General features: G+C 67.3%; 106 protein-coding genes and 1 pseudogene. 47 read left to right on the top strand and 60 right to left on the bottom strand.

Translation table 11 applies throughout. The features are described from left to right. Positions 1 to 199 precede the first annotated feature (199 nt). The gene (locus FOZ70_RS11245) at positions 200 to 937 is read right to left on the bottom strand and encodes a sulfite exporter TauE/SafE family protein (protein WP_021163683.1); all 738 of its coding nucleotides are present in this window, start codon (positions 935 to 937) and stop codon (positions 200 to 202) included. A 338-nt stretch (positions 938 to 1,275) separates the two neighbouring features. Here FOZ70_RS11245 and FOZ70_RS11240 point away from each other — a divergent pair, with 338 nt between their 5' ends. Then, a complete protein-coding gene (locus tag FOZ70_RS11240; RefSeq protein WP_048023301.1) occupies positions 1,276 to 1,713 on the top strand; it encodes a hypothetical protein in 438 nt (145 codons plus the stop codon). A gap of 63 nt (positions 1,714 to 1,776) precedes the next feature. On the opposite strand, the gene FOZ70_RS11235 is transcribed toward FOZ70_RS11240, so the two are convergent. From FOZ70_RS11235 to FOZ70_RS11185, 11 genes are all read right to left on the bottom strand, one after another. Beyond that, positions 1,777 to 2,499: a TetR family transcriptional regulator C-terminal domain-containing protein gene (locus FOZ70_RS11235; RefSeq protein ID WP_225723360.1), complete on the bottom strand. Its 723-nt coding sequence runs from the start codon at positions 2,497 to 2,499 to the stop codon at positions 1,777 to 1,779. Next, positions 2,496 to 3,749: a cytosine deaminase gene (gene codA, locus FOZ70_RS11230; protein WP_219705895.1), complete on the bottom strand. Its 1,254-nt coding sequence runs from the start codon at positions 3,747 to 3,749 to the stop codon at positions 2,496 to 2,498. The genes FOZ70_RS11235 and codA overlap by 4 nt, the downstream gene beginning before the upstream one ends. A 46-nt stretch (positions 3,750 to 3,795) precedes the next feature. Then, positions 3,796 to 5,091, bottom strand: coding sequence for a cytosine permease (codB, locus tag FOZ70_RS11225; RefSeq protein ID WP_219705894.1), 1,296 nt, complete (start codon positions 5,089 to 5,091; stop codon positions 3,796 to 3,798). Positions 5,092 to 6,103: 1,012 nt separating this feature from the next. Further along, complete coding sequence (locus FOZ70_RS11220) at positions 6,104 to 7,228, bottom strand: M14-type cytosolic carboxypeptidase (RefSeq protein WP_059675698.1); 1,125 nt, start codon at positions 7,226 to 7,228, stop codon at positions 6,104 to 6,106. A gap of 36 nt (positions 7,229 to 7,264) precedes the next feature. Further along, positions 7,265 to 8,845 (bottom strand): FAD/NAD(P)-binding protein, encoded by a 1,581-nt coding sequence (locus FOZ70_RS11215; protein ID WP_185597843.1) that lies wholly within the window; start codon positions 8,843 to 8,845, stop codon positions 7,265 to 7,267. A 32-nt stretch (positions 8,846 to 8,877) separates the two neighbouring features. Beyond that, on the bottom strand, positions 8,878 to 10,086 hold the full coding sequence (locus tag FOZ70_RS11210) for a hypothetical protein (protein ID WP_059650148.1): 1,209 nt from the start codon (positions 10,084 to 10,086) through the stop codon (positions 8,878 to 8,880). A 91-nt stretch (positions 10,087 to 10,177) separates the two neighbouring features. After that, complete coding sequence (locus FOZ70_RS11205) at positions 10,178 to 11,383, bottom strand: ATP-grasp domain-containing protein (protein ID WP_185597844.1); 1,206 nt, start codon at positions 11,381 to 11,383, stop codon at positions 10,178 to 10,180. Positions 11,384 to 11,392: 9 nt separating this feature from the next. After that, positions 11,393 to 11,731 carry a hypothetical protein gene (locus tag FOZ70_RS11200; RefSeq protein WP_059650152.1) on the bottom strand — a complete coding sequence of 113 codons (339 nt, stop codon included), beginning with the start codon at positions 11,729 to 11,731 and terminating at the stop codon, positions 11,393 to 11,395. Continuing rightward, positions 11,728 to 12,480, bottom strand: coding sequence for an AzlC family ABC transporter permease (locus FOZ70_RS11195; RefSeq protein ID WP_219705893.1), 753 nt, complete (start codon positions 12,478 to 12,480; stop codon positions 11,728 to 11,730). The genes FOZ70_RS11200 and FOZ70_RS11195 overlap by 4 nt, the downstream gene beginning before the upstream one ends. Then, on the bottom strand, positions 12,477 to 13,727 hold the full coding sequence (locus FOZ70_RS11190; RefSeq protein WP_059650156.1) for a TIM barrel protein: 1,251 nt from the start codon (positions 13,725 to 13,727) through the stop codon (positions 12,477 to 12,479). The genes FOZ70_RS11195 and FOZ70_RS11190 overlap by 4 nt, the downstream gene beginning before the upstream one ends. A gap of 13 nt (positions 13,728 to 13,740) precedes the next feature. Then, positions 13,741 to 15,096: a hypothetical protein gene (locus FOZ70_RS11185; RefSeq protein ID WP_081068622.1), complete on the bottom strand. Its 1,356-nt coding sequence runs from the start codon at positions 15,094 to 15,096 to the stop codon at positions 13,741 to 13,743. Between the two features lie 1,174 nt (positions 15,097 to 16,270). Between FOZ70_RS11185 and FOZ70_RS11180 the strand changes: the two genes are divergently transcribed. The 3 genes from FOZ70_RS11180 to FOZ70_RS11170 all read left to right on the top strand — a co-directional run bounded on the left by FOZ70_RS11180 (position 16,271) and on the right by FOZ70_RS11170 (position 19,633). Then, complete coding sequence (locus tag FOZ70_RS11180; protein WP_124469531.1) at positions 16,271 to 17,560, top strand: FAD-binding oxidoreductase; 1,290 nt, start codon at positions 16,271 to 16,273, stop codon at positions 17,558 to 17,560. A gap of 17 nt (positions 17,561 to 17,577) precedes the next feature. After that, positions 17,578 to 18,135: an XRE family transcriptional regulator gene (locus FOZ70_RS11175; RefSeq protein ID WP_021163465.1), complete on the top strand. Its 558-nt coding sequence runs from the start codon at positions 17,578 to 17,580 to the stop codon at positions 18,133 to 18,135. A 151-nt stretch (positions 18,136 to 18,286) separates the two neighbouring features. Next, positions 18,287 to 19,633 carry a glutamine synthetase family protein gene (locus FOZ70_RS11170; protein WP_021163466.1) on the top strand — a complete coding sequence of 449 codons (1,347 nt, stop codon included), beginning with the start codon at positions 18,287 to 18,289 and terminating at the stop codon, positions 19,631 to 19,633. 29 nt (positions 19,634 to 19,662) lie between these two features. Here FOZ70_RS11170 and FOZ70_RS11165 read toward each other — a convergent pair whose 3' ends face one another. After that, on the bottom strand, positions 19,663 to 20,835 hold the full coding sequence (locus FOZ70_RS11165; RefSeq protein ID WP_219705892.1) for an FAD-dependent oxidoreductase: 1,173 nt from the start codon (positions 20,833 to 20,835) through the stop codon (positions 19,663 to 19,665). A 149-nt stretch (positions 20,836 to 20,984) separates the two neighbouring features. Between FOZ70_RS11165 and FOZ70_RS11160 the strand changes: the two genes are divergently transcribed. Further along, positions 20,985 to 21,920: a LysR family transcriptional regulator gene (locus FOZ70_RS11160; protein WP_059485482.1), complete on the top strand. Its 936-nt coding sequence runs from the start codon at positions 20,985 to 20,987 to the stop codon at positions 21,918 to 21,920. On the opposite strand, the gene FOZ70_RS11155 is transcribed toward FOZ70_RS11160, so the two are convergent. The 6 genes from FOZ70_RS11155 to FOZ70_RS11130 form a co-directional block, all read right to left on the bottom strand. Beyond that, positions 21,900 to 22,445 carry a GNAT family N-acetyltransferase gene (locus tag FOZ70_RS11155; protein WP_219705891.1) on the bottom strand — a complete coding sequence of 182 codons (546 nt, stop codon included), beginning with the start codon at positions 22,443 to 22,445 and terminating at the stop codon, positions 21,900 to 21,902. The two genes, FOZ70_RS11160 and FOZ70_RS11155, sit on opposite strands and share 21 nt — an antisense overlap. Before the next feature lie 50 nt (positions 22,446 to 22,495). Then, positions 22,496 to 23,074, bottom strand: coding sequence for a hypothetical protein (locus FOZ70_RS11150; protein WP_021163470.1), 579 nt, complete (start codon positions 23,072 to 23,074; stop codon positions 22,496 to 22,498). Positions 23,075 to 23,136: 62 nt separating this feature from the next. After that, entirely contained in the window at positions 23,137 to 23,526 is a 390-nt protein-coding gene (locus FOZ70_RS11145) for a lysozyme inhibitor LprI family protein (protein ID WP_021163471.1), read from the bottom strand. A 54-nt stretch (positions 23,527 to 23,580) separates the two neighbouring features. Further along, positions 23,581 to 24,345: an N-acetylmuramoyl-L-alanine amidase gene (locus tag FOZ70_RS11140; protein WP_219705890.1), complete on the bottom strand. Its 765-nt coding sequence runs from the start codon at positions 24,343 to 24,345 to the stop codon at positions 23,581 to 23,583. Between the two features lie 124 nt (positions 24,346 to 24,469). Beyond that, a complete protein-coding gene (locus tag FOZ70_RS11135; protein WP_027789559.1) occupies positions 24,470 to 26,089 on the bottom strand; it encodes an NAD(P)-binding protein in 1,620 nt (539 codons plus the stop codon). Further along, positions 26,089 to 27,603 carry a polyamine aminopropyltransferase gene (locus FOZ70_RS11130; protein WP_059812807.1) on the bottom strand — a complete coding sequence of 505 codons (1,515 nt, stop codon included), beginning with the start codon at positions 27,601 to 27,603 and terminating at the stop codon, positions 26,089 to 26,091. Before FOZ70_RS11130 ends, FOZ70_RS11135 begins: the two co-directional genes overlap by 1 nt. A 121-nt stretch (positions 27,604 to 27,724) precedes the next feature. Between FOZ70_RS11130 and FOZ70_RS11125 the strand changes: the two genes are divergently transcribed. From FOZ70_RS11125 to FOZ70_RS11100, 6 genes are read left to right on the top strand one after another with little or no spacing between them, the layout of a single operon-like run. Further along, entirely contained in the window at positions 27,725 to 28,111 is a 387-nt protein-coding gene (locus FOZ70_RS11125) for a DUF350 domain-containing protein (RefSeq protein ID WP_021163477.1), read from the top strand. A gap of 27 nt (positions 28,112 to 28,138) precedes the next feature. Next, positions 28,139 to 29,179 (top strand): SPFH domain-containing protein, encoded by a 1,041-nt coding sequence (locus FOZ70_RS11120; RefSeq protein WP_048023271.1) that lies wholly within the window; start codon positions 28,139 to 28,141, stop codon positions 29,177 to 29,179. A 9-nt stretch (positions 29,180 to 29,188) separates the two neighbouring features. Continuing rightward, entirely contained in the window at positions 29,189 to 30,706 is a 1,518-nt protein-coding gene (locus FOZ70_RS11115) for a DUF4178 domain-containing protein (RefSeq protein ID WP_059492112.1), read from the top strand. Beyond that, positions 30,703 to 30,852 (top strand): hypothetical protein, encoded by a 150-nt coding sequence (locus tag FOZ70_RS11110; protein WP_153489189.1) that lies wholly within the window; start codon positions 30,703 to 30,705, stop codon positions 30,850 to 30,852. Before FOZ70_RS11115 ends, FOZ70_RS11110 begins: the two co-directional genes overlap by 4 nt. After that, on the top strand, positions 30,849 to 31,244 hold the full coding sequence (speD, locus tag FOZ70_RS11105; protein ID WP_059650176.1) for an adenosylmethionine decarboxylase: 396 nt from the start codon (positions 30,849 to 30,851) through the stop codon (positions 31,242 to 31,244). Before FOZ70_RS11110 ends, speD begins: the two co-directional genes overlap by 4 nt. A gap of 14 nt (positions 31,245 to 31,258) precedes the next feature. Beyond that, on the top strand, positions 31,259 to 31,645 hold the full coding sequence (locus FOZ70_RS11100) for a hypothetical protein (protein WP_059587004.1): 387 nt from the start codon (positions 31,259 to 31,261) through the stop codon (positions 31,643 to 31,645). A 173-nt stretch (positions 31,646 to 31,818) separates the two neighbouring features. Here FOZ70_RS11100 and FOZ70_RS11095 read toward each other — a convergent pair whose 3' ends face one another. From FOZ70_RS11095 to FOZ70_RS11085, 3 genes are all read right to left on the bottom strand, one after another. Further along, positions 31,819 to 32,607, bottom strand: coding sequence for a lysozyme inhibitor LprI family protein (locus FOZ70_RS11095; protein WP_219705889.1), 789 nt, complete (start codon positions 32,605 to 32,607; stop codon positions 31,819 to 31,821). 121 nt (positions 32,608 to 32,728) lie between these two features. Then, positions 32,729 to 33,616 carry a DUF4261 domain-containing protein gene (locus FOZ70_RS11090; protein ID WP_059619322.1) on the bottom strand — a complete coding sequence of 296 codons (888 nt, stop codon included), beginning with the start codon at positions 33,614 to 33,616 and terminating at the stop codon, positions 32,729 to 32,731. A gap of 213 nt (positions 33,617 to 33,829) precedes the next feature. Beyond that, positions 33,830 to 34,282: an SRPBCC family protein gene (locus FOZ70_RS11085; protein ID WP_021162997.1), complete on the bottom strand. Its 453-nt coding sequence runs from the start codon at positions 34,280 to 34,282 to the stop codon at positions 33,830 to 33,832. 181 nt (positions 34,283 to 34,463) lie between these two features. Here FOZ70_RS11085 and FOZ70_RS11080 point away from each other — a divergent pair, with 181 nt between their 5' ends. Beyond that, the gene (locus tag FOZ70_RS11080; protein WP_021162996.1) at positions 34,464 to 35,504 is read left to right on the top strand and encodes a bifunctional nicotinamide-nucleotide adenylyltransferase/Nudix hydroxylase; all 1,041 of its coding nucleotides are present in this window, start codon (positions 34,464 to 34,466) and stop codon (positions 35,502 to 35,504) included. Between the two features lie 75 nt (positions 35,505 to 35,579). Next, positions 35,580 to 37,013, top strand: coding sequence for a nicotinate phosphoribosyltransferase (locus tag FOZ70_RS11075; protein WP_219705888.1), 1,434 nt, complete (start codon positions 35,580 to 35,582; stop codon positions 37,011 to 37,013). Positions 37,014 to 37,178: 165 nt separating this feature from the next. On the opposite strand, the gene FOZ70_RS11070 is transcribed toward FOZ70_RS11075, so the two are convergent. After that, the gene (locus FOZ70_RS11070) at positions 37,179 to 38,636 is read right to left on the bottom strand and encodes a PLP-dependent aminotransferase family protein (RefSeq protein ID WP_219705887.1); all 1,458 of its coding nucleotides are present in this window, start codon (positions 38,634 to 38,636) and stop codon (positions 37,179 to 37,181) included. Positions 38,637 to 38,762: 126 nt separating this feature from the next. Here FOZ70_RS11070 and FOZ70_RS11065 point away from each other — a divergent pair, with 126 nt between their 5' ends. Continuing rightward, on the top strand, positions 38,763 to 39,650 hold the full coding sequence (locus tag FOZ70_RS11065; protein ID WP_021162993.1) for a DMT family transporter: 888 nt from the start codon (positions 38,763 to 38,765) through the stop codon (positions 39,648 to 39,650). A 58-nt stretch (positions 39,651 to 39,708) separates the two neighbouring features. Here FOZ70_RS11065 and FOZ70_RS11060 read toward each other — a convergent pair whose 3' ends face one another. Next, positions 39,709 to 40,077, bottom strand: coding sequence for a VOC family protein (locus tag FOZ70_RS11060; RefSeq protein WP_219705886.1), 369 nt, complete (start codon positions 40,075 to 40,077; stop codon positions 39,709 to 39,711). Positions 40,078 to 40,154: 77 nt separating this feature from the next. Between FOZ70_RS11060 and FOZ70_RS11055 the strand changes: the two genes are divergently transcribed. Next, positions 40,155 to 40,856 carry a YafY family protein gene (locus tag FOZ70_RS11055; RefSeq protein WP_124923180.1) on the top strand — a complete coding sequence of 234 codons (702 nt, stop codon included), beginning with the start codon at positions 40,155 to 40,157 and terminating at the stop codon, positions 40,854 to 40,856. A 47-nt stretch (positions 40,857 to 40,903) separates the two neighbouring features. Here the strand turns inward: FOZ70_RS11055 and lysA are convergent, their stop codons facing one another. Further along, positions 40,904 to 42,142 (bottom strand): diaminopimelate decarboxylase, encoded by a 1,239-nt coding sequence (gene lysA, locus FOZ70_RS11050; RefSeq protein ID WP_042977520.1) that lies wholly within the window; start codon positions 42,140 to 42,142, stop codon positions 40,904 to 40,906. A 109-nt stretch (positions 42,143 to 42,251) separates the two neighbouring features. Between lysA and FOZ70_RS11045 the strand changes: the two genes are divergently transcribed. Continuing rightward, positions 42,252 to 43,166, top strand: a complete 915-nt coding sequence (locus tag FOZ70_RS11045) for a LysR family transcriptional regulator (RefSeq protein ID WP_021162990.1) — start codon at positions 42,252 to 42,254, stop codon at positions 43,164 to 43,166. A 62-nt stretch (positions 43,167 to 43,228) separates the two neighbouring features. Next, positions 43,229 to 43,828, top strand: coding sequence for a GNAT family protein (locus tag FOZ70_RS11040; RefSeq protein ID WP_219705885.1), 600 nt, complete (start codon positions 43,229 to 43,231; stop codon positions 43,826 to 43,828). Positions 43,829 to 43,941: 113 nt separating this feature from the next. On the opposite strand, the gene FOZ70_RS11035 is transcribed toward FOZ70_RS11040, so the two are convergent. Both FOZ70_RS11035 and FOZ70_RS11030 read right to left on the bottom strand, forming a co-directional pair. Continuing rightward, entirely contained in the window at positions 43,942 to 44,514 is a 573-nt protein-coding gene (locus FOZ70_RS11035; protein WP_219705884.1) for a DUF4142 domain-containing protein, read from the bottom strand. Between the two features lie 384 nt (positions 44,515 to 44,898). After that, positions 44,899 to 45,522: an HAD hydrolase-like protein gene (locus tag FOZ70_RS11030; protein WP_219705883.1), complete on the bottom strand. Its 624-nt coding sequence runs from the start codon at positions 45,520 to 45,522 to the stop codon at positions 44,899 to 44,901. 205 nt (positions 45,523 to 45,727) lie between these two features. Between FOZ70_RS11030 and FOZ70_RS38040 the strand changes: the two genes are divergently transcribed. Beyond that, complete coding sequence (locus FOZ70_RS38040; protein ID WP_027789537.1) at positions 45,728 to 46,171, top strand: GNAT family N-acetyltransferase; 444 nt, start codon at positions 45,728 to 45,730, stop codon at positions 46,169 to 46,171. 57 nt (positions 46,172 to 46,228) lie between these two features. Further along, positions 46,229 to 46,447 carry a DUF1653 domain-containing protein gene (locus FOZ70_RS38035; protein ID WP_006480837.1) on the top strand — a complete coding sequence of 73 codons (219 nt, stop codon included), beginning with the start codon at positions 46,229 to 46,231 and terminating at the stop codon, positions 46,445 to 46,447. A 73-nt stretch (positions 46,448 to 46,520) separates the two neighbouring features. Here the strand turns inward: FOZ70_RS38035 and FOZ70_RS11020 are convergent, their stop codons facing one another. Both FOZ70_RS11020 and FOZ70_RS11015 read right to left on the bottom strand, forming a co-directional pair. Then, positions 46,521 to 47,732, bottom strand: coding sequence for a crosslink repair DNA glycosylase YcaQ family protein (locus FOZ70_RS11020; RefSeq protein ID WP_021162984.1), 1,212 nt, complete (start codon positions 47,730 to 47,732; stop codon positions 46,521 to 46,523). A 381-nt stretch (positions 47,733 to 48,113) separates the two neighbouring features. Further along, complete coding sequence (locus tag FOZ70_RS11015; protein WP_059485450.1) at positions 48,114 to 49,502, bottom strand: MFS transporter; 1,389 nt, start codon at positions 49,500 to 49,502, stop codon at positions 48,114 to 48,116. A gap of 364 nt (positions 49,503 to 49,866) precedes the next feature. Here FOZ70_RS11015 and treA point away from each other — a divergent pair, with 364 nt between their 5' ends. Next, positions 49,867 to 51,642, top strand: a complete 1,776-nt coding sequence (treA, locus tag FOZ70_RS11010; protein WP_219705882.1) for an alpha,alpha-trehalase TreA — start codon at positions 49,867 to 49,869, stop codon at positions 51,640 to 51,642. A gap of 76 nt (positions 51,643 to 51,718) precedes the next feature. Here the strand turns inward: treA and FOZ70_RS11005 are convergent, their stop codons facing one another. Beyond that, positions 51,719 to 53,206, bottom strand: a complete 1,488-nt coding sequence (locus FOZ70_RS11005) for a carbohydrate porin (protein WP_219705881.1) — start codon at positions 53,204 to 53,206, stop codon at positions 51,719 to 51,721. 108 nt (positions 53,207 to 53,314) lie between these two features. After that, positions 53,315 to 53,584 carry a hypothetical protein gene (locus FOZ70_RS11000; protein WP_219705880.1) on the bottom strand — a complete coding sequence of 90 codons (270 nt, stop codon included), beginning with the start codon at positions 53,582 to 53,584 and terminating at the stop codon, positions 53,315 to 53,317. Positions 53,585 to 54,653: 1,069 nt separating this feature from the next. On the opposite strand from FOZ70_RS11000, the gene FOZ70_RS10995 reads away from it, so the two are divergent. After that, the gene (locus tag FOZ70_RS10995; RefSeq protein ID WP_021162978.1) at positions 54,654 to 54,791 is read left to right on the top strand and encodes a hypothetical protein; all 138 of its coding nucleotides are present in this window, start codon (positions 54,654 to 54,656) and stop codon (positions 54,789 to 54,791) included. Between the two features lie 116 nt (positions 54,792 to 54,907). After that, on the top strand, positions 54,908 to 56,554 hold the full coding sequence (locus tag FOZ70_RS10990; protein WP_021162977.1) for an Nramp family divalent metal transporter: 1,647 nt from the start codon (positions 54,908 to 54,910) through the stop codon (positions 56,552 to 56,554). Between the two features lie 127 nt (positions 56,555 to 56,681). Here the strand turns inward: FOZ70_RS10990 and FOZ70_RS10985 are convergent, their stop codons facing one another. Further along, a complete protein-coding gene (locus FOZ70_RS10985) occupies positions 56,682 to 57,587 on the bottom strand; it encodes a LuxR family transcriptional regulator (protein ID WP_059619453.1) in 906 nt (301 codons plus the stop codon). 283 nt (positions 57,588 to 57,870) lie between these two features. Here FOZ70_RS10985 and FOZ70_RS10980 point away from each other — a divergent pair, with 283 nt between their 5' ends. Further along, positions 57,871 to 58,704 carry an autoinducer binding domain-containing protein gene (locus FOZ70_RS10980; protein WP_042977513.1) on the top strand — a complete coding sequence of 278 codons (834 nt, stop codon included), beginning with the start codon at positions 57,871 to 57,873 and terminating at the stop codon, positions 58,702 to 58,704. Between the two features lie 276 nt (positions 58,705 to 58,980). Beyond that, positions 58,981 to 60,948 carry an asparagine synthase (glutamine-hydrolyzing) gene (gene asnB, locus FOZ70_RS10975; RefSeq protein WP_042977509.1) on the top strand — a complete coding sequence of 656 codons (1,968 nt, stop codon included), beginning with the start codon at positions 58,981 to 58,983 and terminating at the stop codon, positions 60,946 to 60,948. A 19-nt stretch (positions 60,949 to 60,967) separates the two neighbouring features. On the opposite strand, the pseudogene FOZ70_RS10970 reads toward asnB, so the two are convergent. Both FOZ70_RS10970 and FOZ70_RS10965 read right to left on the bottom strand, forming a co-directional pair. Further along, a pseudogene (locus FOZ70_RS10970) lies at positions 60,968 to 61,162 on the bottom strand (lytic transglycosylase); the annotation flags it as partial. A 504-nt stretch (positions 61,163 to 61,666) separates the two neighbouring features. Continuing rightward, entirely contained in the window at positions 61,667 to 62,065 is a 399-nt protein-coding gene (locus FOZ70_RS10965) for a winged helix-turn-helix domain-containing protein (RefSeq protein ID WP_021162972.1), read from the bottom strand. A 415-nt stretch (positions 62,066 to 62,480) separates the two neighbouring features. On the opposite strand from FOZ70_RS10965, the gene FOZ70_RS10960 reads away from it, so the two are divergent. Further along, positions 62,481 to 62,624, top strand: a complete 144-nt coding sequence (locus FOZ70_RS10960; RefSeq protein ID WP_230948219.1) for a hypothetical protein — start codon at positions 62,481 to 62,483, stop codon at positions 62,622 to 62,624. A gap of 222 nt (positions 62,625 to 62,846) precedes the next feature. Here the strand turns inward: FOZ70_RS10960 and FOZ70_RS10955 are convergent, their stop codons facing one another. Further along, the gene (locus tag FOZ70_RS10955; RefSeq protein WP_059587027.1) at positions 62,847 to 65,057 is read right to left on the bottom strand and encodes a xanthine dehydrogenase family protein molybdopterin-binding subunit; all 2,211 of its coding nucleotides are present in this window, start codon (positions 65,055 to 65,057) and stop codon (positions 62,847 to 62,849) included. Positions 65,058 to 65,059: 2 nt separating this feature from the next. Further along, positions 65,060 to 65,521, bottom strand: coding sequence for a (2Fe-2S)-binding protein (locus FOZ70_RS10950; protein WP_021162969.1), 462 nt, complete (start codon positions 65,519 to 65,521; stop codon positions 65,060 to 65,062). A 181-nt stretch (positions 65,522 to 65,702) separates the two neighbouring features. Between FOZ70_RS10950 and FOZ70_RS10945 the strand changes: the two genes are divergently transcribed. Next, a complete protein-coding gene (locus FOZ70_RS10945) occupies positions 65,703 to 66,626 on the top strand; it encodes an AraC family transcriptional regulator (RefSeq protein ID WP_027789521.1) in 924 nt (307 codons plus the stop codon). A 43-nt stretch (positions 66,627 to 66,669) separates the two neighbouring features. On the opposite strand, the gene FOZ70_RS10940 is transcribed toward FOZ70_RS10945, so the two are convergent. Genes FOZ70_RS10940 through FOZ70_RS10920 form a run of 5 tightly spaced genes read right to left on the bottom strand, consistent with a single transcriptional unit; the run spans position 66,670 to position 73,231 of the window. Further along, positions 66,670 to 69,336 carry a glycosyltransferase family 2 protein gene (locus tag FOZ70_RS10940; RefSeq protein ID WP_219705879.1) on the bottom strand — a complete coding sequence of 889 codons (2,667 nt, stop codon included), beginning with the start codon at positions 69,334 to 69,336 and terminating at the stop codon, positions 66,670 to 66,672. 26 nt (positions 69,337 to 69,362) lie between these two features. Next, a complete protein-coding gene (locus FOZ70_RS10935) occupies positions 69,363 to 70,778 on the bottom strand; it encodes a UDP-glucose/GDP-mannose dehydrogenase family protein (protein ID WP_219705878.1) in 1,416 nt (471 codons plus the stop codon). A 35-nt stretch (positions 70,779 to 70,813) separates the two neighbouring features. After that, entirely contained in the window at positions 70,814 to 71,803 is a 990-nt protein-coding gene (galE, locus tag FOZ70_RS10930) for a UDP-glucose 4-epimerase GalE (protein ID WP_219705877.1), read from the bottom strand. Beyond that, positions 71,800 to 72,807: a UDP-glucuronic acid decarboxylase family protein gene (locus tag FOZ70_RS10925; protein WP_042977503.1), complete on the bottom strand. Its 1,008-nt coding sequence runs from the start codon at positions 72,805 to 72,807 to the stop codon at positions 71,800 to 71,802. Before FOZ70_RS10925 ends, galE begins: the two co-directional genes overlap by 4 nt. Continuing rightward, positions 72,800 to 73,231, bottom strand: coding sequence for a hypothetical protein (locus tag FOZ70_RS10920; RefSeq protein ID WP_244113805.1), 432 nt, complete (start codon positions 73,229 to 73,231; stop codon positions 72,800 to 72,802). The genes FOZ70_RS10925 and FOZ70_RS10920 overlap by 8 nt, the downstream gene beginning before the upstream one ends. 1,664 nt (positions 73,232 to 74,895) lie before the next feature. Here FOZ70_RS10920 and FOZ70_RS10915 point away from each other — a divergent pair. The 7 genes from FOZ70_RS10915 to FOZ70_RS10885 all read left to right on the top strand — a co-directional run bounded on the left by FOZ70_RS10915 (position 74,896) and on the right by FOZ70_RS10885 (position 81,017). Next, positions 74,896 to 75,219, top strand: a complete 324-nt coding sequence (locus tag FOZ70_RS10915; protein ID WP_021162963.1) for a hypothetical protein — start codon at positions 74,896 to 74,898, stop codon at positions 75,217 to 75,219. 111 nt (positions 75,220 to 75,330) lie between these two features. Then, a complete protein-coding gene (locus tag FOZ70_RS10910) occupies positions 75,331 to 75,921 on the top strand; it encodes a hypothetical protein (protein ID WP_060323877.1) in 591 nt (196 codons plus the stop codon). 75 nt (positions 75,922 to 75,996) lie between these two features. Then, entirely contained in the window at positions 75,997 to 76,278 is a 282-nt protein-coding gene (locus FOZ70_RS10905; protein WP_011354481.1) for a hypothetical protein, read from the top strand. Positions 76,279 to 76,322: 44 nt separating this feature from the next. Continuing rightward, a complete protein-coding gene (locus FOZ70_RS10900; protein ID WP_219705876.1) occupies positions 76,323 to 78,107 on the top strand; it encodes a chemotaxis protein CheA in 1,785 nt (594 codons plus the stop codon). A 154-nt stretch (positions 78,108 to 78,261) separates the two neighbouring features. Next, positions 78,262 to 78,846 (top strand): hypothetical protein, encoded by a 585-nt coding sequence (locus tag FOZ70_RS10895; RefSeq protein WP_021156315.1) that lies wholly within the window; start codon positions 78,262 to 78,264, stop codon positions 78,844 to 78,846. Positions 78,847 to 78,980: 134 nt separating this feature from the next. Further along, positions 78,981 to 80,378, top strand: a complete 1,398-nt coding sequence (locus tag FOZ70_RS10890) for a sigma-54 dependent transcriptional regulator (RefSeq protein WP_060225023.1) — start codon at positions 78,981 to 78,983, stop codon at positions 80,376 to 80,378. Positions 80,379 to 80,510: 132 nt separating this feature from the next. Then, entirely contained in the window at positions 80,511 to 81,017 is a 507-nt protein-coding gene (locus FOZ70_RS10885) for a hypothetical protein (RefSeq protein WP_059587033.1), read from the top strand. 25 nt (positions 81,018 to 81,042) lie between these two features. On the opposite strand, the gene FOZ70_RS10880 is transcribed toward FOZ70_RS10885, so the two are convergent. Next, positions 81,043 to 81,537, bottom strand: a complete 495-nt coding sequence (locus FOZ70_RS10880) for a hypothetical protein (RefSeq protein WP_059485433.1) — start codon at positions 81,535 to 81,537, stop codon at positions 81,043 to 81,045. Positions 81,538 to 81,941: 404 nt separating this feature from the next. Between FOZ70_RS10880 and FOZ70_RS10875 the strand changes: the two genes are divergently transcribed. After that, entirely contained in the window at positions 81,942 to 82,619 is a 678-nt protein-coding gene (locus FOZ70_RS10875; RefSeq protein WP_059677585.1) for a response regulator transcription factor, read from the top strand. A 25-nt stretch (positions 82,620 to 82,644) separates the two neighbouring features. On the opposite strand, the gene FOZ70_RS10870 is transcribed toward FOZ70_RS10875, so the two are convergent. Further along, positions 82,645 to 84,198, bottom strand: coding sequence for a methyl-accepting chemotaxis protein (locus FOZ70_RS10870; RefSeq protein WP_059492133.1), 1,554 nt, complete (start codon positions 84,196 to 84,198; stop codon positions 82,645 to 82,647). A 237-nt stretch (positions 84,199 to 84,435) separates the two neighbouring features. Between FOZ70_RS10870 and panE the strand changes: the two genes are divergently transcribed. The 8 genes from panE to FOZ70_RS10830 all read left to right on the top strand — a co-directional run bounded on the left by panE (position 84,436) and on the right by FOZ70_RS10830 (position 93,679). Next, positions 84,436 to 85,383 carry a 2-dehydropantoate 2-reductase gene (gene panE / locus FOZ70_RS10865; protein ID WP_219705875.1) on the top strand — a complete coding sequence of 316 codons (948 nt, stop codon included), beginning with the start codon at positions 84,436 to 84,438 and terminating at the stop codon, positions 85,381 to 85,383. Between the two features lie 231 nt (positions 85,384 to 85,614). Next, positions 85,615 to 86,574 carry an AraC family transcriptional regulator gene (locus tag FOZ70_RS10860; RefSeq protein ID WP_048023218.1) on the top strand — a complete coding sequence of 320 codons (960 nt, stop codon included), beginning with the start codon at positions 85,615 to 85,617 and terminating at the stop codon, positions 86,572 to 86,574. Positions 86,575 to 86,692: 118 nt separating this feature from the next. Continuing rightward, the gene (locus FOZ70_RS10855; RefSeq protein WP_219705874.1) at positions 86,693 to 87,634 is read left to right on the top strand and encodes a substrate-binding domain-containing protein; all 942 of its coding nucleotides are present in this window, start codon (positions 86,693 to 86,695) and stop codon (positions 87,632 to 87,634) included. A gap of 57 nt (positions 87,635 to 87,691) precedes the next feature. Next, on the top strand, positions 87,692 to 89,212 hold the full coding sequence (locus FOZ70_RS10850) for a sugar ABC transporter ATP-binding protein (RefSeq protein ID WP_219705873.1): 1,521 nt from the start codon (positions 87,692 to 87,694) through the stop codon (positions 89,210 to 89,212). Then, positions 89,199 to 90,212 carry an ABC transporter permease gene (locus tag FOZ70_RS10845; RefSeq protein ID WP_059485430.1) on the top strand — a complete coding sequence of 338 codons (1,014 nt, stop codon included), beginning with the start codon at positions 89,199 to 89,201 and terminating at the stop codon, positions 90,210 to 90,212. Before FOZ70_RS10850 ends, FOZ70_RS10845 begins: the two co-directional genes overlap by 14 nt. A 46-nt stretch (positions 90,213 to 90,258) precedes the next feature. Next, on the top strand, positions 90,259 to 91,347 hold the full coding sequence (locus FOZ70_RS10840; RefSeq protein ID WP_219705872.1) for an alcohol dehydrogenase catalytic domain-containing protein: 1,089 nt from the start codon (positions 90,259 to 90,261) through the stop codon (positions 91,345 to 91,347). A gap of 29 nt (positions 91,348 to 91,376) precedes the next feature. Then, positions 91,377 to 92,924, top strand: a complete 1,548-nt coding sequence (locus tag FOZ70_RS10835; protein WP_219705871.1) for an FGGY-family carbohydrate kinase — start codon at positions 91,377 to 91,379, stop codon at positions 92,922 to 92,924. Beyond that, positions 92,921 to 93,679 carry an SDR family oxidoreductase gene (locus tag FOZ70_RS10830; RefSeq protein ID WP_048023212.1) on the top strand — a complete coding sequence of 253 codons (759 nt, stop codon included), beginning with the start codon at positions 92,921 to 92,923 and terminating at the stop codon, positions 93,677 to 93,679. The genes FOZ70_RS10835 and FOZ70_RS10830 overlap by 4 nt, the downstream gene beginning before the upstream one ends. Positions 93,680 to 93,757: 78 nt before the next feature. On the opposite strand, the gene FOZ70_RS10825 is transcribed toward FOZ70_RS10830, so the two are convergent. From FOZ70_RS10825 to FOZ70_RS10790, 8 genes are all read right to left on the bottom strand, one after another. Next, positions 93,758 to 93,898, bottom strand: a complete 141-nt coding sequence (locus tag FOZ70_RS10825) for a hypothetical protein (protein WP_021158153.1) — start codon at positions 93,896 to 93,898, stop codon at positions 93,758 to 93,760. Positions 93,899 to 94,101: 203 nt separating this feature from the next. After that, a complete protein-coding gene (locus tag FOZ70_RS10820; protein ID WP_219705870.1) occupies positions 94,102 to 94,686 on the bottom strand; it encodes a nucleotidyltransferase family protein in 585 nt (194 codons plus the stop codon). Positions 94,687 to 94,789: 103 nt separating this feature from the next. After that, positions 94,790 to 95,704 carry a M15 family metallopeptidase gene (locus FOZ70_RS10815; RefSeq protein ID WP_258025605.1) on the bottom strand — a complete coding sequence of 305 codons (915 nt, stop codon included), beginning with the start codon at positions 95,702 to 95,704 and terminating at the stop codon, positions 94,790 to 94,792. Beyond that, positions 95,619 to 96,014, bottom strand: a complete 396-nt coding sequence (locus FOZ70_RS10810; RefSeq protein ID WP_042973908.1) for a type II toxin-antitoxin system VapC family toxin — start codon at positions 96,012 to 96,014, stop codon at positions 95,619 to 95,621. The genes FOZ70_RS10815 and FOZ70_RS10810 overlap by 86 nt, the downstream gene beginning before the upstream one ends. Next, the gene (locus tag FOZ70_RS10805) at positions 96,011 to 96,250 is read right to left on the bottom strand and encodes a type II toxin-antitoxin system Phd/YefM family antitoxin (RefSeq protein WP_219705869.1); all 240 of its coding nucleotides are present in this window, start codon (positions 96,248 to 96,250) and stop codon (positions 96,011 to 96,013) included. Before FOZ70_RS10805 ends, FOZ70_RS10810 begins: the two co-directional genes overlap by 4 nt. Positions 96,251 to 96,338: 88 nt before the next feature. Continuing rightward, positions 96,339 to 97,022 carry a Fe2+-dependent dioxygenase gene (locus FOZ70_RS10800; RefSeq protein WP_219705868.1) on the bottom strand — a complete coding sequence of 228 codons (684 nt, stop codon included), beginning with the start codon at positions 97,020 to 97,022 and terminating at the stop codon, positions 96,339 to 96,341. Then, on the bottom strand, positions 97,019 to 97,786 hold the full coding sequence (locus FOZ70_RS10795) for a tetratricopeptide repeat protein (protein ID WP_219705867.1): 768 nt from the start codon (positions 97,784 to 97,786) through the stop codon (positions 97,019 to 97,021). The genes FOZ70_RS10800 and FOZ70_RS10795 overlap by 4 nt, the downstream gene beginning before the upstream one ends. Before the next feature lie 3 nt (positions 97,787 to 97,789). Further along, positions 97,790 to 100,036, bottom strand: a complete 2,247-nt coding sequence (locus tag FOZ70_RS10790; protein ID WP_219705866.1) for a TonB-dependent siderophore receptor — start codon at positions 100,034 to 100,036, stop codon at positions 97,790 to 97,792. 310 nt (positions 100,037 to 100,346) lie between these two features. Between FOZ70_RS10790 and FOZ70_RS10785 the strand changes: the two genes are divergently transcribed. Together FOZ70_RS10785 and FOZ70_RS10780 are read left to right on the top strand one after the other, a co-directional pair. Continuing rightward, a complete protein-coding gene (locus tag FOZ70_RS10785) occupies positions 100,347 to 100,586 on the top strand; it encodes an antitoxin VapB (protein WP_021158161.1) in 240 nt (79 codons plus the stop codon). Next, positions 100,583 to 101,002, top strand: a complete 420-nt coding sequence (locus FOZ70_RS10780; protein WP_021158162.1) for a type II toxin-antitoxin system VapC family toxin — start codon at positions 100,583 to 100,585, stop codon at positions 101,000 to 101,002. Before FOZ70_RS10785 ends, FOZ70_RS10780 begins: the two co-directional genes overlap by 4 nt. Before the next feature lie 135 nt (positions 101,003 to 101,137). On the opposite strand, the gene FOZ70_RS10775 is transcribed toward FOZ70_RS10780, so the two are convergent. Then, the gene (locus tag FOZ70_RS10775) at positions 101,138 to 102,433 is read right to left on the bottom strand and encodes an aspartate carbamoyltransferase (protein ID WP_021158163.1); all 1,296 of its coding nucleotides are present in this window, start codon (positions 102,431 to 102,433) and stop codon (positions 101,138 to 101,140) included. A gap of 233 nt (positions 102,434 to 102,666) precedes the next feature. Between FOZ70_RS10775 and FOZ70_RS10770 the strand changes: the two genes are divergently transcribed. After that, the gene (locus FOZ70_RS10770; protein ID WP_021158165.1) at positions 102,667 to 102,801 is read left to right on the top strand and encodes an entericidin A/B family lipoprotein; all 135 of its coding nucleotides are present in this window, start codon (positions 102,667 to 102,669) and stop codon (positions 102,799 to 102,801) included. A gap of 94 nt (positions 102,802 to 102,895) precedes the next feature. On the opposite strand, the gene FOZ70_RS10765 is transcribed toward FOZ70_RS10770, so the two are convergent. The 3 genes from FOZ70_RS10765 to FOZ70_RS10755 form a co-directional block, all read right to left on the bottom strand. Further along, complete coding sequence (locus tag FOZ70_RS10765; protein ID WP_059619276.1) at positions 102,896 to 103,444, bottom strand: hypothetical protein; 549 nt, start codon at positions 103,442 to 103,444, stop codon at positions 102,896 to 102,898. A gap of 185 nt (positions 103,445 to 103,629) precedes the next feature. Continuing rightward, positions 103,630 to 104,583 (bottom strand): DMT family transporter, encoded by a 954-nt coding sequence (locus tag FOZ70_RS10760; RefSeq protein ID WP_059619447.1) that lies wholly within the window; start codon positions 104,581 to 104,583, stop codon positions 103,630 to 103,632. Positions 104,584 to 104,894: 311 nt separating this feature from the next. Beyond that, entirely contained in the window at positions 104,895 to 105,689 is a 795-nt protein-coding gene (locus FOZ70_RS10755; protein WP_059619274.1) for an AraC family transcriptional regulator, read from the bottom strand. Between the two features lie 170 nt (positions 105,690 to 105,859). Here FOZ70_RS10755 and FOZ70_RS10750 point away from each other — a divergent pair, with 170 nt between their 5' ends. Together FOZ70_RS10750 and FOZ70_RS10745 are read left to right on the top strand one after the other, a co-directional pair. Next, positions 105,860 to 106,693 (top strand): molybdenum cofactor biosynthesis F family protein, encoded by an 834-nt coding sequence (locus tag FOZ70_RS10750; RefSeq protein ID WP_219705948.1) that lies wholly within the window; start codon positions 105,860 to 105,862, stop codon positions 106,691 to 106,693. Continuing rightward, on the top strand, positions 106,690 to 107,499 hold the full coding sequence (locus FOZ70_RS10745) for an SDR family oxidoreductase (RefSeq protein ID WP_219705865.1): 810 nt from the start codon (positions 106,690 to 106,692) through the stop codon (positions 107,497 to 107,499). The genes FOZ70_RS10750 and FOZ70_RS10745 overlap by 4 nt, the downstream gene beginning before the upstream one ends. A 103-nt stretch (positions 107,500 to 107,602) precedes the next feature. On the opposite strand, the gene FOZ70_RS10740 is transcribed toward FOZ70_RS10745, so the two are convergent. From FOZ70_RS10740 to FOZ70_RS10720, 5 genes are all read right to left on the bottom strand, one after another. Further along, a complete protein-coding gene (locus tag FOZ70_RS10740; protein ID WP_021158171.1) occupies positions 107,603 to 108,085 on the bottom strand; it encodes a cupin domain-containing protein in 483 nt (160 codons plus the stop codon). A gap of 275 nt (positions 108,086 to 108,360) precedes the next feature. Continuing rightward, positions 108,361 to 109,068 carry a dihydrodipicolinate reductase gene (locus FOZ70_RS10735; protein ID WP_219705864.1) on the bottom strand — a complete coding sequence of 236 codons (708 nt, stop codon included), beginning with the start codon at positions 109,066 to 109,068 and terminating at the stop codon, positions 108,361 to 108,363. Positions 109,069 to 109,293: 225 nt separating this feature from the next. Continuing rightward, positions 109,294 to 110,061 carry a DUF4410 domain-containing protein gene (locus FOZ70_RS10730; protein WP_219705863.1) on the bottom strand — a complete coding sequence of 256 codons (768 nt, stop codon included), beginning with the start codon at positions 110,059 to 110,061 and terminating at the stop codon, positions 109,294 to 109,296. Positions 110,062 to 110,489: 428 nt separating this feature from the next. Beyond that, entirely contained in the window at positions 110,490 to 111,836 is a 1,347-nt protein-coding gene (locus FOZ70_RS10725; protein WP_219705862.1) for an ATP-binding protein, read from the bottom strand. Next, a partial coding sequence (locus tag FOZ70_RS10720; protein WP_219705861.1) for a response regulator occupies positions 111,836 to 112,517 on the bottom strand: 682 nt, incomplete at its 5' end. The genes FOZ70_RS10720 and FOZ70_RS10725, both read right to left, overlap by 1 nt.

Genomic DNA, 112,517 nt, shown 5'->3' with positions numbered 1-112,517 from the left:
GTGTGTGACGCGATGTGCCGGGCCGCCGGCGGTGAGTCGGAATGGCGGCCGCGAAATGCCGGTCGGTGCCCGCGAGAGGGCGATGACGACGGCAACCCGGATTGTGGGCGGACACCGCCGTCACCGCAAACGAGATATGAGAAGGACGTCTTGCGGTTTGCTCATCAATTGCCGTGGCGGCGACAAGCGTGTGCGTGTGTCAGATCGGCTTGACGAACAGCCCGATCGTCAGCAATGCGCCGATGCAGACGATCCCGATCCGCAGCACGCGTTCGTTCACGCGATGCAGCGCCCACGTGCCGAGCAGCCCGCCGACGATCGCGCCGCCGCCGAGCGCGAGCGCCTTGCCCCAGTGCAGGTGCGGCGACGTCAGGAACAGCACGACGGCCGATGCGTTCATCACGCCCGCGAGCGCGTTCTTCGTCGACATCGCGTGACGCGGCGACAGGCCGGCCATCGTCAGCACGGCCATCATCAGGAAGCCGAGCCCGCCGCCGAAGTAGCCGCCGTAGATCGCGATCATGAATTGCGAGAACGCGGCCGGGACGGTGCCGAGGTGGGCCGTGCCTTCGCCCGGCTTGCGGAAGAAGCTGCCCCACGCGAATACGATCGTCGCGAACAGCACGAGCCACGGCACGAGGCGCGAGAAGATCGACGAAGGCGTCTTCAGCAACAGCAGCCCGCCGAGCGCGCCGCCGACCACGCTGATCGCGAACATCGCCCGAAACGACAGCTTGCCGACGCCGCGCACCATGTTGCGGCTCGCCCAGCCGGTCGTGACCTGAGCGGGAAACAGCGCGACCGTCGACGTGATGTTGGCCGAGAGCGGCGACATGCCCGACACGATCAGCGCGGGCAGTGTGACGAACGAGCCGCCGCCGGCGAGAGTGTTCTGCAGGCCGGCCCACAGGCCGGCGAGGATGACGAGAGCGAGCATGAGTGAAGTGCGGGAACGGGGAGGTGGCTGGAGGCCCGCTTGCCGGAAGCGGGCAGGCGCGGCGGACGCTCGATGGTAATGCAGGATCGCGGACGCAGGAAGGCAGTCGGGGCGTGCTGCGCGATGCGGTGCGGGTCGTGGTGTGTCGACGCGATGTTGCGCGGCCCGTCGATGGCGGCCGCGCCGATTGCAATCCCGGCGGCGACACCCGGACGACGCATGTCCGCTCACATGGAGATCACCGTGGAAAGCCGGATTTAACGCTTCATTACGATAGGTTTACCGGAAAGGTGCTAAATTCGCGCATCGATATCTCGAAAAGTGGCGAGGGCAGACAGATGCTGAAGAAATGGGCCGGAATGGCAGCGATGGTCGGCGCGATGGTGGCGGTCTCGGCGCCTGCCGTGGCAGGTGACACGAACAACGCACTGGGCGGCGCGCTCGGCGGTGTCGCGGGCGCGGCGGTCGGCAACGCGGTCGGCGGGAGCACGGGCGCGATCATCGGCGGGGCCGTGGGCGGCGGCGCAGGCGGCGCGGTGACGTCGAACAAGCGCGAACGCACGGGCGCCATCGTCGGCGGCGCACTGGGCGGCGGCGCGGGCACCGCGGCGGGCCACGCGATGGGCGGCACGACCGGCGGGCTCGTCGGCGCGGCCGTCGGCGGCGGTGCGGGGGCGGCGCTGGGCGGCCACGTGTCGCGCAACAACTCGCGCTCCGACGATTACTACCGCGGCAACAAGCACAAGAAAAAGAAGCACCACAAGCACGACGACTGACCGGCGCTTTCCGGCGGCCTCCGATGGCGCCGGGTTAGCGTGCGCGAACGGCAACGGCGGCGCTCAGGCCGCCGTTCCGTTTTCGGTGATCAGCGCCCTGAGCACCAGGTCCGAGATCGTGCGATAGGCCGCGTCGAAATCGTCACTCCCCAGCGCGCGCTTGCCGAGCACCAGCAGCATCTGCGACGCGAAATCCGCATACGACTGCGTCGCTGCCCAGATCAGGAAGAACAGGTGCTCGGCATCGACCTGCCGGACCTTGCCTTCGTCGATCCAGCGTTCGAGCACCCGGATGTCCTCCCGCAGCACCGGGATCAGTTGCTTGCGGATCTCCTTTCCGTAGGTCTTCGCGCCGCCGATGATCTCCAGTGCGAACACCCGCGATCCATGCGGGCGGTTCCGGGAAAATTCGAGCTTGGCGCGGATATAGGCCGACATCGCTTCCGCCGGCTCGCGCTCGGGCGCCGCGAACTCCCGCATCCTGCCGAGCCAGTCCCGCAGGACGTCGTCCAGCACGCGTCTGTAGAGCGCCAGCTTCGTCGGGAAGTAGTACATCAGGTTCTGCTTCGACAGGCCGGCCGCCGCCGCGATTGCCGCAACGGAACTCCCTTCGAATCCATACGTCGAAAACGACTCCTCGGCGGCGGCGAGAATGGCCGCCTCGAGGGTATCGCGCAGCGCTTCCCGCCGGCCGGGTGGCCGGGCGGGCGGCTCTGCGGTCGGCGCGGACGGGTTCATCGCTTGGTCCTCCACCGGCATGTCGGGCCGCAGCCGCCGCGCGCTCAACGCGCGTTCGCTTCGGGATAGGTGATGTGTTCCGGCGCGCGCTGCATGATGACCTTCCCGCCGCGCAGCGACGTACGCACCCTGGCCTGCTTGCGAATCACTTCGTAATCGCTATCGGCGTCGAGGATCAGCAGATTGGCCGGCCGCCCGACGGCGAGGCCGTACCGGTCGCCGAGGGACATCGCGTTCGCGCTGTGCTCGGTGACGAAATCGAGGCACCGCTGCAGGTCTTCGTATCCGAGCATGTGGCACACGTGCAGGCCCACGTCGAGAATGCGCAGGATGTTGCCGTTGCCGACGGGGTACCACGGGTCCTTGATCGAGTCCTGTCCGAAGCACACGTTGATGCCGGCGCGATCGAGCTCCGCCACACGCGTGATGCCGCGCCGTTTCGGGTAGGTGTCGAAGCGCCCCTGCAGGTGGATGCTTTCGGTCGGACACGAAATGAAATGAATCTCCGAGCGCTTCAGCAGCCGGAACAGCTTCGAGCAATAAGCGTTGTCGTAGGAGCCCATCGCGGTCGTGTGGCTCGCGGTGACGCGCTTGCCCATCCCGCGTACCCGCGCTTCCTCGGCGAGCACTTCCAGGAAGCGTGATTGCGAATCGTCGGTTTCGTCGCAATGGACGTCGACGAGGCAGCCCTTGCGCTCCGCGAGCTCCATCAGGAACTTGATGGAGCTCACACCCTGGTCGCGCGTGTTCTCGAAATGCGGAATGCCGCCGACGACGTCGGCGCCCATGTCGATCGCGCGCTCCATCAACGCGCGGCCGTTGTCGAACGATTCGATGCCTTCCTGCGGAAACGCGACGATCTGCAGGTCGATGAGATCGCGTGCCTCTTCCCTGACTTCGACCATCGCCTTCAACGCGGCGAGCGTGGGATCGGTGACGTCCACGTGCGTGCGCACGTGCTGGATGCCGTTGTCGCGCAGCATCCCGATCGTCGTGTGCGCGCGGGCTTTCGTATCGTCGTGCGTGATCGTGGCCTTGCGCTGGCCCCATCGCTCGATGCCTTCGAACAGCGTGCCGCTCATGTTCCATTCGGGTTCGCCGGCGGTCAGCGTCGCATCGAGATGGATATGCGGCTCGACCAGCGGCGGGATGACGAGATTGCTGCCGGCATCGATGACGTCGTTCCCTTGCGGCGTCAGCGGCGACGGCTGGAGGTCGATCGCACGGATCGTGTCCGCATCGAGGTCGATCGTGAAGAGGCCGCTACGGCCGCGCAATCTGGCGTTGATGATCTTCATGTGGGTTCCTGTCGTTCGAGTGGGGCCGGAAGGGCGCGCAGCGGAATCATTCGCCCTGGACGGACGGCTCGCGCGAGAACGCGCGGGCAACCTGCAGCAGCACGATATACGCGGCGGCGGACGCCGCGATGCCGACGATCGGCGCGATCCACGGCGAGGTGTAGGCGAGTATCGCACCGATCGCATAGGCGGCCAGGCCGACCAGGTTGAAGCGCGGCAGGCGGGCGGTCGCAAGCGACGGGTAGGTGCCGCGATGGCGGTACCAGTAGTCCGCCATGATCACGCCGCCGACGGGCGGAATGATCGAGCCGAGCAGCACGAGGAACGGAATCAGCAACTCGTACATCCCGCCGACCGCGAGCACGATGCCGATCGCCGCGCCCACGAGGACGAGCGTGCGGCGCCGTTCGGTGCGCAGCAGGTGGCAGCCGGCGGCCGCCACGTTGTACATCGTCGGCCCCTGGATGGTCCAGAGATTCAGGCACAGCATCACGACCGCCGCGATCGACAGGCCCTGCAGCATCATCACCTCGACGATGTCGGCCTGCTGATAGACGATCGCGCAGTACGCGCCCGCGACGATCATCAGGCCGTTGCCCGCGAAGAACCCGATCATGCTGGCCGACACGGCGCTGCGCGCGCTGCGGGCGAGGCGCGTCCAGTTGGTCGCCTGCGTGGCGCCGCTCGCGAAGGTGCCGATGACCATCGTCACCGCGGCCGAGAACTGCATCGGATGCGTCGGCATAACGTGCTTGAGGCCGGCCCACCCGCCGATATCGCGGGTGGCGATCCACATCGACGTCATCAGCATCACGAACATCAACGGCACGGACACGCGCGACAGCACGTCCATGCCGCGATAGCCGATGATGGCCGTGATCGAGAAGCCGAAGCCGAACAGGATCATCAACGGCGTGGTCACCGACGCGGGCCAGCCGAGCAGCTTGACCAGCACGATGGCGACCGTCGCGGTGCCCCACGCGTACCAGCCGAGTTCCGCGAAGCCGAGCAGGAAATCGGACAGCTTGCTGCCGACTTCGCCGAAGCAGAAGCGCCCCATCAGCACCGCGTTCAGGCCGCTGCGCGCGGCGATCAGCGCAAGCGACGCCGCATAGGCGGCGAGCAGCAGGTTACCGATCACGGCGATCTGGATCATGCTGACGACATCGAAGGCGACGCCGATCTTGCCGCCGGCGAACATCGTCCCGGTGAAGAACGTGAAGCTCAGCAGCACCATCGTGATGGACAGGAAGCCGGTGCGTTTCTCGAGCGGGACTTCGCTCAGCGCGAATTCCCCGTGGTTCGACCCGGCAGTCGGGCGTGCATCCTGGTTCGTGGGCATCTCTTCTTCCGTGAGCGATCGGGTTGTGGGCCGAAGGAGGTTGCGGAAGCCCGTGCACGGGCAGCGGACGGGCTGTTTCTGTTTCTGTTTCTATTTCAGCGCGTCATTCTCTCTGGCCAAAATTTTTACAAGCGTAAAAATTTGATGTGTGCGTGTGGTGGTCGCGAAGCGGCGGCCGGGAAAGGGGGGCGCGGTTGATCGCCCGGGGGCGCTGGGGGCGTTGTGACTGCGGGAACCGGCTTATCCGGGATTGACGTGACCCGCGTATCGATCGGGGCGAGGCCCCGATCCCGGCGAATCGCTGGATTCGACCGGGAAAGAACGTGGCCTCGATTCAGGCCGACGAACTAAAGTTGCCCTATTTTGGAATGCTGGGGAAGGCAGGCGTATCAAGCTTCGCCGGTGCCGCACACTTCCTGAGAGCGCAACTTTAGTTCCAAAATTTCGGAACTAAAGTTTGGACAAAGTTGATGCGTGAACTAAAGTTGCGCGATTTCTGCCATGCAGGCGAATGTGTTTGGCGGGAACTGGATTGTCTTGTGTGATGACATGTATCAGTTGAGGACACCGGTAACTGCGTTCACATTCGGTGAACGGTCCCTTGGTAGTTGGATTGGGAACATCCTATTTGTCTGATTAGTGGGTGCAACGTCTTGCGACGAAACGAGTCAGTCAGGGCCGTCTGACTACTGACATTGGTCTAGTTGACTGTTGCGGCGCGACTCGCGGAATCGACTTGGAGGTGGCGGCGGGCGATATCGATGCCGCTGAGGCTGTGGACTTTGCGGCCCAAAAGATCAATCTCTAAGCTAAGCCCTCCGGAATGCAGGCGGGATATTTCAATTTCCCTTCGTCATAGCAGTGGTCCGGCCACCGTGTTTGCTCCACTAACGACATTTCGCTTTCCTCTAGTGGACGCAGGGCCGCAATCCTGGCCTTCAAACCGTCGTGCAAACGAAGGTTTGGCACCCCGGAGGCGTCCATGCGTGCTCGACGGAAGGCGAGCAGGACCTCAAGGCCGCACGGACGGCGCAAGCGCCAGGGCGGTTTCGAGCACGGCCCGTCCGAATGTGCGGGCGTATGCGGTCGCATCGGCGTCGTCACGCGGTCGGTCGGCGCTCTCCTTGAACGGCAATTCGATGGTCATCGCCAGCGCATCGAATTGCTCCGCGACCCACGGGATGCACTTCCTTGGGCTCGCGTGGTCAGGTCGGTCGACGGAATAGCCGCGCGCTGTCTGGAACACGGGGGAGCGTCGCAGCAGGTCCTCGTCGAACGTGCGGCGCAGGGCCTGCAAGCGTGGCGTCCAGGCGGGGCTGCCGTCGGCGCCCACCGAGAAGACGTGGGGCAGGACCTCGTCGCCATGGAAGTCGACGAGCAGGTCGAGTCCGAGCGCTTGCATGCGACGGCGCACGGCGGCCGTCTCGGGCGCATCAGGATACTCGCGGTCCCAGCAGCGGTTGAGGTTGGCGCCGCGCGCGTTCGTGCGCAGGTTGCCCAGGCGCACGCCGTCCGGATTGGCATTGACGACGACATGCACGGCTGAGCCACCGTTCTCCCAAACAGGACGCAGCTCGTCGCACAGCCCCTGCACGAGGCCCTCGAGGCAATAACCGCCCTGCGATTCGCCCGGATGCTGGCGAGCCATGAACCAGAGGCGAGTGCGTGGCGCATCGCCCTCGAACGAGAGCATGCGGATCGGCTCGCCGAGCGCGGAGGTCCCGAGGGTCTCCAGCGTTGCGCCTGCCTGCGTCGCCTGAGCGACGAGGTTGTCTTCGGCGACGCGGTCGAAGGTCGGAAAATAGGCAAAGCGCAGGCGCCGGGCCGGGCCGGGCGCGTGGAACGCGAGCGCATCGCCATCGAAGTCTGTTGGCAGGCGGCGCCAGGCCGCCGCCTCGCCGCCATCGGCGCGCATGCAGACGCGGTAATCGACCCAGCCTTTAGGGTAGGACGAGCCGGCCAAACCCTCGATACGCACGTCGACGCCGCCGGGCGGTAGATCGACCAGCTCGAACGCGAACCATTGAGCGAATTCGGCGGCGTTGTCGCTGCGCAGACGCAAACGCAGGGGCGAGCCGCTGGTGGGAGAGGCAACGTGATCGATGGCGGCGGCTTCGAAATCGGTGTCGATGTGCATAGGTCTGGTGTTAGGACAGTGTCAGGGCCCGCAGGCTTACAACGCGACATTTTGCGCGCCGTTGATGCAGGCGTTTGTGGCACGGGACGAAGGTGCCGCAGCGGACGCGAGATCCGCCAGCAGCAGATCCACGACGCGGGCAGCGTGAGCTGCGTTCAGCACGAGGTTACTGGTGAGCAAGAACACGCCTTGCGTACTGTTCCCGATCGCGAATAATCGGTGCGCGCTTCCGTGAGCGCCGATCACGCGGTTGGTGTGCGGATCGACGTCGATGCCGCCGAAAGGGTGACGACGCGCGAGCCCCCCGGCGATCAGGCTCGGATAGAGCGGCCCTGCCGACGCGTCCGGGCCGCCCACCAGACCGGTGCAGTTCACGAGCACCGGCACGCGCAGATCCGGGGCCAGCGTCGGTCCCCCCGTTCCGAAGCGCAGCACGAAGGCCTCGCCGTCGTGAGTCACCTCCTTCAGGGGCCAGAGATTGGTGACGCGGCCGGCCCGCAGCAGTCCTGCCACCTTGCGGCCGTTCTCGAGCGGGATGGAGACACGGTAGCCCATGTACGCGCCGTAGGCGCCGCGCATGAGGCGGCGGCGGTCGTCATCGGGCAGGGCGTTCCAAAAATCCGCGACGTAGTCGTTGAAGGGGATCAGGGCGTCTTGCCAGGGCTTGCGTACGTTGGCTTCGCGTTCCTCGACGCAGGCTAGAAAGGCCTGCGTGGGCGAGAGTTCGGGCCGCGTGATGCTGCGCACCGGCAGGCGTCTGCCCTCGGCACGCGCCATCTCGCGCAACATCAGGCGCATGAGGCGCACCAGCGAGACCGATCCGGGACCGGCGTGGCGTGCGTATCGAGCGACCTCCAGCGTCGCCGGCGCCAACACATGATTGCCGTTACCGCCGCCCACCATGGGCAACTGACCGGTGCGCGAGGCCAGGAAGACGGGCCCGCGATGCCCCTGGTCCGTCAGCGCGATGGCCGTGTCCACTGCGCTCAGGCGGCTGCCCAGCAACGCGACCGGCGCGTCGGCACCGATGCGCCGCGAGAGCCCTTCGTTCGGATAAGGCAGGGCGACGTAGCCTTCCTGCCCCTCGAAGCGCCGGAACGCCGATGACGGCCCGTTGCCGGTGGCAAGCACCACGCTGCGCGCGACGAAGCTGGCGCCGTTCGATACGGTGACCTGGTATGATCCGGATTCCTCATCGATATCGATGACCATGCCGCGCTCCTTGCGCACGCGCCAGCCCAGCGCCGCCAGTGCTGCCAACGTACGGCGCACGCGGCTGACCAGGTAATCCCCGAACAGGGGACGCGGGGCATAGCCGTCCGCCTCAAGCGGCACGTTGGCGTGCTGGGGCTCGAGCCGTCCCGCAGCGCGCTCCTCGACGAACCAGCGGAAGAACTCGCCGAGATCGTCGGCGCGCACCGAGATGGCGGCGTTCGCGCGATTGAGAAGGTTGCTGTTCGCGTCGCGGCCGTAGGCGATGCCGCGCCCCGGCTCCTCCGCCGGATCGACGATGACCACGCTACCGACGAAGCCGCCGGCGTCGACTTCCAGTCTCGCGAGGAAGGACGCCCCGACCGCGCCGCAGCCGACGAGCGCAATGTCGCAGGGTTCACGCATACCGTCCTCCGACCTGCTGTCCGTCGTGCGCATCACGAGCGCCAGATCGTGCGTTGCGCGTGCCAGTCGACAAGCTTGTCCCAGCGCGACGTGACTTCACCGACGGTGTCCGCGTGGTAGACGAAGCTCGCAACCTCGGCGTTGGTCATCGCCGGGCCGTTGTACGCGCGCCCGGGTTGACCGTAGGCCGTGTATTTGACGACCCACGGAATATCGCAGTCCTTGGGAATGGCTTCCAGCACGGCGGGCTGCGGCGGCAAGAGGATGCGAGCGGCCAGCCGCTCGCGCAGTGTGGGCCGCCACGCTTCGGCGTATCCGGGCAGGCAGCAGCAGCGCACGTATTCCATCTTCAGGTCGACGCCGGTGGCCGCAATGATCTCGTCATTGATCGCGCCGCCGCCGATGCGCGCGGCAATCTCGCACAGCATCAATCCCTCGTGCCTGTCCTGCAGCAACTGTGCATGGAACATCATGGTCGGCGCCGACGGCAGGGCGCGTCCGACCAGATGCGTGACGAACTCTTCCACCGCGAGCCGTTCGGCATCGTCCGCAGGCAGCGAATACGTGCCGACGGCTTGGCCTTTCATGAAGTCCAGCGTGGTGTTGATGTACTTGGCGACCTGCATGAACGCGGGCTCACCGCGCAGCACGAGACCGTCGATACGGAACATCGGGCCGTCGCAGAAGGTCTCCACGAACAGTTGCGGGCGGAAATCCGTCGCGGCGATCGCACCGGACGCGAGGTAGGCCTCGAGCTCCTCATCGGTGCGCAGGACGCCAACCTGCGCCGAACCACGGCCCGAAATCGGGCGCACGATGACAGGCAGTCCGTTGGCCCGCACGAAGTGCAGCAGGTCGAAGGCGCTTTCCACGCGGGCGAACCGCGGCGTGCCGAGGCCCGCCGCGCGTGCACGTTCCTTCATCAGCAGCTTGTCGCGGAAGATCCACGCATTCGCTTCGGAGTGCCCCGGGATGCCGCAGCGTTCACGAATGCGCGCGGTGCGCAGCACGTCGACCTCCGACAGCGAGACCACGTTGCGCAGCGGCGTGGCCGTGTGGATCTCGTGCGCTCGCTTCTCAGGCAGATCGTTGTGCTCGTAATTGCAGAAGGTGTGGACGCGGGAAAACGCGCCGTCCACGTGGGCCTCGATGCGCTGACGCGCGTCGTCGGTGTCCGCGCCGGTGAAGAGGATGGCATCGGGGCCGACCGATCGCCGCCACTCCGCAGCGGGGGTAGACATCAGTACCTTGGGCGTAACGAAAAGAAGATTTCTCATAGCGGAAGCCGCAGCGGCAAGGCCCGGCGCAAAGGGGGTTGTCGAGGCCGGCAAGTCAGGCTGCGGTGGTGTCGAGGACGACTCGCAGCCGATCGCGACTATTCTCTGCAGCGGTGGCCGCTTCACCAGGCGTCGTGCCAACGGCCAGGCAATAACCGAGTCGCTGACTGGAACTCGCGGCCGGCGCGACGCGGCTGCCCGTCTTGGCGTCGAGATGCACGGCGCGCACGCCCGGCACCGCCGCGGCGTGCTCGATATTGTCGATACCCTTGACCGTGCCGGCGCCGGGGCTCAAGAGGAAGCGGATCGCCGCGGCCGGTGCCTGTTGCGGCAGGGGTTCGATGGCGCGCCCGTACAGGCGCGCCAGGGTTTCGCGATAGACGTTGCGGCCCGTCACGATGTGCACGAGCTCCCAGATCTGGTCGCCGCCTGGACGCGTCTGCGTCTCGATGGCCTTCGGCCCTTGCGGGGTGAGCCGGAACTCGGAATGGCAGGGCCCGTTGCGATGGGCGATTGCGGTCAGCACATCGATCGCCGCAGCACCGAGGGCTTCGAGATCGTGCACGCCGCGCGAGGCCGGGATCACGTGCCCGAGTTCGACGAAGTTCGGCGCGCCCGTGGTCAGCTTCTCCGTCACCGCCAGCACCTCATGCACGCCGTCCGCGCTGATGGTTTCGACGCTGAACTCCGGGCCGTCGACGTATTCCTCGACGATGATGGCGCCGCCCTTCGCGCCGGTGGCGTGCCGCCAGGCGGCCTCGAGCTCGGAAGCGTCGCGCACGAGACCGACACCGCGGCTCCCGCTCGCTCCCACCGGCTTGACGATGATCGGCTCGCCAATTTCCGCGAGGAAGGCCCGTGCGTCGTCCAGGTCAGCGCAGCGGCGGTAGCGCACGCCGTTGCAGCCAGCGGCGGCAAGGGCGTCGCGCGTCGCGGCCTTATCGCACGCGGTGCGGATGGCTGCGGGCGGATTCCAGCACACGCCGAGCGCTTCGCCGACGGCCGCCGCCGCGAGGAGCCAGGGTTCCTGGAAGGTAATGACGCTCGCATAAGGCCTGCGCGCATGCTCGCGGAGGGCGAAGTCGGCGATGCGCGCGACGTCGTCGTGCTCGGCGAGAAAGACTTCGCTTGCAGCAGCGCGCTGGCGCTCGGTCAGGCCTTTCTCGCTTTGTATCAGGTCGGCGCGGCAACCGAGTTCGGTCAGCCACTCGACGCTTGAGTCGCGGCCGCCGAGGATGAGGATCTTGTCGTCTGCAGTCATGAGGAGCATTCAGGGAAAATAGGTTCGGACGGCTACGAAGGCGAGCGCAAGCGCCGGCGCAAGCAGCAGCCCGTCGTAGAAGCGGGAGATCACGAGGTACAGGGCGATGACGCCGACCAGGGCTGCCTCGCGGTGCCAGCCGCCCGAGAGCGGCGAGATGCCGCCCGGGAGCAGCAGGCCGACCACCATCGAGGCAATGCAGCAAGCCAGGAAGGCGCGGTTGAAGCGATCCATGGTCGGCGAGATTTCTCCGGTCATGCGACGCCTCGCAAGCAGCGGGAGCAGGCGCAGCGCCAGCGTGAGGGCGCCGGTAACCGCGATCACGGACCAGATGGCAAGGTGTGTCATGGCTTTTGCGAATGTGCCTGACGCCGAGGGCGGCCCATGACGTCGACGATGCGCGGCGAGACCGCGAACAGCCAGGACAGCACGAACACCATCAGCAGCGTGCCGAAGGCCGGGTTCAGCGTCTTGGACAACGGGGTCAGCACTGCGCAGGCGATTGCCACGGTCACGAAGCCGGGGCCGCCCCCGGCGTTGAAGATGCGGCCCACGAGCAGCATCGCGACCATCACGTCGAGGCCATCGACCCACACCGGCGTCGCCAGGCCGCCGAGTGCGTTGCCCACGGCCGTCGACAGGACCGCAGCGACATACAGCAGCACGCAGGACACTGCGAGCTCAAGCTCCTCGCGCCACGCGTCCTCCTCCGCCTCGCTATCGCGCTGGCGCAGCTTGAAGCGCGTGAACGACAGGCCACTCAGCATCGCGCACCAGATCGCCATGCGCCGCGCCGGCACTGTGCGCAGGCTGCTGACCACGGTGAAGGCCATGAACAGCAGGCGCAGGTTGATGATCACGACGGCCGCGCTCACCGCGCCGATGCCGACGCCCGACTTGAGCATGTCGATCATCACGAGCTGCGCGGGCGCAGCGAATACGAATGCCGTCATGGCAACGGCGTCGGGCAGGTTGAAGCCCGCGCTGCGCGCAGCCGCCCCCACCGTCATGAACGATACGACGATGGAGCCGAGCAGCGGCAGCGTAGGCGCGGCCGCCGCTCGCAAGGTAGCGAGATCGAGGCGCGCGCGCGTCATCGGGCGGGAAGTTCCTGGACGCTGTTGGATGCCGCGGTGTCGGTCCACGATTCGCCGTTCACTTCGTCGCGCGCCGATGTCAGCGAGCGGCCGGCGCACGGGCCCTTGACGCAGTGGCCCGATGCGTCGAAGAGGGCACCGTGGACGCTGCAGACAAGGTAGCCGTTTTCGGTGCAGAGCGGCGACATCGAGTCCAGACGGGCACCCGTGTGCGGGCAGGAGTTGACGAAGGTCGTCGTGCCGGCACGGCCGACGACGACGATGGTGCTGCCACCCGGCGCCGCGCCGATCGCGACGGTCCGAACGTCGCCCTCACGCAGGGAGGTCCCACCGGGCGTGTTGGAAGGGCCGGCGACGTCGCGTGCCCGGTCGTGACCCTCGAAGCGGGCGCGGTAGTCGATGGCCTTGTCCAGAAAGCGCTGGAAGTCGCAGTTGCGCACGAACTCCTCGACGATCGCTCCGCCCTCATAGCCTGCGGCGCCGAGACGGTGCAGGACTTCGTCGAGCGGGAAATCGCCGTCGCCGATCGGTACGTGGGCATGGTTGCGCCCCTTCATATCGGCGATGTGGACGTTGGCGACGTAGGGCGCAATCTGCGTCAACGCGTCGAGGAAGTCGGCCTCGCTGTCGTAGCGTGAGCGCAGGTGGATCACGTCCAGGGTCACGCGAGCGCCCGTGGCCTGACACATGGCGATCTGTTCCTCGACCGAGTGGACGATGTAGGAAGGGCGTTCGTCGCCCATGTTCTCGAGACTGATCTGCACGCCGCGCGACTCGGCGTAGCGCACCGCCTCCACCAACGATTCGTGCAAGTGGCGGTTGAAGATCTCTCGTTCCTGGCCTTCGTGGTAGCCGGGGTGGCAGGTCACGATGCGCGCACCGATGTCGGCGCCGAAGTCAACGGCGCGCGAGAGCAGGGTGATCGAACGCGCGCGCTCGTCGGCGCTCGGCGACGCAAGGTTCGTGGCCTCCCCGAACCAGGGCGCGTGCACGCTCAGGCGCACGCCGGTGCGTTGCGCGGTTTCGCGGAGGGAGGCGACGAGTGCGTCGTAACGCTCGTGGCCGCATTCGAGGACGGCGGGCTGGGCGTCTTCCGATATCTCGATCTCCACGGCGCCGAAACGTTCGGACAGGAAGGCGACCGCGGTGGCAACATCGGCCGGCGCGAGCGCCGTGTTGGTCGGATGATTCAGGACGTTGGTGGAAAAGCCAATCGTCGGCAGGCGGGGCGTGGTTGCGGGTTGCATGGGGGAGTCCCTCTCAACAATCGGATGCAAACTCGATGGGGTGGTCGCCGGATGGGCGCGGCGCAGCGCGGGTCGCGGAGGTAAGGTCCGGCTCGCAGAACGAATAGCCCACGGCCGCGAACTGGCCGAGGTATTCGCGCACGTCGGCACGGATGCGGTCGGGCGATTCGTCCGTCCTGCCCGCGCGTCGGATCAGCTCCGCGAGCGGCTTGATGTCGCGGACCCGCACGTTGCGACGCGTGAGTTCCTGGATGCCGATGCGAATCAATTCGCCGGCGCGATCGGTCCGCGCGTTGACCGACAGGCCGCATGCACGCAAGCGCGCACAGAACTCGTAGGCACGCCCGCCCTCGAAGCCGCCGATCAACAGCATGTGCGACGCCGTGGCCGCGCCGTCGGCGCGCCGACGCACCGCGAAGCCCATTGCGCTGAGGGCATCGGCCAGCGCGAGCGCGTTCGTCACGACCTGGCGCGCATACGCCCTGGCGTGCACTTCCATCTCGAGCAGCGTCACGTACAGCGCGAGCGCGTGATGCGTGTGCTGGCTGGAGATGACGTAGTCGCACATCGTCTCGCCGATTCGCCGGCCCACGGCCTCGCGTGCCGCGAGGATCATGCCTTTCTGCGGGCCGGGGAATGTCTTGTGCGTGTTGCCCTGGAGGACGTCGGCACCTTCGCCGATCGGATCCTGGAACTGACCGCCCGCGATGAGGCCGAGCGTATGCGACGCGTCGTAGCTGATACACACGTCGCTGCGCACGGCCGCGCGCAATGCGGCGACGGGCTGAGGGAAACGAGGTGCGCTGTGGTCGATCAGCACGAGCGAGCCATCGGGCAGGGCCTCGACCTGGCGCGCCGCGGCCTCGGCGTCGATTATGTCGCGCGCTTTGTCCCACGCGAGGTACGCCGAGCGGCGGCCGAGCGCGGTAACGAGGCCGCGCGTTGCGAAATGTCCGTTGTGTGCGGGATCGATCGACAGCACCACGGCGCCCGGCCGCGACAGCGACAGCAGCGTCGCCAGCGTCGCATGCAGCCCGGAGAGGGGGCGCAATTCGACGGCCTCGACTCCGTACATCGCACGCGCTGCCGCGACCGCCCGCTGCTCGAGCGCCGTCACGGCGGGAAGGCCATCAAGCATGAGGCCGCCCTTGACGAAATCGCGGCCCTGCTCGCCGCGCTCGTCGGCCTGGCCGAGGAGATATCGGTGTGAGAGCAGGCTGGCCTGTACCGCACAGGCGAGATCCGACATGCGGTTCTCGTTGGCGGTGAGGGGAATGTAGTCGTCGACGCGACGCTCCTCGTGTGAGAGGTTCTCTAGCAAGCCGCGCAATGCAGGCGGGGCCGCGGGTGCGAGTCTTAGTGTCAGCATGGCGTATTCAAACTCCAGGCGGCCGGATCAATGTCGGCGAGACCGGCATTCGCTCGGGAAGCTGTGGGGATTGGTGGTGAGATCGGCGATGCAACGCCGGATTTCAAAATGTGCACCGTGAGTTGTGTTCGAACGTCACGTATGTCCGATAGATAAATCAACACCACGTGGATATACCAACTCCACGACTCGGAAAGCACCCGCTGGCTTATTAATCGGTATCTCCTTACCCGCCCTGACATCGGCGGAACTCGAAACGACGGATATCGACCCTTCGGAATAGTGCTGAGGGCAATTTGACCGGGTTCGGCAATAACTACCTCGACGGTTATTTGAACGTAACCGACTTATCAATTGCTTTGGTGCTGATTTACGGCAATCGAGTGGCAAAAGCATTTCGTGCCCGTGCCGCCTTCGACACATCTCTTCTTTCAAATCGTTTTCAATTTCCCGGAGAAGTGACGCCGATATCTCCTGACGAAATTGTGAGCAAAGTATATGTAAATTTTTAAGCGATACAACAGGGGATCAAGGGTTTTTTATTAAAACTTTCGACTAGAAAATTTCGTTGACCGGAAAATTTCAGCATGCTAAATCGCGATCGTGATTTTGGATTGGCTTCCCAGTATTTGGAAATCTCTTTTTGCTGTTTATTAACTTCGATAGATGCATCTGGTGAAACAAATGAGTTAATTTATTAACTCATGGTGATTGGATGGTTTCAGGGAATCGAACATTCCGAACTGCCGAGAAATTGAGATGGCTCCTGGGCACGCTTGCCAAGTCATTGGTGTTGATTCCTGGCCGCACAACTTGCTGGGTTGTGTCGAGCGTGTGTGAGGCTTGACCGGGATTCTCAAAAAAATCCGCCGCATCTCGGCCTAAGCTGCTGATTTTAATGAAAAATCAATGCTCGGATCGAGCGGCAGAACAGGCCGCAGGAGATCCAGCAGGTAGTCGCCGAGCCGGGGGTGTAAGCCGGCCCCAAGATTTGTTTGGAGTTCTTTCAATTTGGCAGACCAGCGGCTATTTGCGGGCGGCAACCCCCTGAAAAGAGCGCGACTTTAGTTCGTCGGACTCAAGTTGGACGCATCGCGACAGCCCGCTTGCCCCCATGAAATTGTCATGCTACTTTTTCATGAAATTTCTCGGCAAGAATTTCACGGGAGTCCGCATGTTCGTGCAGTCCGACCGTCACGTCGCAAGCTACTACGCCGGTACGTATCCGGAGCCGATCCCGCATCGTCCGGAACTGGATGAGCGCATCGACGCCGACGTACTCGTCGTCGGCGCGGGGTTCAGCGGGCTGCATACGGCGCTGCGCCTTGCGCTCGCCGGCAAGCGGGTCGTCATGCTCGAAGCGAGCCGCGTCGCGTGGGCCGCGTCGGGCCGCAACGGCGGGCAGGCGCTGCTCGGCTGGTCGTGCGACATGCAGCCGCTCGAGGATTCGCTCGGCCGCGACGGCGCGCGCCTGCTGTGGGACAGCATGCGCTGGGCCGCGATCGAGGTGCGGGAACTGCCCGGGCGGCATGGTTTCGACATCGACTATCGGCCCGGCAGCCTGTGGGCGGCGGTGCGGCCGCGCCGCGTCGCGATGCTCGCGCAGGCCCGCGACGAAGCGGCCGAGCGCTGGGGCTACGACCGGCTGCGCGTGATCGAGCGGGCCGACCTGCCCGAATGGATCGGCGGCACGCGCTATCTCGCGGCGCTCTACGATCCCGAGGCCGGCCACCTGAACCCGCTGAAGCTCGCGCTCGGCCTCGCCCGGACGATCGAGCGCGCGGGCGGCCGCATCTTCGAGCAGAGCCGCGTGCTCGACTGCCGCGAAACGGCCGGGGGCCACGTCGCCCGCACGGCGCGCGGCGAAGTGCGCGCGGACGTCCTCGTGCTGGCCTGCAACGCGTATGTCGACCGGCTCGATCGCGACCTCGCGCGCCGGCTGCTGCCGGTCGGCACGTACCAGGTCGCGACCGCGCCGCTCGCGCCCGACGTCGCGCGTTCGCTGCTGCCGCGGAACAGCTGCGTGATCGACAACCAGTTCGTGCCCGACTATTTCCGGCTGAGCCCCGACAACCGGCTGCTGTTCGGCGGCGGCTGCACGTATCTCGGCGGCATTCCGGCCGATATCGCGGCGGCCACGCGCCCGCACCTCGAACGCGTGTTTCCGCAGCTGGCCGGCGTGCCGCTCGATTACGCGTGGGGCGGCCATATCGACATCAGCATGCGCCGCACGCCGGACATCGGCCGCCTCGGGCAGCGTTTCTGGCTGCAGGGCTTCTCGGGGCACGGCGTGCTGCCGACGCTCGCGGGCGCGCGCGCGGTGGCCGACGCCGTGCTCGGCGACGAACGCCTGCTTGCGCAGTACCAGCGCATCCGCAACCCGCGCTTCCCCGGCGGCGACCGGCTCGCCGCGCCGCTGGAAGCGGTCGGCAAGGCCTGGTACCGTCTGCGCGATACCGTTTGAGTACACCGGAACCCACCATGAACGAACAGGAAGAGATAGAAAGCCTGGCGATCCTGATCCGCGACCTGCGCAAGCATCGCAAGGTCACGCTCAACGATCTCGCGGAACGGATCGGCCGCTCGGTCGGCTTTCTGTCGCAGGTCGAGCGCGGGCTGTCGCGCCCGACGGTCGCGGATCTCACCGCGATCGGCGAGGCGCTCGGCGTGCCGACCACCTATTTCTACAGCCTGAGCAAGCCGCGCAGCGTGCCGTGGGTCACGCGGCCCGACGAGCGGCGCACCGTGTATTACGCGGCCGGCATTACCGACATCCTCGTGTCGCCGAACATGCGCTCGCGCTTCTCGATCCTCGAAAGCCATCTCGCGCCGGGCGCGAGCAGCGGCGAGCGGCCCGTCGACGACAGCGACGAGCAGGGCGGTTTCGTGCTCGAAGGAGAACTGACGATCTGGATCGACGGCGACGACACACCGGTCACGCTCGGCCCGAACGACGCATTCCAGCTTCCCGCGCACAAGCGTTTCCGTTATGCCAACCTGACCGACGCGCCGACGCGCGTGATCTGGGTATTCACCTGAGTGGTCGGCGGGGCGGGCGGCATGACGGGCCGCCCCGCCACGCAGCCTGTTTGCAGTACTGATCGACATGATGCATGCGACGTGGTGCATGCGCGTGAATCCGGTTCGCCGCGCTGCGGCACCGCCATACAAGACATGGAAAGGATGAGACATGGCTGACGTCGTTCCCGCGCTGGTCGGTGAAGTCCGCGCATTCCGGCAGGCGCACCCCGAGATCCGTTATGTCGACCTGATCTGCCTCGACCTGCCCGGGCATTTCTACGGCAAGCGCTACCCGATCGACGCGCTCGAAAAGGTCGCGTCGGGCTCGTTGCTGAAGCTGCCGCAGAATTGCGTGCTGCTCGGCACACAGGGCGGCCTCTACAAGATCGGCGACTACTGCTTCAACGACGGCGACCCGGACGCGCCGCGCCGGCTGATTCCCGGCACGTTGAAGCCCGTGCGCTGGGAGCGGCAGCCGCTCGCGCAGATGCTGATCAGCTCCGACGGCACCGATTCGCCGATCGAGTTCGAGCCGCGCGAGGTGCTCGCGCGCGTGCTGCGGCGTTTCGCGGCGCGCGGCATCCGGCCGGTCGTTGCGTTCGAGCTCGAGTTCTACCTGTTCGCCGCGCAGCTCGCGGAAGGGATGCCACAGTATCCGCGCGACCGCCTGAGCGACGATCGCGACGACCAGCCGAACATGCATATCGAGCGCCTGTCGCGCTTCTCCGACGTGCTGCACGAGATGGTCGAGGCTGCGCGCGAGCAGGGCGTCGACGCGACGGTGATCACGGCCGAGCTCGGTCCCGGCCAGTTCGAGATCAATTTCGGCCACACCGACGATGCGTTGCGCGCGGCCGACTGGTCGGCGCTGTTCTGCCGCAGCACGCGCGGCGTCGCGTTGCAGCACGGCTATCGCGCGAGCTTCATGGGCAAGCCGTACCTGCATGCGCCGGGCAGCGGGATGCACGTGCACGTGAGCCTCTACGACGATGCGGGGCGCAACCTGCTCGCGGCGGACGGGCAGCAGCCGCTGCGGCACGCGGTGGCCGGATGCCTCGCGGTGCTGCCGCACTGCATGCCCGTGTTCGCGCCGAATCACAACGCGTTCCGGCGCTACGGATCGATGGTGAATGCGGCGAGCCGCGCAAGCTGGGGCTTCGAGGATCGCGATGCGTGCATCCGGATTCCCGAGTCGGATGCACGCAACCTGCGGATCGAGCACCGGCTCGCGAGCGCGGACGCGAACCCGTATCTGGTGCTCGCCGCGATTCTCACGGGGATGGAGCATGGGCTCGATGCACGGATCGAGCCGATCGCGCCGCTGAACGAGGATCGCGGCAGCGGGATCGATTTCCCGAAGGAGATGCTGTCGGCCGTCGCGGCGATGCAGGATCATCCGGCCGTGCGCGAAGGGCTCGGCAGCGAGTTCGTGATGGTGTATTGCGAGAACAAGCGGCAGGAGGAGCTGGATTTTCGCAATGAAATCGGTGCGCGGGAGTATCGGTGGTTTCTGTAAGCGAATGCTGACACTCGTGCGTCTTGTCGTCAGCGCGCCTGCGCCATCGGCAGGTGCGCGCCCCACGCGTTTGTCAGGGCCTCGATTTCCGCGACCGGGTCGATCTGTTGTCGCGCGCTATCGTTCACGTTCTCGCCGAACAGCAGGTGTGCAAAATCACGCGCACGCTCGGTGATTGCCGTGGTTTTCGAGCGGCGCCGCAGCGTGAAGGAGGCGAGCGTGGCATCGAGGTTGCTGTCGTTGCGTGCCGCGTGCTCGTCGAGGCAACGGGCAAGGTGCCACGCGTCCTCGAGCGCCTGGCAAGCGCCTTGTCCGGAGGTCGGTAGCGGGGCGTGAGCGGCATCGCCGATCAGCAGCACGTTGCCGCGATGCCACACGTCGACCGGATCGAGATCGTGCACGTGGATCTTCGTGATCGTGTCCGACGGTGTCGCACGTATCACATTCGCGACGGGTGCCGGCCACGCAGCGAAGCGCCGTTCCAGCATCGTCGCCGGATTGCTTTCCGTCACCTTGCCCGGGCCGGTTTCGGGCCATGCCGCCGCCCAGTACATCCGATGCCGGTCGATTGCGACGATGCCGAAGCGCTCGCGCACACCCCAGTAGTCGAATACCGACACCTCGTCGACCAGCGGCACATCACTTTGCGCGATACCGATCCAGTTGACGAATCCCTGGTAGACGGGCGTGTTGTGACCGACCACGTAGTGTCGCGCGACGGAGTTCATGCGGCCGTCGGCGCCGATCACGAGATCGGGGGCGATCGTCGTTCCGTTGTCAAAGTGAACGATGGCGCGGCCGTCCGTTCCGGTTTCGATGGCCGTCGCCCCGTGGCCGAAGCGGACGTCGATGCCGCGCGCTGCGACGTGCCGTGCCAGTACGGCCTGCAGGTCGCGCCGCAGGATCGAACACGTCGGGAAACCCATGCGGCGGTCGAGTGCGCGGATATCGGTAGCCTTGAGCGCGGTGCCGTGCCGGTCGATGCGTCGCATCGCGTGCAGGTGACCGCCAACCTCGACGATGTCCGGCAGCAGGCCGAGTTGCTCGAGCACGAAGCCGGCATTCGGCCACAGCACGACGCCCGCGCCCATCGTCGATTCCGATGGCCGGCGTTCGTACAACCGGATCCGGTGGCCGCGTTCGGCGAGTGCGAGTGCGGTGCTCATGCCGGCAATGCCGGCGCCCAGAATGGCGATTTCCATCGTGCTCCTTCCTTGTGTCGTTCGCGTGCTCGCCGGGTCGCGGGTTCGCGCGTCGGCGTCGCATTGACGGGATGAGCATCGTAAATTATGGTCTCGGGCGGGATAAGCCGTGAAAATCGGCACGCTTTGATATCTGAAATGGGCTAATGATGCGGAGCAAGCTGGATCTGAACGCGGTGCGTGTGTTCGTGGCGGTCGTCGACGAAGGCAGCTTCGCCGGCGCCGCGCGCGTGCTCGAGATGCCGGCTTCCAACGTGAGCCGTCACGTGGCGCAACTGGAATCGAGGCTCGGTGTGCGTCTGCTCGAGCGCAGTACGCGGCACTTGCGCATGACCGAGGCCGGGCGTTTGCTGCACGAGCGCGCGCGACCGATGCTCGATGCGCTGACGCAGGCCGAATCCGAACTGACGTCACAGCAGACGGAACTGCGCGGCGTGCTGAAGCTCTGCGTGCCCGGCGAAATCGGGCCGCGCATGCTCGGGCCGATCGTCGCGGAATTCGCGAGCCGTCACCCGCGCGTCGAAATCGACTGCGATACGAGCCTCGCCGGCGTGTCGACGCTGCGCGACGATATCGACCTGTCGATCATCGTCAATCGCGGGAAGCTGGACGACAGCGCATTCGTCGTCAGGCCGCTCGTGAGTTTGCCGAGCGTCGTCGTGGCCGCGCCGTCGCTCGTCGCGCGAGTTGGCTTGCCGACCCGGACGGAACAGCTCACGCAACTGCCGTGCATCACGACGTTGAGCACGCTGAAAGGGCAGCCGTGGCAATTTGCCGACGGTGAAGGGCGGATTCACAAGATTCCGGTGGCGAGCCGGTATCGCGTCAATAGCGGCGAGATGGCAGGGCTGGCCGCGGTGAACGGGATCGGCTTCGCGATTCTCGTCGAGCGCGCGTGCGCGGTCGAACTGGCCGAGGGGCGGCTGGTGCGCGTGCCGCTGGAGATGGCGCCGGCGCCGCTGGAACTGCTTGCCGCTTATGCGAGCCGTAATTCGGTCAACGCGAAGATTCGCGAGTTGCTGCGGATGATGCAGGCGCGGCTGGCGGTGGAGGCGGCGAAACCGTCAACGCGATCGCTTCGGTAACGCGCGCCAATAGCGCACCTCTTCGATAGGAGTCCCGTCGATCTCGAACGTCTTGATGTCGTCTTCGGCGACGAAGCCTTCGCGTTCGTAGAACGCCCTGGCCCGATGGTTCTTGAGCAGGACCCACAGCGACACCCACGCATGGCCCAGGTCGTGCAACGACCGGCATGCATGGTCGACCAGCGCCGCGCCGATCCCCCGGCCGCAATACGACGGGTGCAGATAGATCGCTTCGATTTCTCCCCACGCACGATCCTTGTCGGTGTCGCGTGTCGGACCGTAGGCGATCCAGCCTGCCGGCGTGTTGTCCGCGACCGAGACCGCGAGTGCGACGTGCGGCCGCCCGGCGTCGAACGCACCGCGCCACGAGGCCGTGCGCTTGTCGACCGACAGGCCGGCGAGGAACGCCGCCGGCATGATGTCCGTGTAGGTCGCCCGCCACGATGCGACGTGGATGTCGGCGACGGCCGGCGCGTCGGCGGAGGTGGCCGTGCGGATGTCGATCGCCGTCGTGTTCGGTGTCATGCGTGCCTCGTCAGATCGTGTGCCGTTTGCCGCGTTGCCGCGCGCGGGATTCATTCCGCCGGATCCAGGCTGCCGTCGATCGCGAAACGGTAGCCGAGGTCCACTTGCGACGCGTCGCCCGGTGTATCGGTCCGCTTCAGCACGAACTCGAACGCGGGCTCGAACCAGCCGTTGCGCGGCACTTCGCCACCGAGGACTTCGACGTCGTACCAGCCGTTGTCGAGGTCGATCACGGGCCGGCCCGGTTCGCGATAACGCGCAAGCAGCGCGTTCACCGATTCGTCGTTGAAGCGTTCGAGAATGCGCCACGTGTAGAGCATCACCGAACGGTGTTCGACGCGCAGCACGTATCCGCCGCGCCGATGCTGCAGGCGGCTTCCGGCCTTCAGCAGTTCGGGCGTGCCGTCGTCCAGCGTGAAGATGACCGTATACGGATGGTTCTCGATACCGGCCAGCGGAATGACGACGCCTTCGAGCACGGCGTTGTCGCCGCTGTCGCCGGTCGTGAACGCGGACGCGACGTTGTCCGGCAGCCGATGTGTTTCCTTGTAGCGCTTCAGCAGCAGAAGATCGCCGACGAGGAAACAGTCGATCAGGTCGTTGAGGACTTCGGAGAATTCATGCCGCATCGTCGTGTCTTTCGAAGGCGGTGTGCCGCGACCTGCACGGCGGCACACCGCGTCCGGCGAGCTTACTCGCCGAGCCTGGACGTCACGCAACCCGTGCTCGAGCACTCGCGCTCACGCTCGCGCAGGAACGACAGCCGCGACTGCGTCATGTCGTTCGCGCACTGGATGTCCACGAGGTAGCTGTTGTTGCGCGTTTCGCTGCACTGCGCATCGCGTTGCTTCAGCCATGCGAGCTGGCCGGCCTTCAGCGCGGCCTGCTGGTCGCCGCTCAGTTGCTTGCGCAGGCGGCCGTATTCGTCGTTCAGATCGCGATCGGACTGAGAGAACTGCGTGCTGGTGCAGTACACCTGGTCGAACGCGCTGCGCGGCTTCCCGCAGCCGGCCGCGTGCGCGGCGAACGGAACGGCAAGCGCGAGCAGTGCGCAGGATGCGAGCAGATTCTTCTTTTTCATGGTGATGCTCCTGACTGGGTGAAAACCGTTGGGCCCGATGGGCGATTGCATCGTTTATTGCGGCGTGGTGCACGCGTCGATCCCGCCCGCGATCGCGGCGGACAGCTTCTGGATCGTCTCGCGACGCGCAAGCCGTGCTTCCTCGTCCGGGTTGACGATCACGCCGGCCTCGACGAGCACGGCCGGAATCGGCGCGGTGCGCAGCACGACAAGATCGTCGAAGCGGTGAATGCCGAGTGGCGGATCGATCAGCGGGCGGTTCTCGCCGCGGATCGGCTGCGCGTGATACAGCGACGGCCGTTCGCCGGCCGCGACCAGCCGCTCGGCGATCGCCTTCGCGCAACGCAGGCTTTCCGCATAGTGCGGATTGCGTTCCGACACGAACACCGAGAAGCCGCGGAATTCGCGTTGCCGGCCGGCGTCGATGAACTGCTGCTGCATCGAGTCGTGGTGGATCGACACGAACAGGTTTGCGTCGGGCGCCTGGGTCGAGCGCTGGTCGAGCGAGATCTCGCGGCCGTCGGCCGACGTGCGCAGCACGCGGTCGCCATGCGCGGCGAGTTTTTCGGCGACCGCCGCGGACAGATCGAGGTTGTACAGGTATTCGACGCGGCCGCTCGCACCGGTGGAGCCCGGGTGAGCGGGCGTATGGCCGGTGTCGACGACGATGTAGCGCCCGGAGGCGGGTGCGGTGCCGGCGGTGGCCGCGGTGTCGGCCGCATGCAGCGCCGGCGGCACGCCGAGCAGCGCAGTGCAGGCGAGCACGCGCGCGGCGGCGCGCACGAACGGGCGAAGGCGTCGGATGGTTCGGTTCATCATTGTTGTTGTCGAGGAGGGCATACGGCGCGTCGGACGGCGCGGCACCGTCGGCCTGCTCAATGCAGTCGGAATGTCGCGCGATTATAGCGGCTGGCGGCGGCGCCGCAATGACGGATGACGGCGGTCAGGCCAGCACGCGCCGGGCGGCGAGCATGCCCCAGTACGACGCTTCCTCGAACAGCGACAGCCCGGACAGGTCCGCATGCGCGAACACGACGGGGCCGTCGGCCTCGCGCAGCGCGAGCAGCCCCGGCCGGCTCAGGAAGCCGACGTCGGGTGTCGCCATCGCATGGCCGCGCACGGTGATCTCAAGCGCCGTCGCGTGCTTCCAGAGTTCGCGTCCGTAGACGGCCTGCAGGTCGATCGCCGCCTGTTCGCGCAACGCATCGGGCCTGGCCTGGGCGAGCCAGCGGCGCGTGTCGTCCGGCGTTTGCGTACTCAACGCCTGATAGGCGGAGAACACCGAACGCGTCGGCGGCGACATCCGGATCAGCTGGTGCGTCGACACGACATAACCGAGCGCCGCGCCGTCGTACACGACGTTGTCCCACGCGAGTGGCACGCCCGCTTCCTCGGCCGGCATGCCGTCGAGCAGGAAGTTGGACACGAGCCACGGCGCGCGCGGCGGCAGGTCGCGCGCGGGGTCGAAGCCGTATGCGCCGAGCTGCGGAAACACGCGCGCCGCGACGAACAGCGGCATCGCGCTCACGACGCGCCGCGCCTTCAGCATGAACGTCGACAGCGCACCGTCGTTGCCGACGCGCGCGCACAGCACGTCGACGCCGCCCGCGCGTTCGGTCGCGCGTACCGCGAAGCCGTCGCGTGACCACGCGCCGGAGCCGGTGCGCGCGGTGATCGAATCGCTCAGCTTCGTCACCATCGTGTGCAGCCCGTCGGGCCAGGTCAGCACCGCGCCGTCGCTCGCATCGCCCGCGTGCCCACCGCGCGACGAGAAGTAGTGCAGGCCGGCCCAAGCGGACACGCGCTCGTACCCGGCGCCATAGTCGTCGCGGCAGCAGTAGTTCAGGTACCAGTGCAGCGCCTTTGCCGTGTAGCCCTCGTCGAGCAGCCACTGGCGGAACGAGCGCCGGTCCAGCGCGCGCCAGCGCGGGTCGCGCGACGATTCGGCAATCGGGATGCAGAACACCTTGCGGCCATCGGCGCCGCGCGCGGTGCGCAGCCCGTCGGTGTAGGCAAAGAACTTCGCCTGTTGCGCGAGTTCGTCTGCGCCGAGGCCGGCGGTCGGCACGATGCCGTCCTGCCACTGGCCGGCGATGAAGAGCCGTTCGTCGGGCGCATGCACGAGCGCGCGTTCGTCGTACACGGGGCGTGCGGAGAACGGCGCGGATTCGATCACGCCGAGATCGGCGAGCATGTCGCGCAGGTGCGCGGATTCGAGCGACGGCAGCGGCAGGTAGTGCGCGCCCTTTGGATAACCGAGATCGCCGAAGCGGCCGCCGGCGGCATTGCCGCCGAATTCGGGGCCCGCGAGCACAGTGAAGCGTGTGTGCCCTGCGCGCGCAAGCTGCCATGCGCACGACAGCCCGGCGGCACCCGCGCCGAGGATCGCGACGTCGGTTTCGATCGTGCCCGAAGGCGGCGGCAGCGTCGCATGATCGCGCAGCGCATGGCCTTCGCGCATGCCGGGGTAGCCGACCTGCGGCGTCGTCTCGATCCAGCCGGTGCGCCCGCAGGCGGCGAGCGATGCGGCGGCCGACGCGACGAGGAACGTGCGGCGGTCCATCAGCGCAGCACGTGCTTCCAGTCGTCGTCGAAGCGGCGCACGAGCGGCTGGTCGTTGAGTTCGTTCGGCGACATCGGCAGCGCCGGCATGTCGGCCGGGAAGTGGAACATCTCGGCGGCCGTCTGCGCGTCGAGCCAGCGGGTGGGCACCGAATAATGCGTCGGGACCGTGAAATCGCGGCGCTTGCCGGCGATCACGAAGCCCCAGTCGCCGAACGACGGCACGTAGCAGTGGTACGGCCACGTGTTGAGCCCCGCTTCGTGCAGCGTCGCGATGATGGTCCAGTACGCGTGCGGCGCGAAATACGGCGACGTCGACTGGATCACCGCATAGCCGTTCTCCGACAGGTGGCGCGCGAGCAGCCGGAACACGGGCACCGAATACAGCCGGCCGAGTCCGAAGTTGGTCGGGTCGGGGAAGTCGACCACGATCGCGTCGTACACGTCGGCGTTCGATTCGAGCCAGCGTATCGCGTCGTCGTTGATCACGTGCACGCGCGGGTCCTTCAGCGAGCCCTGGTTCAGCTTGACGAGCGGGGCGGACGTCGAGAACAGCTTCGTCATCGCGGGGTCGAGATCGACGAGCGTGATCTGTTCGAGGTTGCGGTGCTTCAGCAGTTCACGCACCGCGAGCCCGTCGCCGCCGCCGAGCACGAGCACGCGCTTCGCCCACGGCAGTGCCTCGATCGTCGGGTGGATCAGCGCTTCGTGATAACGATGCTCGTCGCGCGACGAGAACTGCAGGTTGCCGTTCAGGTACAGCCGCATGTCGTCGTGCCACTGGGTGAGCACGATGCGCTGGTACGGTGTCGTTTCCGAATAGATCGTCTCGTCGCCGTACACGCCGTGTTCGGCCCAGTGCGTGATGCGGTCGGACAGCACGAAGCCGGCGACGAGCAGCCCGATCACGAGCGACGCGCGCATCAGCTTGCCGCGCACGTTGCGGATCTCGTCGCGGAACAGGTGCGTCGTCCACAGCGCGACGAAGGCGTTCAGGAGCCCGAACAGGAAGCTGGTGCGCAGCAGGCCCAGGCGCGGCGCGAGCACGAGCGGAAAGATCAGCGACACGGCGAGCGAGCCGAGATAGTCGAACGTCAGCACTTCGCTGACGGTATGGCGGAATGCCTGGCGACGCTGCTGGAACGCGCGCATCACGAGCGGGATCTCCATCCCGATCAGCAGGCCGAGCGCGAGCACCAGTGCGTAAAGCGCCGCGCGGAACGGCGCGGCGAGCCAGGCGAATACCGCGAACAGCAGCGCGGCCGACACGCCGCCGAGCAGGCCGACCAGCAGCTCGATATCGACGAAGCGGTCGAGCACGTCGTCGTCCTCGACGAACTTCGCGAGCCAGGAGCCGATCCCCATCGCGAACAGGTAGCTGCCGATCACCGACGAGAACTGCAGGATCGAATCGCCGAGCAGGTAGCTCGACAGGGCGCTGCTGATCAGTTCGTAGCCGAGCCCGCACGACGCGAGCACGAGAATCGACAGGACGAGCGCACGCTTATGCAGCATGGCGCATCCGTTGTGCAGTGTTCGGCAATGTGGATATACTGGCGCGGAATTTTGTCCGCCGGCCCTGCGGGGGCCGGCCGGCGACGGGGCGGCGAACCGAGCACAAAATCCGAGGGAAAGAATGAATAGTGCCTATCTCTATGCGGTTCATTTACTGTCGGCGTTCGTGCTGCTTCTTGTGTTCGCGGCAGTGTACCTGAAGGTCACCCCGTTCGACGAACTGGCGCTGATCCGCGACGGCAACGCGGCCGCGACGCTGTCGTTCGGCGGTGCGCTGATCGGCTTCTGCCTGACGCTCGCGTCCAGCATCGCGCACAATTCCACACTCGGCGAAGTCGTGATCTGGGCCGTCGGCGCGATGGTCGTGCAACTGATCACCTATGCGGCGCTGACGCGCCTGATGCCCGGCATGAATCATGCGATCGAGGATCGCAACGTCGCAATGGGCGGCCTGATGGGCACCGCGTCGCTCGTCGTCGGCATCATCAATGCCGCCTGCCTGACCTGACGCGCCACGCGTTTCGAGGAGACCGACATGAGTCTGGGATCGTTTATCCGCAAGCAGTTCATCGACGTCCTGCAATGGACGGAAGACACCGACGGCGTGCTGGCCTGGCGTTATCCGATGGAAGACCAAGAAATCCAGTACGGCGGCAAGCTGACCGTGCGCGAAACGCAGGTCGCGATCTTCGTCAACGAAGGCAAGGTGGCCGACGTGTTCCAGCCGGGGCTGTACACGCTGGAAACGAATACGCTGCCGGTGCTCACGTACCTGAAGAACTGGGACAAACTCTTTCAGTCTCCTTTCAAGTCGGACGTCTATTTCTTCAGCACGCGGCTGCAGCTCGGCCGCCGCTGGGGTACCGCGCAGCCGGTGACGATCCGCGACCGCGAATTCGGTTTCGTGCAGGTGCGCGCGTTCGGCATCTATTCGTACCGGATCGTCGACGCGGCCGCGTTCTATCGCGAGGTCAGCGGCACGCGCGCGCAGTACACGGTCGACGAGGTCGAACAGCAACTGCGCAACCTCGTCGTGACCGCGATGAGCACGACGTTCGGCTCGGCCGACGTGCCGTTCGTCGACATGGCCGCGAACCAGTCGCTGTTGTCGCAGCGTGTCGCCGACGCGCTGGCGCCTGTCTTCACGCGCTACGGCCTCGCGCTCGACGCGTTCGCGGTCGAGAGCGTGTCGCTGCCGGCGGAACTGCAGAAGGCGCTCGACCTGCGGATCGGCGCGGGGATGGCCGGCGATCTCGCACGCGCCACGCAATACCAGACCGCGCAGGCGATTCCGCTCGCCGCGCAGAACCCGGGCGGCATCGCGGGCGTCGGCGCGGGGCTCGCCGCGGGCGCGGCGATCGGTCAGGCGATGGCCGGCCAGATCGCGGGCGCCGCGCAACCGGCGCCGGCCGCGCCGCCCGCGCCCGCTGCAGCGCCGGTGGCGGCCGCGCCGGCGGAAGGCACCGACTACGTGCAGCGGCTCGAACAGCTGAAGACGCTGTTCGACAAGGGCCTCGTGACCGAAGACGAATATTCGCGCGCGAAGGCCGAGATCCTCGCGAAGCTCACCCGGTAAGCGTCGCGCATGTTCAGTACCTCGTGCCCCCAGTGCGGCGCGCCGGTCGAGTTTCGCTCGGCGGCGGCGGTGATGGCCGTCTGCGCGTTCTGCCGCAGCACGCTGCTCAAGCGCGGGACCGACGTCGAGCGGATCGGCGAACTGGCCACGGTGCTCGACGATGCGTCGCCGATCCAGATCGGCACGGCCGGGCGCTATGGCAAGCGCACGTTCACGGTGCTCGGGCGCATCCAGATGACCTACGACGCCGGCGTGTGGAGCGAGTGGTATGTCGTGTTCGACGACGGCACGTTCGGCTGGCTGTCGGATGCGTCGGGCCAGTATGCGGTGACGGTGCGCGAGCCCGACGATGCGTCCGGCGGCGCGTGGCCCGCGTTCGGCACACTGGAGCCGGGCATGCGGATCGACCACGGCGGCCGCGCGTTTCTCGTGTCCGACGTGCGCACCGCGCGCTGCACGGGCGGCGACGGCGAGCTGCCGTTCCGCGTCGATGCCGGCTGGGAGGCGCGCGTCGTCGACCTGCGGACCGGCAACGCATTCGCGACGTACGACTATTCCGACGCCGATTCGAACGGCGGGAGTCCGGCCGTTTATACGGGCGAAGCGCTGGAGTTCGATGCGCTCGCGTTCACCGGGCTGCGCGATACCGACAACGATACGCGCGAGAAGCGCGGTGCGGAGATGGTGCCATTCGCGTGCCCGAGCTGCGGCGCGCCGCTGTCGTATGCGCCGAACGTGGCCGACTACGTGGTGTGCGGCAGTTGCCATGCGGGCGTGCAGTGCACGGCCGAGCAGCAGACCGTGTTCGCGGCACAGCGCAAGCTCGACGCGGTGAAGGGGGCGCTGGAACTCGGCGCGATCGGCACGTTCGACGGCGTGAAGTACACGGTGATCGGGATGATGCGCTGCCGCGTGCCGGGCGACGAGGAGACGTGGGACGAATACCTGCTGCTGAACCCGAAGCGCGGTTTCCTGTGGCTCGTGCAGAGCGAAGGGCGCTGGGAGCGTGTGCAGGTGCTCGACCAGTGGCCGACGATCGGCAGCGAGTCCGACGTGACCGACGGCGGCAAGACCTACCGCCTGCGCGAGGAATACGACTCGGAGGTCGTCTACGTGGTCGGCGCGTTCAACTGGCGCGTGCAGGTCGGCGATCGCACGTCGATCATCGACTATGGCTGGCAGAAGGACAAGCTGACGCGCGAGCGCAGCGACGCGGAGATCGTCTGGTCGCGCGCGCGGCCGCTGTCGGGCAGCACGCTCGCCGAACGCTTCGGCACGCCGGCGCTCGCGACGGCCGCGGCTGCTGCGACAACGGGTGCCGCCGCGTCGACCGGCCTGTTCGGCCGGAAAGGTCCGCACAGTTTCGCGCCGCTGCCGCTCGTGTTCAGCGCGCTGCTCGTGATCCTGAACATGGGCGCGCTGTTCTCGTTCAGCGGCCGCTCCGTTTACGTGCTGGTCGGCCTGCTGGTGCTGTGGCTGCCTGAATGGCTGTGGAAGAGTTTTGCGTCGGACGGGGGCAACGCGTGATCCGGTACATTCTCTACGGTGTCTACGGCCTGATCGTCGTCACGCTGTTCAGCTGCGCGTCGATCGGCGGCAGCGGTTCGGGCGGCGGGGGCTGGGGCAGTTCGTCGGCCCGCAGCGGCTACTCGTCGTACGGGTCGCACAAATGACCGCGCGCGACGGGATCGCGCCGCCGCGCGCGACGTTCGGCTCGCACGTGCTGGCCGACCTGGCCGGCATCGACGCGGCGTTGCTGCGCGACGCCGCACGGCTCGAGACGCTGCTCACCGAAGCGGCGCGGCAGGCGGGCGCGCGCGTGATCGGCGCGCATTTCCATCATTTCGGCGGCGAGCACGGCGTGACGGGTGTCGTGCTGCTCGCCGAATCGCACATCACGATCCATACGTGGCCCGAGCATCGCTTCGCGGCCGTCGACGCGTTCATGTGCGGCGCGGCGCGCGCGGCCGAGGCGGTCGATGCGATTGCCGCTGCGCTCGGCACGCAGGCGCAAGTCCGGCAGCAGGTTGCGCGCGGCGGTGCAGCCACGCGTGCGGGCGTTTGACTCTCGTTGCCGATATGCAGAACCACATTCGATTCTCCGCGTTGCTCGGCTGGGCACTGCTTGCCGGCCACGCTGCCGCCGATGTGCAGCCGAAGGCGCCGAGTCCGGTCGTGATGGTGCACTTCGATTACGACGAGAAGGACACGGCGCGCCTTCATGCGCTCGAGCAACGGCTGGATCGCGCGGTGAAGCGGGCCGGGGCCGGCGAACTGGGCGAGACCGAACTGCATCGCGACGGCAACGACGGGTATCTGTACCTGTATGGCGCCAGCGCCGACCGGCTGTATGCGGTGGCGCGCCCGATCCTGAAATCGTCAGGATGGCTGACCGGCATGGAGGTGACGTTGCGCCGCGACGCCGGTGCGCAGACGTTCCCGTTGCGCCGCGACGGCGCCCGTTAGTGCGAAGGTGCGCCGGGCGGCGCGGCGGGTGCCGCGGCCGTCGCGAATCGGGGCGGAAAAGGTGATTTCGTCATGGCCAACGTGGGCGACATGCCGTCGGGGCGTCATCGCGATGACGCATCGCTGCCCGGCGAGTCGTATCCGGGAGGCCGGACACCGTGACGCTCCGGCCGCTAGCGATCGAACCGGAACGTCGACACACTGTGCAGCGTCGCGTCGTCGGTGCCGACGAAGCCCTGCGTCCCCGCGACGGCCGAGCGCTGGCCGTTGCTCAGTACGGCCCAGTAGCATTCGCCGGCTGCCGAGTAAAAGCCGGTTTTCGGATCGCTGATGCGGCACATGATCGTCGCGCTCATGCCGTGCCAACCGGGACCGGAGATGCGCTCGACTTCCTGCGCGATGCCGGGGCCGTACGATGTCACCCATTTGCCGTCATCCTGCTTCACGAATCCCGCTTCCTTTTCCGCGACCGGCTCCAGTGCACCGTCGACGATCTCGAACGAGATGAACCTGCTGCTATAGGTCATGTTGCGGCCGACGATCGCGACGCAATGGTCGCTGCCGCCTTCCGGGCACGGCTTTTTCACCTGCCGGTTCGCGAGGTATTCGAACGAGATGCCGAGCGCAGGGTCGCGATAGGTTTTCCAGCCCGCGTGTTTCACCTGCTTCAGCGCCGCCGTGCGGTCGCGGTATGCGGCGGCGATGCAGGCGGCGTCGGCGCAGGCATCGCGCTGCTTGAGCCATGCGCGTTGCGACCGGATCACGGCCTGCTGGTCGGCGGCGATGCCGACTGCATCGTAGTACGCGTTCGACAATGCGCTGTCGGCCGACATGAGTGCCTCGTCGGCGCAGATCAGGTGCTCGGTGCGCGTCGTCGCACGTGCGCATTGGATGCCGTCGGCATGGGCCGACAACGAGAGGCCGATGGCGGCCAGCGCGAGACCAGGGCGGATGCCGAACACGGACGGCTCCTCAACGGGTTCGAACGGTGGCTGTCACGCCGCCGTCAGGTGACGCAATGGCGCACGCGGTTCGCGAAGCGTTGAACCCGTGCGCCATGCACCGGGATACGACGGGGCGAAATCAGCGATTGATTTCGTCCGCCGAGATCAGCTCGGCCACCAGCACCGGCGCCGGCCCCTGCAGGTAGTACTCGTGCTCGAGCGGTTCACGCAGCTTCATGAACGTTTCCGCGCCGACCTGCATCGTTTCGCCCGCGTGCATGCGCGCGCCGCTTTCGAGCAGGTAATGCATCACGCTGTTGAAGATGCCCGAATAGCGTTCGCCTTCGTGATGACCTTCCGCGAGCGCGGCGAAATCCGGAAGGCCGAACACGTCGGCGCCATAGGTGCGCATCCACACGCCCTGGACGCCTTCGACCTCGTATTTCACGAAGCCGCAGAAGAACAGGTTCAGCGGGATATTTCGCAGCACGTCGAGGCTTTCGTCGCCGAGTTCCTTCGCGTTGAAAACGCCCGCCGGCAGCGACGTGTGCGCGTGCTCGTTCAGCACCGCGAGGCCGTTCTGTTCGGCCAGCGCGCCGGCGACGGCCGCCAGTGCGACGTACTGGTCGAGCGGATTCGCCTCGTGCCCCGCGTAGTAGAGGATCACGTGGCTGCGGCTCGCGCGCACCTGCTGTTTCAGGTCCTGCCCGTAGTGGGCGGGCGCGACGCACGCTTCCAGCGCGTCGGACGGATAGGGCGCATCGAAGCCGACGAGCCGGACGACGTGGTTGCCCCAGCCGGCGAGCCCGAACACCTGCGAGAGCGTCGGCTCGGTTTCGACGCGCGCCTGCTTCATGCTCGGGTGGTACGCGCGCAGTGCGGCCGTCAGCGCGGCGATATCGACCTGCAGCGGCCCGTCGAAGACGACCGTCACGCTCAGCGGATTCTCGACGTCGGGTGCCGCGGCCAGTGCGACGGGGTTTTCGGGTACTTCCTTGCGGCCAAAGAATCGGGATATCAGGCTCATCGGATTATGTTCGTGTCGAAGCCGTTTCAGGGAGGGGGCCCCGTTCTCTCGGTCGGGGCGCGCCGTCAGGGTGACGGCCGCCCGTAGTTTCCTCGGGTTCGGCGAATCTGGCAAATGTGAGGTGAATGCGTGGAGGTGGGGCGGCGGCGCGTTCGAATGCATCCGGCAGGCGGGGGCGCAGACACGCCGGGCCGTGCGGCCGGCGCTCGCCGGTCAGTGCGGCAGCGCTTCCGCTTCGGCCCAGCGCTTGAACGAATCGAGACGCCGGCGCGTCTGCACGAGATAGAACGCGCCGATCAGCGGTTCGAGCAGCCAGCGCAGCCAGGCCGGCTGGGCGCGGAAGTGGTACGTGAATTTCACCTCGGTCGTGCCGGGCGTGCGCTCGGTGAAGTTCCAGCTGCCGCTGAAGCGTTCGAGCACTTTCGGGCCGTCGACCATTTCGACCGCCGCGACCTGCGGCGGCCGGTACGAGATGTAGCGCGACACCATCGTCGCGCCCGACTGGCTGCGGCAGAACGCGTCGACGCCGACGTCGGCCGTCGTGCCGTCGAGCAGATAGGCATCGGTGAGGAAGCTGTCCCACACGAGCCGCCGCGCGTAATCCTGCGACCACGTGAAGAGGCGCCTGCGATCGACGCCGACGGTCCGGCTGACTGAGATCCTCATGATGGCGGGTGCAATGGCGCGGATTGGGATGGATTCGAGTGTAACCCGCCGATTCACGGCATTTCTTCATACTTCGTCAAGTCGAGCAAGGGCTCGATTGACGACCTCCGGGATTTCCCCTACGATTCACACCAACCCTTCGGGAAAGACCCGAAGCGTTTCAATCTCTTGAGGGAGCCTCATGAGTACGCAACAGAACCGGCGCTTCGACGCGCTCGTTTTCATTGGTCGTTTCCAGCCTCCGCATCGTGGTCACCTGAACGTGCTGAAGTCGGCACTGAGCCGGGCCGAGCGCGTGTGCGTGCTGATCGGGTCGACCGACAAGCCCCGCACCATCAAGGATCCATTCTCGTTCGACGAGCGCCGCCAGATGCTGGCTTCGCTGCTCGACGCGTCCGAGCGCGACCGCGTGACGATCGCGCCGTTGCAGGATTCGACCTACAACGACGGCGACTGGGTGCGCTGGGTGCAGGACGCCGTCGCGTCCGCGCTCGGCGACGTCGCGCAGCGCAAGGTCGGGCTGATCGGCCACGAGAAGGACGCCACGTCGTATTACCTGCGGATGTTCCCGCAATGGGAGCTCGTAGACGTCGACGCGACGGAAGACATTTCCGCCACCGAGATCCGCGACCAGTATTTCGCCGAACGCCCCAACAGCTTCGTGCAGTGGGCCGTGCCGGAACCCGTGTTCGGCTGGCTCGAGCGTTTCCGCACGCAGCCGGAATTCGCGCAACTGAAGTCGGAAGCCGAATTCATCGCCGCGTATCGCAAGGCGTGGGCGGCCGCCCCGTATCCGGTCACGTTCGTGACGGTCGACGCGGTGGTCGTGCACTCGGGCCATATCCTGCTGGTGCGCCGCCGCAGCGAACCGGGCCGCGGCCTGTGGGCGCTGCCGGGCGGGTTCGTGAACCAGGACGAGCGGCTCGACGCGGCCTGCATCCGCGAGCTGCGCGAGGAGACCGGCCTGAAGCTGCCGGAGCCCGTGCTGCGCGGCTCGATCAAGGATCGCCAGGTGTTCGATCACCCGACGCGCTCGTTGCGCGGCCGCACGATCACGCACGCGTGCCTGTTCAATTTCCCGACCGGCGAACTGCCGCGCGTGAAGGGCAGCGACGACGCCGACAAGGCGCGCTGGGTGCCGCTGAACGAATTCGCGCAGATGCGCAACGTGATGTTCGAGGATCACTTCGACATCGCGTATCACTTCCTGGGGAAGCTTTGATCCGCTGATTCCCCCGCATTCCGGTCCGCCGCGACAGACGCGGCGGCACTTCAACGGCCTAGAGGAGCTCTAGCCATGCAAAACGTTCCCGGCGGCCTTGCCGCGGTTCTCGCCAATCCGATCCTCAACACGGATTCGTACAAGGCTTCCCACTTCCTGCAATATCCGCCCGACGCGCAGGCGATGTTCTCGTACGTCGAATCGCGTGGCGGCCGTTACGACCGCACGGTGTTCTTCGGACTGCAGATGTTGCTGAAGGAATATCTGTGCAAGCCGATCACGCACGCGATGATCGACGAGGCGCGCGATTTCTTCACGGTGCACGGCGAGCCGTTCAACGAAGCAGGCTGGCGTCATATCGTCGAACGCTACGACGGTTATCTGCCGGTGAAGATCCGTGCGGTGCCGGAGGGTTCGGTCGTGCCGGTGCACAACGTGCTGATGACGGTCGAATGCGACGACCCGCAGGTGTTCTGGCTCGCGTCGTATCTCGAGACGATGCTGCTGCGCGTCTGGTATCCGGTGACGGTCGCGACGCGCAGCTGGCACCTGCGGCAGACGATCCGCCGCTTCCTCGAAAAGACCGACGACGATCTCGCGCAACTGCCGTTCAAGCTGCACGACTTCGGCGCGCGCGGCGTGTCGAGCGCGGAGTCGGCCGCGATCGGCGGCGCGGCGCACCTCGTGAACTTCATGGGCTCGGACACGGTGCTCGGCGTGCTGGCCGCGAACCGCTTCTATCGCGAGCCGATGGCCGCGTACTCGGTGCCGGCGGCGGAGCACAGCACGATCACGTCGTGGGGGCGCGAACGCGAGGCCGACGCGTACCGGAACATGATTGCGCGCTTCGGCTTGCCCGGCGCGATCGTGTCGGTCGTGTCGGACTCCTACGATCTGTTCGCCGCACTCGACCTGTGGGGCGGCGAGCTTCGGCAGGCCGTGCTCGATTCGGGCGCGACGCTGGTCGTGCGTCCCGATTCGGGCGACCCCGTGAAGATCGTGCTGCAGACCGTGCGTGCGCTGGACGCGTCGTTCGGCTCGACCGTGAACGGCAAGGGGCGGCGCGTGCTGAACCGCGTGCGCGTGATCCAGGGCGATGGTGTCGACGAGCTGTCGATCGAAGCGATCCTTTCCGCGCTCGACGAAGCGGGTTACGCGGCCGGCAATGTGGTGTTCGGCATGGGTGGCGCGCTGCTGCAGCAGGTGAACCGCGATACGCAGCGTTTCGCGATGAAGTGCTCGGCGATCCGGCGCGGCGGCGAGTGGCACGACGTTCGCAAGGATCCGGTCACCGATCAGGGCAAGCGCTCGAAGAAAGGGCGGCTCACGCTGCTGCGCAATGTTCGAACCGGCGAGTATCGGACGACGACGCTGCCGGTTGCGTGGGACGACCGGATGCTGGAAGGCGAGTGGGAAGAAGCGCTCGAGACGGTGTTCGATACGGGGCGCCTGCTCGTCGATACGTCGTTTGCCGAGGTGCGGGCGAGGGCGCACGCAGGGGAGGTGTGACGCGGGCGGCGGGGTATCCCGCCGCGTCGTTCGCGTTCAGGCGGCGTGGGCGACGGGCGTGCACGGCACGGCGTCTGCGTCGACTTCTCCCGTCAGTACGTTCGCAGGCGCCGGCACGAAATTGATGTCGCCTTCATCGAAACCATCGAGCGCGCGCGCCTGCCGTCACGATTCGCGGGCGAGCGCGCGCCCCGCCGTGTCCTCCGCCCGCACCGCCTCCATCGCCCGCGCCAGCGCGTCGAACACCGCCGGCCCCTTGCAGCGCGACACGTTGAAGCGCATGAACGAGGTCGCGCCGTGCGACGCGCTGAACACGTTGCCCGGCGCGAGCACCACATCGTGATCGAGCGCATGGCGTGCGACACGCGCGGCGTCGAGCCCGTCGGGCAACTCCGCCCACACGAACAGGCCGCCGCGCGGCTCCGTCCAGATCCCGAGGCCCGCGCGTGCGAGGCGCCGGATCGTCTCGCCCATTGCATCCGCGAGACGCGCGCGCAGGCTGTCGAGATGGCGCCGGTACGTACCGTCGACGAGCAGCCGGTGCACGACGTTCGCGCCGATCTGCGCATGGCCGAACGACGTCGCGAGCTTCAGGTCGACGAGCGCCTCGATCCATTCCGGGCGCGCGGCGACATAGCCGCAGCGGACCGCGGCCGACAGCGTCTTCGAGAAGCTGCCGATCGACACGACACGCGACAGCCCGTCGAAGGCCGCGAGGCGCGGCGCGGGCGTGCTCTCGAAATCCGCGAAGATGTCGTCCTCGACGATCAGCAGGCCGTGCTCGGCCGCGAGCGTCAGCAGGCGGTGTGCGACGGGCGGCGCGAGCGTCGCGCCGGTCGGGTTGTGCAGCGCCGCGTTGGTGATGTACAGGCGCGGCCGGTGCTCGGCCAGCACCTGCTCGAAGCGCGCGAGATCGGGGCCGTTCGGCGTGTACGGGACGCTGACGATCCGCGCGCGATGCGCGCGCAGCAGCGCCTGGAAGTTGAAGTAGCACGGATCGTCGAGCACGACCGTGTCGCCCGGCTCCAGCAGCAGGCGGCACACGAGGTCGAGCGCATGCGTGCCGCCGTCGGTCAGCATGATCTGCGCGGGTTCCGCGTGGACGCCGTGCTGCGCGAGCCGCCAGGCGAGCTGCTGGCGCAGCGCGGGCAGGCCGAGCGGCGTCGCGTAATCGGTCAGCGCGTCGGATTCGTCGCGCGACACGGCGCGCAGCGCGCGGCGCAGGCTCTCGTCCGGCAGCCACGACGGCGGCAGCCATCCGCAGCCGGGCTTCACGGTCGTCGGCGCGGCCTCGAGCGACTGGCGCGACAGCCACAGCGGGTCGAGCTCGCGATCGAGACGCGGGCCGAGATCGGCGAGCGCGAGCGGCGGCGCGTGCCCCGACACGTAGAAGCCCGAGCCGCGCCGCGCGACGAGCACGCCTTCGCTCGAGAGCCGCTCGTATGCATCGACGACGGTCGATTTCGACACGCCCAGCCCGTCGGCCATCATCCGGATCGACGGGACGCGCGCACCGGGCATCAGCGCGCGGCTCGCGATCCGCGCGCGCAAGGTGTCCATCACGGTTTCCACGCGCGTGCGCGACGGCGCGGGCGGAACGGAAAGCGGGGCGGAATGGCTCATGGCGAAGAATGAACTGTACGGACGGTTGTCCAGTACAGTTTGTCGGAATTGTATTGGGCTGTAGCTTACGCGCTTTTCGCGGGCGGCGGATCATCGGTGATCCACTTTCCCCGTTCAGGATTTCCCGTGCAAAAGACGACCGACGGATGGCTCAGCGGCCTGCTGGGCGTGATCATCTTCAGCGGCTCGCTGCCCGCGACGCGTATCGCGGTGCAGGGGCTCGACCCGCTGTTCCTCACGTTCGCGCGCGCGACGATCGCCGGCGCGCTCGGCCTGCTGCTGCTCGTCGTGCTGAAGCAGCGGCGGCCGACCCGCGCCGAGGCCGTGTCGCTGGCCATCGTCGCGCTCGGGGTCGTCGTCGGTTTTCCGTTGCTGACGGCGCTCGCGCTGAAACATGTGACGTCCGCGCACGCGATCGTGTTCGTCGGGCTGCTGCCGCTCGCGACCGCGCTGTTCGGCGTGTGGCGCGGCGGCGAGCGGCCGCGGCTGCCGTTCTGGATCTTTTCGATCGTCGGCAGCGGTGCGGTGGCTGCGTTTGCGTTGCGCAACGGCGGCCAGGCGTCGGTGATCGGCGATGCGCTGATGCTGGCCGCGATCGTCGCATGCGGGCTGGGCTACGCGGAGGGCGCGCGCCTGTCGCGCCAGCTCGGCGGGTGGCAGGTGATCTCGTGGGCGCTCGTGCTTTCGCTGCCGCTGATGTTGCCGCTCACGTGGCTCACCTCGCCCGCGTCGTTCGACGGCGTCGATGCCGCCGCGCTATGGGGGCTCGCGTACGTGTCGCTGTTCAGCATGCTGATCGGCTTCGTGTTCTGGTATCGCGGGCTCGCGCTCGGCGGGATCGCGAGCGTCGGCCAGCTGCAGCTGCTGCAGCCGTTCTTCGGCCTGCTGCTGGCGGCCGGGCTGCTGCACGAGACGGTGCCGCCGTCGATGGTCGTCGTGACGGTCGTCGTGGTCGGCTGCGTGGCGGGCGCGAAATACTTCTCGAAAGTGGCACCCGTGCAGCGCGCGGGCTGACGCGCGCGCCTGGTAGAGGGAACGGGCGCGACCCGCCGCAGGTCGCGCCCGTTCGCGCTCAATCGTCCGGGGTACACACGCGCAAGCGGTGGCCGTCCGGGTCGAGCGCGACGAACGTCAGGCCGAACACGGCCGTCATCGGCGCCTGCTCGAACGTCACGCCGAGCGCCTTCCACGCTTCGTACAGGCGCCGCACCTCGTGGTCGTCGTCGACCATGAATGCCAGCTCCGAGCGGTGGCCGGCGCCGCCCGACACGAAATCGCGCGCGCGGGTCGACCACAGGCCCAGGTGCAACCCGTTGTCGAACGTGAATGCCGCATAGGTGGGAAACGCGGCGACGAGCGGGCGCCCGAACAGGCGCGCGTAGAACTGCGCGCTGCGCGTCGGGTCGTCGACATACAGGAGAACGAGATTCGGAGAGGTCATGCGGGGCCGTCCCGGGATCGATTAAGATGCGTCCCATTCTATGAACGGATGCTGTCAGAAAATGGCAGCATGGAACGATGACGCGTGCCGAACGATTGCTCGCGCTGCTGCAGGTGCTGCGGCGCCACCGCCGCCCGGTGAGCGGCCGCGTGCTGGCCGGGGAACTCGGCGTCAGCCTCCGTACGGTCTATCGCGATATCGCGTCGCTGCAGGCGCAGGGCGCGGACATCGACGGCGAGCCCGGTGTCGGTTATGTGCTGCGTGCCGGGTTCATGCTGCCGCCGCTGATGTTCTCGCAAACGGAGCTGGAAGCGCTGATGCTCGGTTTTCGCTGGGTTGGGAAGTTCGCCGATGCGCAGCTCACGACGGCTGCGTCCGATGCGCTCGCGAAGATCTCCGCGGTGTTGCCCGCCGAGCTGCGCCGCGAGATGGAATGCACGACGCTGCTCGTCGGCCCGCGCACGATCGTCGATCGGGAAACCGTCGACATGGGTGTCGTGCGCACGGCGATCCGTACCGAAAGCAAGCTCGGGATCCGCTACGCGGACGAGGGCCGGAGAACGGGCGGCGAACGGATCGTGTGGCCATTCGCGCTCGGCTATTTCAATGACGTGCGCATCCTGGCGGCGTGGTGCGAAGGCCGGAACGATTTCCGGCATTTCCGGACGGATCGCATCGTCGCGCTCGAACGGCTGGACGTGCGCTATCCGCGGCGGCGCGCGGCGTTGCTGAAGGCGTGGCGTGCGGCGGGCGCCGACGTGCGCGTGACGGTGAGGTGAGGGGGGCGAGGTGCGCAGGCCGCGCACCCCGTTCCGTCATGCCGGCCTTACTCGAACGTTTCGAGCGCGAGCAATTCGTCGATCGTCTGCCGGCGGCGGATCAGCCGCGGCGTGCCGCGATCGACGAGCACTTCCGGCGCGAGCGGCCGGCTGTTGTAGTTCGAGGACATCGACGCGCCGTACGCGCCCGCGTCGTGCAGGAAGAGCAGGTCGCCGATCTGCGGCTGCGGCAGCTTGCGGTGCGTGACCACGCCGCCCGCGTCCTGCGTGAACACGTCGCCCGATTCGCACAGCGGCCCCGCGATCGCGAGCTCGACCAGCGGCCGTCCGGCCGGCAGCGCGCCATCGTGCGCGTGCACCGACACCGCGTGGTAGCTGCCGTACATCGACGGGCGCATCAGGTCGTTGAAACCCGCGTCGATCAGCACGAAATCGTGCTTCGGCCGGCGGTTGACGGCCTGCACTTCGGTGACGAGCGTGCCGGCTTCGGCGACGAGGAAGCGGCCCGGTTCGATCTCGATGCGCACCGGGTGGCCGAGATGCCGTTCGATCCGCTTGCGCGCGGCGTCCCACTGGCTGAAGTAGTGACCGACGTCGACGCGCGGCTCGCCGTCGCGATACGGGATCGACAGGCCGCCGCCGGCCGAGATCGCGTCGATGTCATGGCCGAGCGACGTGACGAGGTCGACCATTGCATCGCATACCTGCGACAGGTGGCCGTAGTCGACGCCCGACCCGATATGCATGTGGATGCCGACCAGCTTTAGCCCGTACTGGCGCACGATCTCGATCGCGCGCGGCACGTCGTCGATCCAGATGCCGTGCTTGCTCTGCGGGCCGCCGGTGTTGGTCTTGTTGCTGTGGCCGTGGCCGAAACCGGGGTTGACGCGCAGCCACACGCGGTGGCCGGGCGCGTGCTCGCCGATGCGTGCGAGCATGTCGAGCGAACCGGCGTTCACGGTCACGCCGTGCTTCAGCACCGCCGCGAGCGTCGGGCGGTCGATCAGGTCGGCCGTGAACACGACGCCTTCCGGCTCGCCGGCCGGGCTGAACCCGGCCGCGAGGCTGCGCTCGATCTCGCCGAGCGACACGGCATCGACGCACGCGCCTTCCTCGCGCATCAGCTTCAGGATATGGACGTTCGAGTTGGCCTTCTGCGCATAGCGGATCACGTCGAACTGACGCAGTTGGGCGATGCGGTCGCGGATGACGTCGGCGTCGTACACCCACAGCGGGGTGCCGTATTGCTGCGCGAGCGTCGCGAGCTGGCGGGAATCGAGGGACATGGCGGATGAATCGGGTCGAATGAACGGATGACGTGAATGATGCGCCTGTTTATCTATGCAGTAAAATGCCTATTTATCGAAATTCGATTCACATTTGATATAGACGATCATGCTCACGCACCGCCATATCGAGGTCTTTCGCGCGCTGATGGTCACCGGCAGCACGACGCGGGCGGCCGAGATGCTCTATACGTCGCAACCGACGATCAGCCGCGAGCTCGCGCGCATGGAGCAGGTCGTCGGTTTCGCGCTGTTCGAGCGCGCGCACGGCCGGTTGCGGCCGACGATGGCCGCGCTCACGCTGTTCGACGACGTGCGGCTCGCGTATGTGGGGCTTGAACGCGTCGCGGCCACGGCCGCGCGCCTGCGCGAGTTTCGCGACGGTCAACTGTCGGTGATCGCGCTGCCGGCGTTCTCGCACGCGATTCTCCCGGGCGCGGCGCGCCGGTTTCGCGACGCCCATGCGGGCGTCAGCCTGTCGGTCGAAACGCAGGAATCGCCGATGCTCGAAGAGTGGCTCACCGCGCAGCGCTACGACCTCGGGCTGACCGAGCACGACGTCGCGCCGGCCGGCACCGTGCTCACGCCGTTGCTCGAAGTCGACGAAGTATGCGTGCTGCCCGACGGCCATCCGCTGCTCGCGCAGGATGCGATCGATCTGCCGGATCTCGCCGATCGTCCATTCGTGAGCCTGTCGCTGAACGATCCGTACCGCATCCTGATCGACGAGGCGTTTGCGCAGCTCGGCGTGGCGCCGCGCTCGGTCGTCGACACACCGTCGGCCGTGTCGGTGTGCGCGTTCGTGCGGCAGGGGCTCGGCGTCGCGATCGTCAATCCGTTGACCGCGCTCGATTTCGTCGGGCGCGACCTGCACGTGCGGCCGCTCACCCGGTCGTTTCCGTACCGCGTCAGCGTAATCGTGCCCGAGCACCGGCCGAAAAGCCTGCTCGTCGATGCGTTCACCGATGCGCTGCGCGGCGAGGCGAAGGCGATCCGCCGCCGGCTGGCCGCGATCCTCGGCTGACGCGGCCGTATGATGGGCGTTTCGCCGCCATCGCCGTTTTTTCGTCTTTTCCGGAACCGCTCATGACCGATGCTTCCGCTTCCGTCGAACAACCGATTCTCACCGGCGAACGCGTCGAACTGAGGCCGCTCGAACGATCCGATCGGCAGGCGCTGCTGGACGCTGCCGCGGACGGCCGGTTATGGCACCTGAAGGTCACGGTCGTGCCGGGCCCGGACACGATCGACGCGTATATCGACACGGCATTGCAGGGGCGTTCGGCCGGCACGGTGATGCCGTTCACGATCGTCGATCGCGCGTCGGGCCGCGCGATCGGCAGCACGCGTTTCTGGAAGATCGATCGCAAGAACCGCAAGCTCGAGATCGGCCATACGTGGTTGAGCGAATCGGCGCAGCGCACGCGTGCGAACACCGAAGCGAAATGGTTGTTGCTGGGTTATGCGTTCGACGTGCTGCAATGCGTGCGCGTGCAGTTCACGACCGACGAGCTGAACGAGAAATCGCGCGCGGCGATCCTGCGGCTCGGTGCGAAGCAGGAAGGCATCGTGCGGCACGAACGGATCATGCCGGATGGCCGCAAGCGCAATTCGGTGCGCTTCAGCATCATCGACGACGAATGGCCGGAGGTGAGGGCGCGGTTGATGGCGAAGCTTGCGACGTAACGTGTCGCGTATGACGTACGGCGTGCGTCGCGTCGCGTCGCCGGAGGAGGGCGGCGACGCGACGGCAGGGGAAGGAGCCGTGCGCCGCGCACGATGCGCGGCGCGGCGGCGCGTTACTGCGCCGATGCGAGGTGGTGGCGCTCCGCGAGCTTCTGCGCGTCGGCGTAATGCTTCTGCAGGATCGGCAGCGACTGGCGTGCGACTTCCTTCAGCTTCGTGTCGCGGCCCGATGCGATTTCGGCCTGGAAGGCCGAGATGGCCTTCTGCTGGCCGGCGAGCGCGACCTGCTCGATGTACGCCTTGTCGAACTCGGCGCCGCGCAGGGTCTTGATGCTGTTCAGCACGGCCGTGTCGGGGTCGTTGGCGGGCACGTCGACGCCGCGCGGGCTGGCTGCGCGCATCGCCTGGATGATCTTTTCATCGTCGGTCGACACGCGTTGCGCGAACGCCTTGACCTGGCTGTCCGACGTGCGCGAATCGGCGATGCGCGCCGCGTCGTGCTGCGTCGACACCGTTTTCGTGCCGTCCGTGATGAATGCCTGGTCGGCTTCGTGGATGCGCGTCGCGGTGGCGGCGGCCGGCGCGGCCGGTGCCGGTTGTGCGGTTTGCGCGGTCGCCGTCACGGCGACGAGAAGCAGGCCAGCGGCAGACAAGGCAAGGCGCGAGACGTGGGGAAAGCGGTTCATGGGACCTCCTTTCAATCGGGGCTCTGGTTGAAAAACGGATCGGATGATCCGTCGCTGTGCGAGAGACCGGGCGCGCCCGGGCCGGATTCGACCGCCGCTCTGCCGCGGCGCCGGTCGAAGTGTTTCCCGGCCCGACTGATTCTAGGAGGGCGATCCGGTAGCAGGTGCTACCGCGCTGTGGTTTGTGTAACGGTTGGTAAGACGAATCGATGAGCACGCGTGCCGGCAGGTATTGCGTACCTGTCGCGTGCGTGGCGGCGGCAATTTTTGCGCGCATGCGGCGTGCGGAATGCACGTGGGTGTCATCCGCCAGTCATCGACTTGCCGCGGTGACGCGCGCGTCGAGCGTCGACGCTGGCCGGCATCGCGATGCGCGCGAACGTGTCACACGCAGTCGAGCAATGCGTCGAGACGCGGCAGCAACGGTGTCGTGCAATGTGCCTGCAACGCGTCGGGCGCGGTGTAGCCCCACGCGACCCCCTGGAATGCGATGCGCGCGCGTCGTGCCGCGTCGGCGTCGCGGATTTCATCGCCCACGTACAGCACTTCGTCGTTGCGCAGGCCGGCTTCATGAACGAGTGCGCGCAGGCGACGTGCCTTGCCGAACAGCGGAATGCCGCACGCGAAATGTTCGACCCGGCTGCTGGCGTGCGGGCCGAGCCGGTCGCGCACGATCTCCTCGGTATTCGACGTGGCGATCGCGATGCGGATGCCGCGCGCGGCGAGCGCGTCGAACGTTTCGCCGACGCCGGGGAACAACGCCACTTGCGCGACGCGCGGCCGCATCAGGCGACGCATGTCGATCGTCACGCGCGGCACTTTCCACATCGGCACGTCGAGCGCGCGAATGATGTCGCGCGCCGACATCCCGCGCAGTGCCGGGCGCAGCTCGGGCGTGGCGTCACGAAAGCCGTGCATGCGCGACGCTTCCGACAGCGCCGCGAGAAAACTGTCGAGCGAATCGGCGAGCGTGCCGTCGAAGTCGAATGCGATGAGGCGGTAGGGCATGAAGCGGCGTGGCAGGTTATCGGGCAGACGACATTGTCACCGAATCGCGGCCCGTCGCCCGTGCGGTCGGTTGCGCCCGCGGCGAAACGAGAGGGTCGAGCAGCGTCTTCGCGTCGTCCGGATGATCGGCACTGTACCTTGTCCCCCGCCGCGCCGCGCGGTATCGTCGACACTTCGCTTTCCACCACCCCGACCGGAGACCGACGTGCCTGCTGCCACCCCCGCCACGCTGAGATTTTCCACCGACAAGCGCGAACTCGACGTCGACGCGATCTTCGACTTCCTGCATCGCGACGCGTACTGGTCGCAGGGTATTCCACGCGACGTGGTGGAGAAGGCGATCGAGGGTTCCCTGTGCTTCGGCGCGTATATCGGCGACCGGCTCGTCGGCTTCGCGCGCCTCGTGACCGATCACGCGACGTTCGCGTACCTGTGCGACGTGTTCGTGCTGCCTGCCGAACGCGGCAACGGCTACGGCCGCGCGCTGATCGACCACGTGTTCGCGCAGGAGATGGTGCAGGGCCTGCGCCGCATCATGCTCGTGACGTCCGATGCGCACGAGCTGTACCGGCCGGTCGGCTTCGGGCCGTGCGCGAACCCCGAGCGCGTGATGGAGATCCGCCGCCCGGACATCTACGCGAAACGCTGACGCGCGGCGCAGCGCATACAATACGCGCTTTCCGTTTTTGCCGAAGAGAAACCGATCATGACCGAACAGGAAGCCGAACAGCTCGCGACGCATCGCCATTACAAAGGCGGGCTGTATCGCTACATCGGCGTTGCCCGCCATTCCGAAACCGAGGAATCGGTGGTCGTGTACGAACACCTGTGGCCGCATGCGCGCGGGCTGTGGGTGCGCCCGGAAGCGATGTTCAACGGGAACCTCGAAGACGGCACGCCGCGTTTCCGCAAGCTGCGCGACTGATCATCGGCCGGCCGCGTAAGCCGGCCTTGCGGGCCGGCTGCGCGAGCCGAATGTCAAGCCGTATGCGCGGGTATCAGTCGGCGGCCAGCGCCTTCACCAGTTCCGGCGGTGCGTGCCGGGTCGTGACTTCCGGCGTGCCGTGCCACGCCGCGAGTTTCTTCACCGCCTTCGCGACATCGGCGGCGAGCCCCGTGCCGAACCGCACGCCCGGCTCGACATGCACGGCCTTCAGTTCGAACGTGCGGAGCGTGCGATGCGCCTTCGCGTCGACGCGCCCGACCAGCCGGCCGCGATGCAGCACCGGCAGGCAGAAATAGCCATAACGCCGCTTGTGCTCGGGCGTATAGCATTCGATCGTGTAGTCGAAACCGAATAGCGTCGATGCACGCCGCCGGTCCCATACGACCGGGTCGAACGGCGACAGCAGCGTCGTGACCGTCGAGCGCAGCGTGTCGGCCTCGGCGGCCGGCAGCAACGCTTCGAGCGAGCGATGCACGTAGGCCGGCTCCTTCCAGTCGTCGATCGCCACCGGGATCAGGTCGCCCGCGTCGGCGAGCTGCTCGAGCTCCGCGCGGTACGAGCGGCGCGGCAGCCGATAGTAGTCGGCCACCCAGTCCGCGCGCACGACGCCGAGTGCACGGCACGTGTAGTCGAGCAGCGCGGGCAGCACGGCTTCGCGCGGCGGCAGGTCGCGCGTGTCGTCCCAGCCGGGCAGCACGCGCTCGCGCACGTCGTACACGCGCTGGAAATTGCGGCGTTCCGACACCATCAGGTCGCCCGTCGTGAACAGCACTTCCAGGTGGCGCTTCTCGGGCTTGCGATCCCACCAGCCGTTGCCCTTCACGCCATCCTCGCGCGCGAAATCGGCCGACCGCACCGGGCCTTCCTCGCGAATCCGCGCAAGCAGCCGTTCGATCTCCGGACGATTCTGCTCGTGCCAGTCGGCCGCATATTTCCAGCCCATCCCCGACGGATCGAGCATCTTGTAGCGCATCAGGCCGAACTGCTCGACCGGCAGGAAGCATGCTTCGTGCGACCAGTATTCGAACAGCCGCGCCTCGGCGAGATGTTCGTCGAGCCATTGCGGCGAGAAATCGCCGAGCCGGCTGAACAGCACGAGATACGGGCTGCGCGCGACGACGTGGATGGTATCGATCTGCAGCTGCGCCATCCGGCGGATCGTGTCGAGCACGTCGGCTTTGGTCGCCTTGCGGCGGGGCGGTGTCAGCAGGCCCTGCGCGGCGAGATGCAGGGCGCGGGCGGCGGCGGGCGAGAGCGTAAGCATCGGAGGGGCGGCCGGGAGTGATGGTCTGGAACCACTTTAGCGCGAAAGCGGCGCGCGCGTGCGACGTGCCGATGCAACGTGTCTGACAATGGTTGACAGATACGTTTCGCAAGTTTCCCTATAGTGCAGTCCATGGCGCGACGAAATGTGCGCGCAACGATTCCGCTTCCGACGCACATATGTCCATGGCACGCAGGAAGCGAATCCGGGATTCTCAACCCCCATCGGGAGACCCGGAGCCCTGAGCGGACATCCATGCGGCTGTGCACCGGCCCCGTGTGGATGTCCGCTGATTTTTTTGTTTTTTCCGGTTTGCTTCGCGGGCGGTTTTCCCTGCTGCCCGTTCTGCCCTGTCGCTATTCCCGATCGTCCGACTGATTGCTACTGCCGCTTGCCGCGCGCGACTTCGTCGCCGGCGCCGGGCGGCAGCCGCCGCGTGATCGGAATCGATGCGAACGAGCACAGCCCGACCACCAGGAACGCGGGCCAGAAATCCGACCACACCATCTTCTGATGACCCTGCAGCCAGTGCGAAACGTGCAGCACGAGGCCGGCCACCGTCACGCCGAGACCGAGCGACATCTGCTGCACGACGCTGCCGAGGCTGGTCGCGCGGCCCGCGTCGCGCGGCGAGATGTCCGCATAGATCATCGAGTTCAGGCTCGTGAACTGCAGCGCGGGGAAGATGCCGCCGACGAGCACGATCAGCCAGATCGCCCAGGTCGCCATGCCGGGATGGAACACGCCGTACGCGGCGATCGCGAGCCCCGCGAATGCCGCGTTGTAGATCAGTACCGTGCGGAAGCCGAAGCGGCGCAGCGTATGCGTGGCGGTCGAGCGGCTGACCGCGCCGCCGAGCGCGGACGCGCACGTAATGAGGCCCGAATGGAACGCGCTCATGCCGAGCCCTTCCTGCAGCGCGAGCGGCAGCAGGAACGGCACCGCGCCGAGGCCGATGCGGAACAGCGACCCGCCGACGACGCTCGCGTGATACGTCGGGATCTTGAGGAAGCTGAGGTCGAGCACCGGGCGTTCCTTGCGGCGCGCGTACGGCACGTAGAGCGCGAGCAGGACGGTGCCGGTCACGCACATGGCGAGGGCGTTCGAGCGCGACGTGAGCGCACCGTCGATCAGCGTGAGGCCCATCAGCAGCAGTGCGGCGCCGCTGGCCGACAGCAGGAATCCGAACCAGTCGAGCGGGCCCGGATCGGGCTCGTGCGTGTTCGCGATGTGCTTGCTCGCGAGGTAGATCCCGTAGATGCCGATCGGCACGTTGATGAAGAAGATCATCCGCCAGTGCAGGTAGGTCGTGATGAAGCCGCCGACGAGCGGCCCGACCGTGGGCCCGAACAGCGCGGGAATCGCGAGGTAGTTCATCGCGCGCACGAGATCCGAGCGCGGCACGGCGCGGAAAATGATGATGCGGCCGACGGGCACCATCATCGCGCCGCCGACGCCCTGGATGAAGCGCGCGAACGTGAGCACGCCAAGGGAATTGGATGCCGCGCACATCAGCGAGCCGACGACGAAGATGCCGATCGCGGTGCGGAACACGGAGCGCGCGCTGAAGCGGTCGGCCAGCCAGCCGCAGATCGGAATGAACACGCCGAGCCCGACCACGTAGGCCGTGATCGCAATGTTCAACGTGACGGGGCTGTGCCCGAAGTCCCTCGCCATCGCGGGCAGGGCGGTGACGATGATGTTCGCGTCGACGCTTTCCATGAACAACGCACAGGCAACGATGAGCGGTGCTAGAAAGACGGGCGACATGGGCTGGGCGCGCGGTAAAGACGCCATTATGCCCACAATGTGACCGTTGAGTCACGTACGACAACAGATGTTCCGCATAGTGCAACAGTCGTTCTTTTCGCGGGCGGCGCGGAAAGAACGACCGCGCAAACGCCGCGCATGTATCGCGTTTGTGCACCGCACGCGTCGGGATCGCGTCCACGCGACGCAGGTCGCCTGCGCGAGCCGCGCGAATCGAAACTTGCTTGATGTGCACGTTTCGTGCGACAGTCAGGCCCACTCGCAACACAAAACGACGCGCATCGATCGAGGGCCATCGAGACGAGCGCGCGCGCGAACGAGACCTCGTGCCGACCCACTCACCATCGAAAGGAGGGGACACGTCATGACGTCACGTCGTGCCGCATCGATTGCATCCCGCGTCTCAACGCGCATCCCGACGCGCTTCTCAACCCGTTTCTCAACCCGCTTTCCGCTCCGTCGCTCACCGCCGCTCGGGCGCGCCGCGCCGCGTCTTCGCTGGGCCGCCGCACTGGCCGTCGCGTATCTCGCCGTTGCCGGCTGCGCCGCGCAAGCCGACAACGCGAACCGGGCCGCCGCGCCGGCGGTCGATCAGTCGGCGGCGCCCGCGACGGCCGCGGTTGCCGGCCCCGCGTCGGGCACGCTGCTGCCGCCGCCGAGCCAGCTCTACGGCGACCTGTTCGTCGCCGTGCAGACCGCGCAGATCTATCCCGACCAGAAGACCTTCGTCGACGCGACGCCCGACAGCGATCCCGCGACGATCGTACAGTTGTATCAGCAACAGAAATCGCAGCCGGGCTTCTCGCTGAAGGCGTTCGTCGGCCAGCATTTCACGCCGCCCCCGGAAGGCGGCGTCACGCCGCCGCCGAACCAGACGCTGCGTCAGCACATCGACTGGCTGTGGCCGCAGCTCACGCGCACGAGCACGACAGTGCCGCCCTACAGTTCGCTGATTCCGCTGCCGAAGCCGTATGTCGTGCCGGGCGGCCGTTTCCGCGAAGGCTACTACTGGGATACCTATTTCACGATGCTCGGGCTGCAGGTGTCGGGCCGCGAGGATCTCGTCGACGACATGCTCGACAACTTCGCCCATCTGATCGACACGATCGGGCACATCCCGAACGGCAACCGTACGTACTATGCGAGCCGCTCGCAGCCGCCGTTCTTCGCCTATATGGTCACGCTTGCCGCACAGGCCGAAGGCGACAAGGTCTACCAGAAATATCTGCCGGAACTGCGCAAGGAGCACGCGTACTGGATGCAGGGCGAAACCACGACGCCACGCGGGCAGGCCACGCGCAATGTGGTCGCGATGCCCGACGGCGCGGTGCTGAACCGCTACTGGGATGCGAGCGATACGCCGCGCGACGAGTCGTATCTCGAGGACGTGACGACCGCGAAGTCGGTGCCGGGGCGCCCGGCGAACGAGGTGTACCGCGACCTGCGCGCGGGTGCCGAAAGCGGCTGGGACTACAGCTCGCGCTGGTTCGGCGACGGCAAGACGCTCGCGACGATCCGCACGACGTCGATCGTGCCGGTCGACCTGAACAGCCTGATGTTCCATCTCGAGACGACGATCGTGAAGGGCTGCGCGCTCACGCGCGACGTGGCCTGCGTGACTGATTTTTCCGGGCGCGCGGCGCGGCGTGCGGCCGCGATCAACCGCTATCTGTGGAACCGTCGCGGTTACTACGGCGACTACGACTGGCAGTTGCGCAAGCCGCGCGACGCCGTGACCGCCGCCGCGCTGTATCCGTTGTTCGCAGGCGTTGCGTGGCCCGAGCGCGCGAAGGCGACCGCGCGCGAGGTGCGCAAGACGCTGCTGCAGCCGGGCGGCCTCGCGACGACCACCGAGAACACGGGGCAGCAGTGGGACGCGCCGAACGGCTGGGCGCCGTTGCAGTGGATCGCGATCGACGGGCTGCGGCGCTATGGCGAACCGGCGCTCGCGAAGGACATCGGCACGCGTTTCCTGTCCGACGTGAAGCACGTGTATGCGACCGAAGGCAAGCTCGTCGAGAAGTACGTGGTCGAAGGCGCCGGCACGGGCGGTGGAGGCGGCGGCGAATATCCGCTGCAGGACGGCTTCGGCTGGACCAACGGCGTCACGCTGAAACTGCTCGGGCTGTACGGCGAGTGACGCGCGGCACGGGCCGCGCGCTTGCACCGCGAGAGCACGCACGGGCCGTCCGGCCCGTGTCTGCATCCGGCGTGCGTCAGAACACGATCGTCGTGCGCACGCCGACCACCGTTTCGTCCCCGATGCGCGCACCGGCCGCGTTCGGGTTCGGGATGCCGCCGCCCGGACGGAAGAAGTGCTGCAGGTCGGCCTGCAACTGCCACCACGGCGTGACCTGGTACTGGTAGGTTGCCTCGACGACCGTTTCCGCGCGGCGTACCGGATAGCCGGGTGTCGCGTATGCGCCGGTGTCGCCGTCGAGGCCGCGCGCATGCGAGCCGATCTTTGTGTAGCCGACCGCGAGACCCGCGACGTCGTTGTCGCGTCCCTTGAACGGCGCCTTCAGCGTCACGCCTGCATTGGCGGCGAAATCGACGGTATTGCGATCGCCCGGCGCGCCCATCACGCGCGCGAACACGCCCACCGAGCGCGGGCTGTCCGGCGACGGCCGCCACACCATCTGGTCCGCGACCGCATAGAAACTGTAGTTGCCGCGATGCGTGGCCGGCATGCCGTTGCTCGCCGGATTCGCGAGCGACAGGCCGTCGGTGCCGTAGCGCGGATCGTTCGCATGCTGCGACTGATACCAGAAGCCGAGCTTGTACGTACCCGGCAGGCCGGCCGGCTGCGGCGCCTTCGGATCGGCGGGCGGCGCGTTCAGCGCGTATTGCACTTCGCCGATCACGAACGCGCCGCTGCGCAGGTTGAAGTTGGTGCCGTGCGCGTTCAGCACCTGCGCATCGCCGTCGGTGCGGCCGGCCGGATTGCCGTCGAACACGCCGACCATCGCGGTCCACGCATCGGCGGGCTTCACGCGCAGCCGCACGCCGAGCGACGACATCGGATACGCGGGGCCGCCGGCCGGCAGGTCGGTCGACGGCAGCACGGGCCAGCCGAACGTGGCGTTCATGAAGGCCGACGCGTTCTGGCTCACCATGAATTCCTGGTCGACGCTCTGCTGGCCGACCTTCACGTCGACCTTGCCGTCGAGCAGCGACTGCTGGTACCAGAGCTCCCACAGGCGCGTGGTCGAATTCGCCTCGATACCGGTCGCGGTCTGCAGCGTCTGCAGATAGCGTTGCGTGAGGTTGGTGCCGTGAATCTGCAGCGCCGACACGTTGAACGTGCCGCCCGGCAGGCCGATCGCCTTGCCGGTGTCGACGTCGAAGCCGAATTGCGTGAGCCCCTGGTAGGCGCCGCCGCGACCCGTGCCGCCCGACGTGTTGTACAGGTACTCGCTGGTCTCCTGCAGGTTCAGCGTGATGCCGTGATCGCCGAGCACGTCGCGCAGGCCGCCCATGTTGCCGAGCAGGTTCGAGCGTTCCCAAAGGCCGACGGGAGCGGGCGCGGCAGCATCGGCGGCCTGTTGTGCGGGAGCGGCGGCGTCACTGGCGCCGGCCGCCGGTTCGGCCGCGGCCGGCGGCGACGATTGCGCGAACGCGGGCGCGGCGGCGAGCGACAGCAGCAGCGCGGCGAGCGCATTGAGGCGGAACGAGCGCGGGACGGGTTCGAGGTAGTTCTTCATGTGGGTTCCGTCGGTGGTTTGATTAGTTACGCTGAAGAAACGAAAACGTGGTGCGGCGAGCTTGACGCGGCGGTACATGGCACATGCCGCCGCCGCGCGGGGCGGGGCTTACGGCAGCCAGCCGCCGATACGCCACACCTGCGCGAAGCCGAGGCGCGGCGCGGTGGAGCACAGCAGCGCGACGAGTGCGACCGCGGCCGCCATCACGGCGAACAGCAGGCAGTCGAGCGGGCGGGGCGCTGCCGGTACGTGGGCGAGCGCCGAGCTGCGCCAGTTGCCGAGTGCATGGGCGAGCGGCGAGAGGCCGGAAACGAACGAGCGGTCGCATGCGACATGCACGATGCGCTTGAGCCTGACCGCGAGCGATTGAAGAAACATGACACTGCCTCCGTCCGGTCCGGCGGAGGCCGGACGACGTGATCGAGCGCGGGCGCGTGACGCGGCCTGCGATCGGAGGGTGGAACGTAACGGAGCGTGCAACGGACGAACCGGCGATGGCCGGCCCGGAAGGAAGCGCGCTAACCCGACGAATGCGAGCTAGCGGCGTAAGACATGCGTCTGGCTGCTATCTCGCGATGGCTTGGCCGGCCTGGACCGGCGTCGAACTGCAACTAGAGCATGTGTCCACGGAGGGACTCCTGTGATGAATTGCGGCGGATTGTATTCGCGTCGTTTGCTGCAGCGCAAGTAAAAAACGCATGAAATGCGCCGTGTGTGGCGGATGCGTCGCCGTTGAGCGCGAGGGTGCGAGGCCGGCACGATGAAGCGACGGCCGGGTGCCGCGCCGTTGTTCGCACACATCGGATCGTGACCGTGACATGACGCGCTGAAAGGTTTCGGCACGCCATTTCAAGGGCAATTCTTTCAGTGCCGCGAAGGCGGAAATTTATTTCGGGAAATGGGGTTTGGCGGGGTTGACTTCACTTTCGGGCCGTCCATAGAATCCGGCATCTTCACTCTTGGGGCCGCCGCCTTGGACGCCTGCAGTAGTCGATCTTCGAACGAAATTTCCGCCTGAGCGACCGACGTCCGCGCCTCATCGAAGCCGCCGTTTGTCCCCCGGGCAAACGGTGCGCGCAGCAGCATTCCGCAGCAAATTCCTACGTGCACCCTGATTCGCGCCGGTTAGCGTGATGCGTTTTCGCATGCGCCGCCCGGTTTCACCGCCGCCTGGCAGGCGGCCGCGTTCGCGCACGCCTTTCCCTGGCGCGCGAATGCCGGCCCGCACGCCTGACGGCGGTCAACCGTGTTCTCCGGAACACCGCACAGGAGCCGCCATGAACGACAGTGACAGTTGTCCCTTATGCCCGTTGCACACACAGACCCTTTTGAACCCGGGTCGCAGGGACAATCCGGCCGACTAGCCTGACACGTCGTTCAGGCGCCGGACTGGCCCCGCGCCCACCACGCGGCCGGCACGCTTGCCGTCGCCGCACGGAGCCAGACCATGAACTTCGGCCTTCTGCTGTCGAATCTCCCGCACGTCACGGAATCGCGCAACGACTTCGACGCGATGCTGATGCTCGACGCCCGTCCGCGGGTGTTCTCCCGCCTGTTGAACCGGCTGAAATCGCTGATCCGCTGAAAGAAGCGCCGAGCGCGCCTCGGCATGCGCACGCGCGGCCGCCATCGGGCGGTCGCCCCGCGCGCATCCCAAGGTCGCACGCTCACCAGATAACCATTAGCCGTACGGAACACATCATGTCCACGCCATCCAACGTTTCTCCACCGATCGCCGTCGAACGCGCCGCCGTGCTCGACGAGGCCCACCTTGGCGACATCCGCGGCGCGCTCGGTACGATCGCGCATCACGACACCGGCACGCGCGGCTCGTGGTGGGCGCGCCTGCGCACGCTGCTCGCGATCATCGGCCCGGGCCTCATCGTGATGGTGGGCGACAACGACGCCGGCGCATTCGGCACCTACACGCAGGCCGGCCAGAACTACGGCACGACGCTGCTGTGGACACTGCTGCTGCTCGTGCCCGTGCTGTACGTGAACCAGGAAATGGTGCTGCGCCTCGGCGCGGTGACGGGCGTCGGGCATGCACGGCTGATCTTCGAGCGCTTCGGCAAATTCTGGGGCGCGTTCAGCGTGATCGACCTGTTCCTGCTCAATGCGCTCACCATCGTCACCGAGTTCATCGGCATCACGTTCGTGCTGGATTTCTTCGGGCTGCCGAAGGTCGCCGGCGTGTGCGTGGCCGCGGCGCTGACCATGGCCGCTGTGAGTACCGGGGATTTCAGGCGCTTCGAGCGGTTCGCGATCGGGCTGTGCGTGCTGAGCCTGCTGCTCGTGCCGGTGCTTGTGTCGATCCATCCGCCCGTCGCGCAGATGACGCGCGATTTCTTCGTGCCGAACTGGCCCGCGCACGCGAAGCTGTCGGACGTGATGCTGCTCGTGATCGGCATCGTCGGCACGACCGTCGCGCCGTGGCAGCTGTTCTTCCAGCAGAGCTACGTGATCGACAAGCGCATCACGCCGCGCTTCATGAAGTATGAAAAGGCCGACCTGTGGATCGGCATCGTGTTCGTGCTGATCGGTGCGGTCGCCATGATCGGTTTCAGCGCCGCGCTGTTCAACGGGCATCCGGAAGCCGGCAACTTCACCGACGCGGGCGGCATCATCGCGGGCCTCGAGAAGTATGCCGGCCGCACGAGCGCAACGCTGTTCGCGGTGGCGCTGCTCGACGCGTGCATCATCGGCGCGGCGGCCGTGTCGCTGTCGACGGCCTATGCGATCGGCGACGTGTTCAAGATCCGCCACTCGCTGCACCGCGGCGTGTCCGACGCGAAGGGTTTCTATCTCGTGTATTTCGGCATCGTCGCGGCCGCGGCCACGCTCGTGCTGATTCCGGGCAGCCCGCTCGGACTGCTGACGGAAGCGGTGCAGACGCTCGCGGGCGTGCTGCTGCCGAGCGCGACGGTGTTCCTGCTGGTGCTGTGCAACGACCGCCAGGTGCTCGGCCCGTGGGTCAACTCGACGAAGCTCAACGTGTTCACCGGTGCGGTGATCTGGGTGCTCGTGCTGCTGTCGATCATCCTCACTGCGTCAGTGATGTATCCGGATATCAGCGGCGAAGCGATCATCGACGTGCTGGTCGGCGGCACCGTGCTCGCGATCACGGGTTATATCGCGACGGTATTGATCCGTCGCAACAAGCGCGTGATCGAACCGGCCATCGATCGCACGTTGCGCGACACGTGGCGCATGCCGCCGCTCGATACGCTCGAGCCGCAGAACATGACGCTGGCGACGCGAATCTGGATGGCTGTGCTGCGCGGCTATCTCGTGATCGCGGTCGGTCTCGTGATCGTCAAGGTGGTGCAGATGACGCTGCTGAAGTAACGCAGGCCGTCTGCCAGGAAGCGGCGCCGGGCCCGGCACCGCGCCGCAACCCGCACATGCCGGCCTCCGTGGCCGGCATGTGCGTTTACGCGCTTGTTTGCGGCACGTCGCACGCGCTGCGCGACGGTCAGATCAATTCGAGCTTCGACGTCAGGTACGTGAGCTGGATCCGGTTCGCGACGCCGAAGCGCTTGCGCAGCTTGCGCAGGTGATAGTCGACGTTGTGCGCGCTGGTGTCGAGGCGCCGGCCGATCTCCTTGTCGGATGCGCCTTCGGCAATGCCGAGCAGCAGTTCCTGCTCGAACGGCGTGAGCCCGTTCACCGCGCGCTCGCGCGAGGTCGAGATCAACTGCGGCGACGCGAACTTGTGTACCGACAGCCCGATCGACAGCGCCTGCTCGATCGTCGCCGGCGTGATCCATTCGCGCGTGCGGCGCGGCGCGGTGAAGCTCATGAACGCATGCAGCCGCGTGCCGGGCACGGCCATCGAATACATGATGCCGCTGCACATCCCGTCGTCCTGCATCGTCTGCAGGAAGCCGTCGAGCGCGGCCGGCGTCGCGCGCGGGCCGGCGTCGCGCTCGCGGTGTTCGCGGCGCAATTGCTGCAGGTCCCACACGATCGGCATGTTGCATACGCGTGCGCCGAGCGTGCGCGGATCGACGTCGTGATGTTGGTGGCGCACGTAGTCGCCGCGATAGGTGGACGGCGTGAATGCTTCGTGCAGGTAGAGACTTTCTACCCGCTCGTGCGCGAATTCGAGCGCGAAGTACGCGAACGTCGAGAAACCCGTCAGGTGCAGCAGGCTTGCGACGATCCGGCTGCGCTCGGCCGTGCTCTGCGCGTGCGCGAGCGTATCGGCCACGCCGAGTTTCGGCGCGTGCGGCTGCGTGACGTCGCCGCGTTTCACGTCGTCGCACCAGACGACCTGCACGGGGCGCTCCCGCAGCACGTCGGGGCACGCGCCCGGCCCGTGCGACGGGTGGGGAAAGGTTGAGGCGACCGCTTCTTCATGCAATGCAATGTCGGACATGTGCCATCCCTCGGAATCGACGCATAACGCCTGGCGGCGGCCGTATCGTGTATGGCCGTCGCGGCGGTGCGATCGAGCATCGGTGTGATATGCGCGGATCGTCATCCATGACGCAGCGCGGGGCATTGTACAAAAACGCTTGTGTACGCGTAATATGCCGTAATACTAATGGCGGCGGAAGATTCCTATTCGCACGCAAATAACGAAGACCAGAAAATCCATCGAGACAAGACCAGATCGTGACGGGGCGCAGGTTCATATATTGGGAAAGGGCGGGCTCCTCATGACATACGCTGACGGCGCACCACGCGTCGAGTGGTTTTCGCAGGCCGATATCGCAACGGCCGCGGCTTATTCGAATGAATATCAGGCAATCGGGCACGACGTTTTTACCGGCGCGCAAATCGAATTCGGTAAAACCGACCCGGCTTTGGCCGATTTCGCGTTATGTCATGCGCGCTTGCGGCAAATCGGTTTCAGCACGCTCGGTTATGGCGCTTTCGAAATGATCGGGCGGCGCATCCTGTGCGCGCACCTGCTTCGCGACCTCGCTCCCGCGACGTTCATGCAGCCATTTTTCGAGGGCATGCTCTACGAGAGCGACCCGCGGTTCGCGCAGGTGCGGCAGAGCGGCTTTCCGGTTGCGTGGCAGCTCGACGAGATCGAGGCGGCCGCGCAGGGCAGCGGCGACCGCAAGATGCTGGCGCTCGCCGGCCATCTGCGTGCGCACGCGATGAACAGCGGCGTGCTGTTCGGCCTGTCGGCGCCGCGCCTCGACCTGCGTGTCGCGGTGAACGTGACGTCGGAGACGCACGGCACCGAATGGATCGACGATCGCGTGATCGGCGGTGCGCTGTCGGTCAGCCTCGCGGTGCATCGTGTCGCGCTGCCGTTCCTCGAGGCACGCATCGCGCGCATGCGCGGCTTCGCGCTCGGCGACGAGCAACTACAGGTGCTCGACCGCCTCGTGCATGGTCTGTCCGACCAGGAGATCGCGAGTGCGCTGCGCACGTCGCTGCACAAGGTCGGCCACCATATCCGCTCGCTCGAAAAACTCTTCAACGTGCAGAACCGCGCGCAGCTCGCATACCTGGCGGCCCGCCGGCTGCCATCCTGACGCCGCGCGTCCGCCGCGTTCGTCCCCGTTTTTTTCCGTGACCGATGAACGTCGGGCCGGCCCATGCGCGGCCGGCCCGACGGGCCGCTGCGGCCGCGCGCGCCGACGCGCTCCGCACACGATGCTTGACAGCGTTTTTTTCGAGTGATTGGCGAGTTCACCTATGAATTATTGCTGATTTATTTCTTCGTAATATGGCCCGGTCGTCACGCCGGACGGCGGGCCGCGAGGTTGCGCCGTGCGTGACGGAACTGGTCAACAGGGGCGGACAAATCAATGTGCGGAATCGACGGCTTTTTGAATAGCGTCGCCTGCGATGAGGAGACAGCGCGCGGCACACTCGCGCGCATGACGGCGAGCCTTGCGCATCGCGGGCCGGACGGGCAGGGGATCTGGGTCGACCCGGAGGCCGGCATCGCGCTCGGCCACCGGCGGCTCGCGATCGTCGACCTGTCGGTACACGGCCGACAGCCGATGGCATCCGCGTGCGGTCGCTACGTCATGGTCTTCAACGGCGAAATCTACAACCATCGCGAACTGCGCGCGGAGCTCGAGCGCGCGGGGCGCGCACCGGCGTGGCGCGGCCACTCCGACAGCGAGGTGTTGATCGCGGCGATCGTCGCGTGGGGTGTCGACGCGACGCTGCGGCGCGCGACCGGCATGTTTGCGTTCGCGCTGTGGAATCGTGCATCGCGGGTGCTGACGCTCGCGCGTGACCGGATCGGCGAAAAACCGCTCTACTACGGCCGGATCGGCGACGCGCTCGTGTTCGCGTCCGAACTGAAGGCGCTGCGCGGTTATCCGGGCTTCGACGGCGCGATCGATCGCGATGCGCTGTGCCTGTACCTGCGCCAGTCGAGCGTGCCCGCGCCGCATACGATCTATCGCGGCATCCACAAGCTGCCGCCCGGCACGTATATCCAGTTCGAGCATGCGCGCGACACGCCGCGCCTGCGTGCGTACTGGACGCTCGAACAGGTGATCGAGGACGGTCGCGCGCAGCCGTTCGAGGGCAGTGCCGACGACGCGGTGGGCCAGCTCGACGCGGTCCTGCGCCAGGCCGTCGCGCGGCAGATGGAAGCCGACGTGCCGCTCGGCGCGTTCCTGTCCGGCGGCATCGATTCGTCGACGATCGTCGCGCTGATGCAGGCGCAATCGTCGACACCGGTCGATACGTTCACGATCGGCTTCCATGAGGCCGGCTACGACGAGGCCGGTTATGCAAAGGCCGTCGCGCGCCATCTCGGCACGCGCCATACCGAGCTCTACGTCACGGCCGACCACGCGCTCGGCGTCGTGCCGAAGCTGCCGTCGATCTACGACGAGCCGTTTTCCGATGCGTCGCAGATCCCGACCTTTCTCGTGTCGGAGCTGACGCGCCGGCACGTGAAGGTGAGCCTGTCCGGCGACGGCGGCGACGAGCTGTTCGGCGGCTATACGCGCTATTTCCTGACGCCGCGCCTGTGGCGCAAGCTGCATCGCGTGCCGGGCGCCGTGCGGGCGCGGATCGCCGCCGCGCTGCATGCGTTGCGGCCCGATCACGCGGATCAGCTTGCGGCCGTCGCGCAGGGGGCGTGGGGCGGCGTGGAGGCACGCGAATCGGCGGCGCGCATCGGCGATCGCCTGCACAAGCTCGGCCACGTGATGACCGCCGAGAGCCGCATCGGGCTGTACCGGCTGCTGATGTCGTCGGTGCATCATCCCGAGCGCCTCGCGCTGTCGGGGCAGGAGCCGGCGACGCCGCTCGATACCGTATCCGCGTGGCCCGCGCACCTGAGCTTCGCCGAGCAGGCGATGGCGATCGACACGCTCACGTACCTGCCGACCGACATCCTCGCGAAAGTCGATCGCGCGGCGATGGCGGTGAGCCTCGAAACGCGCATGCCGTTCCTCGATCATCACGTCGTCGAATTCGCGTGGCGCGTGCCGGCGCACGTGCGCTTGCCGGAAGGGCAATCGAAGGCGCTGCTGCGCCGGCTGCTCGACCGCTACGTGCCGTCCGCGCTGATCGACCGGCCGAAGCAGGGCTTCTGCGCGCCCGTCGATCACTGGCTGCGCGGCGCGCTGCGCGACTGGGCCGAGGCGCTGCTGCGGCCGTCGCGGTTGCGCGAGGAAGGCTATTTCGATGCGGACGCGGTCGAACGTCTGTGGCGGCAGCACGTGACCGGCCGGATGAACTGGCAGCACCAGCTGTGGACGGTGCTGATGTTCCAGGCGTGGCTGGAGGCGCAACGCGCCGCATGAGGCGGCGCGTTGCGCGTCGTTACTGATCGAGGCAGCGCATGCAGCGCCGCTTCGCGTCGTTCGAGTGGAGGCCGCGACACATCGTCATCACGGGCCGCGCATGGCACGAAGGCGGATCGGCGGAGGCCGCCGGCGAAGCTTGCCGGCGCACGCGATCGGGCGGCGTGGTTGCAGCGGCATCCATCCGGCGCTGGCGTGCGGGCGGCGTGTCGCGACCGGCGCTGCCGTCATCCGGATCGCCCGGCGTCATCGACGCGGCGTGAAGCGTGGTGTCGTTCGCCGCGCGCGCAACGGGCGGCGCGGTGCACACGAGTGCGACCAGCGCGGCCAACGCGCAAAGGCAGGCGACGGCGATTCGCGAATCGCGCATCTTCATGATCGTTCCGTTCGTTCCGGGCCGGCGGCGCGGAGGGCGCGCGGCTACCGGGTCGATTGTAGGGACGGCGAGGGTCGTGTGTCACGCCGGATTCCGTAGTCGCGGGCATCGGCGGGGGCACGAGCGGACGCGACGACGCGTGACGAAGCGCGGTGTCGTGCGGCCGCCGGCGCCCAAAAGCGACCGCCGCCCGGAGGCGGCGGTCGGGTCGCGACTGGCTGGCGGGCCGGGCGGCGTGCGGGCCGCGCCCGACGGGCGTGCCGCGAAGCGCTGCGGATCGGCGCAGCGCGGTGGGGGGAGCTTGGCAGGCGAGCCGCATGCATGCGGCTCGCGGGTAAATCGTCAGGCGTAGTCGGCGGCCATCACGGCTTGCGGTGTCGCGCGCAGGATCGGCGCGGCTTCGTGGCGCTCGACGTGCGTCATCGCCGCACCGAACAGCACCAGGCGATAGCCGACCGCATAGATCGGAATGATCCGCAGGTTCTTGTCGTGATCGAGTTGCAGCTTCGAGCGGATACGCGAGATATGGGTGTCGAGCGTGCGCGACGACACGCCGAGTTCACGGCCCCACACGGCTTCCTGGATTGCCTGCCGCGGCACGATCTTGTTCATGTTGTCGAGCAGGAATTCGACGACGTCGAATTCACGCGGCGTGACGTCGACGATCTTGTTGTCGATTTCGATCGTGCGGCGCACAAAGTTGATTTTTATGTTGTCGATGTACAGGTATTTGCAATCCATGGTGGCCCTCGCATGTCCATAAAGGAGTGTTTGCGAGTCCTGTGCTGCAACTTCCGGGCCAGGGAAGGAATCGTCGTGTCACGACAGGGGGCGGCACCCGAGCGGACGGCACTGTGGCCTTGAATTTAAAAGAATTTTCAAGGAGCGGCGTGCCGCGGGTAGGGAAAGGGTCAGAGCAAAGGTGAAGGATTGTTACGTAGCATCGGCGGGCGACGTTACGGGCGTTACGTCTGACGTAACGCGGGGGGAGCCGGGGGCAACATGTGCGCGATCCGGATCGGCGGCAGGGGATGGGAACACGACATCGAACCCTACATCGAACCCTACACGGGTCGATGGAAAATCAATATGAATCAGTGACATAAGTGGCCAAAATTGCCGACATCGAACCCTACATGAAACCCTGCACGGAAGCATGACGACCGTCGCCACCCCCGAGCCGTTGTTTCCCGAAGATCGCGTACTCGATCCGCTGCTCGAGCAGGCCGCCGAACTCGTCGATTCGTCGCAGCGGTTGCTTGCCGTACGCGATACCCCGCTGGCGACTGCGCTCTGCTGACTTCACCTTCGCATCGCGGCGAGCTTTCGTTCGGATTGCCGCTGAGCAGCCTCCGGTTTCTGTTTCCGAGGCTTTGGCCGGAAGTCGAGCAGGAGTAAGGGGGGCGGACGGGCCGCGCGAGGTCGGGCGGCGTCGGCTCGAACAAGCACGACATTCCCGCGATGCATTGAAAACGCCGGCCGCAGGGCGTCTCCGCCCCGCGGCCGGCGTGTCGCCCCGCCGTCAAGCCTTCGCGCTATCCGCCGAATCGAACGGCAGCACGTAATGCCGCTTGCCCGTTGCCGCGAAGATCGCGTTCGCGACCGCGGGCCCGACCGGCGCGACGCCCGGCTCACCGACCCCGGTCGGCGCTTCGGCCGACGGCACGATATGCACCTCGACCTTCGGCATCTCCGCGATGCGCAGCACGTGGTAGCCGTCGAAGTTGCGTTGTTCGACCTGGCCGTCCTTCAGCGTGATCGCGCTGTGCATCACCGCGCCGAGCCCGAAGCCGATGCCGCCCTCCATCTGCGCGGCGACGATGTCGGGATTGATCGCGATCCCGCAATCGACCGCGCACACCACGCGCTCGACCTTCACCTTGCCGTCCGCGTCGACCGACACCTCGGCCACCTGCGCGACATAGCTCTTGAACGCCTCGGCGACGGCGATCCCGCGCCCGCGGCCCTTCGGCAGCGGCTTGGCCGGATCCCAGCCGGCCTTCTGCGCGGCCAGGTCCAGCACCGCGCGCATGCGCGGCTCCTTCGCGAGCAGGTCGCGGCGGAATGCGTACGGATCCTTGCCCGCCGTGTGCGCGGCTTCGTCGATGAACGCCTCGACGGCATACGCGGTGTGCGAGCTGCCGACCACGCGCCACCACAGCACGGGCAGGCCCACCTTGGTGGTGGTGAGTTCGACCGACACGTTCGGCACCGCGTACGGCAGGTTCGCCGCGCCCTCGACCGAGGTGGCGTCGATGCCGTTCTTGACCATGAACGCTTCGAACGGCGTGCCGGCGAGAATCGACTGGCCGACGATCCGGTGGCGCCAGCCGACCAGCTTGCCGTCCTCAGTCAGCCCCGCGTCGAGCTTGTGGAAGTACATCGGCCGGTAGAAGCCGCCCTGGATGTCGTCCTCGCGCGTCCATTGCAGCTTGACGGGCTTGCCGTCGGCGCCGAGCGCCTTCGCGATCGACACGGCCTCGACCACGTAGTCGGACCACGCGTTCGCGCGCCGGCCGAAGCTGCCGCCCGCGTATAGCGTGTGGATCTGCACCTGTTCGGGCTTCAGGCCGGCCGTCCTGGCCGCGTTGGCCTGGTCGACCGTCTGGAACTGGTCGCCGGCCCAGATTTCGCAGCTGTCCGCCGTCAGCTTGACGACCGCGTCGAGCGGCTCCATCGGCGCGTGCGCGAGATACGGGAATTCGTACGTCGCGCCGATCTTGCGCGCGGCGCCCGCGATCGCCGCGTCGGCATCGCCGTCCTTGCGAGCCGACGTGCCCGGCTTGTCGGCGAGTTGCCGGTATTCGCGCATGATCTCGTCGGAGCCGCGCTTTTCGGCGTGCGCTTCGTCCCATTCGACCTTCAGCGCGTCGCGACCCTGTTTCGCGGCCCAGAAGCCGGTTCCGACGACCGCGATGCCGCCCGGCACCTGCACGACCGACACGACACCCGGCACGGCCTTGGCGGCTGTCGCGTCGAACGATTTCACCGTGGCGCCGAAGCGCGGCGGGCGCTGCAGCAGCGCGACCCGCATCCCGGGGAAGGTCGTGTCGAGCGTGAAATGCGCGGTGCCGTTCGATTTCGGCGACGCGTCGACGCGCGGAATCCGATGGCCGATCAGCTTGAAATCGGCCGGCTGCTTCAGCACGACCTTGTCCGGCACCGGCAGCTTCGACGCGTCGGCGACGAGCGTGCCGTACGCGGCCTTCTTGCCGCTCTTCGCGTGCGTGACGACGCCGTTGGCGGTCGTCAGCTCGCCGGCCGGAACCTTCCAGCGGGCCGCCGCGGCCGACACCAGCATCGCGCGGGCCTTGCCGCCCGCTTCGCGCAGTTGCTGCCACGAGTTCGCCATCGCCGAGCTGCCGCCCGTGCCCTGCATCGTGCCGAACGCGAGGTTCGCGTAGCGTTTCGCATCGGCCGGCGCGCTTTCGACGCGCACGGTCGACCAGTCGGCATCGAGCTCCTCGGCGACGATCGTCGCGATGCCCGTATACGCACCCTGGCCCATTTCGACGTGCTTCGCGATGACCGTGACGGCGCCGTCGGGCGTGATGCGCAGGAACGCGTTCGGCGCGAAGTCTGCGGCGGGCGCGGTCGCGGCCAGCGCGCGGCGGCCGAGGCCGGCCCATTCGAAGCCGATGGTCAGGCTGACGGCGGCCGCGGCACCCGCGGCCTTCAGGAACGTGCGGCGCGACGGACGCACCGACCCGGTGTTGTCGAGTTCGATCGTCATGGTCAGGCTCCCAGCGTCGCGGCCGCGTCGTGGATCGCCGCCCGGATGCGGGCGTAGGTCGCACAGCGGCACAGGTTGCCGTTCATCGCGGCGTCGATGTCCGCGTCGGTCGGCTTCGGGTTCTGTTCGAGCAGCGCGGTGGCCGACATGATCTGGCCGGACTGGCAGTAGCCGCACTGCGGCACCTGCAGCTTGACCCAGGCGGCCTGCACGGCCTGCGCGGGCTTGCTCTGCAGTCCTTCGATCGTGGTGATGTGCTTGCCCGCGATGCCGGCGAGCGGCAGCACGCACGAGCGGACGGCCTGGCCTTCGAGATGCACCGTGCACGCGCCGCACTGCGCCATGCCGCAGCCGAACTTCGTGCCGGTGAGTCCCGCGTGTTCGCGAATCGCCCAGAGGACGGGCATCGACGGATCGGCGTCGAGCGTGACGTTCTTGCCGTTCAGGACAAACGAGGTTGGCATTTTGATTGTCTCCGTGGGGAAAACCCGGCATGCGCCCGGTTAGCGGGCAGTGTGCGCGAGGCGCCGGTTTTTGCGTCTACCCAATCCTGCAAATTTATTGAACAATCCTGCAAATCCCCGGCAGGCTCCGGGCGGTTTCGCTATGCTCCCGCGACATGGGGAAATCTATCGAGGAAGTGTCATGGACATGACCGATATCGTGACGTCGCGCGAATCCGGGCGGCGCGAGCTGGCGACGCTGATCGGCCGTTTCGCGCCGGCGGACGGCTCGCATTCGACGGCCGTGCCGGGCCTGATGCTGCACCGGCATTCGCGGCCGGTCGATCTCGGCTGCGGCGTGTCGCGCGCCGCGCTCGTGATCGCCGCGCAGGGCGCGAAGCGCGTGATCGTCGCCGGCCAGGCTTACGAATACGACACGCAGAATTGCCTGATTACATCGATCGACTTGCCGATCCTGTCGCGCGTGACGCACGCGTCGCCGGAAGCGCCTTACCTGTGCCTGTCGCTGACGCTCGATCCGCAGCGCATCGTCGAGCTCGCGGCCGAGATGCGGCTGCCCGAACCCGACGCGGGCCCCGAAGGCGAGGGGATCGCGCTCGCCGAGCTCACGCCGCCGCTGCTCGATGCCGCGCTGCGCCTGACGCGGCTGCTCGATACGCCGGCCGACATTCCGGTCGTCGCGCCGCTGATCGAAAAGGAACTGCTGTACCGGCTGATGACGAGCGGGCAGGGCACGCGGCTGCGGCACATGGCGATCGCGGGCAGCCAGACGCACCGGATCGCGCGCGCGATCGAATGGCTCCGCGATCACTTCGCGGAGCCGATGCGCGTCGAGTCGCTCGCGCAGGCGGTCAACATGAGCGTGTCGTCGCTGCACCACCATTTCAAGCACGTGACGACGCTGAGCCCGCTGCAGTACCAGAAGCAGCTGCGGCTGCACGAGGCGCGGCGGCTGTTGCTGCGGCAGGGCGGCGATGTCGGGTCGGTGGCGGCCGTCGTCGGCTACGAAAGCGCGTCGCAGTTCAGCCGCGAATACAGCCGGCTGTTCGGCGCGCCGCCGATGCGCGACGTCGTGCAGCTGCGGAAGAAGGAACTGCTCGGCTGACGGCCGGCAGCCGGCGCGCGGCCGGTCACCGGTCACGGTCATTTCATCGGGCGACCACCGTCGTCTGCAGGAACGTCGGCGCGATCCGCCAGTCCGGCACGTAATGCACCGGCCACGCGCCCGGCGTATCGACCGCGTTGAAATACACGACCGCCTTCAGCAGCGGATAGCGCCACAGCGACCGCTGGAGTTCGTCGAGTGCCTCGCGCTTGCGCGAACCGGACCCGTCGACGCCGAGCTCCGTGATCATCACCGGCAGCCCGTAATCGGTCACCCGCTCGTATTTGGTCCGCAGGATGCTCGCGGCGGACGCATGGCCGCCGGCCGGCCAGGTCGCGCAGCGCGGACAGTCGAACACGGACAGGCCGACGGCGTCCACATAACCGCGGCCCGGAAAATAGTCGTCGAGGTTCCGGTTGCCGGCCGGCGACCACACGTAGCGGAGCTGGTCGGTCATCGTACGGCACGTGGTCACGACGCGCCGGTACGCATCCACGTAGGCCGGCGCATCGCCGATGGCCCACGGATAGCGCCCGGTGTCGGCCTCCATCTCGTGGCCCCAGCGCACGAACACGGGGCCCTTCAACGCGGCGAGCGCCGAGCAGGTGGCCGCGATCTGCGCGTCGTAGCGCCCGTGCGCGATATCCGCGAGCAGCGCGCCCGGGCGCGTGTTGCCCGCCGCCCAGGGCTCGACGGTCAGCATCAGCGAGCGGTTCCGTGCCTGCGCATTCCGGTAGGCTGCGTCGATTTCCGCGCGGATGTCGGGCGCGTTCCACGACACGAACACATGGTCGAACGCGAGATCCCGGTTGGCCGCGAGCGTGTTGTCGGGATCGTAAGCGCCGAGTTCGGGCTGCTTCACCGGCTCGCCCGGCGCGGGCGCGACCACGGCCGGCAGGCCCGAGCGCCACATCATCGCCTGCCAGCCTTTCGGCGCGCGCAGCCCGATGCCCGCGAGCAGCATCGCGAGCGCGAACACGAACAGCGCGTTGCGCACCGGCAGGCGGCTGAAGAACATCTGCCGGAACGCCGACCATTCGAGCCCTTGCTCCCTGCCGTGATTCACCGCCACGACGGCCGCGATCACGAGATACAGGATGCTCGTCAGTGTCGAGAACAGATAGAAGCCCGCGGCATTGCGCGGGTTCTCGACCGTGACGACGGGCAGGCTGCAGAACAGCGAGATCAGCAGGTACGGCGCGACCACGCGCAGCGGCGCGTCCTGTTCGATCGTGCCGCCCTTCGGCGTGACCTTGAACGGAAATTCCTTGCCGCGCACGAAGTCGAACACCGCCGACGCGCAGCCGAGCACGACCCACGGCCAGCGCGCGAACACGAACGACAGCCCTTCCCACGACAGCAGCTTCGTATTCAGCGGGCGGCACGACTGGGTCGAACGCGTGGCCCAGGTCACGACGCACAGGAGCAGCACGGCCAGCGGCAGCGCATAGGTGAGGTACGTGAGGTAGTCGACGTGCGCCCACACGCGGCCGGTGAGCAGCGCGACGACCGGAATCACGACGCCGCCGGCCATCGCGAGCGCGCACAGCGGGTACCACAGCTGGCAGAACAGGAACTGCGCCTTCAGCTTCAGCGGCAGCCCCATGAAATAGTGGCGCGTGTAGCGCAGCATGATGATCATCACGCTCTTGGACCACTGGAACTCCTGCGTGGCGAGGTCGCCGAACGTGCGCGGTCCTTCGCCGTTCGCGATCGCGTTCAGCGCGTGCATGCCGCGCCAGCCCTTCGAATTGAAGATCATCGTGGTCGAGTGATCCTCGGCGAGCTCGGGCCCGAGCCCGCCGATCTCGCGCAGCGCGCGGCAGCGCACCGCATAGTGCGAGCCGATGCACAGCGGCGCGAGCCCACCCGCATAACCGGCCTGCATCGTGCCGTGCAGCGGCCCCTCGACGTTCACGCGCCCGCGCGCGCTCCAGCTCCCGGCCGCGTTGCTGTCGCAGATGCTCGGTGCCGACACGTAGCCGACTTCCGGATCGACGAACGGCCGCAGCATCTCCTCGAGATAGGTGCGAGTCGGCACGTGGTCGGCGTCGAGCTGCGACACGAAATCGTAGTTGTCGTAGCCGACCATGTCGTAGAAGTACGCGAGATTGCCTTCCTTGCATCTGGTGCGGCGCGGCCAGCTCGCGCGGTGGTACGCGGCGATGCCGCGCCGCGTCGATACGAATACGCCGTGCTCGCGGCACCAGTCGAGCGTCTCGGGCGACGGGTCTTCATCCGCGAGCCACGTATCGTGCGGGTAGGTCTGGTCGAGCATCGCGAGCAGCGTCGTGCGGACGATGTCGAACGGCTCCGACGGCGCCTTGGTGACGACCATCGCGACGCGCCAGTCGCGCGGCACCGCCAGCGCGGGGTTCGGCACGACCGCCGAGCGGATGATGAAGATAAAGTAGCCGGGAATGAAGGTGGTCCAGAACAGCACGAAGCAGTTGACGCCGAAGCGGAATGCGTCGACGTAGTGCTCGTCGCGCAGCCACCAGCGCCAGAAGATGCCCAGCGCGACGAACCAGCACAGCGCGAGGATGTGGAAGACGATCCTGGTCCCGCTGTCCATCAACGGGACGACGAGCGGGACGTCAGCCTGCTGCGAGTCGGTGCGAACGGCCTCGGTGTCGGTTTCGTTGGTATCGGCGGTATCGGCGGTATCCGGCACGGAGCCGCCGGCAAGCGACGCGACCAGCTTCTTCATGGTGTTCTCCCGTCAAGGTCAGATCATCAGTCTTGAAGCAGGCCGCGTTGCGGCCGGGTGTCCTCGCTGGCGTGCTGTTGTTCCGGTTCCGGTTCCGGTTCCGGGGCCGCCGGCGTGCGTTCGCCGCACGAGCGGCCCACGCGTTCGTAGCGGCGAAAGCCGCTGTCGACGGCCAGCCGTTCGCTGAACAGGTTGCGCATGTCGAGCATCACGGGATCGGCCATGTGATCCGCGAGGTCGGCGAGATCGAGGGCCTCGAACGCCTTCCATTCGGTCATCACGACGACGGCGTCCGCGCTGCGCACCGCGTCGATCGCGGAACCCTCCATGAACACCTGCGGCAGCAGCCGCGACGCTTCGTGCGGACGCGCCGGGTCGTACGCGCGGATATGCGCGCCCGCGCCGACGAGCAGCTGGATCACGTCGATGCTCGGGCTTTCGCGCACGTCGTCGGTCTGGCCTTTGAACGTGAGGCCGAGCACCGCGATGCGCTTGTCCTTGATCGAGCCGCCGCAGGCCTTCTCGATGCGGCGCAGGATCTGCTCCTTGCGCAGCGCGTTCGATTCGATCGCCGCGCTGACGATGCGCAGCGGCACCGCGTGTTCGGACGCCGTCGCCTTCAGCGCGCGCGTGTCCTTCGGAAAGCACGAGCCGCCCCAGCCGGGGCCGGCCTTCAGGAACGATGCGCCGATGCGGCGGTCGAGGCCCATCCCGTTCGCGACCAGTTCGACATCGGCGCCGACCGCTTCGCACAGGTCCGAGATCTCGTTGATGTAGCTGATCTTCACCGCGAGGAACGCATTCGCCGCGTATTTCACGAGTTCGGCCGTTTCGATCTCGGTCGCGAGCACGAGGTGGCCCGTCGCTTCGAGCGGCGCATAGATGGCCTTCATGATCTCGATCGCGCGCGGATGCTCGGCGCCGAACACGACGCGGTCCGGATGCATGAAATCGTCGATCGCCGAGCCTTCGCGCAGGAATTCCGGATTCGATGCGATCGCCGCGTCGACGCCTGCCGGCGCGTGGCGTTCGACGATCTGCTTGACGACGCGATTGGTGCCGACCGGCACCGTCGACTTCGTGACGACGACCGCGAAACCGGTCAGGTTCGACGCGATCTCGCGCGCGGCTGCCTCGACGTACTGGAGGTCTGCCTGGTCGGTGCCCGGCAGCGTCGGCGTGCCGACCGCGATGAATACCGCGTCGCGGTCGCACACGCTCGCCGCGAGGTCGCTGCTGAAGCGCAGCGTGCCGCGTTCGACGTTGCGTGCGACGAGTGCGTCGAGGCCCGGTTCGTAGATCGGCATGAGGCCTTCGTTCAGCGCGTCGATCTTGCCGCGATTGTTGTCGATGCAGACGACGTCATGCCCGAGATCCGCAAAGCACGCGCCGCTCACCAGCCCGACGTAACCGGTGCCGACGATGGCGATCCGCACATTCATGGTGATTCCCCTGGGTGGCGTTCAAGGAAACTGGTTCACTTGCCTGATTCGACTTGCAGTGCTTTCTGAAACCAGGCCGCGGCGTGTTCGACCATCGGTTCGATCGCGGTGAAACGCGGCCGCCAGCCGAGCACGAGCGCGGCTTTCGTGGCGTCGGCGTACAGCTCGGGCGGGTCGCCCGGGCGGCGCGCGGCCGTCACCGTCGGCACGCGGCGGCCCGTCACGGCTTCGACGGCGCGCAGCGCGTCGAGCACCGACGTCCCTTTGCCGGTGCCGAGATTCAACGCGACGCTGTGGCCGCCGCCGCACAGATAGGCGGTCGCCTGCAGGTGCGCGTCGGCGAGGTCGCTCACGTGCACGTAGTCGCGAATCGCCGAGCCGTCGGGTGTCGGGTAATCGGTGCCCATTACCTGGAACGCGTCGCCCGTGCCGAGTGCCGCGCGGATCGCGAGCGGCAGTGCGTGCGTTTCCGGTTCGTGGCATTCGCCGATCATGCCGTCAGGGTCTGCGCCTGCCGCGTTGAAGTAGCGCAGCGCGACCCACCTGATTCCGTACGCGCGCTCGAAATCGGCGGCCATCCGTTCCATCGCGTACTTGGTGAAGCCGTACGGATTGATCGGCCGCTGCGGCGTGCGTTCCGAGATCGGCAGCGCATCCGGAATGCCGTAAGTCGCGCACGACGACGACATCACGATCCGCCCGACGCCGGCCGCGCGCATCGCGCTCAGCAGCGTGCAGGTGCCCGTGACGTTGACCGTGTAATAGCGCTCGGGCGCGAGCACCGATTCGCCGACGTAGGCGAGCGCGGCGAAATGGATCACGACGTCGGGCCGATGCACGGCGAATGCCTTCGACAGTGCGTCGCGATCGAGAATGTCGGCCGCGACGAGCGGCCCCCACCGAGCGGCGTCGCGATGGCCGGTCGACAGATTGTCGTAGGCGACCGGCTCGTGTCCCGCCGCCGCGAGCGCCTTGCAGGTATGGCTGCCGATATAGCCCGCTCCGCCTGTCACGAGCACCTTCATGCCGTGGCCCCGGTCATGCGCAGCACCGGCTCGAGCCACAGTTCCCGGCTGAAATAGTCGACGGTCCGGCGCAGCCCTTCGTCGAGATCGACGGCCGGCCGCCAGCCGAGCTCGGCCGCCGCGATCGAGATGTCGGGCCTGCGCTGGTGCGGGTCGTCGATCGGCAGCGGCCGGAACAGGATCTCCGATTTCGAGCCCGTCATCGCGAGCACTTTCTCCGCGAGTTCGAGCATCGTGAATTCGCCGGGGTTGCCGAGGTTGACCGGCGTGCCGATGTTGCGCTCGGCACTCATCAGGCAGAAGAAGCCGTCGACGAGATCGGTCGCGAAGCAGAACGAACGTGTCTGCATGCCGTCGCCGTAGATCTCGAGCGGCGCGCCGTTGAGCGCGCCGACGATGAAGTTCGATACGACGCGGCCGTCGCGCGGCGACATCCGCGGGCCGTAGGTGTTGAAGATGCGCGCGACGCGCACGTCGATGCCGTGCATGCGGTAGTAGTCGTAGCACAGCGCCTCGGCCGCGCGCTTGCCTTCGTCGTAGCACGCGCGCGGGCCGATCGTGTTCACGTTGCCGCGATAGGTTTCCGTCTGCGGATGCACGGCCGGGTCGCCGTAAATCTCGCTGGTCGACGCCTGGAACACGCGCGCGCCCGTCTTGCGCGCGAGCGCGAGGCAGTGGTGCATGCCGAGCACGTTCGTCATCATCGTGTGGACGGGATCGATCTGGTAGGTGGGCGGCGATGCCGCGCACGCGAGATTCCAGATTTCGTCCACCTGCAGTTGCGGCAGGCCGAGCGAGACGTCGCCCTTCACGAACTCGAAGCGGCCGGACGCCTTCAGGTCGGCGACGTTGAGCTTGCGCCCCGTCAGCAGGCTGTCGATGCACGTGACGGATGCGCCTTCCATGACCAGGCGCTCGCAGACATAGCTGCCGAGAAAGCCGGCGCCGCCCGTGACGAGGACACGCTGCCCGGCGCGCGTCTCGAGCGTGACCCTGTCATTCATGGCTTTCACCTTCGTCGTTCAGCTCGGGGAACAACACGTCGATCAGTTCGACGGCGGCGCGCACGCGTTCCATCCCGCTGCACGGGTGTCGCTTCGGCAAGCGCCGGTTCGCATGTACGGATGTCGACGAAGCACCGCGACAGGCACTCCGGTTTCGTTGACTACCCCGTTGATGCTTGAACGACGCAAGCGTCGATCGATCGGTGATGATCTTCATCGCCTTTTCCCCGATACGCTGATTGACGAGCAGGCCGCCGTTCGTGATCTTGTGCCACGGCGTGCCGCTCGGTGAGAGCCGGATATCAGGCAATCGGCATGCCATGAACGATGTCGGCACGATGCGCACGGGCGCGGCGGCGAGATTGCAGCGTGATATGCGCGCTTCTGTTTCATGCGTGAATCGTGGGGCCAGAAAAGCCGGCATGCCGATTGCCGGATCGATGCGATTCGATACGACGAAAAACGCGATAAATCAGGCTTTTGCGGGATTCGCTTCGTCGATCAGATGTCGAGCGGGAATGTTTCATCAATGAGAAATGAGCGGATAAAGGATTGAAAACACTTCTCGAACGTGCGGCCAATCTGGAGATCGGGTGGGTGAAAGGATAAGGAATGAAAGTGAAAAAATGTTGTGTGGCGTACGGATGAGGTCGCGTTTTTTCATTTGTTTTAATTATTACGCCAGTGCGAAAGTTTTAATTTTTACGGTTATTTCGACGCTTGAGCGGCGTGTGATCCTGTCGGTATTTTCACGAATGAATCAAATTCGTTTCGGTCATCCGGAGAAACGCGTGCCGACGTGATGCAGGAGGCTGATGTACCGGGCTCTCCGGGCATTGTGTCGGCCGAATCGATTCTCGTTTGTGATGGCACGCGAGGGGGCCATTTGCGTGTCGCCCCACGGTTCGCAAGCGGAAATGCCGGCGCCGCCGGCCTTGCGCGGCCATGTGCTTCTCAAGTTTGAAACACTCGTTCATCTGACCATCAGACGCACGGCCGCGAGCCGGATTCGTCCGTCAAATCCGGCAGTTGCGTCGTGGCGCTCGACAAGCGCCGAGGGCGTCAAACCGCCATTGCGATACATTCCTGAAACAAAAAATGTCGTTCCCGGCGATGCGGGCTGCCGTGGCGGCCGCTTGCCGTGCGCAATCTCCGGTGGAATAACGTGTGGCACGCTGCTTGCGGTACTGGACGCACCGGCGGGCGGTCGACACGAAGCAACGAACAGGTGGGGCGGCCAACTCGTCAATAAGCAGTCGGGGAAACGGCGATGAAGACCATAAGCTGTAGGTTGATCGGCGCGTACTTTGCGCATCAGTGGGGTAGTCGGAAAGGCCGGGGTGACGCTCGCGACGCTGTGCCAGCATCGCGGGTTGCGCTGTCCCGGTTTCTTGCCCGCCGCGCGCTTCGCGTGATGGCGCGGTTGTCGCGCCGCACGGCAGTCGGGCGACAGCGACACTCACTTTCATTCAGTTCATCGGGATGGATCAGGCTGTTCGTGCCGGACAGCGTGATGCCGATTCGTCTTCGGCCGTGCAGGGCCGCTTCGATCGCGCCTGGCCCATGCCGGCGCCGGCCGGATTAGATCGAACGCCCGTCGGCCGGATTATCCGGAAGACCTTTCGTCGACAGCTCAGGGAGACGACATGCCACCTGGCTGCAATGCAGGCCCGTTGTCGCCTGAATAAAAGGTGTATTTTTCAACGTCGCTGCATTTGCGGTGGTTAATGTATTCGCGAATTTTCGATTCCGGCATGGAGTGCCGTGTACCGGCACGCCGACCGGCGGGGTATCGAATATCGCGGGCCGGAAAGATATCTGCATCTTTCTGGTTTGCCAGGCAATGGTGTTTTTAATAAATCCAATGTTCATAAAAATAATAGAAAACACCTACCAAAAAAATTTGGATAACCAAAAAACACGAGACTAAGCTTCGTCTGGCCAAATTCGCAAAAAACAGAAATTGAAAAGGCAGCATGATTTCTTAATTCGATAGTGATCCTTAATTTCGAGGATTGCTCAAGTCAGGAAGGTTGATGGCGTGCGATCTTCCTGACTCACTCCGTCCACGCCGTTTTGGAGTCGACCATGAAGAAGCTTCTGATTGCAGCAGCAGTTCTGGCGGTTTCGGGTGCAGCGTTCGCAGGCAGCGGCACGGTGTCGAGCAGCAGCTCGTCGAGCGGCGGTTCGACGATGGCAGGCGTTGCCGGCTTCGGCCATTTCACCGCGACCGATTCCGGCTCTGCACTCGGTGCAGCCGGCGCACTTGCAGGTGGCCCTGGCAGCGGTTCGATCTCGTACACGAACCACACGCAATCGTCGTCGGTTAGCGGTTTCGGCTTCGGCGGCGCACAAGCAGGCGGCACCAGCGGCGCGAACGCCGGCTCGATCGGCTGGACGGTTCACCACTAAGCCGCGACGCGTAGCGTTCGTCATTGGCTGGCGGTACGGATGCCGGGTTCCGCTCGATGGGGGTAGACCCGGCTCCGCCACCGCCGAACTTACTCACAGCAAGGAATTGCTATGAAAGCCAAAGTCATTTTCGCGACAGCGCTCACCGTCATATCGTCGGCTGCATTGGCAGCGGGTTCCTCCACGACCAACCAGACACAGTCCGTTGCGGCGGGTGTTTCCGGTTCGGTTCTGGTCGGCTCCGGCAGCTATACCAGCAATTCGACTTCGACGGCGGGCGCGAACGCGGGCAGTACGGTGACACCCGCTGGTTCCGCCGGCACGGCGTCCGCCTTCCACAACACGACCTCGACGGCCAGCGGTTCGGGCACGAACGGGGGCGCGTTCGCGGCAGGCGGCGGTATCGGTGCCGCAGGCTCGTACGGTGGAAACAGTACAACGAACGAGAACGCGAATGCGCTGTCGGGAGGGGTGAGTGCCACGATCGTGCTGGGCGCCAACCACTACACGGCCAGCAGCGCGAACGACCAGGGCAATGCCAACGCGGGTGCCGCTGGGCTGACCGGCAGTGCGGGGTCAGGCGCGATCGCGGGTTCGAATCACTACAACTCGTCGACCGTGTGGAGTACCGGTCCGGCCGGCTCGCCGTCCGCATCGGGCGGAAGCAACGCCAGTTCAAGTGCGACCGGAAGCAGTCATTAGTCAGGTGTGGGGGGGACCAGTTTCCCAGCGACGCTGGTCTCTTTTGCCCACATTGTTGTCACGTAAGGAGTTGGCATGAAGCAGAAACTGATTGCCGCCGCTCTGATGCTCGCGTCTCTGACGGCGTATGGCGCTGACCGTATTGCCAACGACGTGCAATCGAATTTGCAGACGTCAAACAACCCTGACCAGACAACCAAACCGTCAGAACAACAAACGCTTTCTTCGGGCAGTGCCATCGGCGGACCAGACGCCCAGCAGTGGCAGGGCATGTCGGCCGGCTCGTGGTCCCAGCTGGGCAACGGCTGGAAGCAGTTCGGGGAAGCAGGCAAAGCTGAAGGGAATCAGGGGAATTAGTACGGTTGCCTGGGTGGGAGGTAAAACCTCGTCCGGAGAGTGAAATGAACAGCAACAGGATCAAGGTGGCATGCGCTGCGATGTTCGCGATGACCACGATCGGCGCCCAAGCGCAAACCGCCGATTCGACTTCGAGCGCGCAGTCGTCGACGTCGTCGACGGCAGTCAGCCAGGGCGGCGGCTCGAGCATGAACACGAACACCACGAGCTCGCGCGGCGGCAACGCCACCAGCTCCAGCGGGGTTCGCAGCAGCGGCAATTCGAGCGTGAACGTGAACGTGACGATGCCGTCCAGCACGAGCGGCGGCACGAACGTGACGCCGCAGTCGCTGCAGTCGTCCGGCGCGCCCGGCACCAACCCGTACAACACCCAGTCGTCGGAAAACGTCAACTACTCCGGCACGCAGACGATCAAGACGAACCCCGCGATCCAGGCGCCGGGCCTCACGACCACGCTGTCCGATACCTGCATGGGATCGGTGAGCGTCGGCGTGTCGTTCCCGGGGTTCGGCGCGACGGGCGGCACGACGCTGGTCGACCAGGCCTGCGTGCGGCGCCTCGACGCGCGTGAATTCCGTGCGATGGGCCTGACCGACGTGGCGCTCGCGCTGCTCTGCCAGAGCGACGCGAACCGGCGTGCGGTGGAAGCGACCGGGCATCTGTGCCCGGGCACGACGACGCCGCTCGCACGTTCGAACGTGGCGCCGAGCGTGGAAGCGACGGTCGCCGACGACGTGAAGTATCGCGATCCGATCGTACGTGACCGCATGGGCTTGCCGCCGCTGGGCGCTGCCGCGCCGGCACCGGCGCAGGCCCGCCCGGTGGCGACGACCTCGGTGCAGGCGGCGCCCGTGTCGGTGCCGGTACCCGTGCCCGTGCCGTCGATCGCACCGGTTGCCGCCGCGCCGGCCGTTGCCGCACCGGCTGTTGCTGCTGTCGCGCCGGCAGTGGCGGCGCCGGCTGTTGCTGCCGCAGCCGCAGCTCCTGCCGTTGCCAAACCCGCCGTTGCAGCCGCGGCACCGGCCGTCGCTGCAGCGCCTGCGGTGGCTGCCGCACCCGCTGTCGCGGCCGCGCCCGCAGCCTCGGTCGTACCGGCGGCCGCGATCGCCGCCGTGCCGGCTGCCGCCGTGCTTGCCGCGCCGGCCGTTGCGGACAAGGCATCGCCGGTGCCTGCCGCGCCGGTCGCCGACACGAAGGCCGCCGAACCCGTGCAGCCCGTCGCCGACAAGGCACCGGAGCCCGCACCGGCGGTTGCCGACAAGGCACCGGAGCCCGCACCGGCGGTTGCCGACAAGGCACCGGAGCCCGCACCGGCGGTTGCCGACAAGGCACCGGAGCCCGCACCGGCGGTCGCCGACAAGGCGCCCGAACCCGCACCGGCAATCGCCGACAAGGCCCCCGAACCCGTGCAGCCCGTCGCCGACAAGGCACCGGAGCCGATGCCGGCCGCGACCGACAACGCAGCGCAGGCCGCTGCCGCGCCGGCTGCGGACACGACGCCGGCCGCTGCCGTCGTCGCGGCGCCCGCAGCCGAGGCCGCGATGCCCGCACCGGCAGCCGATGCGAAGGCCGCCGAACCGGCGCCGGTCGCCGCGGAAGCGCCCGCACCGGAACCCGTGCAGCCTGCCGCCGCCGCGGCCGCAGCGCCTGCCGACATGCCGGCAGCCGACGCGAAGGTGCCGGACCAGGCCGCCGCGCAGCCCGCCGAGATGCCCGCGTTGTCCGATCCGGCGCAAGGATTGCCGGCGGCTCCGGTCGACCAGCAGGCCGCCCCGGCCGCACCGGTCGTGCCGGCTCCGGCCGTCATCTCGACGAGCACGTCGTCGTAAGCACGCGGGTCCGGCTCCCGTGCGCCGGAATGGCGGCGCACGGGAGCCGTCCGGACCCGAGGCCCGACGGTCGTTTCCTGTTTGACGGGTGTTGATCCCATCCCCGAGGTCAACACCTCTTTTTGCCTGACGAGGATGCAAGGAGGCCTCAATCATGAGGATCTTTTTGGTCGCTCTGTTGTTGTACAGCGCACAAGCCGCAGCACAGGCGGTATTTCAGAACCCGGCGGTCTTCGTGATCCTGGGCGAGCAGACCGCGGCAAACGCCACGAGCGTCGCGCAGGCGCTGACGACGCTCGGTCGCGCCGACAACACGGCGTGCGCGCCGATGATGATGATCGGCGATCCGCAGATGATCTACATGATGCCGGAGGAGGGGCACGCACCGTCGTGGCAATCGCCGGTGTACGGCCGAGGCGCGCCGTTCGAGGCGCAGAGGGGGCCGACGCCGACCGGCAAGACGGTCGGCGCGATGCAGCATGCCGAGGACATGCAGACGCAGCCATGGAGCGACGGCAGCGCGATCACGCAGAAGATCGCGGGCGATGCGAGCGTGACGGCGGCGGACCAGGTGAGCGGCTGGCAGCGCAACGGGCTCAACTCGATCGAGACGGCACGTGCGACGGAAGTGACGGTGAACGGCAAGACCTACCGTGCCTATCGTGACGACCTCAACGGCTCCGCGAAGCCGGCCGTCGAGCCGCAGATCTACACACAGCGCGTCGTTTTCTGCCGATAACGAACGTCAGTCCGAGGACGGCCCGGCGCCGCGTCGCGGGACTACGGTGCCCCGCTCCACGCGATCCGGCAACGGCCGTTTCGACAACCAACCCAAGCCACGAGGCTATCGTGAACTATTGCTGCCAGATCAGGGTGTCGGGCCCGCAGGATCTCGAACGCGATGCGGGGACGGCGCCGTTCATTGCCGTGCGGCGCAACCATGTCGTGCCGTCGCGGCCGCTCGTCTACCTGTCGCAGCAGCACGACGCCGCGCTCGTCGACTGTCTCGCGTCGCGCGGCTGGGACGTGTGGCGCGCGAAAACCGTTGCGGACGCACTGAATCTCGTCAGGGCGAACCGCCTGCATGCGGGCATCGTCGATTTCGGCAGCTTCGCGTCGCCCGACGTCACGTCGTTCGAGGCGCTGCTGCGCGACCCGCGCGTCGGCTGGCTCGCGTTCGCCGACGACGAGCGGCTGCGGGATATTGCCATCGCGCGCCTGATTCGCCACTGCTGTTTCGATTACGTGCGCAACGCGACTGCATACACGACGATCGGCTATCTGGTCGGCCATGCGTACGGGATGCTGAGGCTCGCGGACGGCGGCCCGGACGCCGACGCGGCGCCCCCCGGCGGCACGATGATCGGCTCGTGCGACGCGATGCGCCGGCTGTTCGCGACGATCCGCAAGGTCGCGAATACGGAGGCGACCGTTTTCATCGCCGGTGAGTCCGGCACCGGCAAGGAGCTGACGGCGGCGGCGATTCACCAGCAGTCGTCGCGCGCCGACGCGCCGTTCGTCGCCGTGAACTGCGCGGCCATTCCGTCGACGCTGCTGCAGGCCGAACTGTTCGGCCACGAGCGCGGCGCGTTCACGGGCGCGCACCAGCGCAAGATCGGCCGTATCGAGGCCGCGCACGGCGGTACGCTGTTTCTCGATGAAATCGGCGACATGCCGTTCGAGAGCCAGGCGAGCCTGCTGCGCTTCCTGCAGGAAGGCACGATCGAGCGCCTCGGCGGGCACGCGTCGATTCCGGTGGACGTGCGGATCGTGTCGGCGACCCACGTCGATCTCGAGGCCGCGATGCAGGCGGGGCGGTTCCGTGCGGACCTGTACTACCGCCTGTGCGTGCTGCGCATCGACGAACCGCCGCTGCGCGTGCGCGGCCGCGACATCATGCTGCTCGCCGACCATGTGCTGCGGCGCTATCGCGGCGACAATGCGCAACGGATTCGCGGCTTCATGCCGAGCGCGGTCGAAGCGATCCACAACTATCCGTGGCCGGGCAACGTGCGCGAGCTCATCAACCGGATCCGGCTCGCGGTCGTGATGACGAACGGCCCGATGATCTCGGCCGCCGATCTCGAGCTGCACCAGTACACGTCGCGGCAGCCGCCGACGCTCGCCGAAACGCGCCGGCGGGCCGAGCGGCGCGCGATCGAGGAAACGCTGATGCGCCACCGCCACCAGCATGCCGACGTGGCGGCCGAGCTGGGCATCTCGCGCGCGACGCTGTATCGGCTGATGACCGCGCACGGGCTGCACGGCTGATACGCCGCGGCGCGCCGCCGCTCAAGACCGCGCGACGTCGGCCGTTAAGACATGAAACGGCCCGTCCGGACCGCCGGCGCGGCGATGCGCGCGCGGCCGGCATGCGGCGCATCACGCTTATCCGAGGTTACCGTGGCAGAGTGCAGTCACTGCGGCAGGACGTTCCTGGTCGGCGGGCGGTCGATCGACGGCCGCCGCTATTGCCGTCCGGCGTGCGCCCGCGCGCATCCGATCGTCGTCGAGGCGGAGCGGGTGCCCGACGCGAAGGTCTGGGAGTATGTGCACGACTGGCGTTACGGGCCGTGCCCGATCTGCCGTCGCGACGACCGGCCGGTCGATGTCCATGCGTCGCATCGCGTCGTGTCGCTGCTGTTCGTCACGCGCTGGGCGACACGGCACCACGTGTGCTGCCGGCGTTGCGGCCGCAGGAAGCAGGCGGTCGCGTTGCTGGCGTCGGCCGCGTTCGGCTGGTGGGGGCTGCCGTGGGGCCTCGTGCTGACGCCGATCCAGCTCGCGCGCAACGCGCTCGGGCTGGCCGCGCGCGATCCGCAGGTCGCGACGCGGCAGTTCGAGCAGCTCGTGCGGCGCAAGCTGGCGGCGCGCCGGCTGCAGCGCGCGCGGCAGGGCGCCGGCGCCTGAGCGCGCGGCGCGGCGTGCCGCGCGATCAGGCGGCCGGCCGCTCGAAGCCCGAGGCGACCCAGCGCTCGGCACTGGCCTTGTTGAGCTTGAAACCGGCCGACACCTTGGCTTCGGCCAGCAGCTCGCCATACGGATCGAATGCCTTGAGCTGCGCGTACGGCTCGAATTCGTCCGGCACGATGTCGAGCGTCACCGACACATCCTGGCCGTCCTCGCCCTGAACCGTCACTTCCTTGTGCAGCATCGCGCGCCGCTGCTGCTCGTGGCGCATCAGCACCTCGGTCGCGGTCTTCACGAGCGTGCGGAACGCGTTCGCGTCCATCGGTTTGGGGTTCTTCTTGTCGCGGCCCATGGTCCACGGCCCGACGAGCGCGGGCTCGGACTCGCCGTCCTTGATCATTTCGACGGCCCAGCCGTCGTCGTCTTCGTTCTTGATGATGCGGGCCGTCCAGCCGTTGTCGCGCCAGAGGCCGTCTTCGTGGATGGAGGTGTCGTCGGATTGCAGGTCGGATTCGGTCATGAGGAAAGCGGGGCGGGGCCACCGGAGTACGGGCGCGGGCGCAGGGCGGTGGCGCGCGGCCGGCATCGGCGCGTCGCTCGCCGCCGGCGGCCCGGCGCGGCATGCAAAGGCGTCGATTTTACCTGCTGGCCGGCCGGATGGACCGTGTGGCCCGCCACGCCGGCCATCCGGCCGATGTTTCCAGGTGCCGGCCGCTCCGGGACGGCCGCTCGAACCGGCGCAAATTCAAACTCGTATTACGTCCCTGACGACCAATCCCGTTACCGTCCGATATCCCGTCCGCGTGCGGCTTCATAGAATCGGCGTTCAGGCTAAAAATAGCCTGAACGTCCGATCAACGCCAAACCGGCCGTGCGCGTTGCGCGTTGCGCGTCGCGCGGCCGATGAACCACCGGGAACCACGCATGAGGAAATTCAACGTTCGCATCGTCTTCGCGTACGACTGGCCGTTGACGCTGGCCGGCATCGAGCAGGTCGCAGGCAGCGCCTGCGCGATCGAGCTCGTCGCGGTGTGCAGGAATGTGGCCGAGCTGGCCGCGTCGCTCGGCGGCGTCGATTGCGATGTCGTGCTGGTCGACTATGCGATCCGCGGGGACGTGCAGATGGACGGCCTCGGGCTGCTCGACTGGCTGCGGCGCACGCGTCCGAACGTCGGGGTCGTCGTGCTGGTCGCGAACGAGAATCCGCTGATCGTCGGGTCGATCCTCGCGATCGACGGCGTGAGCGTCGTCAGCAAGTTCGACGAGGTTGGCCATATCGTCACGGCCATTCATTCGGCCTACAGCGGCGGGCGCTACCTGTCGCCGCTCGTCAGGCGCGCGATCGAGGCGGCCGGCGAGCGCGGCAATGCGCCCGTGAAGCTGTCGGCGCGCGAGATCGAGGTCATTCGCCTGTATCTGTCGGGGGTGCCGATCAAGACGATCGCGCAGCGTCTGAGCAAGGGCAAGCAGACGGTCAGCGCGCAGAAGATCAGTGCGATGAAGAAGCTCGGCGCGAACAACGACGTCGAGCTGGTCCAGCGGGCGGCGGGGCTGGGGCTCGGCATCGGCCCCGCCGCGTCACGGCCCGGCGACGCCGCGTGAGCAAGCGTGCGCCGGGCGGCCGCCGTCAGGCCGGCAGCGCAAACCGCGTTACGGCGTCCCGCAGCGCCTCGGCCTGATCGCGCAGCGAATGCGCGGCGGCCGCCGCTTCTTCGACGAGCGCGGCGTTCTGCTGCGTGACCTGGTCCATCTCGCCCACCGCGCGATTGACCTGCTCGATCCCGGCGCTCTGTTCGCGCGACGCATGACTGATCTCGTCGAGGATCTCGTTCACGCGCCGCACCGACTGCACGATCTCGGCCATCGTCTCGCCCGCGTGCGTGACGAGCGCCGCGCCTTGCTCGACGGTCTCGTTCGACGACACGATCAGCGACTTGATTTCCTTCGCCGCCGTCGCCGAGCGTTGCGCGAGCGAGCGGACTTCGGCCGCGACCACCGCGAAGCCGCGGCCCTGTTCGCCCGCGCGCGCGGCTTCGACGGCCGCATTCAGCGCGAGGATGTTGGTCTGGAACGCGATCCCGTCGATCACGCCGATGATGTCGCCGATCTTGTGCGAGCGGTCGGTGATCTCGTTCATCGTGCGCACGACGTCGTCGACCACCGCGCTGCCGCGCGTCGCGACCTGCGCGGCCTGGCCGGCGAGCGACGCGGCCTGGGCGGCGCTGTCCGCGTTCTGCTTCACGTTCGCGGTCATCTGGTCCATGCTCGACGCGGTCTGCACGAGTGCGGCCGCCTGTTCCTCGGTGCGCTGCGACAGGTCGGTGTTGCCCGACGCGATCTCGCTTGCGCCGACGTTGATGTTCTCGGTACCCATCCGCACGCGCGACACCATGTCGATCAGCCCGCCTTGCATCGTGTGCAGCGCGTGCAGCAGGCTGCCGCGATCGTCGTGCTTCACGGCGACGTGCGCGGTCAGGTCGCCCTGCGCGATGCGCTGCGCGGCGTCGAGTGCCACTTCCAGCTCGCCGCCGAGGTTCGCGCGCACGCTTTTCAGCACCAGCACCATCACGGCGGTCGCGATCCCGCCGAGCACGGTCGTCATCGCGAGCCAGCGGCCGACGCTTTCGAGTACGGCGGTGCGCACGTCGTTCATGTACATGCCGGTCACGATGTACCAGTCCCAGGGCGCGAAGCGCTGCACGGCGCTGGTTTTCTCCTGCGGCTTGTCGGCGCCCGGCTTCGGCCACAGATACTCGACGAAGCCCTTGCCGCCTTCGAGGTTGCCGGCCTTCACGATCTCGACGAACAGGTGCTTGCCGTTCGGGTCGGTGAAATTCGACACGTCCTTGCCGTTGAGGTCGGCCTTGATCGGATGCATCACGATCACGGGCTTCGAGTCGTTGACGGAGATGTAGCCGTCGGCGCTGGAACGCATCGCGGCGATCGCCTCGAGCGCCTTCTGTTTCGCGTCGGCTTCCGGCAGCGCGTTCTGCTGCGACAGCTTGTAGTAATGGTCGGTCACGCTCGCGGCCTGCGCGACCAGCGACGCGAGCTGGTCGCGGCGGTCCGCGATCATCGATGCGCGCGTCTGCCAGGCCCCGAGCCCCGCGATCACGAGCAGGCCGAGCCAGAGGATGACGATCATCGAGGCGAGTTTCTGATTCAGGGAAAGGTTGCGCATGGTGTGTGGTCGGTCAGTCGTGGAAGCTCGCCGGGGCGGCGTGACGGGATAAGTATCTTGACGGCGCCCGACGTGCGTCGCCGTAGGCGGGTTATCCCTATGAGGCACCCTTGCCGATGCCTTCGACACGAGCAAGGGTATCTATGCATATGCATAACGGGCGTCGCTATACTGTCGGGGCGATTGAATAGGCGCCGCGCGCGGCGCGGCGGCGAATGAAACCGAAAGGAGGCAACGATGCGGATTCTGGTGGTGGGGGCCGGCGCGGTCGGCGGATATTTCGGCGGCCGGCTGGCCGCGGCGGGGCGCGACGTGACGTTCCTGGTGCGCGACGGCCGCGCGGCCGCGCTGGCGCGCGACGGGCTGCTGATCCGCAGCCCGCGCGGCGACCTGACGCTCGCGAACGTGCAGACCGTGCGCGCGGGCGACGCGGGTGCCGGCGTCGCGCCGTTCGACCTCGTGCTGCTGAGCTGCAAGGCGTACAGCCTCGACGACGCGATTCAGTCGTTCGCGCCGTTCGTCGGCCCGCAGACGCTGATCCTGCCCATGCTCAACGGGATGCGCCATCTCGACGTGCTGCGCGAGCGGTTCGGCGCCGCGCAGGTGCTCGGCGGGCTGTGCGTGATCGCGGCGACGCTCGATCGCGAGCAGCGCATCGTGCACCTCAACGACACGCACGGGGTCACGTTCGGCGAACTCGCGGGCGGCGAATCGCCGCGTGTGCGCGCGGTGGCCGAGGTGCTCGGTGGCACGGGTTTCGATGCGACGCTCAGTGACGACGTGGCCGCGCGGATGTGGGAAAAATGGGTGTTCCTCGCGACGCTCGCCGCGAGCACGTCGCTGTTCCGCGCGTCGGTCGGCGACATTCTCGCCGCGCCGGACGGCCGCCGCCTGCTCGAGACGATGCTCGGCGAATGCAGTGCGATTGCCGAGCACAACGGCCACCGGCCCGATCCGGCCGCCATCGAGCGGATGCAGCGGATGGTGCTGACGCCGTCGCCGCTGACCGCGTCGATGCTGCGCGACGTCGAAAACCATGCGCGCGTCGAAGCCGATCACGTGATCGGCGACCTGCTCGCGCGCCGCGACCCGCAGGCGGCCGATGGGCTGTCGCTGCTGCGGATCGCGTACAACCACCTGAAGGCGTACGAAGCGCGTACCGCGCGCGAGCACGCGGCCGCGTAAGCGCCGGGCGGGCGGCCGCGCGGCCGTTCCGCACTGCACAAATTTGCCATCCGGCGCCATTTGCGGCCGGAATGGGCAAAAAAGTATCGAAAATCAGGCGTAAAGTTGGTGGAGCCGCGCGCTCGATCGACCTACATTGCTTCCCATGCGACCGGTCGCGTCGCCGCGTGAAATACGCGGCGCACGCGCAAAACGAACCGGCCGGCGAGACACGGGAATGGAGACGCCCACATGATGCACCCCGATCTGGAAGTGGTCGAAGTGCGACGCGACGAGTCGTTCAAGGTCTGGTCGCACGGTTATCCGTATCGCACGATCCGCTGGCACTTCCATCCCGAATTCGAACTGCACCTGATCGTCGCGACGCGCGGCAAGTATTTCGTCGGCGACCACATCGGCTCGTTCGGCCCCGGCCATCTCGTGCTGCTCGGCCCGAACCTGCCGCACAACTGGGTCAGCGACATGGCCGAAGGCGAAACCGTCGAACGCCGCAACCTCGTGATCCAGTTCGATCCGGTATTCGTGCGCCGCTGCATGGACGCGTTTCCCGAATGCCGCGACGCGCAGGCGTTGCTCGACGATGCGCGGCGCGGGGTCGGCTTCGACGCGGCGACCAGCGCCGCGATCGCGCCGCTGTTCGACGAACTGCTGGCCGCGCGCGGCATGCGCCGCATCGCGCTGTTCATGACGATCCTCGAACGGCTGTGCGGGGCGGCCGAACGCACGCTGCTCGCGAGCCCCGCGTACGACCAGGCCGATGTCACGCCGACGCGGCTCAGCCATGCGCTGTCGTACATCGGCAAGAACCTCGCGTCCGAGCTGCGCGAATCCGATCTCGCGCAACTGACCGGGCAGAGCGTCAGCGCGTTCTCGCGCGCGTTTCATCGCCAGACGGGCATGCCGTTCGTCCAGTACGTGAATCGCCTGCGGATCGAATCCGCGTGCCAGCTGCTGCTCGCCGACGACGCGAACATCACCGATATCTGCTTCCAGGCCGGCTTCAACAACGTGTCGAACTTCAACCGCCAGTTCCGCGCGGTGAAGGGGATGGCGCCGTCCGAATTCCGCGCACTGCAGCGCCTGAACGCGCGCAGCCGTGAACTGGCGCTGCACGCGGCGCCCACCGGCAATCCGCTGCCGCCGCGCGTCGTGACGCCCGGCGCGCCCGAACTCGCCCCGCAGCCCGGATGATCGCCGGGCCGCCGCCCGCCCGAGTTTTCCACGCCGTTTCACCCAGCCGATCGCGCCGCCCGCGTCGCGAGGGGCTTGCTCACCCACGAAAAAGCCTCATACAACCGGAGACACCGTCATGACGCCTGCATCGCCCGCCTCATCTCCCCGTCGCGCCGCCCGCCTGGCGGCGGTTGCCGCGCTCGCCGCCGCGGTCTGGCTGCCCGCCGCCGTGCAGGCCGCACCGCTGCGGATCGGCATGACGTTCCAGGAGCTCAACAACCCGTATTTCGTGACGATGCAGAAGGCGCTGAACGACGCGGCCGCGTCGATCGGTGCGCAGGTCGTCGTCACCGACGCGCATCACGACGTCAGCAAGCAGGTGAGCGACGTCGAGGACATGCTGCAGAAGAAGATCGACATCCTGCTCGTGAACCCGACCGATTCGACCGGCATCCAGTCGGCGATCACGCAGGCGAAGAAGGCCGGCGCGGTGGTCGTGGCCGTCGATGCGAACGCGAACGGCCCGGTCGATTCGTTCGTCGGCTCGAAGAACTACGACGCGGGCGTGATGTCGTGCGACTACCTCGCGAAAGCGATCGGCGGCAGCGGCGAGGTGGCGATCCTCGACGGCATTCCGGTCGTGCCGATTCTCGAACGCGTGCGCGGCTGCAAGGCGGGGCTCGCGAAATACCCGAACGTGAAGCTGGTCGACACGCAGAACGGCAAGCAGGAGCGCGCGACCGCGCTGTCGGTGACCGAGAACCTGATCTCCGCGCACCCGAAGCTGAAGGGCGTCTTCAGCGTGAACGACGGCGGCGCGATGGGCGCGCTCGCCGCGATCGAGAGCTCGGGCAAGGACATCAAGCTGACGAGCGTCGACGGCGCGCCCGAGGCGATCGCCGCGATCCAGAAGCCGAATTCGAAGTTCATCGAGACGACCGCGCAGTTCCCGGCCGACCAGGTGCGTATCGCGCTCGGCATCGCGATTGCGCGCAAGTGGGGCGCGACGGTGCCGAAGGCGATCCCGGTCGACGTGAAGGTGGTCGACCGCGGCAACGCGAAGGGCTTCAGCTGGTGAACGACGTGCAATGCGAAGGGCGGCGGCGCGGCCGACGCCCTTCGCACGGAGAAGCCGATGGACACGATACTCAGGCTCAGCCACATCACGAAAAGCTTTCCCGGCGTGAAGGCGCTGTCCGACATCGATCTGGAGATCGCGCGCGGCGAGATCCATGCGCTGCTCGGCGAGAACGGCGCGGGCAAGTCGACGCTGATGAAGATCCTGTGCGGCATTCATCGGCCGGATACCGGCACGATCGAGATCGACGGCGCGCTGCGCCATTTCGCGGACTATCACGACGCGGTCGCGGCCGGCGTCGGCATCGTGTTCCAGGAATTCAGCCTGATCCCGCATCTCGATGCCGTCGACAACCTGTTCCTCGGCCGCGAGCTGCGCAACCGCTGGGGCGCACGCGACCGCAAGCGGATGCGTCGCGCGGCGGCCGGCATCTTCGCGCGGCTCGGCGTCGCGATCGATCTCGATGCGCCGATCCGTGCGCTGTCGGTCGCGCAGCAGCAGTTCGTCGAGATCGGCAAGGCGCTGTCGCTCGACGCGCGCATCCTGATCCTCGACGAACCGACCGCCACGCTTACGCCGGCCGAGGCCGCGCACCTGTTTGCGATCATGCGCGAGCTGAAGCGGCAGGGCGTCGCGATGATCTTCATCTCGCATCATCTCGAGGAAATCTTCGCGGTGTGCGACCGCATCACGGTGCTGCGCGACGGCCAGTACGTTGCGACGACCGACGTCGTGCGCACCGACGTCGAGCAGCTGGTGCGGATGATGGTCGGGCGGCGGATCGAGAGCAGTTTTCCGCCGAAGCCGGCGCGCGCGGCGGATGCGCCGCGGGTACTGGAGGTCGATGCGCTGCAGATCGAGCGCGACGGCCCCGTGAACCGTTTCGCGCTGCATGCGGGCGAGATTCTCGGCTTCGCCGGGCTGGTCGGCTCGGGCCGCACCGAAACCGCGCTCGCGGTGATCGGCGCGACGCGTGCGCATCGCAAGGACGTGCGCGTGCGCGGCACGGCGGCGACGCTCGCCGATCCGGCTGACGCGTTGCGCGCGGGCATCGGCATCCTGCCGGAAAGCCGCAAGACGGAAGGGCTCGTCACGTCGTTCTCGATTCGCGACAACATCTCGCTGAACAACCTCGGCAAGTACCGGTCGATGCGCTGGCTGATCGACCGCCGCGGCGAGGCGCGCGCGACGCACGACGTGATGCGGCGCGTCGGCGTGAAGGCGCCGTCGATCCATACCGAGGTCGCGACGCTGTCCGGCGGCAACCAGCAGAAGGTCGTGATCGCGCGCTGGCTTAACCATCACACGTCGGTGCTGATCTTCGACGAGCCGACGCGCGGCATCGACGTCGGCGCGAAAGCCGAAATCTACGGGCTGATGCGCGAACTCACCGCGCGCGGCTACGCCATCATCATGATCTCGTCCGAGCTGCCGGAGATCGTCGGCATGTGCGATCGCGTCGCCGTGTTCCGGCAGGGGCGCATCGAGGCGACGCTCGAAGGCGACGAGATCGATCCCGACACGGTCATGACCTATGCCACGGCCGGCACGCGAGGAGCGACCCATGAACCTGCCTGATTCTTCTTCCCCGTCTTCCCCGACCCTCGCGGCTGCCGCCGGAAACGGCGACGCACCGCCGCCGCGCGCGATGTGGGCGCAGTTGCGACGCTCGACGCTGTTCTATCCGCTCGTCGGCCTGATCGTCGTGTGCATCGCGATGATGATCGCGAGCCCGAGCTTCCTGTCCGCCGCGAACCTGGAGAACGTGCTGCGCCAGGTGTCGATCAACGCGATCATCGCGGTGGGCATGACCTGCGTGATCCTGACCGGCGGGATCGACCTGTCGGTCGGCTCGGTGATGGCGCTGTCGGGCACGCTCGCGGCCGGGCTGATGGTGGCCGGCGTGAACGCGGTGGCCGCGCTCGCGATCGGCATCGCGGTCGGCCTCGGGTTCGGCTTCCTGAACGGCCTGTTCGTCGCGTTCGCGGGGATGCCGCCGATCATCGTCACGCTCGCGACGATGGGCATCGCGCGCGGCCTGGCACTGATCTACACGGGCGGCTATCCGATCGACGGTCTGCCCGACTGGGTCGCGTTCTTCGGCAGCGGCAAGGTGTTCGGCATTCAGGCGCCGGTACTGATCATGCTGGTGGTCTATGCAATCGCGTGGCTGCTGCTCGACCGGATGCCGTTCGGCCGCTACGTGTATGCGATCGGCGGCAACGAGCAGGCGACGCGGCTCACCGGCGTGCGCGTGGCGCGCGTGAAGCTGATCGTCTACACGCTCGCCGGGCTAACGTCGGCGCTCGCCGCAATCGTGCTGACGGGCCGGCTGATGAGCGGGCAGCCGAACGCCGGCGTGGGCTTCGAGCTCGACGCGATCGCGGCCGTCGTGATGGGCGGCACGTCGATCTCGGGCGGGCGCGGCGCGATCCTCGGCACGCTGGTCGGCGCGTTGCTGCTCGGCGTGCTCAACAACGGGCTGAACATGATCGGCGTGAACCCGTATGTGCAGAACGTGATCAAGGGCGGAATCATCCTGCTCGCGATCTACATCAGCCGCGAACGGTCGCGGTAACGTGCGATCGATCAGGCATCCGAATCATCAACGAAAGAGACAACTCATGACGACACCCGAAGCCCAGCCGCGGATGACCGCGGTCGTCTGCCACGGCCCCGAGGACTATCGCGTCGAACAGGTCGCGAAGCCGCGCCCCGGCACGAACGAGCTCGTGATCCGCATCGCCGCGTGCGGGATTTGCGCGAGCGACTGCAAGTGCTATACGGGCGCGAAGATGTTCTGGGGCGGCCCGAGCCCGTGGGTGAAGGCGCCCGTGATTCCCGGCCATGAATTTTTCGGCCATGTCGAAGCGCTCGGCGACGGCGCGGCCGAGCATTTCGGCGTGGCGTTGGGCGACCGCGTGATCGCCGAGCAGATCGTGCCGTGCGGCAAGTGCCGTTATTGCCGGTCGGGCCAGTACTGGATGTGCGAAGTGCACAACATCTTCGGCTTCCAGCGCGAGGTCGCCGACGGCGGGATGGCCGAATACATGCGCATTCCGCCCACCGCGATCGTCCACAGGATCCCGCTCGGCGTGTCGCTCGAAGACGCCGCGATCATCGAGCCGCTGTCGTGCGCGATCCATACGGTGAACCGCGGCGACCTGCAGCTCGACGATGTGGTCGTGATCGCCGGAGCGGGCCCGCTCGGCCTGATGATGACGCAGGTCGCGCACCTGAAGACGCCGAAGAAACTCGTCGTGATCGACCTGATCGACGAGCGGCTCGAACTCGCGCGGCAGTACGGCGCCGACGTGACGATCAACCCGAAGCGCGACGATGCGCGCGCGATCGTCAGGTCGCTCACCGACGGCTACGGCTGCGACGTCTACATCGAGACGACCGGCGCGCCGGTCGGCGTGAGCCAGGGGCTCGACCTGATCCGCAAGCTCGGCCGCTTCGTCGAATTCAGCGTGTTCGGCGAGGATGCGACCGTCGACTGGTCGATCATCGGCGACCGCAAGGAGCTCGACGTGCGCGGCGCGCACCTGGGGCCATACTGCTACCCGGTCGCGATCGACCTGCTTGCGCGCGGGCTCGTCACGTCGAAAGGCATCGTCACGCACGATTTCGCGCTCGAGGAGTGGGGCGACGCGATCCGCGTCGCGAAATCGCCCGAATCGATCAAGGTGCTGCTGAAGCCGGCCCGCTGACGGCCGGCGTGCGCCTTACCGGAGACATCATGGAATACGTCATAGGCGTGGACATCGGCACGCAGAGCACCAAGGCGCTGCTCGTCGACCGGCACGGAACGATCGTCGCGCGGCGCTCGGCCGGCTACCAGCCCGATACGCCGCGCCCGCTGTGGGCCGAGCAATGGCCGCAGGTGTGGTTCGACGCCGTGCTCGAATGCATCGCCGGCTGCGTGAGCGATGCGCGTGCGCAGGGTGTGCCGGCCGACGCGATCCGCGCGGTGTGCGTGGGCAGCCTGTACGGGGGCTCGGGCGTTCCGGTCGACAGCGACATGCGGCCGGTCCATCCGTGCCTGATCTGGATGGACCGGCGCGCGACCGCGGAAGTCGACTGGATCAATGCGAACGTGAACGTCGATCGGCTGCGCGTGATCACGGGCAACGGCGTCGACAGCTATTACGGCTTCACGAAGATGCTGTGGCTGCGCGACCAGCGGCCGGACGTGTGGGCGAACGTGCGCTACTTCCTGCCGCCGAACGCCTACGTGATCTACCTGCTGACCGGCGAGGTCGCGGTCGATCACAGCTCGGCCGGCAACATCGGCGGCGTGTACGACGTCGCGCGCCGCGAATGGTCCGACGATGCGCTCGACATGCTCGGCATCCCGGCGACGATGATGCCCGAGCGGCTCGTCGAATCGACGGACGTCGTCGGCGGCCTGCTGTCGCAATGGACGGAGCCGCTCGGGCTGCCGGCCGGCACGCCCGTCGTCGCGGGCGGCGTCGATGCGGCCGTCGCGACCTTCGCGGCCGGCGCGACGCGCGCGGGGCAGCATGTCGCGATGATCGGCACCAGCATGTGCTGGGGTTACGTGAGCCGGCACGTCGATGCGCGGCACGGGCTCGTCAGCATGCCGCACGTGTTCGACGGGCAGCGCGACCTGTACGTGTTCGGCGGCGCGATCACGGCAGGCGCGTCGGTCGCGTGGTTTCGCGACCAGTTCTGTCACGCGGAGATCGATGCGGCACGCCTGCTGCCGCACGGCGATCCGCACGTGTTGCTCGAGGCGGCGGCCGAAAGCGTGCCGCCGGGGGCCGATGGCGTGCTGTTCCTGCCGTACCTGATGGGCGAACGCAGCCCGGTGTGGGACGCGAAGGCAAGCGGCGCATTCGTCGGGCTGAGTCTCGCGCACACGCGCGCGCACCTGTATCGCGCGGTGCTCGAAGGCGTCGCATTCGCGTTGCGGCACAACATCGAGGCCGGCCGACGCGGCGCGGCCGCGCTCGACGACCGGCTGATCGTCGTGGGCGGGGCCGCGCATTCGGCGCTGTGGATGCAGATCATCGCGGATGTGACGGGTTTCCCGGTGTGGACGATCGAGCAGGACGTCGAAGCCGCGATGGGGGCGGCCCTGCTCGCGGGAGTCGGGGTGGGGCTCGTGTCGCACGAGGATGCGCAAGGCGGATGGGTCACGCTCGTCGAGCGCGCGCGGCCTGATGCCGAACGCGCGGCCGCCTATGCGGCGCGCTTTGCGCTCTATACGGCGCTGTATCCGGCGCTCGCACCGATCATGCACGGGTTGCACACGCCATCATGAAAAGTCGATTCGATTTCGGCGGTTCGCGGGTGCTCGTCACGGGGGCGTCGAGCGGGATCGGGCGCGCGTGCGCGGTCGCGCTGGCGCGGGCGGGCGCGCGGGTCGTCGCGGCGGGGCGCGACATGGCCGCGCTCGACGCACTGGCCGGCGAGGCTGCGTGCGAGACGTTGCGCGTCGATGTCGGTGGCGACGAACACGCGATCGACGCGGCGCTCGCCGCGCACGACGCGTTCGACGGCCTCGTGAATTGCGCGGGGATCGCGTCGCTCGAATCGGCGCTCGACGTGAGCGCCGCGCATTTCGATCGCGTGATGGCGGTCAACGCGCGCGGCGCGGCGCTCGTCGCACGGGCCGTCGCGCGGAAGATGATCGCGCGCGACGGACGTGGCGCAGCGCAGGCGCGGGGCAGCATCGTCAACGTATCGAGCCAGGCCGCGCTCGTCGGCCTGCCCGCGCATCTGGGCTATTGCGCGTCGAAGGCGGCGATGGACGCGATCACGCGCGTGCTGTGCATCGAACTCGGGCCGCACGGTATTCGTGTGAACAGTGTGAACCCGACGGTCACCCTCACGCCGATGGCGCAGTTCGCGTGGAGCGATCCGGAAAAGCGTGCGCCGATGCTGGCCGCGATCCCGCTCGGGCGATTCGCGGAGCCGGACGAGGTCGTCGAGCCGATCCTGTTCCTGCTGAGCGATGCGGCGTCGATGGTCAGCGGCGTATCGCTGCCGATCGACGGCGGGTATACCGCGCGTTAGGCAGCGTCATGCGCGGGCGCCGCATGACCGGAACCCGTGGCGAATGCACGGAGAATGCCCGGCGCGGCCGCCCGGCGGCTAGACCGGATCCTTGCTCGGTGGCCCGTCCGGTTGCTGCGGGTTGTCGTGATGGCCGGGCGGCGACGACAGCGGGTCGTCTTCCGGGTCGCGGTTCGGGTCGGCCGGTGGCTCGGGCGTCGGGGTCGTGTGATCGGTCATGGAGAACTCGCGCAGTGCGTGACGGCGGTGGCGCGGCGGGGGCGCCTCGTCTCCGTTATAGGCAATCGGGCGTGCATTTGCAGCGGGATTGTCGCGGTGGGGCGCCTGTCGTCGGGGCAATCCGCGCGGGCGCGGTTTTCGTGCCGACACCTGCTGCGCAGGAGCGGGCCATGCGCCGCTCCGCGTGCGGGGCGGGATCGGCGTCAGCGCAGATCCGCGGGCGTATCGACGTCGCGCACGATGCCCGGATCGTCGACGTCGAGCAGCCTGACCGGTGCACTGGCGAACAGCGCGCGGGCGCCGGTGTCGCCGTCGAGGGCGGCGAGCGCATCGAAGTGGTGCGCGGCGAACCCGACCGGATGGCCGCGCGCGCCGCGATGCGCGGGTGCGACGATCGACGCGTCGTCGGCGTCGAGTGCGCGTGTGACGCTTTCGTAGGTGGACGCCGCGATCCACGGCATGTCGCCGAGCGCGACGAGCCAGCCGTTCGCGTCGGGTGTCGCGCGCACGCCGGCCGCGAGGCTCGCGCCCATGCCGCGCACCGCGTCGGGCGCGTAGACGACCTGACAGCCGGCTTCGTTCAGCAGCATCGCGAGTTTTTCGGCACCGGGACGCACGACGGCGATCACGTCGGCCGTGGCTGCCGCGAGATGGCGGGCCGCGGCGACCGCAACCGGCGTGCCGTCGGGAAGTCGGGCGAGCAGCTTGCTGTGCAGGCCGCTCGGGTCGAAGCGTTGACCAAGGCCGCCGGCGAGCAGGACGCCGGTGGCGAGTGACGCATAGGACATCGGCGCGGGGGAGAGTGATGCAGGTGCTGCGATTGTGCTGGAGCGGGCAGGGATCGACAAGTGAGGATGTTACCGGGGCGGGTTTGTTTCGTCGGAAAGATCGTCAGCGCGCGGCTTCGTCGAGCATGCTTTCCTCGACGGGACCGTAAATTGCATGCGACTGGTTGTGCATGACGGCCCAATAGCGGTCGCCGAATGACCAATGCCACCATTCCGACGGGTAATTGGTGAAGCCGGCGCCCGTCAGCGCGGCGATCAGCACCTGGCGGTGGCGGGCGGCAGCCCGGCTGATGAACGGGTTGTGCGTATAACACGCGCCGGACGATTCCTGGTCGGTTGCGTCGAGCACGCAGCCCATGTCGAGCTCGACGCCGTCCGTCGAGATCAGTGTCAGGTCGACGGCCGCGCCCGTCGGATGGGCGGCGACTTCCGGCGGCGCGACGTAGTGGCTCGTCAGCGCGACCAATGTGTCCTCGTCCGGCAGCGGGTTCAGCGTCCGGCGCAGGTGCGCGAGATGCCGGGTGAAGTAGCGGCGTTGCAGCGCCAGCGGACGATAGCCTTCCTTGACGTACAGGCGCAGGCCGTCGGGCAGCGCGTGCGCGGCGACGATCAGCCGTTGCGCCACACCGTGACGCACTTTCAGGAAATGCCGGCTCGAGTGTGCGGCGTCGTCGCGGCCGGGATCGACGGCGATGCGGTCATGAAAACCGGCGAGATCGACAAACCCTTCGTGCGACTCTAGCAGGGCGATCGAGCGGACAACCGGATCGGAGAGCGAGATCACGATAGCGGACGGAATGGCGCGATGACGGTTGCGGGCCATGAGCCGGCGCCGAGGCTGGCCGGCCGAGGTCGTTTTGGTCAGACGATTCGCCAATATGCCAGAGTCCGGCAAAGGATGCGCGGCGGTTTGGACCGCAGGCAGGCGACGCTCACCAGAGCGTCTTGACGTGCGCGTAAGCGCGGATTTTTTCGTCGCGCGTGACGAGCGGCACGCCGAGCCGTCGAGCAGTCGCAACGATCATGCGATCGGCCGGATCCTTGTGGAACGTGCCGGGGAGGTTGGTGGATTTCGCGGCGATGTCGGCATCGACGGGCACGAAGCGCATCCCGTCGATCTGCGCGACGGTGGCGAGCCATGCTTCGACCTCCATCGTCAGTGCGAGGCGGTCGTTGCGCACCAGCATCGCGATCTCCCACGCGGAGATCGCGGACGCGGCGAGCGCGCCTTCGCTCCGGGCGCGATCGATCGCGCTTCTCGCCTTCCTGCTGAGCGACGGGTCGCCCGCCACCCACCATACCAATGCATGTGTATCCAGCACGATCACCGCGACGCCTCCCAATCATCTTCCGCAATCGGATCGAGAGGATTGTCATAGCGCATGACCGAACCGCGCAATATGTCCAACGGCTGAGCCTCGCATGCGTGATACGGCCGGATCTCGAGCGTCGGCTTGCCGTGATCGGTGACGATCAGGCTTTCGCCCGACGTCTCGACGAGCCGGAAGTATTCGAGTGCGCGAGCCTTGAATTCGGATTTCGATACGGGAGCGTGCGGCATCATGATATGAGCATGGTCATTTGACGATGGTCATTTTAGTCATGGAGTCCGACGCAGCGCAAGCGCCGGAGGGCAGCGTTACCCGTTCGCGTTACGCATCGGCCCACTTCCTCAACAGGTTGTGATAAATCCCCGTCAACGCAATGACCATCGAGTCTTTCGCGCCTTTTTCGGCGGACAGCGCCTGAATCTGCGTATCGAGCTGGAACAGCAGCGTGCGGTCGCCGTCGTCGCGCACCATGCTCTGGATCCAGAAGAACGACGCGACGCGCTCGCCGCGTGTTACCGGCGTCACGTGATGCAGGCTCGACGCCGGATACAGCACGAGATCGCCTGCCGGTAGCTTCGCGCGATGGGTGCCGTACGTATCCTCGACACACAGCTCGCCGCCGTCGTACGCATCGGGTTCCTCGAGAAACAGCGTCGCCGACAGGTCGCTGCGCACGCGGAAATCCGTGCCGCGCAGCAGCCGGATCGCGTTGTCGACGTGCGTGCCGAACGTCTCGCCGCCTTCGTAGCGATTGAACAGCGGCGGAAACACCTTGAGCGGCAGCGCCGCCGAAAAGAACAGCGGGTGGCGCGCGAGCGCGTCCTGGATCGCGTCGCCCACCGCACGCGCGGCGGGCGAGCCTTCCGGCAATTGCCGGTTGCGTTTCGCGAGCGCCGACTGCGCGCCGGACGTCGCGTTACCGTCGACCCATTCGGCCGCATCGAGGTGGTCGCGGCATTGCGCGACCTGCGCCTTGGTCAACACGCCGGGGATATGAAGCATCATGTTGCGGATTCCATAACGTGCGGCTGCGGCTGGGGTTGCGACTGCAGCGCCGCCGCGCGAAACGCGTCGATCGGCGACGACGCGAGATACGCGCGCATCTTCGCGACGAACGCGGGAGTCGCGGTGGCCGGCACGCGCGCGAGCCAGCCGAGCGCCTCGTCGATGCGTCCGCGCTCGGCAAGCAGCCGCGCATAGTTGAACTGGCCGCGGAAGTCGCCGGCGACGGCGGCGCGGCGATAGTGGTCGAACGCGGCGTCGATATCGACCGATACGACCCAGCCGTCCTCGTAGAAACCGCCGATCAGGTTGATCGATTTCGCATGGCCGAGCGCGGCCGCGCGGCGGAACCAGTCGAGCGCGTCGGCGCGGTTCTCGTCGACGCCGTTGCCGAGCGCGAGCGCTGTCGCGTAGTTGTACATGCCCCAGTCGAGCCCCGCCTGAGCGGCGAGCCGGTACCAGTACACGGCGACCGGCGCGCACGCGGCCGTGCCCCAGCCGAACTCGTAGCACCGGCCGAGCATGTTCATCGCCATCGCGTGGCCGGCCCGCGCCGCGTGCCGGAACCAGTTGAACGCGGCCGCCGGGTCGCGCGCGACGCCATGCCCGTCGAGCAGGTACTGCCCGTATACGGCCTGCGCATCGACGATGCCGTTGTCGGCCGCCGCCGCGACCCACGCGGCGGCGCGCTCGGGCGGCCCGGCCAGGATGTCGGCGAACTCGCGCGGCGACACCGACGCGAGCGCCTTCAGCGATACAGCCTCCATCGATCAGTAGCGCGCGTTCAGCGTGACGAACGCCGAGCGGCCCGGGGCGATCGACGCGTAGTGCGCCGGGTACGCCTGGTCGAAGTAGGTGCGGTTGAACAGGTTGTTCACGTTCAGTTGCAGGTCGAGCTTCTTGTTGATCCGGTACTGCGCCATCGCGTCGAAGCGCCAGTACGACGGCACTGCTCGCAGGTTCGCGGGATCGCCGAACACTTCCGACATGTAGAACGCGCCGCCGCCGACCGTGAACTTCGGCGTCACGTCGTAGTTCGACCACATCGTGAGGCTGTGCTTCGGCGTGTTCGGGAAGCGGTTGCCGTCGTTCGCCGCGTCCTTGCCGTTGTCGCGCAGCGCGCTCTTCATGTACGTGTAGCCGCCGAACACCTGCCACTGCTTCGTGATCTGCCCTGCGACGCCGAGTTCGAGACCCTGCACACGCTTGTTGCCGACCATCGCGTACTGGTTGTTCGGCAGCGTCACGCGCGCGTTGGTCGTGTCGATCTGGAACAGCGCGGCGGTGAGTGACAGCTTGTCGTTCAGCACGTTCCACTTGGTGCCGAGCTCGATGCTGCGGTTCTTCTCGGGCGCCATCTGATCGGCGTTCGGGCCGACGCCGCCGCGGCCCGGCGTGAGCGACTGCGTCTCGCTGCCTTCGCCGAGCAGCATGCCGGCCGGCGTCGACGACGTCGCATACGACGCGTAGATGCTGCCGTTCTGCGCGGGCTTGAACACGAGGCCGGCCTGCCAGTTCACGAGCGTGTCGTCGCGCGTATAGGTTTTACCGCCGTTGGCCTTGGTGTCGGTGAAGCGGGTCGAGTAGTCGTCGACGCGCACGCCGGCGTTGACCTGCCAGCGCGGCGTGATCTCGATCGTGTCGAAGCCGTAGATCGACTTCGTCGTGGTGCGTGCATGCGCGTAGTCGTTGTTGCGTGTGATCGAACCGGCCCACGGGTCGTTCGGGTTCGGCGACCACAGGCTCGTGCAGTTGTAGCCCGATGCGGCGCCGATGCCTTTCTGGCAGATCTTGCCGGTGTCGGTCGCGACGTTGTAGCTGTCGCGCTTGCCCCATTCGCGCGTCAGCTCGATGCCGGTCGTGAAGCTGTGCTTGAACGGGCCGGTGCGGAACTCGCCGAACAGCTCGGTCAGGTTCGCCAGGCTGTTGATCGAACTGTCGCGGTTGTTGTTGCGGCGCCAGACCTTGCCGTTCACCACGTTGCCCTGGCTGTCGTCCGGCTGGGTCCAGATGTAGTCCTGCGTCGATTCCGTGTAACGCGTGGTGTTGCGAATCGTCAGCGCCGACGTGATGTCGTGCTCGATCTTGATCGTGCTGATGTCCGACGTGGTCTTGCGGAAGTCGCGGTCGATCAGCCCGTAGAAGTTGTGGCGGTCGACGGGGGCCGGATAGATCGTGCCGACGTTCGCGGGTTTGTTCGACGCCGTATAGAGATACGGGATGCCGCCGTCGGGCATGTCGTCGGTCGACAGGTGGTAGTAGCTCGCGGTTACGCGCGTCGGCGTGCCGAGGCCGAACGCGATCGACGGCGCGACGCCCCAGCGTTCGTTGTTGACGGCGTCGCGGCCGGCGACGTCGTTGTTGTGGCTCATCAGGTTCAGGCGGAATGCGGCGTGATCGGCGAATTGCCAGTTGCCGTCGGCCGTGAAGCGGCGATAGCGGTCGGTGCCGAGGCCCGCGCTCGCGGCGGCGGTGGTTCCGAGGTGCGGGGCCTTCGTGATCAGGTTGATGCTGCCGCCCGCGCCGCCGCGGCCGCCGTATGCGCCGTCGGAGCCCTTGGTGATCTCGATGCGTTCGGTATTGAAGATCTCGCGCGTCGTGGCGCCCGTGTCGCGCATGCCGTCGACGAACATGCTGCCCTGCGTGTCGTAGCCGCGGATGAACGGACGGTCGCCGAGCGGGTTGCCGCCTTCGCCGGCGCCGAACGTGATGCCGGGCACGGTGCGCAGCGCTTCCGTCAGCGTCGACGCGCCGCTGTTCTGGATCAGCTCCTGCGGGATCACGGTGACGGATTTCGGCGTGTCGACGAGCGGCGCGGTGAATTTCACGGAAGCGGAGAAATCGGCCTTGTAGCTGTGCTCGGCCTTGCCCTGTACCTCGATCGGCGCGAGATGGCCTTCGGTGCCGGCCGGGGCGGGTGGCGGCGTACCGTCCGCCGCGAATGCCGGGCCGGCGGCGAGCACGCTGCACAAGGTGGTGAATTTACCGAGCTTCAGCTCGTCGGGACGTGACTTCATGGTGCGCTTCGACCTCGCGGTGTGGCCCCGGGGCGGTGCGCTGCGGAAATGTGCACGCCGTCGGGAATTATTACGATTTGTTTTCAGGCGGCATTCTATGTAATTTCATCGTGAATGAGAAGCGTTCTTGTTCTCGTTTGTTGAGGAATTGTTGACGAATGTGACGGCGTCGTTGCGGAGGGAAGATTGGCCGAATGGCCAGATAGAAAGGGCTTGTCGGGCCGGTTAGAGTTCCAGTGTCGCGATTCACTTGGTATGACAGCAAAATGCTAATATGACTGCATTGAAAGCAATCTTGATGAGGCGCACCATGCCCGTGATCACCGTCCGAAATCTGTCCGATGAAGTGCATCGAGCACTTCGCATTCGCGCGGCCCAACATGGGCGCAGCACCGAAGCCGAGGTGCGCGACATTCTCGAACAGGCCGTTCTTCCGGGCGGGCGGCTCAAGCTGGGAACGATGCTGGCAGCAATCGGGCAGGAGGCCGGCGGATTCGATTTCGACGCCCAGCGCGACAAGACGCCTGCCGATCCGATGAGCTTCGAATGATCCTTGTTGATACGAATGTCATTTCCGAACCGCTACGACGCGAGCCGAACGCGGCCGTGATCGAGTGGCTCGATGCCCAGAATGTCGAAACCTTGTTTCTGGCTGCGATCAGTCTCGCGGAAATACGATTGGGCGTGGCTGTATTGCCGGAAGGACGCCGGCGAGAGTGGCTGCATCAGAGCATCGAGCAGCGCGTGCTGCCATTGTTTCGCGGACGAATCCTGCCATTCGACGATGCTGCGAGCAAAGCGTATGCGAGCCTTCGCGCACGCGCTCGTGCCGCAGGTGTCGCAATTGCACCATCCGATGGTTTTATCGCCGGCACGGCCGAAGCGAACGGCCTGATCGTCGCCACGCGCGATGTCACGCCGTTCGAGGCAATGGGAATTCGCGTAATCGACCCGTGGGCGCGCTAACGAGCCCACGGCTGCCGGCCCCGCAGGCTGCCCCGCAATTGAAAAACGCGCCGTGCGATGCGGCGCGTTCTGCTTCAGGCAAGCGCGCCGCCGACCTGAAACGACGGCAGGCGGGCGCGAGACTCTGGATACGATTCAATCGACGCCGTGAAACACCGCGTCTTCCGGCCCGAGGTATGCCGGCGGGCGCCACGTCGCGTCGCGCATCGAATGCTGGACGAGGTTCTCGACGCCGAGCAGCACCGCGAAGATCGCCATCCGCACCGGAATGCCGTTGTCGGTCTGACGGAAGATCGCGAGGCGCGGGTCGCGGTTCAGGTCGACCGACAGGTCGTTCGCGCCGGGCCGGCTGTCGCGCGGCAGCGGGTGCATGATCAGCGTGTCGGGCTTGCACACCGTGTCGACGAGCGCCTGGTTGATCTGGAAATCCGGCGTGTAGCCTTCGAACGACTCGTCGGTGAAGCGCTCCTTCTGGATCCGCGTCGCGTAGACGACGTCCGCGCCGCGCAGCCCGGCCGCGAGGTCGGTGGTCTGCTCGATCACGTGGCCGTTCGTCGCGATCTGGTCGACGATGTAGGCCGGCATCTCGAGCGTCGGCGGCGACACGAGCGTGAACTTCAGCCCGCGGTACAGCGCGAGCAGCTTGACGAGCGAGTGCACGGTGCGGCCGTACTTGAGGTCGCCGACCAGCGCGATGTGCGCACCGTCGACGATCTTGCCGAGCCGGGAGAACTCGCGCTGGATCGTATAGAGATCGAGCAGCGCCTGGCTCGGGTGCTCGCCGGGGCCGTCGCCGCCGTTGATCACGGGCAGGTTGGTCGCGCGCGCGAACTCGGCCACCGAGCCTTTCTCCGGGTGGCGGATCACGAGCGCATCGACGTAGCCGGCCATCACGCGGCTCGTGTCGTAGATCGATTCACCCTTGGCCATCGACGAGAACGTGAAGCCCGTCGTGTCGCACACCGAGCCGCCGAGCCGGCAGAAGGCGGCGCCGAACGACACGCGCGTACGCGTGCTGGCTTCGAAGAACAGGTTGCCGAGCACGGCGCCTTCCAGGACGCGCGAAATCTTGTGGCGGCGTGCGATCGGCTGCATCACGTCGGCCACGCGAAACAGTGCCTCGACCGATTCCCGCGAAAACTGGTCGACCGACAGCAGCTGCGGCTTGCCTTCGAAAAAGAACTGCTTGGCGAGCCCTTGATTATCTACGCTTTGCGTATAGCCGCTGCCTTCCGGTGCCGAGCGCTCGACGATTTCCGACACGAAGCGCTCGACGATCTCGGGCATCCCGCGCGATTCCTGCGAATCGTCGGGCAACAGCCAGGTGTCCAGCGCGCGCCGGCTGACGCCGATGCGATTGGCGAACGCTTCGCGGGTCATGTTGAGGCGGCGCATCGCGTCGCGGAGGAAGGCTTGCTGGGGGACGGTCATCGGCGGCTCCTGACGGAAAATATACGCGGTGCGTATATTAGTTCCTGGCGCGTTGAAGTCAAGGAAAATCTGCGCGGACCGGCTGTGTGGCCCATGTGACATGCGGCGGGTTCGTAGTGGCGCGTTGCGGCCGTCTCCGTATAATCAGGTCAGGCCCCGTACCCGGTGTCTTGCCGGGTACCGCGCCGCATACGATTCGCCCGTCGGGCTTGTTGATTCGAAGGAGAATGAGAATGACGCGTACGATTGCTGCAATGCTGCTGGTGGTGACCGCCGCGCTCGCCGGTTGCAACACGGTCGCCGGTGTGGGCCAGGATATTTCGAAGGGTGGCCAGGCGATCAGCGATACGGCTGAAAAGGCCAAGTAAGCCGACTGGTTTCGGAATGCAGAAAGCGCCGGCCGTCCCGTGATTGCGGGGCGGCCCGGCGCTTTTTTTTCGACCGGCGCCTACGCCGGCGGCGTCACGCGTGGTCGACGAACGCGTAGCGGCCTTCGACCTTGCGCGGCGTGAACCAGCCGTAGTCGGGGAACATCCGGTTGCGCACGTACCAGACGTAGCCCACCAGCAACGCGGTGATCACGAGACTCGGCAGCGCGGTCGACGGATCGCGTCCGAGTTCGGCGATGGTTTTCGGCAACTGCAGCAGCGACAGCAGGATGAACGCGTGATAGGCGCCGACGCGATGGGTCGCGAAGCCCCAGATGAACAGCAGCGACAGCGGCACGGTCAACGCCAGGAACACGGCCACGAGGCCGGTGCCGGCGCCGCTTGCGAAGAAGTAATACGCGAGCACGAGGCTGATCGCGAGCTGGGCGATACCGAGCGCGACCAGGATCCGGACGTGCACCTTGTTCTTGCGGCAGCGCTCGGGGTCGGGGCGCGATGCGATCAGGTGCGCGAGCACGCGATCCTTGAGCCCCTGCCCGGACAGTTCGGCCAGTGCGTCGGCCTTCCTCGTTCCCGCGGAGAGCAGCACCGCGATTCTTGTTTTGGCTTCCTTCCTGTTCATTGCGTGTCGGATTGTTGTTCGATGGTTGTCAAAGGGGCCGGCCACGCGAATATTGCATCTTGCGGGGTGGTGCGCAATCGATTTGCGGCACGCGGACACATTCCTACAGTGGCCGGGGCGCGCGGGCCGCGACGATGTGACGGGAGGAAGTGGCCGCCGTTGCCGCAATCCCGCGATGACCGCAGTCATTCGGCGGCGGTTTGAGCGGGGGTGGGCGCGGGGCTGGCTGGCCGGGCATCGTGCGTGTCGGCGGGCCGCTCGCGCCGCCGCGTCGCGCCGACGAGCATGCCCGCGACGACGAGCGCGATGCCGGCGACCCGCGTGACGTTCAACGTTTCACCGAACAGCGCGACCGCGAACAGCACGGCCGAGACCGGCGCGACCGCCGTGAACAGCGCGGCCTCGGTTCCGCTGGTGCGCGCCGAACCCGCGTACCAGCACAGGTAGCCGAGCACGGTCGGCACCAGCGCGTAGTAGGCGATTGCCGACACGGCGCCGAGAGTCCAGCCATCTGCGACCGCGTGCCATTCGAATACAGCCGGCACGAGCGCGAGCACGAAGCCGAGGCCCGACATCGCGGTGGACAGCGCGAGCGGCGGCAGCGGCGCGGCAAGGCGCCGGTTGAGCAGAATGAATACGGCTTCGCATGCGACGGCGGCCAGCACCAGTGCATCGCCGGCAAGCGTCTGGAGCGACGGCAGCGCGTGGCCGGGGGCGAACGTGACGAACAGCACGCCGGCCGTGGCGAGCGCGGCGGCCGCCCAGTCGCGCGGCGTCTGCCGCTCGCGCAGCACGACGGCCGCGATCAGCGTCGACATCGCGGGCAGCGTGCCGAGCATCACGCCTGCGTCGAGCGGCGACGACAGCTTCGTGCCGCTGATCAGCAGCACCGTATAACCGACACCGCCCGCCGCAGCCTGGATGACGAGCAGCACGCCGTCGCGGGTGGAAATGCGTGGCCAGCGCATTCGCTGCGCGCGCATCAGCGCGAACAGCAGCGGTGTCGCGATCAGGAAGCGCAGCGCGGTGGCCGTGAACGGCGGCAGGCCGCCTGCCGCGAGACGGCTCGCGATGACGGTGCTGCCGACGCCCGCCATCGCGGCGGCGAGATAGAGATAGCCGATCAGTCGTGTCTTCATGCGCCGCATCGTCGCGTATGGCGGCATCGCGCGTCTTGAACGAAATTGCAACGGGCGCAGGCGCGTCGAGGGCCGTGCGTGGGGCGTTGCGCGCGTGCGTTCGCGCAGACTGCTGCCGAAGCCGAAGCCGAAGCCGAAGCCGAAGCCGAAGCCGAAGCCGAAGCCGAAGCCGAAGCCGAAGCGGAAGCGGAAGCGGAAGCGGAAGCCGCAGCCGACGCCCAAGCCCAAGCCCAAGCCGCGCCAGCCGTCGTCGACATCGGGGCCCGCCTTCGATCGCCTTGCGACCGATCGCGTTGTGCGGGGGCCCGACGTCAACCGACCTGCGCAAACCTCCCAGGCGTGATCCCGAACTGGCGCGCGAACGCGCGCGTCAGGTGGCTCTGATCGGCAAAGCCGGCTTCGGCCGCGGCATCGGCGATCGGCAGGCCGCTTGCGAGCAGCGCGCGTGCCAGCCGCGCACGCGACTGGATCAGGTAGGCATGCGGTGTGATGCCGAGTTCGCGGGCAAACCCGCGCAGCAGCTGGAAGCGGCTGACACCGCTCAGGCCGGCCAGCTCGGCGAGCGAAACGGGGGCGGCCGGTGCCGCGTCGAGCCGCTCCCGCGCGATGTGGATCGCCGGAGCAACGCCCGCCGTCGGCAGCGTGCGGTTCGCGTGCCGGGCGAGCAGCCCGGCGACGAGCATCACGAGTGCCTCGTCGCGGGCGAGCGGCGGGGATTCTCCCGCGACGATGCGCGCATGCAGCCGGCCGACGGCGGCCGTGAGCCGCGCGTCGCGTACCGCCGGATGCGCCAGTTCGATGCCGCCGAGGCCTTCTTCCGCCGCGACGCCCGCGACCAGCGCGGGCGCGAGGTACAGCATCCGCCAGCGCCGGCCCGTGCCGGCCTCGATCGGCGAACCGTCGTGCATCTCGCCCGGGTTGACCATGATCGCGTCGCCGGCCAGGGCGTCGACCTGCCCGCGGCCGCTCCACGACCGGTGCGCGCCGCTGACGATCATGCCGACCCCGAATTCGTCGTGCGCGTGGCGCGGAAACGCGCGGTCGGAGTCGAGGCTGATTGCCTCGATGCCTTCGCCGGTCCGTCGGTAGTGGGTGACGCGGTGCATGTGCGCTCCTCGCGCCGGTCGCGGCGCGGATTTCGTGCACTTTAGCGCGTTCCGGCGGCGCGCGCCCTTCATCCTTTTGGCCGATACCGCGCATCGCGCGCAGCCCGCACCATGTGCACATGAGCAGCGTACACGGCCCGCCGGGCCTGAAGCTGCGCGGGAGACGGCAGGTGGAACAACAGGATCCGGTATTCATTCAGGTTGGCGCGCTCGCGGACGGCTTCGCGCCGGAAGCGAACATCCTCGCACCCGTCGATGCGCTCGCCGGGCATACGCTGACGCTCGGCGACGCGTCGGGGGCATGGCGGGTCTACATGTTCGAGCCGGGCGCGCTGCAGTGGCGCGACGCGGCGACCGACACGGGCGGCCGCGAGCCGTGCCGCGTGACGCGGTTGCGCAACGGGCTGTACTTCGTCGACTACATCGATTCGTCAGCCCGCGCGACGTCGGTCAGTCTCGTGATCGATCTCGACAACGGGGTATGGACGTCGGTTGTCGGCACGCTGCCGACCGAATCCGACACGCGTATCGACGCATTCACGCGGGTGGCGCGCGGGCTGCCGCTGACGGGCGTCGAGGCCGGTTTCCGGCACGGCACGCTCGGCGGCCATACGCAGCCGGGGCCGCTGCACGGGCCCACGCGCGAGCTGATCGGCAAGCGGACGATGTACCGCTACAGCCCGACCGAGTGCTACGAGCACATCTACCTGAACGAGAACTTCTACGCGTGGCAGTGCCTGCAGGGTGTCGAAGGCGGCCTGGCCGATGTCGACCGCTGCCATTACTTCAGGATTGCAGAAGAGCTGTATCTGTTCGTGTGGCGCGAAAAGGTGGTGCCGACGCTCGGCGTCGTGCTGATCGACCTCGCGCAGCGCAAGACCGACGGCAAGATCTTCGGCTACCAGGGCGGCGATTTCGGCACGCTGTCGAACTTCCCGATCGGCGCGCATGCGCAGGTGCTGAACGACACCGTGCATCCGCTCGACGGCGGGGCGCAGCGATGAATGCCGCGCCGGGCAGCGGCCGCCTGCGGGCGGATTTCAGCGGGCGTGTCGTGCTCGTCACGGGCGCCGCGCAGGGGATCGGTGCGGCGATCGCGCGCCGTTTCGCGGAATCCGGCGCGTTCGTCGCGCTCGCCGACCTGAACGGCGAGGCCGCCGCCGCGCAGGCCGACGCGCTCGCGAGCACGGGCGGCGAGGTGCGCGCCTATCGGGTGGATGCGGCCAGCCGCGACCAACTGGTCGCGCTGGTCGCGGCAGTCGAGCGCGATGGCGGCCGGCTCGATGTCGTCGTCCATAATGCCGCGTATTTTCCGCTGACGCCGTTCACGCAGATCGACGAGCCGACGCTCGACCGGACGCTGTCGGTCAACCTGTCGGCGCTGTTCTGGCTCGCGCAGGCCGCGTTGCCGGCCTTCGGGCGCGCGGGGGCGGGGCGGCTGCTCGTCACGTCGTCGGTGACGGGGCCGCGTGTCGTGTATCCGGGGCTCGCGCATTACGCGGCGTCGAAGGCCGGCGTGAACGGCTTCATTCGTGCGGCGGCGCTCGAACTCGCACGCCACAACGTGACGGTGAATGGTGTCGAACCGGGAATGATCCGCACGCCGGCGGCAGGCAATCTTGGCGATGCGTCGGTCGCCGCGCAGATCGCGCGCGACATTCCGCTTGCGCGGATGGGCGAGCCGGAAGATATCGCGAACGCGATGCTGTTTCTCGCGTCGGCCGATGCCGCGTACATCACGGGGCAGACGATCGTCGTCGACGGCGGTGCGACGTTGCCCGAGAGCGGGGCGTTGCTGGGCGGCGAGTGACGGCTGACCGGGTAACGCGCCGTGGAACGGGGCGGCTCCGGCGGCCTGCCGCGCGTTCACGCAGCAGGCTCGGCAGGTTCCGTCGGGGGCATCTTCGCGAGCGTCAGTCCGGCATGCCGTCGTGGTCCCCGAGCGGCCTGGCGGGCCAGTCCACCCAGCGGTCCGCGCGGGTAAGCTCGTACGCCTCGTTCTTCGGGTAGCGGATGCGATTGTCGTCGCGCGGGCGTTCGCCGATCACCATCAGCCTGACCTCGTCCTTCGTGTTGTTGATGAAGGTGTGACAGATGCCGGTGCCCGCCGGAAACGCGACGGAATCACCTTCTGCAACGGGGTGCAGCACGCCGTCGATCCAGACATCGGGCTTGCCCTCGAGCACGTACACGAACTCCTGCTCGGTGCTTTCGGCATGCGGATATGAGGTCCGCCGACCCGGCAGGAGCCTCACGTGATGAATGCCGATACGGGTGATGCCGAGTTCGGCGGAAAGCGGTGCGTCCAGCGCCATCGGCTCGGTGTCGCCGCGGTAGCAATGCGCTTCCGGTTCTTCGAGCTCGGTCCAGTGCTTGATGAAATCGGGGCGGGTCATTGGGTGCTCTCCTTTCGGGGGATGTCGACGGTGGCGATTCACGCGCCAGCGTCGGCAGCGGTTTGCGCCCCATCTCGGCGAATGAACCTCGGCCGATAACTTGCCGGCCGATACGAAACGACGTTTGCACGTCGCGGCTGCCGGGGGCGGGACGTTTGGCCCGGATGCCGCTGGCGAAGCGATCGGCGACATCCACGGCATTTTGCGACGAACCCTTTTCGTTGTGGAAACGACGTGCGAGACGCGCGCATGCCTCCCGCCGCGTACCACCGCGACTACAGCCAGCCGTTGCGGATGAACTCGACGATCGAATAGCGGCGGTGCTCGAGATCGTGCTGCCGGACGGCATCGACGATGCGCGATACGCCATCCGCGTAGGGCGTATCGCCCACCACGCGCGATTCGAACTGCAGGCTGCACGCACCGTCGTCGATGCGTATCCGGTGAATCGCGTGGCGGCCGAGCTGATCGTCGGCGACGGCGAATTCGCTGCGCTGCACGTCCGGGTCGCGCACGGAGCGGATGTCTTCCGGCCGCACGCCGAGCGACTGGCCGATCCCGACCGCCGTGCCCGGGACGGACGTCTTGCCGGCCTGGTGCGACTCCGTCAGGCTGATCCGGCAGTCGTGAAACAGGTGGCCGCTGGTTTCCAGCATGCTCATGAACTTGAGCATCAGGATGTTCGTGTTCGGACACAGCACGATCGGGAAAGCGTACGAGCCGGTTTCGAGCACGGAGCCGGTGGACAGCTCGACGAGCGGCGACGCGTTGGCCTCGCAGAATGCGATGACGTCAGGGAGCTCGCGGCCGGAACCGGCATGCACGACGATCGAGCGGGCGTCGGTATGCCGGGCGTCGCTATGCTGCGCATCGTTGTGCGTGCTGTCCGACCACGCCATCACGCGACAGGTTGCGGGGTCGAGCCGGTGCGCGCCGAGCAGTTCGCTGGCCAGCTTGCCGGTTCCTACGACGAGTACTTGCATGGCATTGACGGGTTGAGGTTCGGAATTCGTTCAGGACGGGAAATGGCGCCGGCCGTCGGGTGGCCCGGCACGGTCGCGGCGCGTGCCGCCGCAGCGGCCTCGCGCATTATGCCCGGCCGGCCGCCTGCGCGCCCGCCGGGCCGGCAGGCGGCGTGCGGCGTGCGGCGTGCAGCGTGCAGCGTGCAGCGTGCAGCGTGCAGCGTGTGGTGCGCGGTGCGCGGTGCGTCAGCTCGCCGACACCGTCGGCAGCCACGCGTTCGCCGCATTCTGCGTGGCGAGCTGCTTCGCGATCGAGCGCGCGAGTCGATCCGTATCGGACACCACCGTGTCGTGCTTGGCTTCCGACACGCCATGCAGGCCGGCGCCGACCGCTGCCGACGTCGCGAGGCGGCCGGCCGCCGCGCCGACCCCGGCGGTTTCCACCATGCCGGGCAGGTGGCCGCTGTTCGCGCTGGACGAGAACGTGCCGAGCGGTTGCGGCGCGCCATGCGCCGGCCGGAACAGCACGGTGACCGATGCCTTCACTTCGCTCTTGCCCGCCCCGAGCCCGATCAGGGTGCGGCGGCGGCGGTTGCCGGCGTCGATCGACTCGAACCGGCCTTCGATCACCAGCACGTCGCGGCCGTCGGGCACCGAGCCGCGCAGCGCGGGGATGCCTTGCGACCGGAGTTCGCGCACGAGCGCGTCGGCGAGCCGCTCGCGTGTCGTCAACGCGCTCTGCTGGCGTTGCACGTCGGCGGGCGAACCGCTCGCGAGGGTCGTGAGCTTGGCGATCATGCCGCCGTCGACCTTGACGTCGGTCGTGTCCACGTCGAACGCGGACACGTAGACGACGTCCGCACGAACCTGCGGCTGCGTGCGGGCCGCAGGCGCGGCGGTCATGGCGGTGGTTGAGGTCGATGCGCAGCCGGTCATCGCGAGCGCGCCGGCGATCAGCGCGACGCTCGTCAGACGTTTGGCGTGGGTGGCAAGGGTGTGAAGAGAAGTGAACATGTCGATCTCCGAGGCCTGGATGAAGTTGCCGATACTGTCGCGGCATTCAGGAACGCGAACGATCGGAAGCGGGGCGTGATCGCTGGCGAGGGAGAGGTTTCATGCCGTTGCGCAACACGCAGGCGCAAGTATGCGGAGGCCGGGCGTGATGCGCCACGCAGGAATTATGTCGGCGCATGTCACGTGCCGCCGCGCGCGGGTACGCTGGGCCGTCGGATCGTCAGGCAGTAAGGAAGAAAGGCGGTAACGCGGTAACGCGGCAAGGCGGCAAGGCGGCAAGGCGGCAAGGCGGCAAGGCAGTAAGGCAGTAAGGCAGTAAGGCAGTAAGGCAGTAAGGCAGTAAGGCAGTAAGGCGGACAGAAGAACCGAAGAACCGAAGAACCGAAGAACCGAAGAACCGAAGAACCGAAGAACCATCGAGCCGCCACTCAACCCGAAAGCCCCCGCCGCGCCTGCCCGGAAGAATCGAGCGGCAGCGCGACGACGGCCTCCAGGCCGCCGCCGTCGCGGTCGCGGAACGTCAGCGAGCCGCCGTGCAGGCGGGCGATCCGCTCGACGATCGCGAGGCCCAGGCCCGTGCCGCCCGCATGGCTGCGTGCGTTCGCTCCCCGGCTGAACGGTGCCTTGAGCCGTTCGAGTTCGGCCGCGCGGATGCCGTTGCCGCGATCGCCGACCACCGCATACGCGATCCCGCCTTCGGTCCACGTGCGCACGCCGAGGCCCGTGCGGCCATAGACGACCGCGTTCTGCATCAGGTTCATCAGCAGCCGCATCACGCTGATCGGACGAAACGCGAACATGGGCACCTCGCCTTCGTCGAATTCGAATTCATGGCCGAGCCCCGCGAAATCCGCGACGAGCTGGCCGATCAGCGCGTTCAGGTCGCCGGTTTGCGGCGTTTCGCGCTCGCCGCTGCCCGCGTAGTCCATGAATTGCTGCAGGATCGTATCGATCTGGTCGAGATAGTGCTCGGCCGATGCGGTGAGCGCGTCGTGCGTGCCGCGCGGCAGCGCCATCGCGATCGCCAGGCGCAGCTTGGTGAGCGGCGTGCGGATGTCGTGCGACACGCCGGCCAGCATCAGCGAACGGGTCGCTTCCGCCTGCTGCAGTGCATCGGCCATCTGGTTGAATGCGCGGCTCACGTCGGCGATTTCGGTCGGGCCGTCGGTGGGCAGCGGCGGCGGGCGCTCGCCCGCGCTGACGCGCTGCGCCGCCCGCGCCAGCGCGTCGAGCGGCCGGTTCAGGTGGAGCTGGATCAGGTAGCCGGTCAGCGCTGCGAGCAGCGCCAGCCCGACCGACAGCACGAGGGCCGTCGTGATGCCGCTCGCCTGCGCGTCGGCGGCCATCGGCAGCGGCACCCAGACAGGCGAGCCGGCCGCGTGCAGCCGGATCCACAGGCGTTCGTCGTCGCCGGATTGCCAGCGCGCAGGGAGGTCCGGCGGCAGGTGGCGTTCCAGTGCCTGCATGAACACGTCGCGCTGCCAGGTGCGGAAGAAGGCCGCCAGATTCGGCGCTTGCGGCGGTGCGGCCGGCGGCAGCGCGGCCTGGCCGCCGAACTGCGCGACGGCCGTGCGGCCGGCATCGGGCGGCAGGCTGGCGAGCGTGCGGTCGAGCAGGTGCACGTAGTCGGCGAAAACGATCGAGGCCCGCTCGATGCGCGGGCGTTGCACGTAGTGCAGCAGCACGGTGAGCGAACAGGCGAGCGACAGCGCGACGAGCGCCACCAGCAGGGCGATGTTGCGCGCGAGCAGCGAGCGCGGCAGCGGGATGCGCATCACGGCTCGATGCCGGCCACCAGCATGTAGCCGATGCCCCAGACGGTCTTGATGAAGCGCGGCTTGGCGGGATCGTCCTCGACGATCTGGCGCAGCCGCAGGATCTGGACGTCGACGCTGCGGTCGAGTGCGGCATGGTCGCGGCCGCGCGCGCGGGCGAGCAGGTTCTCGCGGCTCACCGCGCGATTCGGCGACGAGCCGAGCGCGTGCAACAGCAGCATCTGCGCCGAATGGATCTCGACGGGTGTGCCGTCGCGCATCAGCGTCTGCTGGCCGACGTCGAACGTGAACGCGCCGAAACGCAGGCGCTGCGACGTGACCGTCGGCTCGCCGGCCGCCATTTTCTGCCGCCGCAGCAGCGCGCGGACGCGGGCGACGAGTTCGTCGGGGAGAAACGGCTTCGCCAGGTAATCGTCGGCGCCCGTCTCGAGGCCGACGACCTTGTCCGCGGCATCGCCTTTCGCGGTGAGCATCAGGATCGGCAGCGTCTGGCCTTCGGCGCGCAGGCGCCGGCATACGCTCAGGCCGTCCTCGGGCCCCATCATCAGGTCGAGCACCAGCAGGTCGTACGGCTCGCGCTGCAGCAGGCGGTCGAGCCGCTTGCCGTCGGCGACCGCGCGGACCTGGAAGCCGTGGCCGGTCAGGAAGCGCTGCAGCATGTTGCGCAGCTCGGCTTCGTCG

This window comes from Burkholderia sp. COPS (genome assembly GCF_019425585.1).
GTDB lineage: Bacteria > Pseudomonadota > Gammaproteobacteria > Burkholderiales > Burkholderiaceae > Burkholderia > Burkholderia cepacia.
Note: the sequence above shows the minus strand (reverse complement) of the source record. Positions and strands in the feature narration are given on the sequence as shown.

Coding starts and splice junctions, on each gene's coding strand:
- FOZ70_RS11245 (WP_021163683.1), bottom strand. CDS start 937: ATGCTCGCTCTCGTCATCCTCGCCGGCCTGTGGGCCGGCCTGCAGAAC.
- FOZ70_RS11240 (WP_048023301.1), top strand. CDS start 1,276: ATGCTGAAGAAATGGGCCGGAATGGCAGCGATGGTCGGCGCGATGGTG.
- codA (WP_219705895.1), bottom strand. CDS start 3,749: ATGAAGATCATCAACGCCAGATTGCGCGGCCGTAGCGGCCTCTTCACG.
- codB (WP_219705894.1), bottom strand. CDS start 5,091: ATGCCCACGAACCAGGATGCACGCCCGACTGCCGGGTCGAACCACGGG.
- FOZ70_RS11220 (WP_059675698.1), bottom strand. CDS start 7,228: ATGCACATCGACACCGATTTCGAAGCCGCCGCCATCGATCACGTTGCC.
- FOZ70_RS11215 (WP_185597843.1), bottom strand. CDS start 8,845: ATGCGTGAACCCTGCGACATTGCGCTCGTCGGCTGCGGCGCGGTCGGG.
- FOZ70_RS11210 (WP_059650148.1), bottom strand. CDS start 10,086: ATGTCTACCCCCGCTGCGGAGTGGCGGCGATCGGTCGGCCCCGATGCC.
- FOZ70_RS11205 (WP_185597844.1), bottom strand. CDS start 11,383: ATGACTGCAGACGACAAGATCCTCATCCTCGGCGGCCGCGACTCAAGC.
- FOZ70_RS11200 (WP_059650152.1), bottom strand. CDS start 11,731: ATGACACACCTTGCCATCTGGTCCGTGATCGCGGTTACCGGCGCCCTC.
- FOZ70_RS11195 (WP_219705893.1), bottom strand. CDS start 12,480: ATGACGCGCGCGCGCCTCGATCTCGCTACCTTGCGAGCGGCGGCCGCG.
- FOZ70_RS11190 (WP_059650156.1), bottom strand. CDS start 13,727: ATGCAACCCGCAACCACGCCCCGCCTGCCGACGATTGGCTTTTCCACC.
- FOZ70_RS11185 (WP_081068622.1), bottom strand. CDS start 15,096: ATGCTGACACTAAGACTCGCACCCGCGGCCCCGCCTGCATTGCGCGGC.
- FOZ70_RS11180 (WP_124469531.1), top strand. CDS start 16,271: ATGTTCGTGCAGTCCGACCGTCACGTCGCAAGCTACTACGCCGGTACG.
- FOZ70_RS11175 (WP_021163465.1), top strand. CDS start 17,578: ATGAACGAACAGGAAGAGATAGAAAGCCTGGCGATCCTGATCCGCGAC.
- FOZ70_RS11170 (WP_021163466.1), top strand. CDS start 18,287: ATGGCTGACGTCGTTCCCGCGCTGGTCGGTGAAGTCCGCGCATTCCGG.
- FOZ70_RS11165 (WP_219705892.1), bottom strand. CDS start 20,835: ATGGAAATCGCCATTCTGGGCGCCGGCATTGCCGGCATGAGCACCGCA.
- FOZ70_RS11160 (WP_059485482.1), top strand. CDS start 20,985: ATGCGGAGCAAGCTGGATCTGAACGCGGTGCGTGTGTTCGTGGCGGTC.
- FOZ70_RS11155 (WP_219705891.1), bottom strand. CDS start 22,445: ATGACACCGAACACGACGGCGATCGACATCCGCACGGCCACCTCCGCC.
- FOZ70_RS11150 (WP_021163470.1), bottom strand. CDS start 23,074: ATGCGGCATGAATTCTCCGAAGTCCTCAACGACCTGATCGACTGTTTC.
- FOZ70_RS11145 (WP_021163471.1), bottom strand. CDS start 23,526: ATGAAAAAGAAGAATCTGCTCGCATCCTGCGCACTGCTCGCGCTTGCC.
- FOZ70_RS11140 (WP_219705890.1), bottom strand. CDS start 24,345: ATGATGAACCGAACCATCCGACGCCTTCGCCCGTTCGTGCGCGCCGCC.
- FOZ70_RS11135 (WP_027789559.1), bottom strand. CDS start 26,089: ATGGACCGCCGCACGTTCCTCGTCGCGTCGGCCGCCGCATCGCTCGCC.
- FOZ70_RS11130 (WP_059812807.1), bottom strand. CDS start 27,603: ATGCTGCATAAGCGTGCGCTCGTCCTGTCGATTCTCGTGCTCGCGTCG.
- FOZ70_RS11125 (WP_021163477.1), top strand. CDS start 27,725: ATGAATAGTGCCTATCTCTATGCGGTTCATTTACTGTCGGCGTTCGTG.
- FOZ70_RS11120 (WP_048023271.1), top strand. CDS start 28,139: ATGAGTCTGGGATCGTTTATCCGCAAGCAGTTCATCGACGTCCTGCAA.
- FOZ70_RS11115 (WP_059492112.1), top strand. CDS start 29,189: ATGTTCAGTACCTCGTGCCCCCAGTGCGGCGCGCCGGTCGAGTTTCGC.
- speD (WP_059650176.1), top strand. CDS start 30,849: ATGACCGCGCGCGACGGGATCGCGCCGCCGCGCGCGACGTTCGGCTCG.
- FOZ70_RS11100 (WP_059587004.1), top strand. CDS start 31,259: ATGCAGAACCACATTCGATTCTCCGCGTTGCTCGGCTGGGCACTGCTT.
- FOZ70_RS11090 (WP_059619322.1), bottom strand. CDS start 33,616: ATGAGCCTGATATCCCGATTCTTTGGCCGCAAGGAAGTACCCGAAAAC.
- FOZ70_RS11085 (WP_021162997.1), bottom strand. CDS start 34,282: ATGAGGATCTCAGTCAGCCGGACCGTCGGCGTCGATCGCAGGCGCCTC.
- FOZ70_RS11080 (WP_021162996.1), top strand. CDS start 34,464: ATGAGTACGCAACAGAACCGGCGCTTCGACGCGCTCGTTTTCATTGGT.
- FOZ70_RS11075 (WP_219705888.1), top strand. CDS start 35,580: ATGCAAAACGTTCCCGGCGGCCTTGCCGCGGTTCTCGCCAATCCGATC.
- FOZ70_RS11070 (WP_219705887.1), bottom strand. CDS start 38,636: ATGAGCCATTCCGCCCCGCTTTCCGTTCCGCCCGCGCCGTCGCGCACG.
- FOZ70_RS11060 (WP_219705886.1), bottom strand. CDS start 40,077: ATGACCTCTCCGAATCTCGTTCTCCTGTATGTCGACGACCCGACGCGC.
- FOZ70_RS11055 (WP_124923180.1), top strand. CDS start 40,155: ATGACGCGTGCCGAACGATTGCTCGCGCTGCTGCAGGTGCTGCGGCGC.
- lysA (WP_042977520.1), bottom strand. CDS start 42,142: ATGTCCCTCGATTCCCGCCAGCTCGCGACGCTCGCGCAGCAATACGGC.
- FOZ70_RS11045 (WP_021162990.1), top strand. CDS start 42,252: ATGCTCACGCACCGCCATATCGAGGTCTTTCGCGCGCTGATGGTCACC.
- FOZ70_RS11040 (WP_219705885.1), top strand. CDS start 43,229: ATGACCGATGCTTCCGCTTCCGTCGAACAACCGATTCTCACCGGCGAA.
- FOZ70_RS11035 (WP_219705884.1), bottom strand. CDS start 44,514: ATGAACCGCTTTCCCCACGTCTCGCGCCTTGCCTTGTCTGCCGCTGGC.
- FOZ70_RS11030 (WP_219705883.1), bottom strand. CDS start 45,522: ATGCCCTACCGCCTCATCGCATTCGACTTCGACGGCACGCTCGCCGAT.
- FOZ70_RS38035 (WP_006480837.1), top strand. CDS start 46,229: ATGACCGAACAGGAAGCCGAACAGCTCGCGACGCATCGCCATTACAAA.
- FOZ70_RS11020 (WP_021162984.1), bottom strand. CDS start 47,732: ATGCTTACGCTCTCGCCCGCCGCCGCCCGCGCCCTGCATCTCGCCGCG.
- FOZ70_RS11015 (WP_059485450.1), bottom strand. CDS start 49,502: ATGTCGCCCGTCTTTCTAGCACCGCTCATCGTTGCCTGTGCGTTGTTC.
- treA (WP_219705882.1), top strand. CDS start 49,867: ATGACGTCACGTCGTGCCGCATCGATTGCATCCCGCGTCTCAACGCGC.
- FOZ70_RS11005 (WP_219705881.1), bottom strand. CDS start 53,206: ATGAAGAACTACCTCGAACCCGTCCCGCGCTCGTTCCGCCTCAATGCG.
- FOZ70_RS11000 (WP_219705880.1), bottom strand. CDS start 53,584: ATGTTTCTTCAATCGCTCGCGGTCAGGCTCAAGCGCATCGTGCATGTC.
- FOZ70_RS10995 (WP_021162978.1), top strand. CDS start 54,654: ATGAACTTCGGCCTTCTGCTGTCGAATCTCCCGCACGTCACGGAATCG.
- FOZ70_RS10990 (WP_021162977.1), top strand. CDS start 54,908: ATGTCCACGCCATCCAACGTTTCTCCACCGATCGCCGTCGAACGCGCC.
- FOZ70_RS10985 (WP_059619453.1), bottom strand. CDS start 57,587: ATGTCCGACATTGCATTGCATGAAGAAGCGGTCGCCTCAACCTTTCCC.
- FOZ70_RS10980 (WP_042977513.1), top strand. CDS start 57,871: ATGACATACGCTGACGGCGCACCACGCGTCGAGTGGTTTTCGCAGGCC.
- asnB (WP_042977509.1), top strand. CDS start 58,981: ATGTGCGGAATCGACGGCTTTTTGAATAGCGTCGCCTGCGATGAGGAG.
- FOZ70_RS10965 (WP_021162972.1), bottom strand. CDS start 62,065: ATGGATTGCAAATACCTGTACATCGACAACATAAAAATCAACTTTGTG.
- FOZ70_RS10960 (WP_230948219.1), top strand. CDS start 62,481: ATGACGACCGTCGCCACCCCCGAGCCGTTGTTTCCCGAAGATCGCGTA.
- FOZ70_RS10955 (WP_059587027.1), bottom strand. CDS start 65,057: ATGACGATCGAACTCGACAACACCGGGTCGGTGCGTCCGTCGCGCCGC.
- FOZ70_RS10950 (WP_021162969.1), bottom strand. CDS start 65,521: ATGCCAACCTCGTTTGTCCTGAACGGCAAGAACGTCACGCTCGACGCC.
- FOZ70_RS10945 (WP_027789521.1), top strand. CDS start 65,703: ATGGACATGACCGATATCGTGACGTCGCGCGAATCCGGGCGGCGCGAG.
- FOZ70_RS10940 (WP_219705879.1), bottom strand. CDS start 69,336: ATGAAGAAGCTGGTCGCGTCGCTTGCCGGCGGCTCCGTGCCGGATACC.
- FOZ70_RS10935 (WP_219705878.1), bottom strand. CDS start 70,778: ATGAATGTGCGGATCGCCATCGTCGGCACCGGTTACGTCGGGCTGGTG.
- galE (WP_219705877.1), bottom strand. CDS start 71,803: ATGAAGGTGCTCGTGACAGGCGGAGCGGGCTATATCGGCAGCCATACC.
- FOZ70_RS10925 (WP_042977503.1), bottom strand. CDS start 72,807: ATGAATGACAGGGTCACGCTCGAGACGCGCGCCGGGCAGCGTGTCCTC.
- FOZ70_RS10920 (WP_244113805.1), bottom strand. CDS start 73,231: ATGCCGGCTTTTCTGGCCCCACGATTCACGCATGAAACAGAAGCGCGC.
- FOZ70_RS10915 (WP_021162963.1), top strand. CDS start 74,896: ATGAAGAAGCTTCTGATTGCAGCAGCAGTTCTGGCGGTTTCGGGTGCA.
- FOZ70_RS10910 (WP_060323877.1), top strand. CDS start 75,331: ATGAAAGCCAAAGTCATTTTCGCGACAGCGCTCACCGTCATATCGTCG.
- FOZ70_RS10905 (WP_011354481.1), top strand. CDS start 75,997: ATGAAGCAGAAACTGATTGCCGCCGCTCTGATGCTCGCGTCTCTGACG.
- FOZ70_RS10900 (WP_219705876.1), top strand. CDS start 76,323: ATGAACAGCAACAGGATCAAGGTGGCATGCGCTGCGATGTTCGCGATG.
- FOZ70_RS10895 (WP_021156315.1), top strand. CDS start 78,262: ATGAGGATCTTTTTGGTCGCTCTGTTGTTGTACAGCGCACAAGCCGCA.
- FOZ70_RS10880 (WP_059485433.1), bottom strand. CDS start 81,537: ATGACCGAATCCGACCTGCAATCCGACGACACCTCCATCCACGAAGAC.
- FOZ70_RS10875 (WP_059677585.1), top strand. CDS start 81,942: ATGAGGAAATTCAACGTTCGCATCGTCTTCGCGTACGACTGGCCGTTG.
- FOZ70_RS10870 (WP_059492133.1), bottom strand. CDS start 84,198: ATGCGCAACCTTTCCCTGAATCAGAAACTCGCCTCGATGATCGTCATC.
- panE (WP_219705875.1), top strand. CDS start 84,436: ATGCGGATTCTGGTGGTGGGGGCCGGCGCGGTCGGCGGATATTTCGGC.
- FOZ70_RS10860 (WP_048023218.1), top strand. CDS start 85,615: ATGATGCACCCCGATCTGGAAGTGGTCGAAGTGCGACGCGACGAGTCG.
- FOZ70_RS10855 (WP_219705874.1), top strand. CDS start 86,693: ATGACGCCTGCATCGCCCGCCTCATCTCCCCGTCGCGCCGCCCGCCTG.
- FOZ70_RS10850 (WP_219705873.1), top strand. CDS start 87,692: ATGGACACGATACTCAGGCTCAGCCACATCACGAAAAGCTTTCCCGGC.
- FOZ70_RS10845 (WP_059485430.1), top strand. CDS start 89,199: ATGAACCTGCCTGATTCTTCTTCCCCGTCTTCCCCGACCCTCGCGGCT.
- FOZ70_RS10840 (WP_219705872.1), top strand. CDS start 90,259: ATGACGACACCCGAAGCCCAGCCGCGGATGACCGCGGTCGTCTGCCAC.
- FOZ70_RS10835 (WP_219705871.1), top strand. CDS start 91,377: ATGGAATACGTCATAGGCGTGGACATCGGCACGCAGAGCACCAAGGCG.
- FOZ70_RS10830 (WP_048023212.1), top strand. CDS start 92,921: ATGAAAAGTCGATTCGATTTCGGCGGTTCGCGGGTGCTCGTCACGGGG.
- FOZ70_RS10825 (WP_021158153.1), bottom strand. CDS start 93,898: ATGACCGATCACACGACCCCGACGCCCGAGCCACCGGCCGACCCGAAC.
- FOZ70_RS10820 (WP_219705870.1), bottom strand. CDS start 94,686: ATGTCCTATGCGTCACTCGCCACCGGCGTCCTGCTCGCCGGCGGCCTT.
- FOZ70_RS10805 (WP_219705869.1), bottom strand. CDS start 96,250: ATGATGCCGCACGCTCCCGTATCGAAATCCGAATTCAAGGCTCGCGCA.
- FOZ70_RS10800 (WP_219705868.1), bottom strand. CDS start 97,022: ATGATGCTTCATATCCCCGGCGTGTTGACCAAGGCGCAGGTCGCGCAA.
- FOZ70_RS10795 (WP_219705867.1), bottom strand. CDS start 97,786: ATGGAGGCTGTATCGCTGAAGGCGCTCGCGTCGGTGTCGCCGCGCGAG.
- FOZ70_RS10790 (WP_219705866.1), bottom strand. CDS start 100,036: ATGAAGTCACGTCCCGACGAGCTGAAGCTCGGTAAATTCACCACCTTG.
- FOZ70_RS10785 (WP_021158161.1), top strand. CDS start 100,347: ATGCCCGTGATCACCGTCCGAAATCTGTCCGATGAAGTGCATCGAGCA.
- FOZ70_RS10780 (WP_021158162.1), top strand. CDS start 100,583: ATGATCCTTGTTGATACGAATGTCATTTCCGAACCGCTACGACGCGAG.
- FOZ70_RS10775 (WP_021158163.1), bottom strand. CDS start 102,433: ATGACCGTCCCCCAGCAAGCCTTCCTCCGCGACGCGATGCGCCGCCTC.
- FOZ70_RS10770 (WP_021158165.1), top strand. CDS start 102,667: ATGACGCGTACGATTGCTGCAATGCTGCTGGTGGTGACCGCCGCGCTC.
- FOZ70_RS10765 (WP_059619276.1), bottom strand. CDS start 103,444: ATGAACAGGAAGGAAGCCAAAACAAGAATCGCGGTGCTGCTCTCCGCG.
- FOZ70_RS10760 (WP_059619447.1), bottom strand. CDS start 104,583: ATGAAGACACGACTGATCGGCTATCTCTATCTCGCCGCCGCGATGGCG.
- FOZ70_RS10755 (WP_059619274.1), bottom strand. CDS start 105,689: ATGCACCGCGTCACCCACTACCGACGGACCGGCGAAGGCATCGAGGCA.
- FOZ70_RS10745 (WP_219705865.1), top strand. CDS start 106,690: ATGAATGCCGCGCCGGGCAGCGGCCGCCTGCGGGCGGATTTCAGCGGG.
- FOZ70_RS10740 (WP_021158171.1), bottom strand. CDS start 108,085: ATGACCCGCCCCGATTTCATCAAGCACTGGACCGAGCTCGAAGAACCG.
- FOZ70_RS10735 (WP_219705864.1), bottom strand. CDS start 109,068: ATGCAAGTACTCGTCGTAGGAACCGGCAAGCTGGCCAGCGAACTGCTC.
- FOZ70_RS10730 (WP_219705863.1), bottom strand. CDS start 110,061: ATGTTCACTTCTCTTCACACCCTTGCCACCCACGCCAAACGTCTGACG.
- FOZ70_RS10725 (WP_219705862.1), bottom strand. CDS start 111,836: ATGCGCATCCCGCTGCCGCGCTCGCTGCTCGCGCGCAACATCGCCCTG.